84 protein-coding genes and 2 pseudogenes (1 of these 86 running past the window's edge) are annotated in these 91353 nt (G+C 71.4%); 51 read left to right on the top strand and 35 right to left on the bottom strand.

The window, feature by feature from the left end; genetic code table 11:
- The 7 genes from ABT057_RS04665 to ABT057_RS04635 form a co-directional block, all read right to left on the bottom strand.
- Positions 1–667 (bottom strand): AAA family ATPase (locus ABT057_RS04665; RefSeq protein WP_352340960.1); only part of this gene is annotated, 667 nt, incomplete at its 3' end.
- Between the two features lie 265 nt (positions 668–932).
- Complete coding sequence (locus ABT057_RS04660; protein ID WP_352340959.1) at positions 933–1673, bottom strand: SDR family oxidoreductase; 741 nt, start codon at positions 1671–1673, stop codon at positions 933–935.
- Positions 1674–1926: 253 nt separating this feature from the next.
- On the bottom strand, positions 1927–2865 hold the full coding sequence (locus ABT057_RS04655) for a hypothetical protein (protein WP_352340958.1): 939 nt from the start codon (positions 2863–2865) through the stop codon (positions 1927–1929).
- Positions 2862–3350 (bottom strand): hypothetical protein, encoded by a 489-nt coding sequence (locus ABT057_RS04650; RefSeq protein ID WP_352340957.1) that lies wholly within the window; start codon positions 3348–3350, stop codon positions 2862–2864. Before ABT057_RS04650 ends, ABT057_RS04655 begins: the two co-directional genes overlap by 4 nt.
- Positions 3350–4585, bottom strand: a complete 1236-nt coding sequence (locus tag ABT057_RS04645; protein WP_352340956.1) for a macrolide family glycosyltransferase — start codon at positions 4583–4585, stop codon at positions 3350–3352. Before ABT057_RS04645 ends, ABT057_RS04650 begins: the two co-directional genes overlap by 1 nt.
- The gene (locus ABT057_RS04640; protein WP_352340955.1) at positions 4582–5502 is read right to left on the bottom strand and encodes a patatin-like phospholipase family protein; all 921 of its coding nucleotides are present in this window, start codon (positions 5500–5502) and stop codon (positions 4582–4584) included. The genes ABT057_RS04645 and ABT057_RS04640 overlap by 4 nt, the downstream gene beginning before the upstream one ends.
- Before the next feature lie 285 nt (positions 5503–5787).
- Positions 5788–6741: an ABC transporter permease gene (locus tag ABT057_RS04635; protein WP_352340954.1), complete on the bottom strand. Its 954-nt coding sequence runs from the start codon at positions 6739–6741 to the stop codon at positions 5788–5790.
- Positions 6742–6946: 205 nt separating this feature from the next.
- Here ABT057_RS04635 and ABT057_RS04630 point away from each other — a divergent pair, with 205 nt between their 5' ends.
- Complete coding sequence (locus tag ABT057_RS04630) at positions 6947–7420, top strand: MarR family winged helix-turn-helix transcriptional regulator (RefSeq protein ID WP_352340953.1); 474 nt, start codon at positions 6947–6949, stop codon at positions 7418–7420.
- Between the two features lie 274 nt (positions 7421–7694).
- Here ABT057_RS04630 and ABT057_RS04625 read toward each other — a convergent pair whose 3' ends face one another.
- Entirely contained in the window at positions 7695–8156 is a 462-nt protein-coding gene (locus tag ABT057_RS04625; RefSeq protein WP_352340952.1) for an RrF2 family transcriptional regulator, read from the bottom strand.
- 230 nt (positions 8157–8386) lie between these two features.
- On the opposite strand from ABT057_RS04625, the gene ABT057_RS04620 reads away from it, so the two are divergent.
- The gene (locus ABT057_RS04620) at positions 8387–9592 is read left to right on the top strand and encodes an NAD(P)/FAD-dependent oxidoreductase (RefSeq protein WP_352340951.1); all 1206 of its coding nucleotides are present in this window, start codon (positions 8387–8389) and stop codon (positions 9590–9592) included.
- A 430-nt stretch (positions 9593–10022) separates the two neighbouring features.
- Here the strand turns inward: ABT057_RS04620 and ABT057_RS04615 are convergent, their stop codons facing one another.
- Both ABT057_RS04615 and ABT057_RS04610 read right to left on the bottom strand, forming a co-directional pair.
- The gene (locus ABT057_RS04615; protein ID WP_352340950.1) at positions 10023–11207 is read right to left on the bottom strand and encodes a permease; all 1185 of its coding nucleotides are present in this window, start codon (positions 11205–11207) and stop codon (positions 10023–10025) included.
- A 257-nt stretch (positions 11208–11464) separates the two neighbouring features.
- Positions 11465–12508 carry a GlxA family transcriptional regulator gene (locus ABT057_RS04610; RefSeq protein WP_352340949.1) on the bottom strand — a complete coding sequence of 348 codons (1044 nt, stop codon included), beginning with the start codon at positions 12506–12508 and terminating at the stop codon, positions 11465–11467.
- Between the two features lie 129 nt (positions 12509–12637).
- Here ABT057_RS04610 and ABT057_RS04605 point away from each other — a divergent pair, with 129 nt between their 5' ends.
- Positions 12638–13432 (top strand): dienelactone hydrolase family protein, encoded by a 795-nt coding sequence (locus ABT057_RS04605; protein WP_352340948.1) that lies wholly within the window; start codon positions 12638–12640, stop codon positions 13430–13432.
- A 189-nt stretch (positions 13433–13621) separates the two neighbouring features.
- Here the strand turns inward: ABT057_RS04605 and ABT057_RS04600 are convergent, their stop codons facing one another.
- The gene (locus ABT057_RS04600; RefSeq protein ID WP_352340947.1) at positions 13622–14059 is read right to left on the bottom strand and encodes a glutaredoxin domain-containing protein; all 438 of its coding nucleotides are present in this window, start codon (positions 14057–14059) and stop codon (positions 13622–13624) included.
- Between the two features lie 107 nt (positions 14060–14166).
- Here ABT057_RS04600 and ABT057_RS04595 point away from each other — a divergent pair, with 107 nt between their 5' ends.
- Positions 14167–14385, top strand: coding sequence for a hypothetical protein (locus ABT057_RS04595; RefSeq protein ID WP_352340946.1), 219 nt, complete (start codon positions 14167–14169; stop codon positions 14383–14385).
- Positions 14386–14455: 70 nt separating this feature from the next.
- Here the strand turns inward: ABT057_RS04595 and ABT057_RS04590 are convergent, their stop codons facing one another.
- From ABT057_RS04590 to ABT057_RS04575, 4 genes and pseudogenes are all read right to left on the bottom strand, one after another.
- Positions 14456–14989 carry a TerD family protein gene (locus ABT057_RS04590; RefSeq protein ID WP_352340945.1) on the bottom strand — a complete coding sequence of 178 codons (534 nt, stop codon included), beginning with the start codon at positions 14987–14989 and terminating at the stop codon, positions 14456–14458.
- A 146-nt stretch (positions 14990–15135) separates the two neighbouring features.
- A pseudogene (locus ABT057_RS04585) lies at positions 15136–15237 on the bottom strand (IS5/IS1182 family transposase); the annotation flags it as partial.
- Positions 15238–15262: 25 nt separating this feature from the next.
- Entirely contained in the window at positions 15263–16228 is a 966-nt protein-coding gene (locus tag ABT057_RS04580) for a zinc-binding dehydrogenase (protein ID WP_352340944.1), read from the bottom strand.
- 46 nt (positions 16229–16274) lie between these two features.
- Positions 16275–17354 carry an alkene reductase gene (locus tag ABT057_RS04575; protein ID WP_352340943.1) on the bottom strand — a complete coding sequence of 360 codons (1080 nt, stop codon included), beginning with the start codon at positions 17352–17354 and terminating at the stop codon, positions 16275–16277.
- Positions 17355–17705: 351 nt separating this feature from the next.
- Between ABT057_RS04575 and ABT057_RS04570 the strand changes: the two genes are divergently transcribed.
- From ABT057_RS04570 to ABT057_RS04560, 3 genes are all read left to right on the top strand, one after another.
- Positions 17706–18197, top strand: a complete 492-nt coding sequence (locus ABT057_RS04570) for a MarR family winged helix-turn-helix transcriptional regulator (protein ID WP_352340981.1) — start codon at positions 17706–17708, stop codon at positions 18195–18197.
- Positions 18198–18853: 656 nt separating this feature from the next.
- A complete protein-coding gene (locus tag ABT057_RS04565) occupies positions 18854–19264 on the top strand; it encodes an SsgA family sporulation/cell division regulator (protein WP_352340942.1) in 411 nt (136 codons plus the stop codon).
- Between the two features lie 106 nt (positions 19265–19370).
- Positions 19371–19655 (top strand): hypothetical protein, encoded by a 285-nt coding sequence (locus tag ABT057_RS04560; RefSeq protein ID WP_352340941.1) that lies wholly within the window; start codon positions 19371–19373, stop codon positions 19653–19655.
- A gap of 201 nt (positions 19656–19856) precedes the next feature.
- Here the strand turns inward: ABT057_RS04560 and ABT057_RS04555 are convergent, their stop codons facing one another.
- Positions 19857–22619 (bottom strand): helix-turn-helix transcriptional regulator, encoded by a 2763-nt coding sequence (locus tag ABT057_RS04555; RefSeq protein WP_352340940.1) that lies wholly within the window; start codon positions 22617–22619, stop codon positions 19857–19859.
- Positions 22620–22781: 162 nt separating this feature from the next.
- The gene (locus ABT057_RS04550) at positions 22782–23474 is read right to left on the bottom strand and encodes a sigma-70 family RNA polymerase sigma factor (RefSeq protein ID WP_352340939.1); all 693 of its coding nucleotides are present in this window, start codon (positions 23472–23474) and stop codon (positions 22782–22784) included.
- Between the two features lie 160 nt (positions 23475–23634).
- Between ABT057_RS04550 and ABT057_RS04545 the strand changes: the two are divergent.
- From ABT057_RS04545 to ABT057_RS04450, 20 genes and pseudogenes are all read left to right on the top strand, one after another.
- Positions 23635–23940, top strand: a pseudogene (locus ABT057_RS04545) (pyridoxal-5'-phosphate-dependent protein subunit beta); the annotation flags it as partial.
- The gene (locus ABT057_RS04540) at positions 23937–25235 is read left to right on the top strand and encodes an MDR family MFS transporter (protein ID WP_352340938.1); all 1299 of its coding nucleotides are present in this window, start codon (positions 23937–23939) and stop codon (positions 25233–25235) included. The pseudogene ABT057_RS04545 and the gene ABT057_RS04540, both read left to right, overlap by 4 nt.
- 215 nt (positions 25236–25450) lie before the next feature.
- Positions 25451–26650: an NAD(P)/FAD-dependent oxidoreductase gene (locus ABT057_RS04535; RefSeq protein WP_352340937.1), complete on the top strand. Its 1200-nt coding sequence runs from the start codon at positions 25451–25453 to the stop codon at positions 26648–26650.
- On the top strand, positions 26647–26904 hold the full coding sequence (locus ABT057_RS04530) for a 2Fe-2S iron-sulfur cluster-binding protein (RefSeq protein ID WP_352340936.1): 258 nt from the start codon (positions 26647–26649) through the stop codon (positions 26902–26904). The genes ABT057_RS04535 and ABT057_RS04530 overlap by 4 nt, the downstream gene beginning before the upstream one ends.
- Complete coding sequence (locus tag ABT057_RS04525; protein WP_352340935.1) at positions 26897–28315, top strand: FAD/NAD(P)-dependent oxidoreductase; 1419 nt, start codon at positions 26897–26899, stop codon at positions 28313–28315. The genes ABT057_RS04530 and ABT057_RS04525 overlap by 8 nt, the downstream gene beginning before the upstream one ends.
- Positions 28312–29241: a dihydrodipicolinate synthase family protein gene (locus ABT057_RS04520; RefSeq protein ID WP_352340934.1), complete on the top strand. Its 930-nt coding sequence runs from the start codon at positions 28312–28314 to the stop codon at positions 29239–29241. The genes ABT057_RS04525 and ABT057_RS04520 overlap by 4 nt, the downstream gene beginning before the upstream one ends.
- Before the next feature lies 1 nt (position 29242).
- The gene (locus tag ABT057_RS04515; RefSeq protein ID WP_352340933.1) at positions 29243–30244 is read left to right on the top strand and encodes a proline racemase family protein; all 1002 of its coding nucleotides are present in this window, start codon (positions 29243–29245) and stop codon (positions 30242–30244) included.
- A 111-nt stretch (positions 30245–30355) separates the two neighbouring features.
- The gene (locus ABT057_RS04510) at positions 30356–31024 is read left to right on the top strand and encodes a GntR family transcriptional regulator (RefSeq protein ID WP_352340932.1); all 669 of its coding nucleotides are present in this window, start codon (positions 30356–30358) and stop codon (positions 31022–31024) included.
- Between the two features lie 463 nt (positions 31025–31487).
- Complete coding sequence (locus tag ABT057_RS04505) at positions 31488–33047, top strand: ABC transporter substrate-binding protein (RefSeq protein ID WP_352340931.1); 1560 nt, start codon at positions 31488–31490, stop codon at positions 33045–33047.
- A gap of 1 nt (position 33048) precedes the next feature.
- Positions 33049–34011: an ABC transporter permease gene (locus tag ABT057_RS04500; RefSeq protein WP_352340930.1), complete on the top strand. Its 963-nt coding sequence runs from the start codon at positions 33049–33051 to the stop codon at positions 34009–34011.
- Positions 34008–35006, top strand: coding sequence for an ABC transporter permease (locus ABT057_RS04495; protein ID WP_352340929.1), 999 nt, complete (start codon positions 34008–34010; stop codon positions 35004–35006). The genes ABT057_RS04500 and ABT057_RS04495 overlap by 4 nt, the downstream gene beginning before the upstream one ends.
- Complete coding sequence (locus ABT057_RS04490) at positions 35003–35818, top strand: ABC transporter ATP-binding protein (RefSeq protein WP_352340928.1); 816 nt, start codon at positions 35003–35005, stop codon at positions 35816–35818. The genes ABT057_RS04495 and ABT057_RS04490 overlap by 4 nt, the downstream gene beginning before the upstream one ends.
- Positions 35815–36657: an ATP-binding cassette domain-containing protein gene (locus ABT057_RS04485; RefSeq protein ID WP_352340927.1), complete on the top strand. Its 843-nt coding sequence runs from the start codon at positions 35815–35817 to the stop codon at positions 36655–36657. The genes ABT057_RS04490 and ABT057_RS04485 overlap by 4 nt, the downstream gene beginning before the upstream one ends.
- Entirely contained in the window at positions 36654–37943 is a 1290-nt protein-coding gene (locus tag ABT057_RS04480; RefSeq protein WP_352340926.1) for an alpha/beta fold hydrolase, read from the top strand. Before ABT057_RS04485 ends, ABT057_RS04480 begins: the two co-directional genes overlap by 4 nt.
- Positions 37940–39310 carry an aminopeptidase P family protein gene (locus tag ABT057_RS04475; RefSeq protein ID WP_352340925.1) on the top strand — a complete coding sequence of 457 codons (1371 nt, stop codon included), beginning with the start codon at positions 37940–37942 and terminating at the stop codon, positions 39308–39310. Before ABT057_RS04480 ends, ABT057_RS04475 begins: the two co-directional genes overlap by 4 nt.
- The gene (locus tag ABT057_RS04470; protein ID WP_352340924.1) at positions 39307–41961 is read left to right on the top strand and encodes a beta-L-arabinofuranosidase domain-containing protein; all 2655 of its coding nucleotides are present in this window, start codon (positions 39307–39309) and stop codon (positions 41959–41961) included. The genes ABT057_RS04475 and ABT057_RS04470 overlap by 4 nt, the downstream gene beginning before the upstream one ends.
- A gap of 45 nt (positions 41962–42006) precedes the next feature.
- Positions 42007–44868, top strand: coding sequence for a beta-L-arabinofuranosidase domain-containing protein (locus ABT057_RS04465; protein ID WP_352340923.1), 2862 nt, complete (start codon positions 42007–42009; stop codon positions 44866–44868).
- A complete protein-coding gene (locus ABT057_RS04460) occupies positions 44865–45986 on the top strand; it encodes an aminotransferase class V-fold PLP-dependent enzyme (RefSeq protein ID WP_352340922.1) in 1122 nt (373 codons plus the stop codon). The genes ABT057_RS04465 and ABT057_RS04460 overlap by 4 nt, the downstream gene beginning before the upstream one ends.
- A 211-nt stretch (positions 45987–46197) precedes the next feature.
- Positions 46198–46617, top strand: a complete 420-nt coding sequence (panD, locus tag ABT057_RS04455) for an aspartate 1-decarboxylase (RefSeq protein WP_352340921.1) — start codon at positions 46198–46200, stop codon at positions 46615–46617.
- Between the two features lie 29 nt (positions 46618–46646).
- A complete protein-coding gene (locus ABT057_RS04450; RefSeq protein ID WP_352340920.1) occupies positions 46647–46994 on the top strand; it encodes a GNAT family N-acetyltransferase in 348 nt (115 codons plus the stop codon).
- Between the two features lie 376 nt (positions 46995–47370).
- Here the strand turns inward: ABT057_RS04450 and gnd are convergent, their stop codons facing one another.
- Positions 47371–48810, bottom strand: a complete 1440-nt coding sequence (gene gnd / locus ABT057_RS04445; RefSeq protein WP_352340919.1) for an NADP-dependent phosphogluconate dehydrogenase — start codon at positions 48808–48810, stop codon at positions 47371–47373.
- A gap of 225 nt (positions 48811–49035) precedes the next feature.
- Here gnd and ABT057_RS04440 point away from each other — a divergent pair, with 225 nt between their 5' ends.
- Positions 49036–50190 carry a transglycosylase family protein gene (locus tag ABT057_RS04440; RefSeq protein WP_352340918.1) on the top strand — a complete coding sequence of 385 codons (1155 nt, stop codon included), beginning with the start codon at positions 49036–49038 and terminating at the stop codon, positions 50188–50190.
- Here the strand turns inward: ABT057_RS04440 and ABT057_RS04435 are convergent.
- On the bottom strand, positions 50180–51292 hold the full coding sequence (locus tag ABT057_RS04435; RefSeq protein WP_352340917.1) for a DMT family transporter: 1113 nt from the start codon (positions 51290–51292) through the stop codon (positions 50180–50182). The two genes, ABT057_RS04440 and ABT057_RS04435, sit on opposite strands and share 11 nt — an antisense overlap.
- Positions 51293–51519: 227 nt before the next feature.
- On the opposite strand from ABT057_RS04435, the gene ABT057_RS04430 reads away from it, so the two are divergent.
- The 5 genes from ABT057_RS04430 to ABT057_RS04410 all read left to right on the top strand — a co-directional run bounded on the left by ABT057_RS04430 (position 51520) and on the right by ABT057_RS04410 (position 57842).
- Positions 51520–52281: a (2Fe-2S)-binding protein gene (locus ABT057_RS04430; protein WP_352340916.1), complete on the top strand. Its 762-nt coding sequence runs from the start codon at positions 51520–51522 to the stop codon at positions 52279–52281.
- Between the two features lie 40 nt (positions 52282–52321).
- On the top strand, positions 52322–53482 hold the full coding sequence (gene glgA, locus ABT057_RS04425; RefSeq protein ID WP_352340915.1) for a glycogen synthase: 1161 nt from the start codon (positions 52322–52324) through the stop codon (positions 53480–53482).
- A 53-nt stretch (positions 53483–53535) separates the two neighbouring features.
- Positions 53536–54756 (top strand): glucose-1-phosphate adenylyltransferase, encoded by a 1221-nt coding sequence (glgC, locus tag ABT057_RS04420; protein ID WP_352340914.1) that lies wholly within the window; start codon positions 53536–53538, stop codon positions 54754–54756.
- A gap of 113 nt (positions 54757–54869) precedes the next feature.
- Positions 54870–56246 (top strand): wax ester/triacylglycerol synthase family O-acyltransferase, encoded by a 1377-nt coding sequence (locus ABT057_RS04415; protein ID WP_352340913.1) that lies wholly within the window; start codon positions 54870–54872, stop codon positions 56244–56246.
- A 102-nt stretch (positions 56247–56348) separates the two neighbouring features.
- Complete coding sequence (locus ABT057_RS04410) at positions 56349–57842, top strand: SDR family NAD(P)-dependent oxidoreductase (RefSeq protein WP_352340912.1); 1494 nt, start codon at positions 56349–56351, stop codon at positions 57840–57842.
- On the opposite strand, the gene ABT057_RS04405 is transcribed toward ABT057_RS04410, so the two are convergent.
- Positions 57821–58609, bottom strand: coding sequence for an SDR family oxidoreductase (locus tag ABT057_RS04405; protein ID WP_352340911.1), 789 nt, complete (start codon positions 58607–58609; stop codon positions 57821–57823). The two genes, ABT057_RS04410 and ABT057_RS04405, sit on opposite strands and share 22 nt — an antisense overlap.
- Positions 58610–58634: 25 nt before the next feature.
- Positions 58635–59084: a hypothetical protein gene (locus tag ABT057_RS04400; protein ID WP_352340910.1), complete on the bottom strand. Its 450-nt coding sequence runs from the start codon at positions 59082–59084 to the stop codon at positions 58635–58637.
- Positions 59085–59540: 456 nt separating this feature from the next.
- Between ABT057_RS04400 and ABT057_RS04395 the strand changes: the two genes are divergently transcribed.
- The gene (locus ABT057_RS04395; RefSeq protein WP_352340909.1) at positions 59541–59714 is read left to right on the top strand and encodes a hypothetical protein; all 174 of its coding nucleotides are present in this window, start codon (positions 59541–59543) and stop codon (positions 59712–59714) included.
- Between the two features lie 91 nt (positions 59715–59805).
- Here ABT057_RS04395 and ABT057_RS04390 read toward each other — a convergent pair whose 3' ends face one another.
- Both ABT057_RS04390 and ABT057_RS04385 read right to left on the bottom strand, forming a co-directional pair.
- On the bottom strand, positions 59806–61152 hold the full coding sequence (locus tag ABT057_RS04390) for an amidase (protein WP_352340908.1): 1347 nt from the start codon (positions 61150–61152) through the stop codon (positions 59806–59808).
- Positions 61153–61224: 72 nt separating this feature from the next.
- Complete coding sequence (locus tag ABT057_RS04385) at positions 61225–61941, bottom strand: FadR/GntR family transcriptional regulator (RefSeq protein ID WP_352340907.1); 717 nt, start codon at positions 61939–61941, stop codon at positions 61225–61227.
- 163 nt (positions 61942–62104) lie between these two features.
- Here ABT057_RS04385 and ABT057_RS04380 point away from each other — a divergent pair, with 163 nt between their 5' ends.
- The 5 genes from ABT057_RS04380 to ABT057_RS04360 are packed head-to-tail and all read left to right on the top strand — an operon-like array spanning position 62105 to position 66300.
- A complete protein-coding gene (locus tag ABT057_RS04380) occupies positions 62105–63448 on the top strand; it encodes an L-fuconate dehydratase (RefSeq protein WP_352340906.1) in 1344 nt (447 codons plus the stop codon).
- Positions 63445–64203: an SDR family NAD(P)-dependent oxidoreductase gene (locus ABT057_RS04375; protein WP_352340905.1), complete on the top strand. Its 759-nt coding sequence runs from the start codon at positions 63445–63447 to the stop codon at positions 64201–64203. The genes ABT057_RS04380 and ABT057_RS04375 overlap by 4 nt, the downstream gene beginning before the upstream one ends.
- On the top strand, positions 64200–65168 hold the full coding sequence (locus tag ABT057_RS04370) for an aldo/keto reductase (protein ID WP_352340904.1): 969 nt from the start codon (positions 64200–64202) through the stop codon (positions 65166–65168). The genes ABT057_RS04375 and ABT057_RS04370 overlap by 4 nt, the downstream gene beginning before the upstream one ends.
- Positions 65165–65479, top strand: coding sequence for an L-rhamnose mutarotase (locus tag ABT057_RS04365; RefSeq protein WP_352340903.1), 315 nt, complete (start codon positions 65165–65167; stop codon positions 65477–65479). Before ABT057_RS04370 ends, ABT057_RS04365 begins: the two co-directional genes overlap by 4 nt.
- Positions 65476–66300, top strand: a complete 825-nt coding sequence (locus ABT057_RS04360) for an amidohydrolase family protein (RefSeq protein WP_352340902.1) — start codon at positions 65476–65478, stop codon at positions 66298–66300. The genes ABT057_RS04365 and ABT057_RS04360 overlap by 4 nt, the downstream gene beginning before the upstream one ends.
- Here the strand turns inward: ABT057_RS04360 and ABT057_RS04355 are convergent.
- Positions 66288–67709, bottom strand: coding sequence for a lipase maturation factor family protein (locus ABT057_RS04355; protein ID WP_352340901.1), 1422 nt, complete (start codon positions 67707–67709; stop codon positions 66288–66290). The genes ABT057_RS04360 and ABT057_RS04355 overlap by 13 nt on opposite strands.
- A gap of 99 nt (positions 67710–67808) precedes the next feature.
- Between ABT057_RS04355 and ABT057_RS04350 the strand changes: the two genes are divergently transcribed.
- Both ABT057_RS04350 and ABT057_RS04345 read left to right on the top strand, forming a co-directional pair.
- Complete coding sequence (locus ABT057_RS04350; protein WP_352340900.1) at positions 67809–69917, top strand: SpoIIE family protein phosphatase; 2109 nt, start codon at positions 67809–67811, stop codon at positions 69915–69917.
- A gap of 36 nt (positions 69918–69953) precedes the next feature.
- Positions 69954–70817 (top strand): Fpg/Nei family DNA glycosylase, encoded by an 864-nt coding sequence (locus ABT057_RS04345; RefSeq protein WP_352340899.1) that lies wholly within the window; start codon positions 69954–69956, stop codon positions 70815–70817.
- 1 nt (position 70818) lies between these two features.
- Here ABT057_RS04345 and ABT057_RS04340 read toward each other — a convergent pair whose 3' ends face one another.
- The 5 genes from ABT057_RS04340 to ABT057_RS04320 form a co-directional block, all read right to left on the bottom strand.
- A complete protein-coding gene (locus ABT057_RS04340; RefSeq protein WP_352340898.1) occupies positions 70819–72618 on the bottom strand; it encodes a caspase family protein in 1800 nt (599 codons plus the stop codon).
- A gap of 3 nt (positions 72619–72621) precedes the next feature.
- Positions 72622–73038 carry a hypothetical protein gene (locus ABT057_RS04335; RefSeq protein ID WP_352340897.1) on the bottom strand — a complete coding sequence of 139 codons (417 nt, stop codon included), beginning with the start codon at positions 73036–73038 and terminating at the stop codon, positions 72622–72624.
- Positions 73039–73347: 309 nt separating this feature from the next.
- A complete protein-coding gene (locus ABT057_RS04330; RefSeq protein ID WP_352340896.1) occupies positions 73348–74007 on the bottom strand; it encodes a zf-HC2 domain-containing protein in 660 nt (219 codons plus the stop codon).
- Between the two features lie 140 nt (positions 74008–74147).
- On the bottom strand, positions 74148–74663 hold the full coding sequence (locus tag ABT057_RS04325) for a hypothetical protein (protein WP_352340895.1): 516 nt from the start codon (positions 74661–74663) through the stop codon (positions 74148–74150).
- Between the two features lie 157 nt (positions 74664–74820).
- Positions 74821–75369, bottom strand: a complete 549-nt coding sequence (locus tag ABT057_RS04320; RefSeq protein ID WP_352340894.1) for a sigma-70 family RNA polymerase sigma factor — start codon at positions 75367–75369, stop codon at positions 74821–74823.
- Positions 75370–75622: 253 nt separating this feature from the next.
- Between ABT057_RS04320 and ABT057_RS04315 the strand changes: the two genes are divergently transcribed.
- A complete protein-coding gene (locus ABT057_RS04315; RefSeq protein WP_352340980.1) occupies positions 75623–76771 on the top strand; it encodes a CapA family protein in 1149 nt (382 codons plus the stop codon).
- Between the two features lie 90 nt (positions 76772–76861).
- On the opposite strand, the gene ABT057_RS04310 is transcribed toward ABT057_RS04315, so the two are convergent.
- Positions 76862–77347 carry a universal stress protein gene (locus tag ABT057_RS04310; protein ID WP_352340893.1) on the bottom strand — a complete coding sequence of 162 codons (486 nt, stop codon included), beginning with the start codon at positions 77345–77347 and terminating at the stop codon, positions 76862–76864.
- 334 nt (positions 77348–77681) lie between these two features.
- Between ABT057_RS04310 and ABT057_RS04305 the strand changes: the two genes are divergently transcribed.
- Positions 77682–78518: a polysaccharide deacetylase family protein gene (locus ABT057_RS04305; RefSeq protein ID WP_352340892.1), complete on the top strand. Its 837-nt coding sequence runs from the start codon at positions 77682–77684 to the stop codon at positions 78516–78518.
- Between the two features lie 35 nt (positions 78519–78553).
- Here ABT057_RS04305 and ABT057_RS04300 read toward each other — a convergent pair whose 3' ends face one another.
- Entirely contained in the window at positions 78554–79225 is a 672-nt protein-coding gene (locus ABT057_RS04300; protein WP_352340891.1) for a class F sortase, read from the bottom strand.
- A 333-nt stretch (positions 79226–79558) separates the two neighbouring features.
- On the opposite strand from ABT057_RS04300, the gene ABT057_RS04295 reads away from it, so the two are divergent.
- Positions 79559–80065 carry a hypothetical protein gene (locus ABT057_RS04295; RefSeq protein WP_352340890.1) on the top strand — a complete coding sequence of 169 codons (507 nt, stop codon included), beginning with the start codon at positions 79559–79561 and terminating at the stop codon, positions 80063–80065.
- Between the two features lie 70 nt (positions 80066–80135).
- Here the strand turns inward: ABT057_RS04295 and ABT057_RS04290 are convergent, their stop codons facing one another.
- Positions 80136–80900 (bottom strand): bestrophin-like domain, encoded by a 765-nt coding sequence (locus ABT057_RS04290; protein ID WP_352340889.1) that lies wholly within the window; start codon positions 80898–80900, stop codon positions 80136–80138.
- Positions 80901–80924: 24 nt separating this feature from the next.
- Positions 80925–81554 (bottom strand): hypothetical protein, encoded by a 630-nt coding sequence (locus ABT057_RS04285; RefSeq protein WP_352340888.1) that lies wholly within the window; start codon positions 81552–81554, stop codon positions 80925–80927.
- Between the two features lie 309 nt (positions 81555–81863).
- Here ABT057_RS04285 and ABT057_RS04280 point away from each other — a divergent pair, with 309 nt between their 5' ends.
- From ABT057_RS04280 to ABT057_RS04265, 4 genes are all read left to right on the top strand, one after another.
- The gene (locus tag ABT057_RS04280) at positions 81864–82841 is read left to right on the top strand and encodes an SCO0930 family lipoprotein (RefSeq protein ID WP_352340887.1); all 978 of its coding nucleotides are present in this window, start codon (positions 81864–81866) and stop codon (positions 82839–82841) included.
- A 326-nt stretch (positions 82842–83167) separates the two neighbouring features.
- Positions 83168–83980, top strand: a complete 813-nt coding sequence (locus tag ABT057_RS04275) for an SAM-dependent methyltransferase (protein ID WP_352340886.1) — start codon at positions 83168–83170, stop codon at positions 83978–83980.
- Entirely contained in the window at positions 83977–86121 is a 2145-nt protein-coding gene (locus ABT057_RS04270; protein WP_352340885.1) for a putative bifunctional diguanylate cyclase/phosphodiesterase, read from the top strand. The genes ABT057_RS04275 and ABT057_RS04270 overlap by 4 nt, the downstream gene beginning before the upstream one ends.
- Before the next feature lie 101 nt (positions 86122–86222).
- The gene (locus ABT057_RS04265; RefSeq protein WP_352340884.1) at positions 86223–87002 is read left to right on the top strand and encodes an MBL fold metallo-hydrolase; all 780 of its coding nucleotides are present in this window, start codon (positions 86223–86225) and stop codon (positions 87000–87002) included.
- 19 nt (positions 87003–87021) lie between these two features.
- Here ABT057_RS04265 and ABT057_RS04260 read toward each other — a convergent pair whose 3' ends face one another.
- Positions 87022–87867, bottom strand: a complete 846-nt coding sequence (locus ABT057_RS04260) for a LysR family transcriptional regulator (RefSeq protein ID WP_352340883.1) — start codon at positions 87865–87867, stop codon at positions 87022–87024.
- A gap of 124 nt (positions 87868–87991) precedes the next feature.
- On the opposite strand from ABT057_RS04260, the gene ABT057_RS04255 reads away from it, so the two are divergent.
- On the top strand, positions 87992–88882 hold the full coding sequence (locus ABT057_RS04255; RefSeq protein ID WP_352340882.1) for an NAD(P)H-binding protein: 891 nt from the start codon (positions 87992–87994) through the stop codon (positions 88880–88882).
- A 4-nt stretch (positions 88883–88886) separates the two neighbouring features.
- On the opposite strand, the gene ABT057_RS04250 is transcribed toward ABT057_RS04255, so the two are convergent.
- Positions 88887–89771: a LysR family transcriptional regulator gene (locus tag ABT057_RS04250; protein WP_352340881.1), complete on the bottom strand. Its 885-nt coding sequence runs from the start codon at positions 89769–89771 to the stop codon at positions 88887–88889.
- A gap of 120 nt (positions 89772–89891) precedes the next feature.
- On the opposite strand from ABT057_RS04250, the gene ABT057_RS04245 reads away from it, so the two are divergent.
- Both ABT057_RS04245 and ABT057_RS04240 read left to right on the top strand, forming a co-directional pair.
- Entirely contained in the window at positions 89892–90563 is a 672-nt protein-coding gene (locus ABT057_RS04245) for a succinate dehydrogenase (RefSeq protein WP_352340979.1), read from the top strand.
- A 2-nt stretch (positions 90564–90565) separates the two neighbouring features.
- Positions 90566–91353 carry the start of a fumarate reductase/succinate dehydrogenase flavoprotein subunit gene (locus tag ABT057_RS04240; RefSeq protein WP_352340880.1) on the top strand. 1159 nt of this gene lie beyond the right edge of the window, so only the first 788 of its 1947 coding nucleotides appear in the window; it begins with the start codon at positions 90566–90568; its stop codon lies beyond the right edge, outside the window.

Raw genomic sequence — 91353 nt, 5'->3', positions numbered from 1 at the left:
GGTTGCCGCGTGTCTCGGCGACGATGCGGTCGCGTACCCGCTGGTCGAGCGGTCCGGTGACGACCGAGTCGAGGAGTGTTCGGGAGTCTCGCTCGGTCAGCCCCGTGACGGGCAGCTCGGGGAGGCTGCCAAAAGCCTCGCCGGCGCTGGGCTCACGGACGGCGAACACGAGCGCGACCGATTCCGCGAGCAGTCGGCGGGCGACGAACTCCAAGGTCAGGGCAGACGCGCTGTCCAGCCACTGGGCGTCGTCGACGAGGCAGACCAGCGGCTGGTTGCCTCCCGCGTCCGCGACCAGGCTCAGGGTGGCCAGGCCCACGAGGAACCGGTCGGGGGCAACACCGGCACGCAGCCCGAACGCCGTGGAGAGTGCGTCGCGTTGCGGATCGGGCAGCTGGTCGAGGCCGGTGAGGAGAGGAGCGCAGAGCTGGTGGAGGCCGGCGTAGGAGAGCTCCATCTCGGACTGGACGCCGGCGACCCTGACGATGTGGCATCCGGTGGCACGATCGAGGAGGTATCGCAACAGCTCGGTCTTCCCGATGCCTGCCTCACCGCGCAGCACCAGGGCCGCACTGCGCCCCGCCCTGGCACCCGCCACGAGATCGTCGAGGGCCTGGCACTCGTTCTGCCGCCCGAGGAGTCCGGCTCTTGAACTGCTCTTCGCCATGGCAGCTCCCCGGTCAGGATACTTCGAGCCGTATGGTATTACGTCTCCGGATCGCTGCACCGGTGTGGTTGCGCAAGCAAATAAGACTCTGTCGTGACTTGTGTGGTGCCGGCTACTGCTCGTGATGGCGGACCGGGGCGGATTTGATTACCAGGGTGAAGCCGTCGCAGTGACGGCGCCTCCTCCCGGGACTTCCGTGGTGTTTGCGCAACCGCGGCAGGCGGGGCGCGGGCGGCTTCCGAGAGTGCCGTCGGGGCCGTGTGCGTCAGCGCTGCGCGAGCCACGCACTGAATGTCGTGTGACAGATGTGGGCACCCGGTTCGGGCAGCAGCGCGCGTTTCCCCACCTGGGCGGCGAAGAGCCGGGCGTGCGGATCGGAGACGACACTCGTGGCGTCACCCTTGGCGGCGAGGAGCTTCGCCGTGAGGTCGTCAAGGCGGTACTCCTCAGGGCCGGCCACCTCGAGCCTGCCGAGCAGCGGCAGTCCCACAGCCACATGCGCGACGGCGGCAGCCACGTCGTCCGTCGCCACGGGACGGATCAGCGCAGGCGCGACGTGCACTCCGTCCGGGCGCGTGTCCGCGACGGCCATGGCCTCGAGGGAATCGAAGGAGAGGGCGGCACGCACGATCGAATGAGGGACCGGGGATTGCCCTGCCTGGTACTCCTGCAACTCTTTCGCAAGGAAGTAGCCCGACCGCAGCCGCCCGGTTCCCACCACCGACAGGACCACATGATGCTCGACGCCCGCCGAGGCCCCCGCGGCCAGGAGGTTGGCCGTCGCGGTGCGGAAGAACCGCAGACCGGCTTCCTCGGTGCGGGCGGGCGCGTCGGTGACGTCCACCACCACCTCGGCGCCTCGCAAGGCCTCGTCGAGACCGGTCCCCGTGATCACGTCGACACCGTGACGGCGTGAGACGGGCACGACCTCCACACCATGGTCACGGAGCCTGGCAACCGTCCGGGAGCCGATCAGCCCCGTGGCCCCTGCGACAACGACTCTCATTCCGGTTCCTCCCGTCGAGGGGTCGGGTGACCCCGTGTACGTGCACTACATACGACAGGACTCACACCATGATTGTGACAATGAGCAGGTGAGTGTCACAGGAGTGACAACATCTGTCGCACAAGCAGGGCTTGCTCGGTCTTCGCATCGAGAGACAACGATCCGCTGCCCGCGGTCCCTCAACCCGGCCTCCGGCCGGTTCCGTCGCCGAGGGTGGCGGACGACTCCACGCTGCACACTCCGGCCGGGCCCCTCATGGCAACGGGTTGCCTTGCGCCGCGGTCGCACCGATATGGGCGCGGATGATCCCGATCACGGTGTCGGTTGTGCGATCAAGGTGGCTGCGGCCGTCGGGCAGCTGAGCCGTCGGGCTGATGTAGCTGCGCGGCCCGACGTGCGTGGCCGGGTCGAGCCGATGCACGGTGATCTTTCCCGCACGGTCGGCCCGGTTCCATCCACTATGACGGCACAGCCGCCAGCGCTGCGGGAAGATCCAGCTGCCGACCTGCTCGATCCGGTCGCTCGCGCTGGTGAGCCGATGCAGGTGCTCGGCATGGGCAAGGTCGTTGGCGCCGTTGTGGAACCCGCCGAGAGTGATCAGCAGGAGCGGGCAGTGCAGCCGGGTGTACAGCTCGTCGACCGCTCCGGTGGCGACCTGGGCGCCGCCGCTGTAGCTGAGCAGCACCACGGGTATACCGCTGTCGGGCCGGTAGCCGGCGAGTCGGAGCTGAGTGGCGATCTGAGAGCCGACGGCCCGGTTGTACAGGGGGCGGTAGCGGTGGTCGGCGGCCACGAAGGTCTGTACGACATTGTGCAGGAACAGCAGCAGTCCGATGTGGCGGCGCAGCCATGCCCACACCGGCCGATCGGCAAGGGGGTCGGCCAGTGGCGAGTAGGGCTGCACCTGACCCAGTACCCGCAGCTCCGGCGCTCCGGCGATCAGGGCCTTGACCAGCTGGCCGCCGTCCCGGCTGTCACGGATGCGGCGTTTGCCGATGCCGTCCAGGTAGACCAGGTAGGCACCCGGGGGACTGTCGGGGGCCGCACCACGGGCATAGGGCACTCCCTCCGGCAGCCTGGTGGCAGGGGACCGCCAGCCGGCGCCGTAGGCCAGAACCTCGTAGCGGGCCAGGAGAGCTTCGGCCAGCAGAGCCGGCCCTATCGCGCAGACCCAGAGCAGGAAATCGTTCATGCGATCGACTCGCGTTCTTCGATCGCGCTGATCCGCACGACCAGGCGCCGAACGGCCTCTACGGCGACACCGAGTCCGACCCCGGCGACGGCCAGGCAACCGGCGGCGCTCCACCAGCCCAGCCCGGTCGCGGAGGCGAGGGGGTCGGCCAGACCGGCTCCGACCCCCACGAAGAGCAGCAGGTGGAGCAGGGGCCCGAGCAACGGGAACGCGAGGACGCCGGCGAGCACCAGCGGGGCGACCAGGCCGGGTGTCCACGTCAAGCCGGAGCCCGGCGGTGGAGAGGACGGCACCAACTCGGCCAGGGTCCACGCGGTCAGCGGCCACAGCGCGAACACGGCACCCTCGACGAGGCCGGCGGCCGGCAGCAACCCGGCCACGAAAACCCGCGACATGCCGGGACGGCGCGCCACCAGAGGCAGGATGCGTCCGGCCGTCTCGGACACTCCGGCGAACAGCAGCAGGACAACGACGGCGGGCGACATCACTCGGCCTCGCTGTGACGGAGCGACGGAGCCGCCGGAGCCGACGGACCGACCTGGCCGGCCCTCTGCAGGTACCGCTCGAGTTCGTCGGCGGCACGCCGGTATCCACCCGCCTCGCGCTGGGCGGCCCGCAGGGTGCTCGCGGCTGCTCGGAACCGGGGCTCGTGAAGCAGGCGCCGGGCGAGGACCCGCACCGAGTCCTTTGTGACGTCCTGGGTGCGCATCGACAGGCCGGCGCCGAGCTCGACGACGCGTCGGGCCACCATCGGCTGGTCGGCACCCTGCGGGACCACCAGCAGCGGAACCCCGGCGTACATGGCCTCGTTGACACTGTTCATCCCGCCATGGGTGACGAACAGCGCCGCGCGGGCCAGCACCTCCGGCTGTGGGACGAAGCGGCGGGCGAGCACGTTGGAGGGCAGTGGCCCGAGTGCGTCGGGATCGGTCTGCCCGGTGGAGACGACCACGGTTCCGCCCAGCGGGGCGAGCGCGGTGGCAAAGCCGCGCAGCAGCTGTGGGTCGGCGTTGAACACCGTGCCCAGCGAGGCGTAGAGGACCGGGTCCTGCAGCCGATCGGCCGGGAACGACGCGTCGACCGGCCGGGCGCCGATGCTCGGGCCGACGAACCGATACGACTCGTCGAATTCCTCGACGGCGGGCTGGAACGCCCGTGAGGTGTAGACCAGGTTGAGCGGTCGACGGATGTTCGCCACGTCGAGCAGGGGCAGCCCCCGTGCGTCGAAGCGGCGGTGCAGCGCCCAGCGGGACCGCAGATAGCCCTGGACACTGCGGGGTTGAGCCGTCGCCGTGGTCAGCAGGTTCCATGAGCCGTGGGTGGGGCTGGGGACATGCCGGTTGAGGGCGAACGTGGTGAACGACGAGGCTGCCGGCACCCCGAGTTCGCGGGCGGCGACCGCGCCCCACAAACAGGCACTGTCATGGACGATCAAGTCGGGTCGGTCGCGGCGCATGTCGGTGAGCACAGCGGGCAGCAGACGGACGGCGGAGCTCGCGAGCGCCTCCATCCACGTGACCGGTGTGGGCGGATCGGGGAGCGGCTGGTCGCCCCCGGGGTAGAGGCGAACGGTCGCGCCGGCGGCCTCTATCTCGCCACGGAACGCCGGCGGGGTGTGGTAGGTGACGGCGTGACCGCGCCGAACGAGCTCGGCCACGACCGGCAGCGTCGGGTTGACATGCCCGTGCATGCCGATGTTGAGGAACGCGATGGTACTCACAGGCTGACCCCCACTGTGGAAGACGATGATGCCTCGCCCGGCCCGGCGGATGCCGCTGAAGGGTCGTCGACCCGGTACAGCCCCGGCCCGTTGATGCTCAGCCCGTCCAGAAAGCGCCCCGCCGCGCGGCACGCGGTGCTGATCAGCCGCTGGGAATGGCCGAAGTCCCACGGGGCAGGCCAGGTCTCGATGCCGGTCGGCAGCACGACGGTCGGGATGTGCCGGGACACCTCGTGCAGATCACGCTCGATCTGGTGGTGCAACAGAAGCAGCCCGGCCCGTGCGGCGACCGCGCCGGCCCGTCGGCGCGGACTGGTGGGGCGCAGCGGCGAGCTCTCCGGCCCGGCCGCGACCACCACCACGCTGGCCGCCCCGGCCTGCCGGGCGGCCAGCACCGGGACGTAGGCGATCACCCCGCCGTCGACGAGCGTCCGGCCCTCACGGTCCACGGGGGGCAGCATCCCGGGAATGGCCGCGCTGGCCAGCAGCGCGGACTCGAGGTCTCCGCGGTCGAGCAGTACCGGAGCCCCGGTGGCCAGGTCCATGGCCACCGCGGTGAACGGGACCGTCAGCTGCTCGATCCGCGACGGCAGCCCGGCCCGCGCGATCAGCCGACGCAGGCCGCGATCGGTGAAGATGCCGGCCCGTGAGGACAGGTAGCCGAGCGGATACACCTCACGGCGACGCAACCCGGTCCACACGTGCTCCAGCCACGGCGCGGCCCCGTCGGGGTGGGCGGCCGCGATGGCCCCGTTGAGGGCACCCACCGAGGTTCCGACGATCAGGTCAGGGACGAATCCGCGCTGCTCCAGCGCGTATCCGACACCGACATGCGCCGCTCCGAGCACGCCACCGGCGCCCACCACCACGGCCACCGGCCGGGGAAGGGCACTCAGTCCGGCCGACGTCGGGTCCACGGGTGGCCTGCTCGATGCCGCCTCGCTGAGGCCCAAGTGCCCCGATGAGGCCGGCCTTCGGCGACGAGAAACCCTCATGATCCACCTTTCTCAGCACGGCACCGAATCGGATTGGTCTCCCCACTAGGACCGGGCAGCCATACGATGTGTGACACCGTCGGCCCAGGCGGGCAGGTGAAGCTGTCATCGAGGGATGCGGGCAGACAGTGTGCCTTCGCGGAAACACGGTGTGCTCAGGACGGTCGGAACGCTCAGCAGTTCCGACGGACTCGTCCCTGGTCGCCCTCACGGCTTCGCGGCGTGCAGGATCGCGGCAGACGCGGCGATCCGGTCGAGCAGGAACAGTGCCGCGACACACAGCGCGATCCAGACCGACAGCACCACGACACCGTTGACCAGCCCGTCGTGGTGGAAGTAGGCAAGCCCGTCCAGGGCGCGGACGCCGACGCCGGGAGGCATGACCGAGGTGAGGGGCTTCAGCCAGTCAGGCAGGAATTCGGGCGGCAGCACGCCACCGCTGCTGGCGTTTCCCATCACCAGCATGAAGATCGACGCCAGCAGTACCCCGATCGGGCCGAAGATCCGGATCAAGAGGATGGTGGCTGCCGCCACAGCCCCCGCCATCAGCGCCACAAGCCCCGCGACGCCCAGGAAGGGACCGGGTATGGCTCCGAAGGCCGTACTCGCGATGAGTGCGGTCGCCAGCCCGCCGACGACCGCGAACAGCAACAGACTGCTCACGCGCTGCCCGAACGAGAGGCGCGGTGCCACTTGGTAGGTCACCTGGCCGAAGAGGAATCCTGCCAGCACCAGCCCGAACGAGGCATAGAAGACCGACAGGCCCCGGCTGTCCCCGCTCGAGAGCGGAAGGATGTCGACCACGGGCCATTTCTCGTCCGCCGGCTGACAGCCCGGGGCGCACGGACTGGCGAGCGGAGCCACCAGCGCGGACACCGCGGGGCCGTTGGCGCCCGCGTACACGATCATGGGATCGCTGTCGTCGGCCAACAGCGCGGCATAGGCCTGGCGGTGCTCAACCGCCAGGCGGGCCGAGGCGTTGTCCGGGTACCGGTCGACCTGGAAGCCGTCTGGCGAGACGCGCTGCAGCCGGACGTCGAAAAGCGCCGCGGTCTTGTCGGATGCGGCGACCGCGACCGGCAGTCGGTGCGCCTGGGGCGTATGGAAGGCGGCGAGGAAGACGCTGACGAAGACGAGACCGATGGTCAGCACCGTGATCACGGGTTTGAGCACCGCCTGCGGACCGGTCAGCCCCGGCAGTTCGGGCGGGGCGTCGGTCTGCGCTCCTGGATGGTGGCGGTGTCGCCCTGGACCAGGGTCGGGGTCAGGGAGATGACTTTGACTCGTGGTGTCAGTGCTGTGCATGGCTCCTCGGTTCATCGTGTAAGCTAACTTATATAAGCTACCTTACACATGGAGGGCATCGATGGCGGTGAAGGATCCCGGTGAACGCATCGGCTACCTGATCTGGCAGCTCTCGCAGGCCTATGCGCAGCGCCTCGAACGGGCGTTGCGCCCGCTCGGACTGACCCAGGCGCAGTTCAGCGCGCTCGTCCGCTTGAGCCGGGACGGGGCGATGTCCAGCGCCGAACTCGCCCGCCGCTGTGGCGTCACGGCCCAGTCCATGGGCGCGGCACTGGGCGGTCTGGTCGAGCGTGGGCTCGTCGAGCGGCGTCCCCATCCCACTCACGGGAAGATCGTCGAAATGTGTGTCACACCCGCGGGCGAGGCACTGGCGCTGCGGGGCGAGACCGCGCTCGAACCGTGTGAGCAGGAGGCCCTGGAGCCGTTCCTGCCCCAGGAGCAGGAACAGGTACGTGCTCACCTCCGTCGTATGCTCGGAGCCCTCAACGCCCCGGCGCTGGGGCCGGACGTCCGGGACCGGCGCGGCGGGACATGAGCTGCGCACGGCTCAGCGCTGGAGCGCGCGGAGGAGCGACCTTCAGGCGATGACAGGGGGCGGCCGTCGGCGCGATGGAGCCCGGGCAGGCGTGCCGTGTGACGCGTCGCTCCGGAGCGATGCCCGACGGCAGCGGCAACGTCTGGTGCTGCAGTGCCGATGGGGCCGTGACGTGCCTACGGTGGCCGTCCTCCGGCGCTCGGCCGGGGACCGGGGAACACGCGGAGGCGGTCGCAGGCGCGCCCGGCAGTGGTCGCCGCGTCGTTTCGCGTGCTCAGCTCAGCGCGGAGCGCACCACGTGCCGGGTCATCGGGGAGCGGTCCAACTCCGCCCTGATGTCGGCAAGGCTTTGGGCGGCCAGCGCTTGGTGCCATGCCTGTTCCGCCCGGCGCATGGCCGCGTTGACGGCACATGCGCCTGTCGGCGGCGGTGACAGCTCGCCGATCTTGCCGGAGCAGCGGATCTCGGTGCAGTGGAAGAGCCCGGTGCTCCCCTCGATGGCCTCCACCACGTCCAGGAGGGTGATGGTCTCGAGAGGCCTGGCCAGACGGAATCCTCCGCGCGGCCCGGGCACGGAGACCACGAGCTCGGCTCGGGCGAGCTGCTGAAGCTGTTTGTTGAGGTAGGAGGACGAGAGGCCGTGGGCGTCGGCGAGCTGCCCGCTGCCCACCGGCCCGCCGCCGATCATGTCCAGGTTCAGCAGCGTGTGCAGGGCCCACTCGACACCTTTAGCCATTCGCATATTACGGACATTACATGTCCGGTATCGAAGCGTGGTAATGGCCGCTGACCTGCGACTTCCGTGCGGCAGCGAAGGCGGCCCCGCTAGAAGATCTTGACATTGAATATCCAGGATATGTAATGTCCAGGTTATTCGGTGCGAGCCCTGCGGGAGGCCCGCCGCAGGCGGCCCCTGTTCGCGGGTCGCCGGCTCAGCACTCTCGACCTTCGAAAACGGAGAAGTCCATGAAGGATGTCCTGATCATCGGCGGCGGCTTCGCAGGCGTGTGGAGCGCGGCAGGAGCCGTACGCGCCGCCCGTGAGGCAGGCAGCCCCGGCGATCACATACGGGTGACGCTGGTCAGTGGCGGCGACGATCTGGTCATCCGCCCCCGCCTGTACGAGGACGCCCCCGAAGGCATGCGGGTCGCCCTCGACCGTGTCCTCGGCCCGATCGGTGTACGCCGCATCACGGCGACCGTCACAGGGATCGACGCCGAGGCGCACACCGTACGTGCCGTAGGACGCGCCGGCGAGGAACTGGACCTGGCCTACGACAAGTTGGTGCTGGCCACGGGCAGTCAACTCGTGCAGCCCGACTTTCCGGGCTCGCAGGAAGTCTTCGACGTCGACACCCTCGCTGCGGCGGCCGCCCTCGACAGCCACCTGCGGCGGTTGCCCGAACAGGCCTCGTTCCCGGGCCGCTACACCGCCGTCGTGGTCGGCGCCGGCTTCACCGGCCTGGAGATCGCCACCGCGTTGAGCGAACGGCTCCGCGCGGTCGCCGAGCGCCACGGCGCGGCGGAAGACGTCCGGGTCGTGCTGGTCGACCGCGCCGACGTCGTCGGCCCGGAACTCGGTCCGGGTCCGCGCCCGAACATCCACGACGCGATCGACGAACTGAAGATCCAGCGGCGCCTGGGACGCACCGTGGCATCGGCGACCCGCCGGGACGTCACCCTCTCGGACGGCGAGGTGATCCCCGCGGGGACCGTCGTATGGACGGCCGGTATGGCCGCGAGCCCGCTCACGGCCCAGATCCCCGGCGAACGCGACCGGTTGGGACGCCTCAGCGTGGACGCGTATCTGCGGGTCGTCGGAGTGCCCGACGTCTACGCGGCCGGCGACACCGCGCTCGCCCCCGCGGAAGACGGCTACTCCACGGTGCAGTCCTGCCAGCACGCCCTGCCCATGGGTAAGTTCGCCGGACACAACGTGGCTGCCGACCTCCTGGGCAACGCCATGCTGCCCTTCGCCCCCGACCCCTACGTCACCTGCCTCGACCTCGGCCCCGCAGGCGCCGTCTTCACCGAGGGCTGGGACCGCAGGATCGCGCTGACCGGGCAGGAGGCCAAGAGCCTCAAGCACAGCATCAACGCGATCTGGATCTATCCGCCGACCGACGACCCGGAGCAGATTCTCGCCCAGGCAGGCCGCTTCTCCAACGCCTGACAGCCGGCCGGCGGCCTCTTTTCTGATCGTGGGGCCGTGAGGCGTCGGGTCGGTGGCCGGTCGCGAGCGCCCTCGTCGGCGCCGACCTGCTCAACGGGGGCTACGGCCACCGGCCCGCCGGAGGCTCGGGTGACTCGACCGTCGGTCTTCTCCGGATGGCGTGCTGGTGTGCCCCCGCGGCGCAGGTACGACCCCCGCACCCTCGCCGTCCTCAACGAACGCCACCGGTCCCCTTCCGTGCCCGTGACGTCTGCGAAGCTCTGGACCATGCCGGAGCTGCTCCGCGGTATGCGCGACGAACACTCGCCGATCGTCGAGCGCGACGTGGTGCGCGGTGGAGGAGGCTCTGAACTCGCGTCTGCTCGTCGAACGGGGTGACCGGTTGCCGTTCCCGCCACGGCCTGGTCCGCGAAGCCGTGGGCACGACGTTTCACTGGTGATGTCCGTTCTGCCCATGGGTGTGGCCGTGTTCGTGCTCAGCGCCGTCGGGCGCCTCGCCCATCATCCGCAGCATGGCCGGGCCGCCGGTGCGCCAGAACCGAACGAGCAGGGCCGCGGCCAACAGCAGGAAGGCGATGTTGAGCCAGGTGGTGTAGTTCCAGGTGATCCCTTCCTCGGGGATCTTCGCGTCCGCCTGGTCGGGGACCAGACCCAGTCCACCGAAGACGAACTCGACGACATACCCGGCGACCGCCATCGCCGTGAAGAAGGTGACCAGGAGGAACACGGCCATCCGGGTGCCGTAGTACTTCCGGTAGATGTTGAGGATCGGGAGGATCAGCAGGTCGGCGTAGATGAAGGCGATCACGCCGCCGAAACTGATCCCGCCCTTCCACAGCACCACGGCCAGCGGCACGTTGCCGATGGAGCAGACGAACGTCGCGATCGCCACCAGCGGTCCGACGAGCGGCCCGATCAGCTTGGCGGCGAGCGGATGGTCCGCCAGGAAGAACGTCTGCCAGAACTCGTCCGGCACCCAGGCGGCGATCGCTCCCGCTATCAGGAGCCCGGCCACCAGGTCACGCAGGATCGCCGCCCACTCCATGACGAAGATGTGCGAGACGGACGTAAAGCCGTCGCGTGAGAACAGGCGGCGCGCGAAGCCGCCCTCGCCCCGCAAGGACATGTCCATCGCCGCATGGCCCTCCATCGATCCGGCCACACCGCGTTCGGCCTGTTCCCGGGCCCGGCGCAGGAGCCGCTCGCGCAGGAGGATCCGGAACAGCGCGGCGAGTACGACGATCATGATCGGGCCGCCGACGAACTCCGCGGCCGTGAACTGCCAGCCCATCAACAGGGCCAGGATCACGCCGAGTTCGATCACCAGGTTGGTGGAGGCGATCTCGAAGGCCATCGCCGCCGTGAAGTCCGCGCCCTTGCGGAAGAGGGAGCGCGCCAGGGCCACGGCCGCGTAGGAGCAGGAGGACGAGGCCGCGCCGAGCCCGGCGGACACGGCGAGGGTACGTGGCCGGTCGTCGCCGAGCAGCCGTACGACCGTGGAGCGGCGCACCACTGCCTGCACGACGGCGGAGAGCGTGAAGCCGAGGATCAGCGCCCAGGTGACCTCCCAGGTCATCGACCCGGCAATGGACAACGCGTGCCCGATCGCTTCCATGGACCCACCCCTTCCCGAGGTGTTTCAGATGTCGGCTGAAACCCTACCCCTAGGGGGTATGTCTCGTGGGTCCTGGGCGTACCTGCGGCTGAGAGGGAAGGGACGCACAGGGACTGAAGTGCCGGTCCGCTGGGTGAGTCGGTCATGGAAGGGCCGTACACCGCCACGGCGAGGGGCATGCTGGGGGACAGGGCGGCGTGCCACGATTCAGGGCCGGTTCTCCCTCCGACCCACCTCCGCACGTCCGCACGACAACCTCAGCAACGTCCTGCGTCAGGCGAGTCGTCAGCTTGTCTTTTGACCTCGGTGCGCTTGGGTCTGCGGGCGCCTCTGTCCTGGAATATCGCGCGGTACTCCCTCGGCCGCTGGCCCGTATGTCTGGCAAAGATGTCGCTGAACGCCCCAGGGTCGCCGTACCCGACGTCGGCGGCGATGCTCGCGACGGTCCTGTCGGTCGTCTCCAGCAGGTGTCTGGCTCGACGCACCCGGACGGTCTGCAGGTACGCGAGTGGCGTCTCGCCGGCTTCGTCGCCGAAGCGGCGGAGCATGGTTCTCGTGCTTACGTGGAACTCCTGGGCGAGGGTGGGCAGGTCATAGCGAGCACTGAGGTTCTGGTCGAGCCACCGCTTGACGCTGAGCGAGAACTCCCTGCCCACAGTGGGTAGGAGCCCCGGGTCGACATAGGGAGCCTGCGTGGAACGCGCATCGTCAACAAGCGCGATACGCGCGGTGCCACGGGCGACGCGGGGGCCGTCGTGCTCGCGGATGAGCTGCAGGGCGAAGTCGTACATGGCGCTGAAGGCCGCTGTGGTCGTCACCCCCCGGTCGGTCACGACCAAGCTCTCCGGGCGGAGGCGCACGTCGGCGTACCGGCGGGCGAACCGATCCGCGAACAACCAGGACGTGGTCGCTCGGCGGCCGTCGAGCAGCCCGGCTTCAGCGACCAGGAAGGCGCCCACGCAGATCGATACGACAGCGGTCCCCGAGGCCGCCAGCGATCGAATCGACGCTGTTTCCGGTCCCAGGTTTGCGAGTGTCGCGTCGAGATCGAGCGTGGGCGAAAGCTCGAATCCCGGCACGATCAGGACGTCCACCGGGCGAACCGCCGAGACGTCGAGGACCGAGCCGCCGGCCGCGATCACACGACGCCTGGGCGAGATGACCGACGCCTCGTAGGCCGGCTGAACCGCCCCTTGCGCCGCGGCGACGTGAGTTGCCATTGCCAGGAGGTCAGGGACGCCGAACACCTCCGACGCGAAGCAGCCGGGGTAGGCCAGCACACCGACGCGCAGCGGACTCATACGGCCCCTCCGGCACCTTCGAACGGGTGGCGATATTACCGGGATACGTGGCGATGCCGCCGCTTCTCAGAAGGGCGGCCCCTCGTCATCATCTCGGTCATGACAATCATGCGAGGACAGAGCGACCCCTTGGACGACTTCTCACGGAGAGCCGTCAGCGTCGATGACCTCGACAAGACCGTGTACGTTGCCGGGTCGGGACCGGCAGTCATCCTCATGCCCGAGATGCCGGGTATCAGCCCCGACGTCGCGCGGTTCGCGCGGTGGGTGCGTGATGCCGGTTTCTCCGTCTACCTGCCCTCTCTTTTCGGCGTCGACGGCGCCTATCCGCTCGCCGAGGCACGCGAGACCGTCGTTCGACGCGCCTGCGTCAGCGCCGAGTTCCGAGCCTTCGCCGGTGGCGGCACCAGCCCCGTCGTCACATGGCTGCGCGGCCTCGCCCGCCTGGCGCACGCCGAGCGTGGCGGGCCCGGTGTCGGCGCCGTCGGTCTCTGTTTCACCGGCAACTTCGCCCTGACCATGGCGCTCGAACCGGCTGTCATCGCACCAGTGGTCAACCATCCGTCGCTTCCGCTGGACGATCCCGCCGGTCTGGAGATCAGCGACGAAGACGCTGCCGCCGTGGCTGAACGCGTCGCGCGAGAGGGATTGAAGGTTCTCGCCTACCGCTTCGACAACGACAGGTGGTGCACTGGTCAGCGGTTCGCGGCTTACCGAGCGCTGCTCGGGGACGCATTCGACGGCCGCGTGCTCAAAGCCGAGACGGCGAACACGAACCCTCCGCCCTTCTTCCGTGACGTCGTCGGTTGCGCCCACAGCGTCGTCACGGCACACCTCGTCGACCAGGACGGTCACCCCACCATGCAGGCCCGGAACGAGATCATCGCCTTCCTGGCCGAGCGGCTCGGGGTAGCTGCTGAATGAGCCCTTGGCACTCCGGCACCTGACGATGCGACAGAGTGCCGCCGCCTCCCGATGCGATCCGGTCGTCGACCGGGGGACTCGTGACCGCGCCTCGGCGACCACGAATGACACAGGCCACTCAGATCTTGATGACACACGCTCAGTCTTCAGTGGCACAGCACAGCCTCTCCGGTAGGCCGTGATTTCTGATCACGCTGAAGGGGAGAGCTGTTCGCGTACCCATTCGGGATCGGGATTGGTGTGTGGCCGGCCCGCCACGACGACGGTCGGCACGGTCTCGTTGCCGTCGTTGGCTGCTCTCACCGCCGCGGCTGCTGCCGGGTCGCGCCAGATGTCGACCCAGTGCAGCCGGCGGGCGCTGCGGCCCAGCCGGATGCGCAGTCGTATGCAGTACTTGCAGCCCGGCCGCCAGAAGACGACTGGTCGGCCGTCGACCGCGCTGCGGCGTTGTGCCTCCTGCGCACCGATCGACCTCGGGAAGATCAGGGGTGAGCTCACGCCGGCGAGCGCCAGGAACGCCGGCAGGAGCGCTGCGGCTGTGCCGGGCCTCCCCTCGAAGATCTGCCCGGTCGCGACGGCTGAGCCGCTGAGCACAAGCAGCATCGGCAGGATCCAAGCGCGCATCATGGTGATGCAGGCTATCGATGAGTCGAATTGCTCCTCGAACCAGGTGTATTGCCCTGTGAGGTTGGGGACGTGTAACCGGCGTTCTTGCGGGTCTTGCGGTCGACCACGTGTCCGTCGTCATGACCGAAACGCTGGTCGCGCACTCGCCGGCGTCGGGCGGGGCGGGGTTGGCTCCCGAAGCGGCGTTGGATGCCGCACGCGGTGCCTGTGCCGCGCTCGTCGCGGACCGGAACGTCCTGCGTTTCCTCATGCACGCGAACTGTGCCGTCGGCGAGCCACTGGTGGCACAGGACGTGGGCCTCGCTGCGGGAGATGGCCGCTCGTAGTCGCGTACGTCTCTCCAGGAATTCATGAGGGCCACCGTGACGGTCGTACGCTCTCCGCGCTGCTGCGAGGTCAGGGCTGCGGGGTGCTGCCCATCTCGGCCGTGAAGATCACGGGGTCGCTGTCGAATCCTCGGACCATCTCGTGGAACTCCCATGTTCCGGAGGCGTCCCTGGTGAACTCCGCGACCGTCGCGGCGGTGTATCCGGAGAGCTGTGCGAAGTCGTCCTTCAGTAGCTCCGTGTACCCCTCGACAACCAGAACTCCGGCGTTCGATATGTCACCGAAGGTTTTGGGGCCGCTGTTCTGGTGGATCGCCACACCCACCACCACCCGTGCGAAGGAGGGAGCGAGGCGATCGAGCTCCAGGGTCATCGCTTCGACGTAGCCGAAGCCCTGGCCGGTCTGGCTGTGCCGGCTCATGTTGATGGTGCCGTCCGGTGAGCGGCTGTCGAAGTGGACGACGTACACCGGCCGCCCGAAGGGGGCGTCCGCCGAGTAGGTCGCGGCGATGATGTCGAGATGATGAGGTGGCTGATTCCAGGGACTCGGGTCCCACTTGAGCCGTACCTCGGCCTTTCCCACTCCGTGGTTGTCGCTGCTCACCGGATGACTGCCTCTCCCGTAACGCGCTGTCACGGGATGGTCCCCCGCATGGGTAAGTATGGCTCTCGGCCATCCTGTTGAAGCCTCGCGCGGCAGCTCGCGGATCTGGCTGGGCGGTGTCGGACGTCTTCGGCCGGCCAGTCCTGTGTCAGCCCGGCCGCCTTCGTGCGCTCCAGCGCGGAGGCGAGGTCCGGTGCCCCTGCCGCCAGAACGGCCAACCCCTCATGGAGGTGGCGGCATGCGGTGGAGGAGTGCGCGCGCCGCCGGTCGGAGTCAGTTGATCGCCAGCAGGGCCTTGCCCGTCAGCTTGCGCGCTTCGAGGTCGCGGTGGGCGTCGGCTGCCTGCACCAGGGGGTACACCGCGCTGATGGTTGGGCGCAGTCGTCCTTTGGCGCCGAGGGCCAGGGCCCGCGCGGCGTTGGGCAGGTGCTCGTCGGTGAGTGTGCCCGAGGCGACGGGGGTGATGATTTCGATGCGGCGGCGGGTGACGTCGTCCGGATCGGGGGAGGCGAAGCCGTTCGTGGTGCCGTATGAGACCAGTCGGCCACCGTCGACGATCGTGGAGAGCGCGGCCGCGGCGAGCTCGCCGCCGGCGCCGTCGTAGGCCAGGGAGACTCCGCCGCCGGTCGCGGTCCGCACCTGGTCGTCCCAGTCGGGCTGGGTGTAGTCGATGGTGAGCTCGGCGCCTAGCTTCTTGGCGAAGGCCCGTTTGTCCTCGGTGGACGCCGCGGCGATCACGCGGGCTCCGGCTCCCGCGGTCAGCTGGACCAACTGCGACCCGGCTCCTCCCGCGGCGGCCGTGATCAGTACCCACTGGCCGCGTTTCGGCTCTCCGAGACGGTCCAGGCCGACCGCGGTCGCACCGTCGTGCAGCAGGGCTGCCGCGGTCTGGTCGTCGACCTCGTCGGGCACGGGGAGGATCTGTCCCAGGGGGAGGGCGATCTGTTCGGCGTAGCCGGTCTCGGCGGCGGCCAGGACCCGGCGTCCCAGCCAGGCGGAGTCGACTCCGGACCCCACTGCGATCACGGTCCCGACGCCGCCGGTGCCGGGTACGAAGGGCGGTGTGCGGTCGAAGAGCCGGGTCGCCCATCCGCCGTTGCGGATCAGGACGTCGAGGAAGAGGATGTCGGCGAACGTCAGAGCGACGACCACCTGGTCGGGGCCGGGTTCGGGGTTCGGCACCTCGGCCGCAGCCAGCACCTCGGGTCCTCCGAACTCGGTCACGTGCACGACTCGCATCACATTTTCCTTTCGTTGGTCATGCCGGGCTTCAGGTGAGGGGCGGTCAGGCGGGCAGGGACGGGTAGTCGGTGTAGCCGCGCTCGTCGCCGCCGTAGTAGGTGGCCCGGTCGGGCTCGTTGTAGGGGCCGCCGGACGCGAGACGGCGGGGCAGGTCGGGGTTGGCCACGAACAGCGCGCCGAAGGCGAGCATGTCCGCGGCGCCGTCCTCGATCAGTCCGAGTGAGCGGTGGTCGGTGGGCCCGGGGGACGTATGGGGGTTGAGGACGAAGGTGCCGGGCCAGTCCTTGCGCAGGCGCCCGGTCATGCTCCGGTTGGGACCCTCCAGTACGTGCAGGTAGGCCAAGCCCAGTGGGGCGAGACCGGCCACCAGGGCCGTGTAGGTCTCCTCCAGGTCCGTCTGGTCTGCCTCGTCGATGTCGTTGCCCGGAGACCCGGGGGAGACGCGGATGCCGGTCCGGTGCGCGCCGATGGCCTCTGCGACGGCGCGGGTCACTTCGACGGCGAAGCGCACCCGGCCGGCGGTGCCGCCGCCCCATGAGTCGGTGCGCTGATTGGCGTTGGGGGCGAGGAACTGGTGGATCAGGTAGCCGTTCGCCCCATGGAGCTCCACCCCGTCGAAACCGGCGGCGATGGCGTTGCGCGCCGCGTCGGCGAAGTCGGCGATCGTCTGCACGATCTCGTCGTGAGCCAGCTCCAGCGGCGTGACGAAGTCCTGGAAGCCCTGGTGGGTGTACACCTGTCCCTTCGCGGCGACGGCGGAGGGACCTACCGGCACCAGGCCGTCGGGCAGCAGGCTGGGGTGCCCGATGCGGCCGGTGTGCAGCAACTGCGCGAAGATCACTCCGTTTTCGCGGTGCACCGCGTCGGTCACCTGCCGCCAGGCGGCGACCTGTTCGGCGGAGTGCATGCCCGGAGTGTCGGGGTAGCCCTGACCGATCGCCGACGGCTGGACTCCCTCGGTGATGATCAGGCCGGCGCCGGCCCGCTGGGCGTAGTACGTCGCCATCAGCTCCGTCGCACCGGCCCCCGGCCCGTAGGCGCGGCTACGGGTCATCGGCGCCATCACTATGCGATTGGCCAGACGATTGCCGCCCAGCTCGATCGGCTCGAACGCGGTCGTCATGATTTTCTCCTTCAGCCAGGGCGGTCCGGACCGGCGGCTCGCTCTCGATGCAGGACCCCGAGTATGCCGTTACTTGTTCGGACAAGGAAATCACATGACGCCTTCCCGTCCTCACGCATGAGCCGCGCCACCCACTGCCCCACCCGGTTCAACGTGCGGATACCCTCGACGTCACCCGGGTGCAACAGAGCACAGGAGAGCGTTATCCTCATTGCGTATGGCGAGACGGGAACCGGATTGCTGTCCGGCCCAGTTCATCCGGAAGGGAGCTCTACCGTGAGCCGGACCCCTGACGGGGACGGACGGAGCAGCCGGCCGTCCGCAACGACGCCCACCACCGCCTCGGTGCCGGTGCCTGGTGCCGCCCAAGCGGGGCCTGTCAGCCATGCGATCTTCCGCGTCGCCCGCCTGCACCGCATGATCGGCGGACAGCTCTTGCGCCCGCTCGGCCTCCACCTCGGCCAGGAACTGGTCATGATGCACCTGTGGGAACGCGGCCCCCAGCGGCAGACCGACCTCGTACGTCTGCTCGACTCCGATGCCGCCACCATGAACCGCAGCATCAAGCGCCTGGAGAACGCCGGCTTCGTCCGCCGCCGCCCCTGCCCCGAAGACAGACGAGCGGTCATCATCGAACCGACCCCCGCCAGCCAGGCGCTGCGCCAGAAGGTCGAGGACTTCTGGGCCGAACTCGAAGGCGCAACCACCAGCACCCTCGATCCCGATCAGCACGCCGAAGCACTGCTCTGTCTGCAACGGATCGAAAACAGCCTCGCGCGCACGGCCGCACGCCATCCCGCAGCCGGCCAACCAGCCCAGGAACCGCCGACACCGGAGCCGTGATCGCGCCGTCGGCGCCGCGGCCCTTGTCGTCCTCAAGTTCGGGCAGGTGCAAGGCTCCTGGCGGGAACGATCTTGCTCACCTTGCCCGGCTGCTGCACGACCACCGGATCGCCCCCCGAACCCGCAAGGGCAGGCGGGCGCTGGGCTCCTCGGCGGTACCCGCCTGACCTCGCCGCCCCCGCCCCGTCCCCGGCCCCGACAAAGCCGACCCGTGGTGGTCCGGAAGACACCAGCACCATGGCGGGAACGCCCAGTTCATCGCCGGCTGGCTTCCGGCACCCGTCAAATCTGATTCCTCTCAGCGAACACTTGGCTGCCGCGGCCTGTGGAAACCTGAGGGACTCGCCCGGCTCCGTCGCCATGAACGGTCGGTGCCGCCGTCGAGGCCAAGGCCTCGAACAAGTCAAATGACTGATGCGAGGCTTTGATCTCGACGGCGAGACTGACATGGGACGACTGCGAAAACGGGTCGGAAGATTTGCGGGTCGTTCAACTGATGATGTCGTTTCCGAACCTGTGCAGGATCGTGCCCACGACTCACGCGGGTGGGCACGATGGCGACTCCCCTGTGTCCCTGCGTCTCCCCTGATCGCACCGGTTTACCGAGCGGTGATGTGATGAGAAAACCTGACAGTCTCACTCCGGTGGTGTGCCGGATGCTTGTCCGTCTGGTCGTCGCCGAGGGGGTGGATCGGCCCGTGATGGTTGATCTGTCTTACGACAGCGCCGATCCGTATGCGGTGTCCTTGACGTTCCACCTATGTGCTGACGAAACGGTGCGGTGGGTGTTCGGCCGCGATCTCCTCCTGAACGGACAGCAAGGGCTCACCGGCGTCGGCGACATCCAGGTCTGGCCGACGCGACACCCGTGGGTGAGCAGGGTGTGCGTTGCGCTGCGCCCGTACTGGGACAGGGAGGCGGTTGTCGTGACAGCCTCGGCGCGAACCCTGGACGCCTTCCTGCGGCGAACGCTCGCGGTGGTGCCCGTCGGTACCGAGGAACGGCACCTGGACATGGACAGAATCGTCCATCAACTCCTGGGCAGCCCTGGTGAGCCGTATCGATAGGGGCTGCGAGCCGGAGCCCCATGGATGTGGAAAAGGGGTCTGACCCAAGGACGGCGGCGGGGCCACCCGGGCACCGACGTGCCCTGGAACTGGAAGGAGAATTGCCATGACTGCTGTGAATGTGCGCGAACCGGCGAACGGAATGGAACGCCGTCGTGTCGGTGACCCCACGCCCGGCCGCACGGCCTCCTCCGTGGAGGAAGCCGCGATCGATGACCTTGCACTCATGCTGTACCGTGCCGCGGCGCTGGCCGGCAAGCGCGTGGAGGACCTGCTGACAAGCCTGTCGGACGCCGACCTGGGCGCTCTGTACGTCAGCTGTACCGAGAAGATCTGCCGGACGCACGGCCCCCTCTCCTCTTGCCCTGCCCGGGTGGACGCCATCGGCTGACAGGCGTGACGAAGCCCTCCCGGCACGAAGCGGCTCCGCCTTGGCTGCACCGCGGGGCACAGGGTTCGGCGTGTCAGCGGACGGTCACGGTTGCCTGCATCGGCCTTGCGGCCATGTGTGTCCCGTCGTGATGCTCCGCTCCGAAAAGGAATGAAGCGAGGTGTCCACCGAGAGCAAGCTCGTCGAACCAACTCTCGACCATCAGGCGTCGGCCAGTGCTCCGCGGAGCTTGTTCCGCGACTTGACGTCGAGCTTGGTGAACACCTTGTGCAGGTGCCATTCGACCGTGCGAGGGCTGATGAACAACTCGGCGCCGATCTCGGAGTTCGTCTTCCCATCGGCGGCCAGTCGGGCGATCTGGGCTTCCTGCGCGGTGAGGGCCTCACGTACGTCGACCGCGCGTTGCCGTATCGACTCGCCGGTGGCCAGGAGTTCGCGACGGGCCCGCTCGGCGAAGGCACTCGCTCCGAAGCCGTGCAGCATTTCGTAGGCGGTGCGCAGGTGTTCGCGCGCCTCGACTCGCCGGTTCTCGCGGCGGAGCCACTCGCCGTACACCAGATGGGTGCGCGCGAGGTAGACGGCGGCCCGGCTGCGCTCGAGGCGCTCGATGGCCTCGCGGTACAGCAGGTCGGCGGCCGGACCGTCGCTGAGCAGCGCTCGCGACCGGGCCACGACGCCCAAGCTCCAGTTGGTGCCGCTGGCCTCGGCCTGTTCCTCGAGCCGGCGCAGGGCCGCCGCGGCCGCCTCCGGGGCATCACTGCGAGCACCCGCCTCGACCAGTTCGAAGAGGGTGAACCCGAAACCCGCCAGTTCCTCGTGCTCCCATGCCCGTTCGGCCCTGTCCAGGGCGTCCTGGTAGCGGCCCAGGCCGTTGTACAGCACCGCGATCACGTAATCGGCCAGCCCGATCGCCCGCCCCTCGCCCCAGGACGCTGCGTCCCGGACATGGCCGTCGATCCACTCCGCCACCCGGACGTCGTCGCCGCGCCAGACCAGGAGGAATGCCGTGGCGTACCTGAGGGGCGAGTTGCCGGTCACCTCCGTCATGGTGTCGGACTCGTCGATCAACGCCGAGGCGAGGTCGAACTCCCCGGCATACACATGCTGGATGGCGCGGTAGCACAGGGCCAGGGGAAGGAAGTTGAGCGCGCCGGTCTCGCGAGCCGTCCGGACCGCGCACGTGGTCAGTTCCTGACATGTCTCGTCGTCCCACAGGTCACTGGCGACCAGCCATGTCAGCCAGAGCCAGCGCATGACGTCGCCCTCGCCCCGTTCGGCGGCTTGCCGGAACGCCCGCAGCGCGAGCTTCAACGGCGGCGCACCCTGGACGTAGTCTTCGGTGAACCGCGTCGCCAGACCGTCGAGAAGGAGGTCCGTCAGCCGCGGAGGCTGCGGTGCGCGCGGTGCGGCACGGGCGGCCTCGGCCACCTCCCGCAATTCGGCACGGCCACTGAGACGACCGGCGACGACCGCTGCTCCGATCGCTTCGAGATACGCCTCGCGCGCCTGCCCGTCGTCGACGCGTTCCAGTCGGCCGGCCGCGTCGAGCAGCAGTGGCAGGGCCTGACCGCCGCGATAGCGCGCGAAGACGATCTGGCCGCGGAGCCGGACCAGCCGGGCCTGCTGCACCGCGTTCAGCGGGCCCATCTCCGCGGCGGTGAGGAGTTCGAGCGCCGCGTCGGGGGCCCCTGCCTCGAAGGATGCCTGCGCAGCGGCAGCCGCCCGGGTTCCGCGTCTGACCGGATCGGGCGTCAGCTCGGTCGCACGTCTCAGGAACGCGGCCGCCGCCGCGATACCGCCGCGGGCCTGGGCTCGGCCGGCCGAGCGCTCCAGCTCGCCCGCCAGGGCCTCGTCGGGTTCGACCGCCGCGTGGGCGCGATGCCAGGCCCGGCGATCCGAGTCGAACTCGGGATCGGTCGCCTCGGCCAGCGCGCGATGCACGTCCCGGCGTACCCCGGGGTCGGCCGCGCGATAGGCCGCCGAGCGCACCAGCGGATGACGAAACCGCACCCGCGCACCGAACTCGATCAGCCCCGCCGCCTCGGCCGCCCCCGCGGCGTCCGCGCCGATGTCGAGCCGCTCGGCCACCCGCCGCAACAAGGGCACGTCCCCCACCGGCTCGGCGGCCGCCGCCAGCAGCAGCCGTTGCGCCGCATCCGGGAGGGAAACGATTCGCCGCAGGAAACTCTGCTCGATCTGACTCGCCAGCGGCCGCGCGTCCGGACGCCCGAACCCGCCGGCCAGCTCCGCCGCGGTCAACCCCCGTGTCAATTCCAGCAGAGCCAGGGGGTTGCCGCGGGTCTCGGCGACGATCCGGTCCCGGACACGCTCGTCCAGCCGCCCGGGTGCCACCGAGTCCAGAAGCGCACGTGCGTCGTCGCCGCGCAGGCCCCGGACCACGAGCTCCCGCAGCGCACCCCACGGGTCGTCAGCCGGAGCGGGCGTCGAGGTACGCACCGCGAACACCAACGCCACCCGCTCCGCGAGCAGCCGGCGCGCGACGAAGGCCAGGGTCTGCGCGGAGACCCGGTCGAGCCACTGGGCGTCGTCCACCGCGCAGACGAGCGGCTGCTCCTCAGCCACCTCGGCGAGCAGGCTGAGCACCGCCAGCCCGACCATGAAACGGTCCGGCGCGCTCCCCGCACTCAGACCGAACGCGACGGCCAAGGCATCACGCTGCGGGCCGGGAAGACGATCGAGGTGTCCCATCATCGGCATACACAGCTGGTGCAGTCCGGCGAATGCCAGTTCCATCTCGGACTCGACGCCGGCGACCCGCAGGATCTGGCACCCTGTGGCGCTCCCCGCCAGGTACTCCACCAACGCGGACTTGCCGACCCCGGGCTCGCCGCGCAGCACCAGCACCTGGCTCTGTCCCGCCCTCGCGCCGGCCACCACCTGGTCCAGCGCCCGGCACTCGTCACGCCGGCCACGCAGCCCGCGCCGAGGAGTGCCGCTCGACATTCACCACCACCGCGCAGGTCAAGGGTGCCAGACCCTGAGCATCCCGGGTCGTCCCCATCATGCACCACGCGCGCGCGGCCCGGTCAATCAGTCAAACAACCACCGTCGGAGCCCGGCAAAGGCCTCGTGAACTGCTGGTAGCCACCTGGTTACCAGGATGGATCAACAGGGCTGCGACAAGGCGTCAAGCCCCTGGAGCAGATCGATGAGGTGCGCCATGTCGCCGGCTCGCGCCGCGTGGAGGAAGGCTTCGAGCAGCCCGTCTCGCTCCGCTGAATCGACCGGGTTGTGCCGTTCGTCGGCGAGATGTCTGCGCGCCCGGAGCGCCAGTTGCCGCGCGTTGACCTCGCTGAGCCCGAGCGTTTCGGCGATTTCGCGGAACGGATATTCGAACGCCTCGCGAAGTACGTACACGGCGCGTTCGACGGGGGACAGCCGTTCCATCAGGAGCCGGACCGCGAACTCGAGCGCCTCCCCGCGTTCGGCCTCCCGCACCGGATCGACGGATGCGAGATCGCGTTCCGGAATCCATCCACCGGCACTGACCTCACGACGAGCGTGGGCCGAGGTTGCCGCGTTGAGCGCGACCCGGGTCGTGATGGTCACCAGGAACGCGACCCGATCCCGCACCTGCGCCCGGTCCGCGCCCTGCCAGCGGACCCACACGTCCTGAACGACGTCCTCGGCGTCCGCGGTGCGCCCCAGCGTCTGGTAGGCGATCCTGAACAGCAGGGAACGGACACTCTCGAAGTCCGCTGCGGCCTCGGGCTCGGAGCGAATGACGGTCGTCGTCGCGTCGGCGGTCGTACCCACGCTCGACGAGCCTGGCTCCGACACGACGTCGATGCTGGACAAGCGCATGACGATCTTCCCCACTCCCGGTGGTCTGGACCGCCGGGACTGGATCATCGTGCGCCAGGGCCCGGCTCTGTGACCTGTCCACCGTGGTCCGCCACGGGTGCCGGGCGCACCCGTGGAAACCCGGGTGCACCCCCGGGGGAGGCACGACCACGCAGTGGCCGGCTCGCACTACGCCACCGGAGGGTGGAGCGTGGGGGCGGTCGCCCTGGTCGCCGGCTGGCTGGCCCGCACCCTGCCCGCCGACACCCGGATCGCGGCGATCTTCCCCGACGGCCCGCAGCGCTACCTCGGGACGGTCTTCGACGACGACTACTGCGCCGCCCACGGGCTCCTCGACGGTCCTCCCGCTCCCGAACCCGAGGTGATCGGGCGCGTGGACGAGAAGGAAGTGGACCACTGGACGCGCTGCACCACCGTGATCGATCCGCTCACCCTGGGGTCCGTGGAGGAGAGCCGGTGAAGGGCACCCTCGCACAGGTACGCACCTACGAACGCAGCGTCCAGCTGTTGATGGTCAATCAGTTCACCATCAACCTGGGCTTCTACATGCTCATGCCCTACCTGGCCGCTCACCTCTCCGGCACGCTCGGACTGGCCGGCTGGGTCGTCGGACTCGTCCTAGGCGTACGGAACTTCAGCCAGCAGGGCATGTTCCTCGTCGGCGGGACGCTCGCCGACCGGTTCGGCTACAAGCCGCTGATCGTGGCCGGATGCGTGCTGCGCACGGTCGGCTTCGCGACGCTCGGCCTCGTCGACTCGCTGGCCGCGCTGATCGTGGCCTCCGCTGCCACCGGGCTTGCCGGGGCGTTGTTCAACCCGGCGGTCCGGGCGTATCTCGCTGCCGACGCGGGGGAGCGCAGGGTCGAGGCGTTCGCACTGTTCAACGTCTTCTACCAGGCCGGAGTCCTGCTCGGCCCGCTTGTCGGGATGGTGCTGACCGGGGTGGACTTCCGCATCACCTGCCTGGTCGCCGCCGGGATCTTCGCACTGCTCAGTGTCGTGCAGATCCGTGCGCTGCCCACGCGGCGCGCCGAGGACCCCAAGGGCAAGGAGAACCAGGGCCGCGATGGCGTCCTCACCCAGTGGCGCGGCATTCTCGCCAACCGTCCGTTCCTGCTCTTCTCCGGCGCCATGATCGGCTCATACGTCCTCTCCTTCCAGGTCTACCTCGCGCTGCCGCTGGAGGTACGACGGGTCGGCGGGGACGGAGAGTTCGGCACGGCGGCGGTGGCGGCGCTCTTCGCCGTCTCCGGGCTGAGTACGATCGTCGGCCAGACCAGGGTGACCGCCTGGTGCAAGGCCCACTACGAGCCGGGCCAGGCGCCGGCCCGAGGACTGGCGGCCATGGGTCTGGCCTTCGTGCCCCTGCTGCTGGCCACTGCTGTGCCCGTCCCCGAGTCCGGTGCCGGCCTGTGGCTGCTGGCCGCCGTGCCGCCCGCGCTCGCCGCACTGCTGCCGGCGGTCGGCACGATGATCGCGTACCCCTTCGAGATGGACACCATCGTCCGGCTCTCCGGTGACCGCCTCGTCGCCACGCACTACGGGCTCTACAACACCATCTGCGGGATCGGCATCACCCTCGGCAACCTCCTCACCGGCGCGGCCCTCGACGCCGCCCGCGAGGCGGGAATGCCCGCCCTGCCGTGGATCTGCCTGTGCGTGCTCGGCTTCGCCTGCGCGGCCGCCTTGTACGGCCTGCACCGCGCAGGGCGTTTGGCGACTCCGGTCGCCGATCCACAACCCGTTGCCGCCTGACCCGTCGACCGCGAACCGGGGTGGGCGCCATGCGGTGCCCACCCCGGCCGGGCCCGGCGCTTTCCTCAGGGAACGCTTGCGGATCCCCAGGCCCTTGCCGATGCCCTCGAAGGTGTGGCTGGGGTCCCACAGGGTACAGCGCGACACGGTGACCACTGTTCGGAGACGTGCATCAAGGCCTCCCGCCGCAATGGGACATGTGACATAGTACTGATGTGTCCACTCCTCTTCGGATCGTTGTCGTGGGCGCCGGCATCGTCGGCGCGGCGATCGCCCGTGCCCTGGCCCGCGCCGGCTGCGACGTGACCGTCGTCGATCGCGGCCCCACCGCCGGCGGAACCTCCGCCGGCGGTGAGGGCAATCTGCTCGTGTCCGACAAGGAGCCGGGCCCTGAGCTGCGGCTGGCGCAGCGTTCGCTCGCGGCCTGGGCGCGGATCGAGGACGAGTTGCGCGACGAGCTCCCCGCCGGATTCCCCAGCCTGGAACTGGAACGCAAGGGGGGCCTGGTGGTCGCCACGACAGAGGCCGGCGCGCAGGCTCTGTCGGCGTTCGCGAACGCCCAGCGGGGCGCCGGGGTGCTGGCCGAGACGGTGGACGACGCCCGGGCTCATGAGCTCGAGCCCGATCTGACACCGCACCACACCGCCGCGGTGTTCTACCCCGAAGACCTGCAGGTGCAGCCGGTGGCCGCGACCGAGGCGCTGCTGGCCGCGGCCCGCCGCCACGGCGCGCGCGTACACCAGGGCGTCGAGGTGACCGGGCCGGTGCTGTCGTCGGGTCGGCTCGTCGGCGTACGGGTCGCTTCCGGAACTCTGCCCGCCGACGCCGTGGTGCTCGCCGCCGGGCCCTGGTCCGGCCCGGTCGCGGAGCGGCTCGGTGTGTTCCTCCCGGTGCGTCCGCGTCGCGGCACGGTGCTGGTCACCTCACGGATGCCGGTGCGTGTGCGGCACAAGGTGTACGACGCCGACTACGTGGGCGCGGTCGGCTCGGGCGCGGCCGACCTGCAGGTCTCCAGCGTGGTCGAGTCGACCGCCGGCGGGACCGTCCTGATCGGCTCCTCCCGGGAGCGCCGCGGCTTCGACGAGCGGATCGAGGCCCGGGTGCTCGTCGCGCTGGCCGCGAAGGCACTGCTGCTGTTCCCCTTCCTGGCCGACACGCAGGTGATGCGCGCGTACGGAGGGTTCCGGCCGTTCGTCCCGGACCATCTGCCGGTGATCGGTGCCGACCCGCGGCTGCCCGGTCTGTGGCACGCGACCGGGCACGAGGGCGCCGGGATCGGCCTGAGCCTGGCCACCGCCGAGCTGCTGCGCGACCAACTCCTCGACGATGCCGACGACCCCGTCGATCCGCTGGCCGCCGAGTTCCGACTGGACCGTCCCACCCTGCTGCCGCATCTCGAAGGGGCCGCCCGATGACGGGGATTCATATCGAGGTCGACGGGGAACGGATCGCAGGCCTGGCCGGGCAGAGCATCGCCGGGCTGCTGCTGGCCGACGGGCGGGTGGCCTGGCGGCGTACCCGCACCGGCCGCCCCCGCGGTGTCTTCTGCGGCATCGGCGCCTGCTTCGACTGCCTGGTGACCGTCAACGGCCTGCGCGACGTGCGGGCCTGCCAGCGGCGGGCCGTGGACGGCGACAAGGTCGAGCTGCAGGAGGACGATCGTGACTGAGGTACTCGTCGTGGGCGGCGGACCGGCCGGGATGGCCGCGGCGCTGGCCGCCCGCCGCCACGGCGCCCGGGTCGTGCTGCTGGACGCCGGTGACGACGTCGGCGGGCAGTACTGGCGGCATCTGCCAGGCGGACGCGCCGACACGAGCGAGCGGCTGTGGCACCACGGCTGGGACCGCTTCGTCACCATGCGGGACGGACTGCTGGCCGACGAGGGCTGCGAGGTCGTGACCGGCGCACACGTCTGGTCCGTCGAACGGCGCGACGGCGCCCCGCCGCTGGTCCACGTGTTCGTCGGCGAGCCGGACGGGCAGGGGCGGGAGCCGCGCACCTACGATCCGGCGGCCCTGGTGCTCGCGACCGGGGCGTACGAGCGCACCCTGCCCTTCCCGGGCTGGGACCTGCCCGGCGTCTTCACCGCCGGGGCGGCGCAGGCATTGGCCAAGGGCGAGCGGGTGGCCGTCGGCCGCCGCGTTCTGGTGGCCGGTGCCGGGCCGTTCCTGCTGCCCGTCGTCTCCAGCCTGCTGCGGATCGGCGCCGACGTCGCGGGTGTGGTCGAGGCGGCCGGCCCGGCGCAGCTCGCCGGCGGCTGGGCGAGTCGGCCGTGGCAGCTGCTCGCGGCTCGGCACAAGGCCGGTGAACTGGCCGGGTACGCCCGCCAGTTGGCCGCCCGCCGCATTCCGTACCGGACCGGGGCGGCAGTCGTCGCGGCGCACGGCAGCGATCGCGTGGAGGCGGTGACCGTGGCGCGCCTGACCCGGGACTGGACACCGATCCCCGGTACCGGACGACGGATCGAGGTCGACGCCGTCTGCGTGAGCCATGGCTTCGTCCCGCGCACCGAGCTCGCCATCGCGGCCGGCTGCGCGGTGGACGAGGACGGCGCGGTCACCGTCGACGAGCGGCAGCGTACCTCGGTGCCCCAGGTCCTGACCGCCGGCGAGCTGACCGGCATCGGCGGCGCCGATCTGGCCCTGGCCGAGGGCGAGATCGCCGGGACCGTCGCCGCCGGGGGTGTGCCCGCACCGGGCGCGGTCCGCGAGCGGGCGGTCTTCCGGCAGTTCGCCGCGCGGCTCGCCGCCGCGCACGGCATCCGCCCGGGCTGGCGCGCCTGGGTGGACGACGACACCGTGGTGTGCCGCTGCGAGGACGTCACCGCGGGCGCCCTGCGCCGGGCGGCGGACCTGACCGGATCCCGCGGGCTGCGCTCGCTCAAACTGACCACCCGGGCCGGCCTGGGCCTGTGCCAGGGCCGCACCTGCGGCCGCACGGTCGAGGACATCCTTGCCGGCGCGAACGGGCCCGGCCTGCTCGACCCGGGCCGTACCGCCCACCGACCGATCGCCATCCCCGTACGCCTGGGCGAACTCTCCGTTTCGACCAGGGCCAGTAACCGAGAGGACGTTCCATGAGTTCCGCCCCGACCGATCTGCGCGGAGTGATCGTCGCCACCGCGCTGCCCTTCAAGGAGAACCCCTCGGCTCCCTCCGGACTGGAGGTCGACTACGACCGTTACGCGGAGCACTGTGACTGGCTCATCAACGAGGGCTGCCACGGCGTCGGTCCGAACGGATCGCTCGGCGAGTACTCCGCGCTGACCGACGAGGAGCGGCGCAAGGTCGTCCAGGTCGCCGTCGAAGCGGTCGGCGGACGCGGCGTCGTGGTCGCCGGGGTGCACGGGCCCGGCTGGCACCAGGCCCGGCACTGGGCCGAACTGGCCGCGGAGGACGGCGCCGACGGCGTGCTGGCGCTGCCGCCGACGATGTACCGGGCCAGCCATGAGCAGGTCGTCGAGCACTACACGAAGATCGACGAGGTCGGGCTGCCGATCATGATCTACAACAACCCGGTCGACACGAAGGTCGACCTCGTCCCCGACCTGGTGGCCGAGATCGCCCAGCTGCCCAACGTCACCGCGATCAAGGAATTCAGCGGGGACGTGCGGCGGCTCTTCGCGATCACCGAGCGGTGCGACATCGACGTCGTGGCCGGCGCCGACGATGTGCTGTTCGAGCTGATGGCCGACGGGGCGGTCGGCTGGTTCGCCGGCTTCCCCAACACCTTCCCCGCCGAGTCGGTGGCGATCTACGAGCACATGCTCGCCGGCCGGTTCGAGCAGGCCCGGGAGCTCTACAAGCACCTCGTCGCGGTGTTCCGGTGGGACTCGCGCACCGAGTTCGTGCAGGCCATCAAGCTCGGCATGGAGATGGTCGGCCGGTACGGCGGCCCGTGCCGCCCGCCGCGCGGCCCGCTCAGCGCCGAGCACGACGCCCAGGTGCGCGCCGACATGCGACGGGCCGTCGCGGCGCTCGAGGCGCACCGCACGGTGGGGGTCTGAGATGCGTTCGTCGCGGCTGTTCTCCGCCGTCGACTCGCACACCGAGGGCATGCCGACCCGGGTCGTGACCGGTGGCGTCGGGGTGATCCCCGGCGCCACCATGAACGAGCGGCGGCTGCACTTCGTCGAACACCTCGACCACGTACGGCGGCTGCTCGTGAACGAGCCGCGCGGCCACTCGGCGATGAGCGGCGCCATCCTGCAGCCGCCGACCCGCCCCGACGCGGATTTCGGTGTGCTGTACATCGAGGTGTCCGGGTGCCTGCCGATGTGCGGGCACGGCACGATCGGGGTGGCCACGGTACTGGTCGAGACCGGGATGGTCGAGGTCGTCGAGCCGGTGACCACCATCCGGCTGGACACCCCGGCCGGGCTGGTCGTGGCCAACGTCGAGGTCAAGGACGGGCACGCCGAAAGCGTCACGTTGGAGAACGTGCCCGCGTACTGCGACCGGCTCGACGAGATCATCGAGGTGCCCGGCCTCGGCGGGATCAGGTACAGCCTGGCGTTCGGCGGGAACTTCTACGCCATGGTGGACCTCGACGACGTACGGCTGCCGTTCGACCGCGCGCGCAAGGACGAGATCCTGGGAGCGGGGCTGGCGATCATGGACGCGATCAACACGTCGGCACCGCCCGAGCACCCGGAGATCGACGGTGTCGGCCACTGCCACCATGTGGAGTTCATCGCGCCCGGTTCGAACGCCGCGCACTCGCGGCACGCCATGGCCATCCATCCGGGATGGTTCGACCGGTCGCCCTGCGGAACCGGCACGTCGGCGCGGATGGCCGAACTGCACGCCCGCGGTGAGCTGGCGTTGCACCGGGATTTCGTCAACGAGTCCTTCATCGGCAGCCGGTTCACCGGCCGACTGGTGGGAGAGACCACGGTCGGCGGCCTGCCCGCGGTGCTGCCGACCATCACCGGCCGGGCCTGGGTGACGGGGATCGGCCAGTACCTGCTGGACCCCACCGACCCCTACCCGGCGGGTTTCGAGTTCTGAGGCCGACGTGACCCTCGCATCTGTGACGGCCGGCGAGTGCGATACTCAGCACTGGCTCGGCCGACGATGGTTGGCGAGGTGTGACATGTCAGTTGTGGGAGGACGGCGCGGATGAGTTCATCGATCATCGGCCCGGTGTCGGTGGGGGCGAGCCTGCGCGGCGCGGTGGAGGACGCGGTGGCCGCGGCGATCGTCTCGGGCGAACTCGCCCCGGGGACTCTGGTCACCGCGCCGACGCTGGCCACACGTTTCGGGATCTCCGCCACCCCGGTCCGTGAAGCCTTGCTCAACCTGCAGGGACGCGGGTTCGTCGACGTGGTGCGCAACAAGGGTTTCCGGATCACCGAGGTCAGCGAGCAGGACCTCTGGGAGATCGTGCGGCTGCGCCAGCTGCTGGAGGCGCCGCCGATGCGGGAGATCGCGCGGGCACTGCAACCGGAGGCCGTGGCCGACCTGCGGCGCAGGGCCCAGATGATCGTCGATGCGGCCGTAGCGGCCGATCTGGCGGCCTATCTCGCCGCCGACATGGCCTTCCACCTGCGACTGCTGGAGCTGCACGGCAACCGCCGGCTGGTCGCGATGGTGAAGGACCTGCGCCAGCAGACCCGCATGGTGGGCCTGGCCGACATGATCGGCACCGCGGAGCTGGCCCGTTCGGCCGCCGAGCACCACAGCCTGGTGGACCTGTTGGAGGCACGTGACGGGCGGGGCGCGGAAACCCTGCTCACCGCCCACATCGGACACGTCCTCGGCTGGTGGAACGGCCGCTCGGAGGACTGAGGCGCCCCATGTGACGAGCCCGCCCGGCCGAGCCGGGCGGGCTGTCGGCGCGCGCCCGTGAACCGAAATGTCGGCGCAGTAAATTCTGGCGTGAGCCCTTCTCCGGAGAGGTGTCACATATTACTGTCTCCTCCAGTGGCCGGGATCGCAGAGATCCCGATCGCCCCGTGAGACCGGTCGCGGCTGCTCCGTTCGCGTGCCCACCGGAACTCGTGGCGCCTCTGCTCACCGTTTCCCCACTCAGTCGCTGGTCCGTCCTGCCCGTCACCCGTCCCGCTCATCCGGACGGCCGGACTGCCCGCACCCGACCGGAAGGTAGGACCCCTTGAAGAGAACCTCGTCTTCAGCGGCACTCGCTGGGCTGGCGGCCGGCTTACTCGCCCTTTCGGCATGCACCGGTGGCGGCTCCTCGTCCACGGGCGCAGGCGGTGGGAGCGGCGGGACCGCGGTCAAGGGCGGGACCGTGCAGGTCCTGCAGTCGACCGACTTCTCCTATCTCGACCCGTCCCGCGGCTTCGACGGCGGCGTCAACGCGTTGTACCGCCTGCTGTACCGCCAGTTGGTCACCAAGGCACCCAACGACGCCAAGGACCCCAACGCGATGGTCCCCGACCTCGCGGAGAGCCTCGGCAAGGTCTCCGCCGACGGTCTGACCTGGACCTACAAGCTCAAGGCCGGCATCAAGTTCGACACCGGCGCGCCGATCACGTCCAAGGACGTCAAGTTCGGCATCAGCCGCGGCTGGGACCCGGAGATCGGCATCGGCGCGCCGTACCTGAAGCAGCTGATCGATGCGCCGAAGGGCTATCAGGGGCCGTACCGCTCGGGCGAGTTGCGGACGATCGAGACACCGGACGACCGGACGATCGTCTTCCACCTCAAGGCGCCCTACCCCGAGTTCGACGCGGCGCTGTCCATGCCGAGCGGCACCCCGTTCCCGGTCGGCACCGGCGGGGGCACCTCGTTCATCAAGGACGTCGTCGCCTCCGGTCCCTACGATCTGGAGAAACTGACCCCGGGCAGCCTGATCCAGCTCAAGCGCAACCCGCACTGGGACGCGAAGGGCGACAAGGTCCGCAAGGCCTACCCCGATGCGTGGCGCTTCACCATCGGCGTCGAGGGCGCCACCATCGACGAACGTCTCATCGCCGGCCAGGGCACCGACATCAACGTGATCTCCGGCAGCGTCCAGACCGCCACCCTGGCCCGTCTGCAGACGCCGCAGCTCAAGGCACGGACGGTCAAGGCGCCGTCGACCTGTCTCACATACATGGGTCTCAACACGACGAAGAAGCCGCTCGACGACGTGAAGGTGCGCCAGGCCGTCAACTACGCGGTGGACAAGAGCTCCGTGCTCAACGCCAGCGGCGGCACGCAGCTCGCGACGGTCTCCAACAGCCTCCTTCCGCCGTCGGTCTCCGGGCACGTCGACTACGACCCCTATCCGAGCGCGGACAACGCCGGTGACGTGGCCAAGGCCAAGCAACTGCTCACCGAGGCGGGCCACCCGAACGGCTTCACGATGACCCTGGACATACGCGCGAAGGACATCGACCAGCGCCAGGGAGAGGCGATCCAGCAGGCGCTCAAGCGGGTCGGCATCGAGGTCAAGCTGAACGTGATCGACGCGTCGACCTACTACGAGACGATCGGCACACCGTCGCAGCAGCACGACGCGGCGATCACCGGCTGGTGCCCGGACTGGGCGTCGAGCGCGTCGACGTTCCTGCCGCCGCTGTTCGACGGCCGGCACATCACCGCCAAGGGCAACCAGAACCTCTCCCAGCTCGACGACAACGCTGTCAACGCCGAGATCGACCGGATCACCGCGCTGACCGACCTGGCCGCCGCGAACAAGGCCTGGGGCGAGCTGGACAAGAAGATCATGGCGTTGGCTCCCTTCGTTCCGCTGAACGTCGCGAACCGCATCTACCTGCCGGGCGCCAACGTGGCGGGGGTGATCGCTCCCAGCGGCGACGTCGACTACGGGATCATCGGTCTCAAGGACCCGGCGAAGGGCTGACATGACGATCTCGTCAACCGGCCCACAGGCGCCGGAGGTGTCCGCACCGGGCACCGTCGGCACCGCCGCCGCCCCGGCCCCCCGCCGGAGCGTGGCCCGCGCCCTGCTCCGCGACCCGGCGGCCGTGGCCTGCCTCGGTTACATCGCACTGATCGTGCTCATGGCGGTGTTCGCACCGCTCATCGTCCGGGTCAGCGGCTGGGACCCCTACGAGTTCGACCAGAGCGCCATCGACCCCGACCTCGGCGGCACACCCGTCGGGTCCTGGGGCGGCATCTCCGGGTCGCACTGGCTCGGTGTCGAGCCCGGCAGTGGCCGGGACATCTTCGCCCGGATCGTCTACGGCGCCCGTTCCTCACTGCTCATCGCCCTCGCCGCGACGCTGCTCACCACGGTGCTCGGCATGGTGTTCGGCCTGCTGGCCGGATACTTCGGCGGTCGCACGGACATGCTGATCTCGCGGGTCATGGAGTTCCTGATGGCGTTCCCCGCGCTCATCTTCATGATCGCCGTGCTGTCCGCACTGCCCGCGGACGACCGGCAGTACCTGCTGGTCCTGGTGATCTCGCTGTTCGGCTGGCCCTATCTGGCCCGGATCGTGCGAGGACAGACCATGTCGCTCAAGGAGCGCGAGTTCGTCGAGGCGGCCCGGGCGTCCGGGGCCTCCCGCACCGCCATCGTGTTCACCGAGATCCTGCCCAACCTGCGCTCGACCGTCCTGGTCATGGTGACCCTGGCGGTACCCGGTTACATCGGTACCGAGGCCGGGCTGTCCTTCCTCGGCGTCGGCCTCGTACCGCCCACGCCGTCCTGGGGGCAGATGATCTCCAGTTCGGTGAGCTGGTACGCGGTGGTCCCCACGTACTTCCTGGTGCCGGGCGTCTTCCTGGCGCTGCTGGTGCTGTCCTTCATGGTCCTCGGCGACCACATCCGGGCCGCCGTCCAGCCGGGGGGCCGCTCATGACCCGCTACGTCGTGCACCGCGTGCTGGGCATGCTGCTGGTGCTGTTCCTGGTCTGCCTCTTCACCTACATCATCTTCTTCGCCCTGTCGCCGGACCCGGCCGTGCAGATCTGCGGCAAGAACTGCACCCCGGAGCGCATCGACCAGATCCGCGCCAACCTCGGCCTGACCGACCCGTTCCTCACCCAGTTCCTGCACTTCCTGCAAGGGCTGTTCGCAGGCCGTGACTACGGCAGCGGCCCGTCCACGGTGCACTGCCCGGCACCCTGCCTCGGCTACTCCTTCCAGACCTCCCAGCTCGTCACCGACATGATCGTGCAGCGGCTGTCGGTGACCCTGGTGGTCGCCCTCGGCGCGGCCGTGCTCTGGCTGGTCATGGGCGTACTCGGCGGTCTGCTCAGCGCCGTGCGCGAAGGGAGGTTCGCCGACCGGTTCATCGCCGGACTCACCCTCGGCGGCATGTCGATCCCGAACTACGTGCTCGCCCTCGCGCTGCAGTACGTGCTCGTGGTGTGGCTGCAATGGCTGCCGTTCCCGCAGGCCGTGCAGTTCGCCGACGACCCGGGGCAGTGGTTCCTCAACTTCATCATGCCCTGGACGGTGCTGGCGATCGGCTACGCCTCGTCGTACACCCGGCTCACCCGGGCCAACGTCATCGACACCCTGGACGAGAACTTCGTGCGGACCGCGCGGGCCAAGGGCCTGCGGCCCGACCTGGTGTGGCGGCGGCACGCCCTGCGGCCCGCGCTGACCCCGATCGTCACGATCGCAGGCATGGACTTCGCCGGCCTGCTCGGCGGCGCGCTGATCACCGAGACGGTCTTCGGGCTCAACGGCGTCGGCAAACTCGCGGCGGACTCCATCACCAAGAACGACCAGCCGGTGATCATGGCGGTGACGCTGCTCGCGGCGTTCTTCGTCGTGGTCGGCAACATGGCCGTCGACCTGCTGTACTCGGCGATCGACCCGCGGGTCGGAGTGGGAGCGGCGTCATGAGCGACCTGCTGCGCGTCCGCGGCCTGACCGTCGCCTTCCACGGCGTACCGGTGGTCGACGCCATCGACTTCGCCGTACCGCCCGGCGGCGCCCTCGGCGTCGTCGGCGAGTCCGGCTCGGGCAAGTCGATGACGAGTCTCGCGATCATGGGGCTGCTCCCGAAGGGCGCCACCCGCGCCGGGAGCATCGAGTTCGACGGCGGCGAACTCACCACGCTGAACGAACGCGGCATGCGAGCCGTTCGCGGCGACCGGATCGCGATGGTCTTCCAGGACCCGCTCTCCTCGCTGAACCCGTACTACACGGTGGGTACGCAGATCGCCGAGGCCTACCGGTCGCACCGCTCCGGCGTCAGCCGCCGGACAGCCCGCAAGGTGGCGATCGAGGCGATGGAACGCGTGCACATCCGCGACGCGGCCCGCCGGGTCGACGAGTACCCGCACCAGTTCTCCGGCGGCATGCGCCAGCGCGTGATGATCGCGATGGCGCTCAGCACCGAGCCCGACCTGATCATCGCCGACGAGCCGACCACCGCGCTCGACGTCACCGTCCAGGCCCAGATCCTCGAACTGCTCGCCGAGGTACGCCGCGACACCGGTGCCGCGCTCATCCTCATCACCCACGACCTCGCCGTGGTCAGCGAGGTCGCCGACACGCTGATCGTCATGCGGCACGGCAAGGTCGTCGAGTCCGGCACCGCCGAGCAGATCTTCTGCGACCCGCGGCACCCGTACACCCGGGCGCTGATCGAAGCGGTCCCGCGGATCGACGACGAGATCGGTGAACTGCAGACCCTGGGAGGCGACACATGAGCTCCGAACCACTGCTGCGGGCCCGGGACCTGGTCAAGGAGTTCCCCGTGGCGGGTACGGCCGGCCTGCTGCGCCCCGCGCGCAGGTTCACCGCGGTCGACTCCGTCTCCTTCGACCTGCACGCGGGCAGAACCCTCGCGCTGGTGGGGGAGTCCGGGTCGGGCAAGTCGACCACCGCGCGGCTCGCCGCCCGGCTGGTCGACGTCACGTCGGGCACCGTCCACCTCGACGGCCGCGACATCACCGCCCTGCACGGGCCCGACCTGCTGGAGATACGCCGCGACATACAGGTCGTCTTCCAGGATCCGTTCTCGTCGCTCAACCCCCGGCACACCGTCGAGCGCATCGTCACCGCGCCCCTGCGCTACCAGAAACGGCCGATACCCGGAGGCACCCGGAGGGTCGCCCGAGCGCTCATGGAACGGGTGGGGCTCGACCCCGACCACGTCGACCGCTACCCCGCCCAGTTCTCCGGCGGGCAGGCACAGCGCATCGGCATCGCCCGCGCGCTCGCCGTGAGCCCGCGCGTACTGGTCTGCGACGAGGCGGTCTCGGCACTCGACGTCTCGGTGCAGGCGCAGATCATCAACCTGTTGCGCGAACTGCAGCGCGAGGAGGGCTTCGGCTGCCTGTTCATCGCCCACGACCTCGCCGTGGTCCGGCAGATCGCCACCAGCGTCGCGGTGATGACGGCCGGCCGCGTGGTGGAGGCCGGTGAGCGGGACGCGGTCTTCGACGATCCGCAGCACGAGTACACGCGCACACTGCTGGCCGCCGTGCCGCGTATCCGCCCCGAGTGGGACGCGCGCCGACGCAACTCGACCGGAGCCACCGCATGAACCCGCTGGAATACCCCCTGCCCGGCGCCTGGGTCCGCGAGTTCACCGTCGCCGCGCCACTGGACTGGTCCGATCCCGGCGGCGAGCGCATCGAGCTGTTCGTCCGGGAGTTCACCGACCCCGAACGCCGCCACGACGAACTGCCGCTGCTGACCTATCTGCAGGGCGGCCCCGGCGGCGCGAACCCCCGGCCCGCCCCGATCGGAGACTGGCTGACCGAGGCACTGCGGCACTACCGGGTCGTCCTGGTCGACCAGCGCGGCACCGGGCGCAGCACCCCGGTCGACGGAACCGACATCGCCGGTTTCCCCGACGCCCGTGCGGCCGCGGACCACCTGCTGCACTTCCGGGCCGACTCGATCGTGCGCGACCTCGAACACGTCAGGGCACGGGCCTACGACGGCAGACGGTGGGCCACGCTCGGGCAGAGCTTCGGCGGGTGGATCACCCTGACCTACCTGTCGCACGCCCCCGAGGCACTGACCGCCTGCTACGTCTGCGGCGGGATCCCCGGCACACCGCCCGATGCGGAAGAGGTCTACCGGCGCACGTTCGACCGGGTGGCCGGCAAGACCGCCGACTTCTACCGGCGCTACCCGCAGGACATCGCCGCGGTGGCGGCGATCGCCGACCGACTCGCCGCCGGTGACGTGACGCTGCCCGACGGCTCGCCGCTCTCGGTGCGCCGGTTCCAGACCCTGGGCGGGGAACTCGGCTTCGGAGCCGGCCACCAGCGCCTGCACTGGCTGGTCTCCGAAGCGATCCGCAAGGACGGCAGGATCGACGGCCGGTTCCTGGAGACGGTGCTGGTCAAGACGTCGAACGCGGGGAACCCGCTGTTCTGGACCCTCCAGGAGTCGATCTACGGCGACGGCGCGAACGGTCCCTTCCGCTGGGCGGCCCAGCGTGAACGCGACCGGCGGCCGGAGTTCGCCGAGGACCGCCGGCCGCTGCTGTTCACCTCCGAGATGACGTTTCCGTGGATGTTCGAGGAGATCCGGGCGCTGCGGCCGTTCGCGCCCGCGATGGCCGAGCTCGCCGAGCAGAAGACCTGGAGCCCGCTCTACGACCTCGACCGGCTCGCGGCCAACGACGTCCCGCTGGCCGCCGCCGTGTACGCCGACGACGTGTTCGTCGACGCCGGGCTGCAGCGCGACACCCTGACCCGGATCGGCAACGCGCAGACGTGGGTGACCAACGAGTACGAACACGACGGTATCGCCGACGGCCGGGTGCTGCGCCGGCTGCGGGAGATGGTCCGCGACAGAGGAGGCGAAAAGCGTTGACCGAGATCACCACCCCGCCGTACGCGGGAACGAAGCCGCCACGGCTGGCCGACGAAAGCCCCGGCTTCCTGGCCCGCATCGGGCAGGGCTGGGCCGAACGCGACGTCCCGGCGCCGGTGACTCCGGCCGCGGCACGGGCGGCGGCCGAGCACCGGGCCCGGCTGAGCGCCTGCCTGCCGGACCGGACCCTGGTCCTGGCGGCGGGCCGCGCCCGCCACCGCAACGGCGACGCGGACTACCCGTTCCGGGTGGACAGCGACTTCCTGTGGGCCACCTCGTGCCAGGTCGAGGGCGCGGTCCTGGTGATGAAGCCCCGGCCGGGCGGCCACGACGCGGTGTTGTACATGCCCGCTCCGGCCCGGCCCGGCGAACGCGACTTCCACGCCAGCGCGGCGCACGGGGAACTGTGGGTCGGCCCGTCGGCGGGACTCGCGGCGTGGTCGGCCGCGCTGGATCTGCCGGTGCGGCCTGTCGGTGACCCCGACGACATCGGTGAGCGGCACGACGGCCGGCCGGACGAGGTGCGCACCGTGCTCTCCGACCTTCGCATGATCAAGGACGACTGGGAGATCGCACAGCTGCGTGAGGCCGTGGACCACACAGTCGCCGGATTCGCCGCCGTCGCCGACGAGATCCCGCGGGCCGTCGCCGACGGCCTGGGGGAGCGCTGGCTGCAGGGCACCTTCGACCGGCACGCCCGCACCTTCGGCAACGGGCCCGGCTACAGCACCATCGTCGGCTCCGGCGAGCACGCGCCGATCCTGCACTGGGTCCGCTGCGACGGCCCGGTCCGGCCCGGCGAGACCCTGCTGCTCGACATGGGCGTCGAGGCGAACTCCCTCTACACCGCGGACGTGACCCGGACGGTACCGGTGGCCGGCACCTTCACACCGGTCCAGCGCCGGGTGCACGACCTGGTCGAGGCCGCGCACCGCGCGGGCATGGACCGGGTACGCCCCGGCGCCACCTACACCGACTTCCACTTCGCCGCCATGGAGGTGCTGGCCCGCGGACTGCACGACTGGGGGCTGCTGCCGGTCTCGGTCGACGAGGCCCTCGCACCCGAGGGCCAGCAGCACCGCCGCTACATCGTCTGCGGTATCGGCCACCACCTGGGCCTGGACGTGCACGACTGCGGCTCGTCGTCGTACGAGCGGTACCAGGGCGCTCCGCTGCGGCCCGGCATGGTGCTGACGGTCGAGCCCGGTCTGTACTTCCATGCCCACGACGAGACCCTCCCCCCGGAACTGCGCGGGATCGGCGTCCGCCTGGAGGACGACCTCCTGGTCACCGGGACCGGGCACGAGGTGCTGTCGGACGCGCTGCCGATCGACGCCACCGGACTCGAGAAATGGGCGGCCCGATGACTCGCGCCCAACCCTTCGCCCTGCGGGACGTGGACCTGCTCGACGGCGTGCACTCCCGGACCCGGGACCAGATGCTGTATCTCGCCAGGGTGTTCCCGGTGGACCGGGTGCTCGCGGTCTTCCGCGCCAACGCGGGGCTCGACACCCACGGGGCGCTGCCGCCCGGCACCTGGGAGGACTTCGGCCATGCCGACGAGCGAGCGTGGTCCGAGGCCGACTACCCCGGACCGGGCCTGGCGCCCACGGCGAGCCTGTTGCGCGGACACTACGCGGGGCACTTCCTGTCGATGCTGTCGCTCGCCTACGCGTCCACCGGCGAGGAAGCCCTGCTGAGCAGGGCGCACGAGATGGTCGCGGGCCTGGCCGAGGTGCGTGACGCGCTGGCGGCGACCGGGCGCTACAGCCATCCGGGATTTCTGGCGGCGTACGGCGAGTGGCAGTTCTCGCGGCTGGAGGAACTGGCTCCGTACGGGGAGATCTGGGCGCCGTACTACACGTGCCACAAGATCATGGCGGGGTTGCTCGACGCGTATGAGCTGACGGGCTCGAAGCCTGCGCTGGAGATCGCCACCGGCATGGGGCACTGGGTGGCCGACCGGGTGCTGCGGCTGGAGCGGGCACAACTGCAGCGCATGTGGTCGCTCTACATCGCCGGCGAATTCGGCGGCATGAACGAGACCATGGTGAAACTGCACCGGATCACCGGCGAGCCGTCGTTCCTGCGCACCGCCGCGGCGTTCGAGGTCGACAGCCTGCTCGACGCCGCGGTCGAGGGCCGTGACGTGCTCGACGGCATGCACGCCAACCAGCATCTCCCGATGCTCGTCGGGCACCTCGACCAGTACGACGCCACCGGCGACCGCCGCTACCTCGACGCGGTGGTCGCCCTCTGGGACCAGATCGTGCCGGGCCGGACCTTCGCGCACGGCGGCACCGGCGAGGGCGAACTGTGGGGCCCCGCGGACACAGTGGCCGGGTTCGTCAAGCGGCGCAACGCCGAGACCTGCGCCACCTACAACCTGCTGAAGATCGCCCGCTCGCTGTTCGGACACACCCTCGACAGCCGGTACGCCGACTACGCCGAACGCGCCTCGCTCAACCACATCGTCGGCTCCCGCGCGGACGTCACATCGGCCACCAGCCCCGAGGTCCTGTACATGTACCCGGTGGACCCGGGCGCCGTCCGCGAGTACGACAACGTCGGCACCTGCTGCGGCGGCACCGGCCTGGAGAGCCACGTCAAGCACCAGGAATCGGTGTGGTTCCACGCACCCGGGCACCTGTATGTGACGCAGTACGTACCGTCGCGGTTGCGCCACGCCGACGGGCAGGTGACCTTGCGGACCAGGTACCCCCGCGACGGGAAGGCGGTACTCGAGTTCGGCTTCGCCTTCCCGGGTGAGCTGCACCTGCGCATCCCGCCCTGGGCAGCCGGCGCCCGGGTCGACGGCGTTCAGGTGCCGGTGCCGGACACCGGATTCGTGACGCTGCGGCGCGACTTCCGCCCCGGAGACACCGTGGAGCTCGACCTGCCGATGCCCCTGCGGCTGGTGCCAACCCCCGACGACCCCACGCTGGTCAGCCTGGAACTCGGCCCCACGGTGCTGCTTGCGCGTGACGACGCCACCACCACCCTGCCGGTCACGGCGGCCGCCCACCGGCGTCTCGACGGCAGCATCGCCGGACACACCACCGACGGCGACCTGGTCTCGGTGTTCGGCCGGACCTTCGAACCGGCCTGGTCCGGCGGTGACCACCGCCATCACATGTACCTGCGCCTGGCCGACCCGGAGATCGCCTTCCTGGACAGCGTGCCCGCGGTGCCCGACCGCCATGACGCCGAGGGCTGGTCGTTCCTCACCGGACTGTGGGCGGACGGCGGATACGACGATGTCGCCGCGTTCTTCACCGCCGTCCACCGGGGTGTGGTGCGGGCGGCCCGGTCCGGGCTGCTGAGCCGGGACGAGGCGGTCGAGGTGCTCATGGCGGCCGCCGCGAGCACCCTCGACAGCCCGGCCGTGCCCCGCCGCGGTGTGGTCGGCCCGGACTCGGCGGACGTACCGCGCGTGACCCGGGTGACCTCCGCGGACGGGCAGCCGGTCGAGGATGTCGTCGAGTGGTCGCTCCCGGCGGACGTCGGCGTGGGGGACCCGCTGCCGGTGGTCCGGGTGGAGGTGACCGGCGACCGCGCCCCGTCCGGCTGGTACACCCGCGAGCCGGGCTTCACGGTGACCTCGCTCTCGCCGGCCACTGTGGAGGCCGCGGTGGGCGAGGGCACATGGCAGCCCGCGACCGGTGTGCTCGCGCTGGACGGCGAGGGCCGGTACCTGCTCCGGGGCCGGGCCACCGACGCTTCCGGCCGGGTCGTCCACGCCACGCGCGAGGTCGCCGTGGACACGCGGCCCCCGTCGGTGCGTGCCGAAGTCCGTCCGCTCGGACCGAGCAACGTCGAGGTGACCCTCCACGCCGCCGACGACGTGTCCGGCGTGGACCACGTCCAATGGCGTACCCCGGAGACGTTCTGGGGCGTCTACCAGGAGCCGTTCACCAGGGCGCTGCGCGACGAACCGCAGACCCTTGAGTTCATCGCCACCGACCGCGCCGGAAACACCACAGCGGTCCAGCGGGTGACGTTGCCCCCGCAGCTGTGAGCATCCCGCCCCTTTCACGGACCCGGAACCGGAGTGAACGCAGACATGAACCCCAGTGAGATGTCCCGCCGCCGGCTGCTGCGGCACGGAGCGGTGGCCGCCGGTGCGACGGTGGTCGGCGTGGCGGGCGGCGGAACCTCAGCCGCGGCCGCAGCCACCGACGCTCCCGTGGGGCCGGCCGCCGCCGGTGACCGGTCGCGGGTCAACCGCCTCCCGGTTCCGCCGTCGTGGCGGGCCGTCCCCTTCTCCCTCGACCAGGTTGCCCTCGGGACGAGCCTGTTCACCGAGAAACGTGACCGCGTGCTCGCCCATGCCCGGGCGTACCCCGTCGACCGTGTGCTCAGCAATTTCCGCGCCGCGGCGGGACTGGACACCGTGGGCGCCGAGCCGCCCGGCGGGTGGGACGACGCGACGGGCAACCTGCGTGGGCACTACAGCGGCCACTTCCTCTCGATGCTCGCCCAGGCGTGGGCCGGCACCGGCGAGGCCGTGTTCAAGGACAAGCTCGACGCCGTCGTCGCCGGGCTCAAGGAGTGCCAGGACGCCTGGACCGCGCAGGTCGGCCGGCCGGGCACACCACCCCCGCCGCCGGTGTGGTCGGCCGGCCGGGCCGGAGGGGGGCTCGAACTCACCGGCGACGGCCAGTACGTGGGGTTGCCCGACGCCACCGTGGACGGCCTCGACACGTTCACCGTCGCCGTGTGGGTGCGGCTCGCCGACCGGCGAACCTGGTCGCGGGTGTTCGACTTCGGCACCGGCACCGGCACCTACATGTTCCTGACCGCCGACGACGGAGCGGGACCCCGCTTCGCGATCACCACCGGCGGCAGCTCGGGCGAGCAACGGATCCGGGGCACCGCGCCGGTGCCGGTCGGGCGGTGGGTCCATCTGGCGGTGACCCTCTCGGGCGGGACAGGCACTCTCTACGTCGACGGCGCGGTGGCCGGCACGAACACGGCGATGACGCTGGCACCGGCCGATCTGGGCGCCCCGAAGAACAACTGGATCGGCCGTTCCCAGTTCGGGGACCCGAACCTGGCGGGCACCGTCGACGAGTTCCACCTGTACGACCGAGCCCTGGACGCGACGGAGATCGCCGCGCTTTCGGCCGCGGACGGCGGCACGCACGGCAACCTCGCCTGGTACCGGTTCGACGAGACGTCCGGCTCGGCGGTCGCCGACTCCTCGGGCCGCGCCTGGCACGCGACGGTCGTCACCGGCCCCGGCGGCGCCCCCGGCCCGAGCCACCCGGGTTTCCTCGCGGCCTACCCCGAGACGCAGTTCATCCAGCTCGAGTCGTACGCGACCTACCCGGCGATCTGGGCGCCGTACTACACCTGCCACAAGATCATGCGGGGCCTGCTCGACGCGCACACGCTCGCCGGCAACACGACGGCGCTCGCCGTCGCGACCGGGATGGGGGAGTGGGTGCACAGCCGGCTCGGCGCGCTGCCCCGCGAGCAGCTCGACCGGATGTGGTCGCTGTACATCGCCGGGGAGTACGGCGGCATGAACGAGGTCATGGCCGACCTGTACGCGCTGACCGGCAACACCACGTTCCTGACCACGGCGCGCTGCTTCGACAACACCGCTCTGCTCACGAACTGCGTGGCCGGCACCGACAGTCTCGACGGCAGGCACGCGAACCAGCACATCCCGCAGTTCCTCGGCTATCTGCGCCTGTTCGAGAACGGCGGTGGCGAGGACTACCGGACGGCCGCGGTCAACTTCTTCGACATGGTCGTGCCGCACCGCACCTACGTGCACGGCGGTACCGGCCAGGGCGAGGTCTTCCGCGCACGGGACGCCATCGCCGGCAGCATCGCCACGACGACCAACGCCGAGTCGTGCGCGGCGTACAACATGCTCAAGGTGGCGCGGGAGCTGTTCCTGCACGCGCCGGACGCCAGGTACTTCGACTACTACGAGAAGACGCTGGTCAACCAGATCCTCGCCTCCCGACAGGACGCCGACAGCACCGAAGACCCGCTGGTGACGTACATGGTGCCGGTCGGTCCCGGCGTGCGGCGGGAGTACGGCAACATCGGCACGTGCTGCGGCGGCACCGGGCTGGAGAACCACACGAAGTACCAGGACTCGATCTACTTCCGGTCGGCCCGCGGCGACGCGCTCTACGTCAACCTGTATGTCCCGTCGACCCTGCGGTGGGCGGAGCGGAAACTGACCGTGACCCAGCACGGCGACTACCCGAGGTCGGACACCACCACCCTGACGATCGCCGGCGGCGGCCGGCTGGACCTGCGCCTGCGGGTGCCGTCGTGGGCACGGTCCGGCTTCACGATCAGGATCAACAACCGGAAGCAGACGGTACGGGTGGGCCGCGACGGGTACGCGAGCGTCGCCCGGACCTGGCGGGACGGCGACCGGGTCGAGGTCCGCTTCCCGTTCCGGCTGCGCGTCGAGCGGGCTCTCGACGACCCCGGTCTGCAGGCCCTGCTCTACGGGCCCGTCGCACTGGTCGCGAAGTCGGAGAGCCGGCAGGCCCTGCCGATGTCGTGGTACGGCTCCCTGAAGCTCTCCGGTGACCTCGCCGCCGCCGTCGAGGCGGGTGAGCGGCCGATGACCTTCACGGCCGGCGGCGTGCCGTTCGAGCCATTCTACCTGGGCGACACCGACTCGTACCACGCCTACTTCCGCCGGGAGGAGCCGCGGATCGCGTTCGCCGGCACGGACACGGGCACAGAGAACCGTGCCGACGGACAGGGCACGACGTTCCTCGACAGACTGTGGGCGGCCGCTCCGTTCGCCGGCCGCCCGGCGTTCCTGCGGGCGGTGGCCGCCACCGCGCGCGAGTGGGAGGCCGCCGGGTTGCTGAGCCGGGCGGAGGCCGCCGCCGTCAACGCGGCCGCCGCCGATGCACCGATGACGCGGCGGATGCTCGCATGACGGCGGAGCTCGACGGTTACCTCGCCTCCTTCGCCGAGCCGGCCGGCTACCTCGACTTCGGCAGCTACGGACCACCGTCGCGCGCGGTCGTGGAGACGATCGGCCGGCTCACGGCCGACGCGAGCGCCGGTGTTCCCCCGGCGGGACTGCACGCGCAGGACGAGCACGCTCTCGCCGCGGTCTCGCGCCTCACCGGGTTCGACCGCGGCGCGGTGGCGCTGACGCCCAGCACGTCGTTCGGCCTTCTCCAGATCGCCTTCGGGCTGCCGCGGGGCGCGGTGCTCGTCAGCGCCGCGGAGTTCCCCTCGAACCTGTACGCGTGGTGGCGGGCACAGGACGCGGGGCTCACCACCGTGCGCACGCTGCGTGCCGTGCCCGGGGACGAGTTCGCGCCGGTGACGCCCGAACGTGTGGCGGCCTCCCTCACGCCGGACACCGTCGCGGTGGCGGTCAGCGCGGTGGACTTCCGCACCGGCGTCCGCGCCGACCTGGCCGGCATCCGTTGCGCGATCGGCGACCGCCTCCTCGTGGTGGACGGCATCCAGGGATTCGGTGTCGTCGACGCCGACTGGACCTTGGCCGACGCACTCGTCGTCGGCGGTCAGAAGTGGCTCAGAGCGGGGTGGGGCACGGGCTTCGTGGCACTGTCCCCCCGAGGCCTCGCGCGCCTGCGGCCGACTCTTGGCGGCTGGACCGGTGTCGAAAGGCCCTCGCACTACGACGGTGTGCCCCACGAGCCGCTCCCCGGCGCACAGAGATTCTCGACGACCAATGGATCACCGTTCGCGGCCGGGGCACTCGCGACGGCGCTCGCACAGCTGGAATCGGTCGGGGTCGCCACCGTCCAGCGTCGCATCGAGGACATGGCGAGCGCCTTCATCGACCGGCTCCTCGCCGCGGGCATGCCGGTGCTGTCGCCCGTTTCACCGCGTGAACGCGCGGGTCTTGTCGTGGTGGGCATTCCGCGCGGCGACGCCCCGGCCGTCCACGAACGGCTCGACGCGGCGGGGGTGACGGCGACTGTGCACGGGGACGGCCGCATACGTTTCAGCATTCACGCCACCACCACCCCTACCGCACTCGACGCGGCCCTGGCCGTCCTGGGAGAACCCTCATGACCAGCATGGGTCCAGGATCGCGAGGCCCAGCCGGACAAGCCGGCATCCGAGCAGCATCATTCCCGGCCCATTCCGAGAGGGCGCAGGAATCCTCCTCGTCACAGGTGAGCGATGTTCCTCACATTCTTCGGGACCGACGTGCCCGTGTAAGGTGAAGAACGCCCTTGACCTGCATAAAGCCGGCAGGGAGCCGACTTCCAGGAGTGCATTGATGCTGCGCACCATGTTCAAGTCCAAGATCCACCGCGCCACCGTCACCCAGGCCGACCTGCACTACGTGGGATCCGTGACCATCGACGCCGATCTGCTGGACGCCGCCGACCTGCTGCCCGGCGAGTTGGTCCACATCGTCGACATCACCAACGGGGCGCGGCTGGAGACGTACGTCATCGAGGGCGAGCGGGGCTCTGGCGTCGTCGGGATCAACGGGGCCGCCGCCCATCTCGTCCACCCCGGAGACCTGGTGATCATCATCAGTTACGCTCAGGTCACCGACGCCGAGGCGCGGGCACTGTCGCCGCGGGTCGTGCACGTGGACGGTGACAACCGGATCGTGGCCCTGGGCGCCGACCCGGCGGAGCCGGTACCGGGCTCGGACCAGCGGCGCAGCCCGCAAGCGGTGTCCGCCTGACCGACACACCGAGCGCACCGGGAGTGCCCATGAGCGACATCGAGATCCGAGACGACCGGGCGGCGGGCCGCCTCGAAGCCCATGGCGACGGCGACGAGGTCGTGGGTCGCATCGAGTACTTCGTCCTGGAGTCGCCCGAACCGGCCCTGGTCCCGGTGCACACCATCGTGGAGCCGGCCCACGAGGGCAAGGGCATAGCGGGTTCCCTCGCGCGCGAGCTGTACGGCATCGCCGCGCGCGAGGGCATCCCCGTCGCCCCGCTCTGCCCGTACGTCGTCCGGTGGGCCGCCCGCCACCCGGAGGAGGCCCCGGCGGCCGACCCGGGGCTGCTGGCCGCCGCCAAGGACTGGCTGCGCGCCCACCCCGGCCGCTTCTGACCGCCCCAGCCCGGGTGAGTGTCCGGGCCGCCGTCGGGTACGCGGGGAGTACTCCAGAGCCAACCCCGACCGGCCGGAGGACACGATGACGAATCCACCCCCCGACCCCCTCCCGCCCACACCCCCGGACCCGTACCCCACGCCGGTACCGCCCCCGCAGCCCCCGCCGGCCCCGGATCCGACCCCGTCGCCGTCTCCCGTTCCGCCGGGCCCGGAACCCGTCCCGAACCCGGAACCGGGCCCGCCGCTGACCTGAGACGGCGGCGCCCCGCTCAGGGGCGCGGGGCGGTGTCGGCATGCGGCTTTGCCGCGCGGGTGCGGTCAAACCCTCCGCACCCGCGCCCGCGCCCCTGCGGAGCCACCGGCTCAGCAGGTGCTACGCACCCACCTCCGACCGATCCCCGCCCCACAAGGTGTGGAACGAACCCTCCCGGTCCACCCGCCGGTACGTGTGGGCCCCGAAGAAGTCCCGCTGCCCCTGCGTGAGCGCGGCGGGCAGCCGCTCCGCGCGCAGCGCGTCGTAGTAGGCGAGCGCCGCGGAGAACCCGGGCGCGGGCACCCCCTGACGGGTCGCGGACACCAGCACCTCACGCCAGTCGTCCTGCGCCGCGGCGATCTCGGCCGCGAAGGTTTCGTCGGACAGCAGGCTCGGCAGGTCCGGCCGGGTGTCGTACGCCGACCGGATACGGTCCAGGAAGGCCGCCCGGATGATGCAGCCGCCGCGCCAGATCGCGGAGACGGCGCCGAGGTCGACGTCCCAGCCGTACTCGTCGCTGCCCGCGGCGATCTCGTGGAAGCCCTGGGTGTACGACACGATCTTCGAGGCGTACAGCGCCTGCTCCACGCGGTCGGCGAAAGCCCCCGCCTCCGCCTCGGACAGCACCGACGCCTTCGGCCCCGCCAGCCCCCGCGAGGCGTCCCGCAGTGCCGCGTGGCCGGACACGGAGCGCGCGAAGACCGCCTCCGCGATGCCCGACACCGGCACGCCCAGGTCCAGGGCGATCTGGACCGTCCACCGGCCCGTGCCCTTCTGCTCGGCCTGGTCCACGACCACGTCCACGAACGGCTTGCCCGTCGCCCCGTCCACGTGCGACAGCACCTCGGCCGTGATCTCGATCAGGTACGAGTCGAGACGGCCCGTGTTCCAGGTGCGGAAGATGTCCGCGATCTGCGCCGGCGTGTAGCCCGCGACGTCGCGGAGCAACTGGTACGCCTCACCGATCAGCTGCATGTCGGCGTACTCGATGCCGTTGTGGACCATCTTCACGAAGTGCCCGGCGCCGTCCGGACCGACGTGCGTCACGCACGGCGCCCCGTCGGCCGCCTTCGCGGAGATCTTCTCCAGCATCGGGCCCAGCGAGTCGTACGACTCCTTGGGGCCGCCCGGCATGATGCTCGGCCCGTGCAGTGCGCCCTCCTCGCCGCCGGACACGCCCATGCCGACGAAGTGGATGCCCTGCTCGCGCAGTTCGCGCTCACGGCGCCGGGTGTCCGCGAAGTGCGCGTTGCCACCGTCGATGATCATGTCGCCGGGTTCGAGGAGCGGGGCGAACTCCTGGATGACCGCGTCCGTCGGCTCGCCGGCCTTCACCATGATCACGAGGCGGCGGGGCCGTTCCAGCGCCGCCACGAAATCCTTGGCGGTCTCCGCCGCCACGAACGCGCCCTCGTGCCCGAACTCCTCCACCAGCGCGTGCGTCCGCGCCGCCGTCCGGTTGTGCAGCGCAACCGTGTAACCGTTGCGCGCGAAGTTGCGGGCGAGATTGCGGCCCATGACCGCGAGTCCCGTCACGCCGATCTGCGCTGAAGTACTCATGACGTCGGCTCCTAGGGATGAAAGGGATCCTGCACTCAATGGTGCAGGTCACCCGGCAGGTACGCGGCAGCGGCCCCCACCGGCCTCGGACAGATGCGCAACCGGCCCGGTTCGCGGGCACGTTGAAAGGTCGCGTTGAAGCCAGAGCGGCCGATTGCCATCTTGTCACGGCGTGTTAGCAACCCTTACTTTTGCCGCTCCTGACGCATGTCGAGGGGGATCTCCATGGCCGTACGCGGCCGGCACCGCCGGTATCAGCCGAACAGGATCAACCGGGCCTCACTCACCGTCACGGCGGGCGGCGCCGGCATGGCGATACCGCTGATCGGCGCCGGAGTCGCCCAGGCGGCCGACGTCGACACCTGGAACAAGGTGGCCGCGTGCGAGTCCACCGACAACTGGCACATCAACACGGGCAACGGCTTCTACGGCGGACTGCAGTTCACCCAGTCGACCTGGGAGGCCTACGGCGGCAAGCAGTACGCCCAGCGCGCGGATCTGGCCACCAAGGACCAGCAGATCGCCGTGGCGGAGAAGGTGCTCGATGGGCAGGGGCCCGGCGCCTGGCCGGTGTGCTCGGTACGGGCGGGCCTCACCCGGGGCGGGAACACCCCCGACATCCGTCCGAGCGGCAGCACCAGCAGTACACCGAGCGGTACGTCGACGAAGTCCGCGAAGACCTCGATGCGGGACGTCCAGCCGCAGTCCACGCCCCAGTCCCGGGCGGGCACCGCCGAGATGTACACCGTCGTCCGCGGCGACACCCTCTCCGGCATCGCCGACGAGCGGCACGTCAAGGGCGGCTGGAGCCGGCTCTACGCCGCCAACCGGCGCACCATAGGCACCGATCCCGACCTGATCCTGCCGGGCCAGCGGCTGAAGCTGGGCGCCGCGGCCGGCACGTCCACCGCGGGCACGGCCGGCCGGAGCGCCTCCAGGACCCGCACCGAGGACGACGACAAGGCGAAGACCGGCCATTCCCTCGTCGCCCCGGTCACGGCGGCCACCGGAACGCAGTACCACGCCACCGGCTCCTCCTGGTCGAAGGGCTATCACACCGGCGTCGACTTCCCCGTGCCCACCGGAACCTCCGTGAGGGCGGTCGCGGCGGGCAAGGTGGTCACCGCGGGCTGGGGCGGGTCCTTCGGCTACCAGGTGGTGATAAGACACGCCGACGGCCGCTACACGCAGTACGCCCATCTGTCGGCGATCTCCGTCCGGGACGGGCAGTCGGTGGGCGGCGGCCAGCGCATCGGACGGTCCGGGTCCACCGGCAACACCACGGGCCCGCATCTGCACTTCGAGGTGCGGACCGGGCCCGGATTCGGGACGGATGTCGACCCGCTCGCCTATCTGCGGGCCGGCGGCGTCAGGATTTGACGCGCACCCGGCGCCGGTCGACGGCCGGCACCGGGAAGTACGTGGCGCCGTAGAGAGCGCTGTGGAAGACGACCGGACCGTCGTACGGGGCCGCCGGGCTCTCCCCGTAAGGGGGTTCCCCGGCCTGGGCCGGCACGAGCAGCTTCTCCTCCCGGTCCTCTTCCTGCCCTGCCGGGGTGACCGGCTGCCGCAGCAGGTCCCTCGGCAGGTCCTCGGCGGCCGGCGTCAACGCCGGTTCGGCCTGCGCAGCCGGAAGCCCGGCCACTGCGGATCCGCCTTGAAGACGCTCGGTGGTCAGCAGGATCAGGCCGCCCGCCGCCACCACCCCACAGCTCAGGGCGAGCGCGGTGCCCGTGGTGCCGTAGCGGAAGGTCTCGCCGAACATCGTGATGCCGACCGCGGCCGCCACCACCGGGTTGATCACGGTCAGCGTGGCCAGCGGGGCGGCGAGGCCCGCGCCGCGGTAGGAGGCCTGGGAGAGCAGCATGCCGGCCGTGGCCAGCACGCCTATCACGGCCAGGGAGGGTATGTCGGCCGCCGAGACACCGCCGGTCCAGTCGACCGCGACGGTCTTGGTGAACACCGACGACATGCCGAAGGCTATGCCGGACGCCGTGGCCAGCAGCATGCTGCGCACCGCGGGGTGCCGGTGCGCGGCCCGCCCCGCGACCATCAACGCGACCACCGCGCCGGCGGTCACCACGGCCACGCTCACCCGCTGCGGGGTGCTCAGCGACTGCGCGTCGGACGCGCCGACCAGGGAGAGCAGTCCGGCCAGACCCACCGTCGCCATGATCGCGCCCCGCCAGGCCGTCGCCCCGGCCCTGCGGCCGACGAACAGCGCCGCCATGGGCAGCGCGAACACGATCGTCAGCGCGCCCAGCGGCTGCACCAGACTCAGCGGGCCGTAGGCCAGCGCCACCACGTGCAGCAGCCCGCCCAGGCCGTTCAGCCCGACCGCCGCCCACCAGCCGGGACGGCGCAGCGGGGCGTACTCCTCGCCCGGCGAGGACACCGCCACCTGCTCCTGCACGATCGCTCCGGACGCGTACGCCACGGCGGAGATCAGCGACAGGACCACGGACAACGCGAGGGCGCTCATGAGCTGCTCCTCTGCGTGAGGCGGGGGCTCCTGGCCCGGCGCGGCGAACGGTCGGCTCTCATAACCAACACGATGCCTCGTGGATCTGTTCCCGTCGTCGTCCCTGAGCACGCAATGCGTCCTACTACCGATGGAGTACGACACGCCGACTCTCCTCCCTCGGAGGGGTGACGTCCCCGGGGTCCCCCTGAGCGCCACCCCGGAGAGCCTTGGTACTACTGCATGTCGTGGACCTCGACCCCGGCCTCGCCGCGCTGCGCCCGCTCGGCGGTTTCTCCGTCCTGCGCGTCGTCCTGCCCGAGGCCGTAGACCCGCCAGGACGACTGCCGAGCCTGGCGGACACCTATGCGAACCGGTCATCGGATGTTTACGGAAATCCCCTGACTTTCCGGATCGGCAAAGTGGCCCGGGCGCTGCGGGCCCCCGACGGCCGCGTCGCCGCCTCCGTGGCGCAGCAGGGGCTGGCCGCCCGGCTCTGGTCGGCCGCGCTGGGCTGCGCCGTCGTGTACGGCCGGATCCCCGACCTCGATCCGCGGCTGCTGCGCTGGGACCCGGACGCCGGCGCCCCGGACGACCTGTGGCTGACCGAGGTCAGGGCCCTGCCCGGCGACCCCCGCACGCTCGCCGAGGCCGTGCTCGACGGCCATCTGGAACCCCTGTCGGCGGCTCTGCGCGCCCACCACCCCGTGGCCCCGGGGCTGCTGCGGGGCAACGCCGCCTCCGCCCTGGCCGGAGCCGCCCGCCAGCTGGAGCGGTGGGCGGCGGCCCACGGCCGCCCCGAGGCCGCCGCACGCACGCGTGCCCTCACCGCCGGGCTCTTCGCCCACCCCCTCCTCGCGGACACCGGCACCCGCACCGAGACCTCCGACGGGACCGCCTTCCGCCGCCGCAGCTGCTGCCTCTACTACCGGGTGCCCGGAGGGGGCGTCTGCGGTGACTGTTGCTTCACACGACCCCCGCGCTCTTCCCCACGCGCCCCGTCTGGGTGACCATGAAAGGGAACCATTTGCTGAGAACGGGGGTTTCCGGGTGCGTGTGGGACTGCTGACCCGGGAGTACCCCCCGGACGTGTACGGCGGGGCGGGCGTCCATGTCGAATTCCTCGCCCGCGAGCTGCGCCGGCTGATCGACCTCGACGTGCACTGCTGGGGCGAGGGCCGCTCGGACGGCGTCCGGCGCCACCGTTCCTGGTCCGCCCTGGACGGCGCCAACGACGCGCTGCGCACCTTCTCCGTGGACCTGGCCATGGCCGCCGCCCTGGAAGGCCGCGAACTCGTCCACTCCCACACCTGGTACGCCAACCTCGCCGGTCACCTCGCCAAGGAGCTGTACGGCGTCCCGCACGTCGTCACCGCGCACTCCCTGGAGCCTCTGCGCCCCTGGAAGGCCGAGCAACTCGGCGGCGGATACGCGCTGTCGAGCTGGGCCGAGCGGACCGCCGTGGAGGCCGCCGACGCCGTGATCGCCGTCTCGGCGGCGATGCGCGAGGACATCCTCGCCTGCTACCCCGCGCTCGGCCCGGACCGGGTGCACGTCGTGCACAACGGCATCGACACCGCCCTGTACCGGCCCGACCACGGCACCGACGCCCTCACCCGGATCGGCGTCGACCCGGACCGCCCGTTCGTGCTGTTCGTCGGCCGCATCACCCGCCAGAAGGGCGTCCCGCATCTGCTGCGCGCGGTACGGGACATCGATCCCTCGGCCCAGGTCGTGCTGTGCGCGGGCGCCCCCGACACCCCCGAGATCGACCAGGAGTTCCGGGACCTCTTCGCCGAGCTCAGCCGTGCCCGCGACGGCGTCCACTGGATCCCGCGCATGCTGCCGCGCCCGGAGGTGATCCAACTGCTGACCCACGCCGCCGTGTTCGTCTGCCCCTCGGTGTACGAACCGCTCGGCATCGTCAACCTGGAGGCGATGGCCTGCGGCACTCCCGTGGTGGCCTCCCGGGTCGGCGGGATCCCGGAGGTCGTCGAGGACGGGGTGAGCGGGGTGCTCGTGTCCGTGGACTCCGGAGGCGACACGTTCGAGGCGGAGCTCGCCCGCGCCCTGGACTCGGTACTCGGCGATCCGGCGGCCGCACGCCGGATGGGCGAGGCCGGCCGGGTCCGCGCGGTGGAGGAGTTCGGCTGGGACGCGGTCGCCCGGCGGACGGTCCGGCTCTACGAGGAGATCCTCAAACAGGCGTAGTGGGCCCCACAACGGGGCATCCATGGGTTCCAAACAGGGTGAGGGGAGCGGCCATGCGTCGTGGCGGACCTTCGGTGCTCGGCATCGTACTGGCGGGTGGTGAGGGCAAGCGGCTGATGCCCCTGACCGCGGACCGCGCCAAACCAGCGGTCACCTTCGGCGGCACCTACCGGCTCGTCGACTTCGTCCTGTCCAACCTCGTCAACGCCGACATCCTGCGGATCTGCGTGCTGACGCAGTACAAGTCCCACTCGCTGGACCGGCACATCACCACCACCTGGCGGATGTCGAGCCTGCTCGGCAACTACGTCACCCCCGTGCCCGCCCAGCAGCGGCTGGGCAAGCGCTGGTACCTGGGCAGCGCCGACGCCATCCTGCAGTCGCTGAACTTGATCTACGACGAACGGCCCGAGTACGTCGCCGTGTTCGGCGCCGACCACGTCTACCGCATGGACCCGCGCCAGATGCTCGCCCAGCACATCGAGGGCGGCGCGGGCGTGACCGTGGCCGGGATCCGCGTCCCGCGCGCGGAATCCTCCTCCTTCGGGGTGATCGCCCCGGGTTCCGACGGCCGGATCGTCGAGAGCTTCCTGGAGAAGCCCGCCGACCCGCCCGGTCTGCCCGGCGACCCGGACACCGTCTTCGCCTCGATGGGCAACTACATCTTCACCACCAAGGCCCTCATCGAGGCCCTCCAGCGGGACGCCGAGGAGGAGGACTCCGTGCACGACATGGGCGGCTCGATCCTCCCGCAGCTCACCGACCGCGGCGAGGCGCAGCTGTACGACTTCGACGACAACCACGTCCCCGGCGAGACCACCCGCGACCAGGGCTACTGGCGGGACGTCGGCACGCTCGACGCCTACTACGACGCCCACATGGACCTGATCGCCGAGCGCCCCGCCTTCAACCTCTACAACCGCAGCTGGCCCATCTACACCCATTCCAACCAGCTCTCCCCGGCCCGTTTCAACGCGGGCGGCATGGCGAGCGAGTCGATCATCAGTGCGGGCTGCCTGATCCGCGGGCAGGTCACCCGGTCGGTGCTGTCGCCGGGGGTGGTGGTCGATCCGGGCGCGGTCGTCCAGGGGGCGATCCTGCACGACAACGTGCGGGTCGGGCGGGGTGCGGTGGTGCGCGGGGCGGTCCTGGACAAGAACGTCGAGGTCCCGCCGGGCGCGACCATCGGCGTGAATCCGGAGCGGGACGCGGAGCTGTACACGGTCTCCAGGGGCGGGGTGATCGCCCTGGGGAAGGGCCGCCTGGTGTCGTGAACTTAATCCGCTGTTAACTGTGCGTAGCGCGATCGTACTTGACCGTAATCGCTTCCAGGGGGTTGACTGCTGCCTCATCCGTCGTTCATCCGCCGTCGACGAGAGGCAAACCCTTGACCGCCGATGATCTGCTGGCACCTCTCGACCTGGCGTTCTGGAACATCGAGTCCCCCGAGCACCCCATGCACCTCGGGGCCCTCGGCGTCTTCTCCGCGCCCTCGCCCACCGCGGGCGCCCACGCGGCCGACCTGCTCGCCGCCCGCGCGGCGGCGGTCCCCGGACTGCGCATGCGGATCCGGGACGTGTGGCGGCCCTTCGACGCCGCACTGCCCTTCGACCCGCGCCGGCCGTTCGACCTGCGCCGCTCGCTCGCCTTCGGCGGCGCCGTGCGCGAGCCGGACCCCGGCTTCGACCCCCTCCACCACGTCTGCCTGCACGCGCCCGCCGCCGACTTCCAGACCGAGGCGGGCCGGCTGATGGAACGCCCGCTGGAGCGCGGCCGCCCGCCGTGGGAGGCGCATGTGCTGCCCGGCGAGGACGGCCTGTCCTTCGCCGTCCTCTTCAAGTTCCACCACGCCCTCGCCGACGGTCTGCGCGCCCTGACCCTGGCGGCGGCCGTCCTGGACCCCATGGACCTGCCCACGCCCCGCCCCCGCCCCGCGCAGCCCGCGCGCGGGCTGGTCCCGGACGTGCGCAGGCTGCCCGGGCTGCTGCGCGGCGCGGTCTCCGACGTGGGGCGCGCCCTCGACATCGGCGCCTCCCTCGCCGTGTCGACCCTCGGTGTGCGCTCCACCCCCGCGCTCGCCGCCGAACCCACCGGCACCCGCCGCACCGGCGGAGTGGTCCTCGATCTCGACGACGTGCACCGGATCCGCAAGGTCGTCGGCGGCACCGTCAACGACGTGCTGATCGCCGTCGTCGCGGGGGCCCTGCGCCGCTGGCTGGACGAGCGCGGCGACGGCAGCGAGGGCGTACGCCCACGCGCGCTGATCCCCGTCTCCCAGCGCCGCCCGCGCACCGCCCACCCGCAGGGCAACCGGCTCTCCGGGTACCTGATACGGCTTCCCGTCGACGACCCGGACCCGCTCGCCCGGCTCGCCCACGTCCGCACGGCCATGGACGCCAACAAGGACGCCGGACCCGCCCGGGGCGCGGGTGCGGTCGCCCTGCTCGCCGACCATGTCCCGGCGCTCGGCCACCGGCTCGGCGGGCCGCTGGTCAGCCAGGCCGCCCGGCTCTGGTTCGACATCCTCGTGACCAGCGTGCCCCTGCCCGGCGTGGGGCTGAAGCTCGGCGGGCACCCGGTCACCGAGGTCTTCCCGTACGCGCCGCTCGCCCGCGGCCAGTCCCTGGCGGTCGCCGTCTCCACCTTCCGCGGCCGCGTCCACTACGGGCTGGTCGCCGACGCCGAGGCCGTACCGGATCTCGACCGGTTCGCGCACGCCCTGACCGCCGAGGTGGAGACCCTCATCACGGCCTGCGGTTCCTGACCGGTCCGGGTTTGGAGGAGGGGCCCGGCGCTCCGTAGAATTCCCCGTTCGAAAGCGGACGCGGTCGGAGCGCCGCACTTCTCAGCAGGGAACGGCAGCGCGATGACGGTGACAGAGGACGGCTCGACGGCCACCGAGGAGATGGTCCACGGCCCCGGCATCGACCCCGAGCGGCTGGCCGTCTGCCTCGGCGTGCTCGAGGAACTCGACAAGCTGGAGGTCGACCACCCCGACGCGATCGCCGTACGCCGGGCCACCGCGGGCATCTACCGCACGGTCAAGCAGCGCCGCCGCCAGGAGCGCCGGGCCGCCAAGACCGCCCACGACAAGGCGGTCACCGAGGCCACCGCGACCGGCTCCGCCCAGCGCATCGACGACGAGACCGAGGGCATCCTGCCGTCCTCGGTCACGGAGGCGGGCCGGATCGCCGGCGTCCTCCAGCGCCCCCGCTCCTGCTACACCTGCAAGACGCGGTACGTCGAGGTCGACTACTTCTACCACCAGCTCTGTCCGGACTGCGCCGGCCTGAACCGGGCCAAGCGCGACGCCCGCGCCGACCTCACCGGCAAGCGCGCCCTGCTCACCGGCGGGCGCGCCAAGATCGGCATGTACATCGCGCTCAGGCTGCTGCGGGACGGCGCGCACACGACGGTCACCACGCGCTTCCCGAAGGACGCCATCCGCCGCTTCAAGGCCATGGACGACTCGGCGGACTGGCTGCACCGGCTGGAGGTCGTCGGCATCGACCTGCGCGACCCGGCGCAGGCCGTGGCCCTCGCCGACCAGGTCGCCGAGGCGGGCACCCTCGACATCCTCATCAACAACGCCACGCAGACCGTACGCCGCCTGCCCTCCGCCTACGCCGCCCTGGTCGACGGTGAGGGTGCCCCGCTGCCGGCCGGTGAGCTGCCCGCCCACCACGTCATCGGCGCCTTCGGCTCCGGCGCGGTCGACGGGCTCGCCGCGCTGCCCGTCGGTATCCCGGGCCTCGACGCGCAGCAGGTCGCCGACCTCGCCCTGGTCGCGGGCAACGCCAGCGTCGCCCGGCACCTCGACGGCACCGCGATCGACGCGGGCGGCCTGGTCCCCGACGTCGTCGACACCAACACGTGGGTGCAGACCATCGAGCAGATCTCCCCGGTGGAGCTCCTCGAGACCCAGCTGTGCAACTACACGGCACCGTTCATCCTGATCAGCAAGCTCCGCCCGGCCATGGCCGCCGCCGCTCGTCGGGCGACGAGCGGGCGGGCGTACGTCGTGAACGTCTCGGCGATGGAGGGCGTCTTCGGCCGCGGCTACAAGGGTGCGGGCCACCCGAACACGAATGCCGCCAAGGCCGCGATGAACATGGTCACGCGGACCAGCGCGCAGGAGATGTTCCAGTCCGACGGCATCCTCATGACCTCCGTCGACACGGGCTGGATCACCGACGAGCGGCCGCACTACGACAAGCTCCGGCTCGCCGAGGAGGGGTTCCACGCGCCGCTCGATCTGGTCGACGGGGCGGCCCGGGTGTACGACCCGGTGGTGCGGGGTGAGGCGGGGGAGGACGTGTACGGCGTCTTCTTGAAGGACTACGCGCCGGGCAAGTGGTAGCGGCTTGCGGTACCGGCCGCTCGTACTCTCGTGCCGCCGTCCACCAGCAGGTCCGCCCCCGTGATCCACTCCGCCTCGTCGGAGCACAGCCACAGCACCGCCCGGGCCACGTCCCGCGGTTCGCCGATTCTGCCCAGCGGCAGTCCCGCCGCGACCTCCTCCTCTCCCGGCTCCCAGACGAACCGGGCCATCTCGGTCCGTACCAGGCCGGGGGAGACGGAGTTGACCCGCACGCCCGGCCCCAGTTCACCCGCCAACTGCTGTGTGAGGTGGAGCAGCGCCGCCTTGCTCGTGCCGTAGGCGCCCACACCGGGGCCGACGTGGCCCGCGCCCTCCGTGCAGACGTTGACCACCGCTCCGCCGTGCTCGCGCATCCAGCCGTGCCACGCGCACTGCACCAGCCGTAGCGGCGCCTCGACGTTCACCGTGAACGCCTCGCGCCAGACGTCCGGGTCGGCGGCCATGAGCGGGCCGTAGGGCCGGTTCGTCGCCGCGTTGTTGACCAGGACGTCCAGCCGGCCGAACGTGCGCAGGCACAGGCCGGTGAGCGCCTCCGGGTGGCCGGGGTCAGCGACGCTGCCGGCGAGTCCGACCCCGTCCAGCTCTTCCGCGGTCCGCCGCACCTCGTCCGGGTCCCGTGCGCTCACGCACACCCGCGCCCCGGCGTCCGCGAGCGCCCGCGCCACCGCCCGTCCGATGCCCCGGGTGGCCCCCGTGACGGCGGCGGCCCTGCCGCGCAGACCGTACTGTCCGTACGACGACGTCATCGGCGTACGGTCTCACGGCGGACCCTCAATCGACAGCCCCGAGACGCGAGTTGCGCTCGGCGACCAGCTCCAGCACCGTCCGCCAGTCCTCGAGGACTCCCGCGTCGAACCCGGCGGCCCGGCCGTCCTCGTCGGCCTGACGGAGGCGGACGAGGTCGTCGTCGGCAGGGGGGCCGAGCCAGGGGTGCAGGGCCACGAGACGGGCGATGCGGGGGCCGAGCAGCGGCCGTACCGCGTCGGCGGCGCCCTCCGCCCGGCCGGCGGGGTCGGCGGGGCGCAGCAGGTGTCCGATCGGGTGGACGAGCCCGGTCAGCTGGAGTTCCTTGTCCGCCGGGCGACTTCGGCGCAGCAGTGCGGCCGTCCGCAGCGCGTGGTCGTGCAGGTCGGCCCCGGGGGCCCTGCCGTCCGTGGTCTCCCGTACGCCCCGGCACGCGTACAGCAGGTCCATCAGCTCCTCGACGCTGCGCAGTTCCATGCGTCAGTCCTCCCGCGAGACAGCCGTTCGGTACGTCAGCAGATCATGGCCCGCTTGCGACCGGGCGAACGGGACTTGAACGGCGCGACGGACCGGTGGCGACGCGCCCAGATGTACGCCGGACGGGTGAACTCAAGAGGTGCATCAGTGACTAAAAGGGTTCAATTCACCTGCGAGGACATGCGAGTGACGCGCCATGGTTACCCCAAATTTTCAGCCCTATCGAGCGGTACCCCGCTCATTTGGTTAGTCTATGTCGGACGGACAACAGGATGGAGTGCCACCCACACCCACCGTCCGTCTGGGACAAGCCGGTTCACAACGGCCAGCTCTCCTGGGAGTCACCGGCACCACCGCGTCGCCACCGACTCCAGCCAGACCCGAGGGAGCGTTCAGCGCCGGACCGCAGACTGGCCGGCACGCCCTGAGGGTGACCCGACACATAAGGAGTGCGCGGTGACACCGGAGAAGACGAATCGCGAGCAACGCCCCAAGGAACGCCAGGAGCGCGCCGGCCGCCGGCCCGGGGAGATCGGCAGCCTGGACGTGTGGGCGCGCTCCGCCCCGATCCGCCTCGCGGGCTACGAGGAAGACCTGGCCGAGGACCACATCCTGCCCAGCGTGGACTGACCCCGCGGGCCGGGTCCCTGGCGGCCGACCGCTCGCCGCATGGGTGTGCGCACATCCGGCGCACGCCCATGCAGGCCACGACCGCTCCGGTTCAGTCCAGCGGCGCGGTCCGCCGCCACGGCCGCAACGCCTCCAACCGAGCCGCCACCCGCAGCAGTTCCGCCTCCGAACCCGGCCGCCCCACCAGCTGTACCGCGGCCGGCGCACCGGACGGCAGCGTGCCGAACGGCACCGACATCGCCGGCCAGCCGGTCAGGTTCCACGGCGGGGTCAGCGGCGAGTAGTTCGTGTTCACCAGCACATTGCGCAGCCAGCCCCGCTCGTGCCAGGGCTCCGACCGCGGCGAGCGCCGCGCCAGCGCCGGCGTGAGCAGGACGTCGTACTCCGCGAAGAACGGCTCCAGCCGTCGGCGCAGCTCCTCCCGCGCCGTGCCGCCGTGCACCCCGTTCAGGAAACGCCGGCCGAGGGCGGCGTGCACCCGGGTGCGCCGGGCCAGCAGCCGCGGGTCGTAAGGCGCCGCGTCCACGGCCGTGCCCGCCGTCCAGTGGGCGAGCGAGGTGACGCCCAGGGAGAGGGGATACGGCGGGTCGGCCCGCCGCACCTGGTGGCCCGCCCGCATCAGCACCCCCGCCGCGTCCCGGGCCGCGCCCGCGTACGGAGCGCTGACCGTGACGCCGGCCAGCGGGCTGCGCAGCGACACCGCGACACTCGGCGCACCCGGCTCCCCGTCCTCGCCCGCGAACCCGGTGTCCGCGAGGACCGACAGCATCAGCCGGGCGTCCTCGACCGTCGTGGCCAGCGGGCCGTTCTCCGACATCCCGAACCAGTCGCCGTCGCCGATTCCCGCGGGCACCACCCCGTGGCCCGGCTTGATCGTCACCAGACCGCAGTTGGCCGCCGGTATGCGCAGCGAGCCCATGCCGTCGTTGCCGAGTGCGATCGGCACCATGCCGGCGGCGACCGCGGCCGCGCTGCCCCCGGACGAGCCGCCCGCCGTGCGCGAGGTGTCCCACGGGTTGCGGGCGGTGCCGTGCACGCCCTCCGTCGTACCGAAGACGCACAGCTCGGGCACGTTCGTCAGCCCCACGACCACCGCGCCGGCCGCCCGCAGCCGCGCCACCGTCACATGGTCGGCCCCCGCCGGCCGGTCCGGTGTGGCCGCCGAGCCGACCCGCATCGACTCGCCCCGCACGGCCAGATTGTCCTTGACCGCCACCGGCACCCCGGCCAGGGGGAGTCCGGCAAGATCGCCGCGGGCGGCCACCTCGTCCGCCTCGGCGAGCGCGGCCTCGGCCCGCACCACCCGGAACGCCCCGATCCGCCCGTCGAGACGCTCGATCCGCGCGAGGTGCTCGGCCACCACCTCACGGGGGGTGACCTGCTTCTCCCGCACGGCGGCGGCGATCTCGACGGCGGCCTTGCCGACCCAGGTGGTCACGGCAGCTCCTCTGCACTACTCGCGAGTACGTGGGGAGAACTCTGCCCCGCCCGACGCCCGGCGTCGAGAGGCTCAGGAGCCCACCTGCAACCTCAGCCACTCCTCCACCTCGCCCACGTGCGCGGCCGCCGCCGCGCGGGCCGCCTCCGGGTCGCGGGCGGCCAGGGCGCGGTGGATCGCCGCGTGTTCGCGGCGGGTGCGGTCGAAGGCGCCCTCCTCGCGGAAGCCGCGCCAGACCCGGGCCCGGAACGTGCGCGAGGACAGCCCCTCCAGGATCGCCGCCATCGTCTCGTTGCCGGCGGCCTCGGCGATCGCGCGGTGGAAGGCGAGATCGTGGGCGAGGATCTCGTCCGGATCGTCCGTGGCGTTCATCGCGGCCAAATGCCCCTCCACGACGGCCAGTTGCCCGGGCGTGATCCGGGCGGCGGCCAGCGCGGTCGCCGTCGACTCCAGGATCCGCCGCACCTCCAGCAACTCCACCAGGCGGGGCCCGCGCGAGAGATCGGCCACCACCCCGAACGTCTCGAGCAGGTCCCCGGCCTGCAGCTGGGTGACGTAGATGCCGGAGCCGTGCCGCGCCTCCACCACGCCCAGCACGGTGAGCGCCCGGATCGCCTCGCGCATCGAACTGCGGGAGATGCCCAGCTGCGCGGCGAGCTCACGCTCGGTCGGCAGCCGCTGGCCCGGTTCCAGCAGCCCTTCGCCGATCATCGCCTTGATCCGCTCGATGGCGCGCTGCGTCACCGTGCCCTTGGGGGTGGCGCCCGTGCCCTGCCGCGGCTCTTCCACGTGCTCTCTCCTGTCGCTGGTGCCGCGCAGTCTAGCCACCGATGTGGTCGGACCACTTGGGTCAATAACACTCGCTTTTCCCGGTCAGGGGCTGTTGCCGGGCGGAAGTGGTCTGATAAATATGGCGGCTGTCGCATGAGCACGCCAGATGAGGAGCCGACCGATGGCGCCGCCGACCACCCCCCGCGTCACCGCGGTCGAGACCCACGACATCCGCTTCCCCACCTCGCGCGAGCTCGACGGCTCCGACGCGATGAACCCGGACCCCGACTACTCGGCCGCCTATGTCGTCCTGCGCACGGACGCCGCCGACGGCCACGAGGGACACGGCTTCACCTTCACCATCGGCCGGGGCAACGAGGTACAGGTCGCCGCCATCGACACCCTGCGCGAGCACGTCCTCGGCCGGTCCGTCGACGAACTCTGCGCCGACCCGGGCACCCTCAGCCGCACCCTGATCGGCGACAGCCAGCTGCGCTGGCTCGGCCCCGAGAAGGGCGTGATGCACATGGCGATCGGCGCGGTCGTCAACGCCGCCTGGGACCTCGCAGCCAAACGCGCGGACAAGCCCCTGTGGCGGCTGCTCGCCGACGCCGACCCCGAGTGGCTGGTGAGCCAGGTCGACTTCCGCTACCTCACCGACGCCCTCACCCCCGAAGAGGCCCTCGATCTGCTGCGCCGCGGCAGGACAGGTGCCGAGGAGCGCGCGGCCCGGCTCCTGGAGCGCGGCTACCCCGCCTACACCACCTCCGCCGGCTGGCTCGGCTACGACGACGAGAAGCTGACCCGGCTCGCCACCGAGGCGGTCGCCGCCGGCTTCCGGCAGATCAAGCTCAAGGTCGGCGCGGACCTCGCCGACGACGTACGGCGCTGCCGCATCGCCCGGGCCGCCGTCGGCCCCGGCATCCGCCTCGCGGTCGACGCCAACCAGCGCTGGGACGTCGACGAGGCGATCCGCTGGACCCGTGCCCTCGCCGAGTACGACCCTTACTGGATCGAGGAGCCCACCAGCCCCGACGACGTCCTCGGCCACGCCGCGATCCGCAGGGCCGTCGCCCCGGTCAAGGTCGCCACCGGCGAGCACGTCCAGAACCGGGTGATGTTCAAGCAGCTCCTGCAGGCCGGCGCGCTCGACGTCCTCCAGCTCGACGCGGCCCGCGTCGGCGGCGTCAACGAGAACCTCGCCATCCTGCTGCTGGCCGCCAAGTTCGGCGTCCCGGTCTGCCCGCACGCGGGCGGCGTCGGCCTGTGCGAACTCGTCCAGCACCTGTCGATGTTCGACTACGTCGCCCTCACCGGCACCACCGAGGACCGCGTCATCGAGTACGTCGACCACCTCCACGACCACTTCGTCGACCCGGTGGCGATCAGGGAGGGGCACTACGTGACCCCGACCTCGCCGGGCTTCTCGGCGGCCATGCGCCCCGAGTCGATCGCGCGCTACACCTACCCGGGCGGCACCTTCTGGGCCGCCGACCTCGCAGGGCGGAAGGAGAACGCGGCGTGAGCGACTTCGAAGGGCTGAGCGCCCTGGTGACCGGTGGCGCGTCCGGCCTCGGCCGGGCCACCGCGGAGCTGCTGGCAGCGCGCGGCGCCCGGGTCGCCGTCCTCGACCTCGACCCCTCTGGAGTCGACAAGCCGCTTCTCGGCCTCCGCGCCGACGTCACCGACGACGCCTCCGTCCGTGCGGCGGTCGAGGCCGCCGTGGCCGGCCTCGGCGGCCTGGACGTCCTGGTCAACAACGCGGGCATCGGCGCCCAGGGCACCGTCGAGGACAACGACGACGCGGAATGGCACCGCGTCCTGGACGTCAACGTCGTCGGCATGGTCCGGGTGGCCCGCGCCGCCCTGCCGCATCTGCGCCGGTCGGAACACGCCGCGATCGTCAACACCTGCTCCATCGCCGCCACCGCCGGCCTGCCCCAGCGGGCGCTGTACAGCGCCACCAAGGGCGCGGTGTACTCGCTGACCCTCGCCATGGCCGCCGACCACATCCGCGAGGGCATCCGCGTCAACTGCGTCAACCCCGGCACCGCCGACACCCCGTGGATCGGCCGCCTGCTCGACGCGGCCGACGATCCGGCCGCCGAACGCGCCGCCCTGGAGGCCCGTCAGCCCACCGGCCGTCTGGTCAGCGCCGCCGAGGTCGCGGGCGCCGTCGCCTACCTGGCGAGCCCCCTCTCGGGCGCCACCACGGGCACCTCCCTCGCCGTCGACGGCGGTATGCAGGGCCTCCGGCTGCGCCCGGCGGCGACCCGATGACCGCCCTCGGCCGCAGCTCCGTCCAGGTCACCGGCCTCGGCCTGGGCGCCGCCCCCCTCGCGGGCCTGTTCACCGAGGTCACCGAGGAGCAGGCGCACGCCACCGTGGCCGCCGCCTGGGCGCGGGGCGTGCGCTACTTCGACACCGCGCCGCACTACGGGGTCGGCGTGTCCGAACGGCGGCTGGGAGCCGCCCTGCGCGAGCACCCGCGCGCCGAGTACACGGTGTCCACGAAGGTCGGCCGCCGCCTGGAGCCCTCCTCGGACGGCGGCGACGACCTGGCCAACGGCTTCGCCGTCCCGGCCACGCACCGCCGCGTGTGGGACTTCAGCGCCGACGGCGTACGGCGCTCCCTCGAGGAGTCCCTCGAACGGCTCGGCCTCGACCACGTCGACGTCGTGTATCTGCACGACCCCGACGACCACGCCGAGCAGGCCTTCCGCGAGGGCTACCCCGCCCTGGAGAAGCTGCGCTCGGAAGGCGTGGTGGGCGCGATCGGCGCCGGGATGAACCAGGCCGAGATGCTCACCCGGTTCGTCCGCGAGACGGACGTCGACGTGGTGCTCTGCGCGGGCCGCTACACCCTGCTCGACCAGCGCGCGAGCGTCGAACTGCTGCCCGCGGCCGTCGAGCGGGGCGTCTCGGTCGTCATCGGCGGGGCCTTCAACTCCGGCCTGCTGGCGGACCCGAAGCCCGAGTCGACGTACAACTACGACCGGGCGCCGGGCGAGCTGCTGCGGGCCGCCCTGCGCATGAAGGAGGCCGCCGAGCGGCACGGCACCACCCTGCGCGCCGCCGCGCTCGCCTTCTGCGCCGCCCATCCGGCGGTCGCGAGCGTCCTGGTCGGCGCCCGTTCGGCCGCCGAGGCCGAGGACTGCGCGCAGCAGTTCGCCACCCCCGTCCCGGCCGCCCTCTGGGAGGAGCTGAGGGACACCGGACTCCTGCCCGCGAAGGACGTGTCATGAGGGTCGCCCTGCACACCAAGGTCCGCGCCGACCGCACCGCCGAGTACGAGGCCGCGCACCGCGAGGTCCCGAAGGAACTCACGGACGCCATCACCGCCGCCGGGGCCACCTCCTGGACCATCTGGCGCAGCGGCACCGACCTCTTCCACGTCCTGGAGTGCGAGGACTACGCCCGCCTCCTCGCCGAGCTGGAGAACCTGCCGGTCAACGTGGCCTGGCAGGCCCGGATGGCCGAGCTGCTCGACGTGGTGCACGACTACTCAGGCGAGGGCGCGGACGCCGGCCTGCCCGTCGTGTGGGAGCTGCCGTGACCGTCGACGCCCACCACCATGTGTGGGACCTGTCCGTCCGGGACCAGGACTGGATCGGCGCGGGCAGCCCGATCCGGCGCGACTTCCGGATGGCCGATCTGGAACCCGAGGCCCGCGCCGCCGGGGTCGACCGCACGGTCCTCGTCCAGACGGTCACCGTGGCCGAGGAGACGCCCGAGTTCCTCGCCCTCGCGGCCGCCCACGAACTGATCGCCGGGGTCGTCGGCTGGACCGACCTCACCCGCCCGGACGTGGCCGACGAACTGGCCCGGCTGTCCGAACTCCCCGGCGGCCGGCACCTCAAGGGCATCCGTCACCAGGTCCAGGGCGAGAGCGACCCCGAGTGGCTGCTGCGCCCGGACGTCCGCCGGGGCCTCGGCGCCGTGCAGGAGGCGGGTCTCGTCTACGACCTGGTCGTCCTCCCGCACCAGCTGCCCGCCTGCGCGAAGGCGGCCGCCGCCCTGCCCGGACTCACCTTCGTCCTCGACCACCTGGGCAAACCGCCGATCGCCTCCGGCGCCCTGGAACCCTGGGCGTCCGACGTGCGGGCCCTGGCCGCCCTCCCCAACACGGTCTGCAAACTCTCCGGCATGCTCACCGAGGCCGACCCCGGCTCCCGGACCCCCGCCGGCCTGCGCCCGTACGCCGACATCGTGCTGGAGGCCTTCGGCCCGGACCGGCTGATGTTCGGCTCGGACTGGCCGGTGTGCACGCTCGTCGCCGGCTACGGCGAAGTGCTGGACGTCATGGGCCGGTTGGTGGGCGACGGCGACCGCGCCCAGGTCTTCGAGACCACCGCCGTCCGCGTCTACGGCCTCTGAGCCCGTGCCGCCAGCCGCGTCGGCGGCAGGTACTCGCGCACGTACGTCCGCTCCCAGCACGCGCCCGTCTCCCGCAGCTCCCGCCAGGTGGTGTACCGGTAGCGGAAGAGCCGGGCGCGGACATGGCGCGGCGGCTCGTCCGGCGGGAAGGGCGAGCGGCGCAGCAGCCGCAGGGTGTCGCGGTCGTTCTCCAGCAGCCGTTCCACCAGTGCGCCGAACCACGCACCGGCGTACGCGGGGGAGAGCGCCGCGAACCACATCAGCCAGTCCAGGCGCAGGTGGTACGGGGCGAACTGGCGTGGCCAGCGCCGGGGATCGCCCGGCTTGCCCCTGAACTCGTACTCCCGCCAGTCCGAGTCCTCGCGCGGTACGTCCTCGAGCGTGCCCTCGACCACCACCTCGTAGCGGATCCGGCTCACGCTGCCGAACGCGCCGTAGGTGTTGACCAGGTGCAGCGGGTCGAAGGAGCGGTTCATGACCTGGCGGCGGGAGAGCATGTTGACCACCGGGTGGTAGCTGAGGAAGACGATCAGCGCGGCCGCCGCGAGGACCACCACCTCGTACCAGAGCGGGGCGGCCGGACCGGACCGGTCGCCGGCGGGCAGTTCCAGCGCGGGCACGGCCAGCACCACGGTGATCCAGTTCAGCCAGGAGAAGTTGCCCGACAGGATCAGCCACAGCTGGGTCAGGATCATCAGCGTGGCGGCGGCCGTCGCGATCGGCTGCGGGGCGAACAGCAGGAACGGCACGACGAGTTGGGTGACGTGGTTGGCTGCCGCCTCCACCCGGTGCAGGGGCCTCGGCAGACGGTGGAAGAACCAGCTCAACGGGCCGGGCATGGGCTGCGTCTCGTGGTGGTGGTAGAGGCAGGTCAGCTTCCGCCAGCAGGCGTCGCCGCGCATCTTGATCAGACCCGCGCCGAACTCCACCCGGAACAGGATCCACCGCGCCAGGAACAGCACCACGACCGGCGGGGCCACCTCGTCGTTGCCGAGGAACACCGCGAGGAAGCCGGTCTCCAGGAGCAGGGACTCCCAGCCGAACGAGTACCAGGTCTGGCCGACGTTCACGATCGACAGGTACAGCGCCCACGGCACCAGCCACAGCAGCATCGCGGCCCACAGCGGGACCAGGCCGTCCAACCCCGCCAGCAGCCCCGCCGACACCGCGCACCCCGTCCACGCGCAGCCCGCGAACAGCCGGTCGGAGTAACGCCACTGGAACAGGCTCGGCGCCTGCCGAAAGGGCACCCGCTCGACGAACCGGGGCACCGGCAGCATCCCGCGCTCGCCCAGCAGGGCACGGAACTGCACGGCCGCCGTCAGGAACGCGACCAGGTACACACCGGCCAGCGCCCGCTGGAACACCAGCCGGCTCAGCCCGTACTCGGGTGCGGTGAACCAGTCCATGCCTGACGCCTTCCCCGTGTCCCCCGGGCCGAAGAAAAGCCGCGAGAACCTGAGCCCCCCCGGGTCGAAGAATCCGGCAAATGCTGGCAAGGTGGGCCCATGGTTGATCGGGGAGCGAGCGCCCTGTCACTCCCGGACGACTGGCCGGCCCACCCGGATCCGATCCTGGCGCTCAACCGCATGGGCAGCTTCGACTGGGACCTGGACTCGGGGCTGTTCCACATGGATGCCCGCGCGCACGAGATCTTCGACCTCAGGCCCGACGAGTACGACGGCGACCCCGCCTCCCTCTCCGTCCGCGTCCCCCCGAACGAGGCCATCCGGCTGGACGAGCTGGTCGCCCAGGCCATCAAGGACGGCAGCGAGAACTACGGCGCCTACTTCCGCATGCGGCTGCGCGACGGCGGTCTGCGCTGGACCCACACCCAGGGCTGCATCCGCCGTGACGACACCGGCCGCCCCCGCCGGATCGTCGGCATCGTCCGCGACGCCACCGACGAGCTCAGCGACCTCGCCGCCCGGGACGAGTCGGCCGCCCTCGACGACGCGCGCCGCGAGCAGACCAACGTCGTGCAGCTCACCACGGCCGCCCTCGCGCACGCCCGGACCGTGCAGGACGTCATCGACGTCCTCAAGGACACCCAGGGTCTCACCCATCTGGGCGCCACCAGCCTCGTGATGGGCCTGGTGGAGGCCGGCCGTATCCGGCTGATCGCCGAGGGCCCCGAGGGCAGCTTCGTGCCCGGCACCCTCGTCACCCGGATAGACGAGCCGTACCCGATGAGCGAGGTCGTGCGCACCCTCACCCCGCGCTTCATCGAGTCCCCTGAGGAGTTCGCGGCCGGCTACCCCGTGCTGTGGCCGCACATCACCGACCTGAAGATCACCGCGGCGGCCTATCTGCCGCTGATCGTCCAGGCCCGCCCGATCGGCGCGATGGGCCTGCTCTACAGCAACCGCAAGGGCTTCACCCAGGACGAACGCAACATCCTCGTCGCCCTCGGCAGCAGCATCGCGCAGAGCCTGCAGCGGGCCATGTTCTACGAGCAGGAGAAGGACATCGCCCAGAGCCTCCAGCAGGCCATGCTGCCGCGCACCATCCCCAGCGTGCCCGGCGCCGACGTCGCGGTCCGCTACCGCGCCGCCACCATCGGCGGGTCGCTGGGCCGGGACATCGGCGGCGACTGGTACGACCTGATCCCGCTGCCTGGAGGTACCCCCTCCGGGGGAGGCCGTGTCGGTGCCGTCATCGGCGACGTCCAAGGCCACGACACCCACGCCGCCTCCGTCATGGGCCAGCTGCGCATCGTGCTGAAGGCCTACGCCGCCGAGGGGCACACCCCGGCCACCGTGATGGCCCGTGCCTCCGTCTTCCTCCACGAACTCGACACCGACCGCTTCGCCACCTGCCTCTACGCGGAGGCCGACCTGTCCACCGGCGTCGTCCAGGTGGTCAGGGCCGGCCACATCGACCCCCTGCTACGGGGCTCGGACGGCAGCTGCCGGCGCGTCCCGGTCCCCGGCGGGCTGCCGCTGGGCCTGTCCGCCGAGTTCGGCAGTCTGGATTACCCGGTGGGCAAGGTCGAACTCGACCCCGGCGAGATTCTGCTGCTGTGCACCGACGGCCTCGTCGAACAGCCCGGCGCCGACCTCGACGACGGCATGCGCGGCCTCGCCTCGCTGGTCGCCGCCGGCCCCGACGACGTACGCCGCCTCGCCGACCGGCTGATCGAAGCGGCCGAGGAGCGCGGCGGGGACGACGACGTCGCCCTGCTCCTGCTGCGCCGGCGCGGCCAGGACACCCCGAGCAGCGGCGGCCGGCTCCAGCAGCATGTGGCGCCCGGCGACCCCGAGGCGCTCACCGCGGCCCGGCACATGATCCGCGCCGCCGTGCGCGCCTGGGACGGCCAAGGCCGCGCCGACGAGATCGAACTCGTCGCGGACGAACTGGTGACCAACGCCCTCATGCACACCGAGGGCGCGGCGATCGTCACCCTGCGGGTCCTCACCGGCAGCCGCGAGCGGCGGCTGCGGGTCGAGGTCGAGGACTCCTCCAGCGCCCTGCCGCGCCGCCGGGAGGCCGGCGAGTCGGGCGTCTCGGGACGGGGTCTGCTCCTGGTGGACCTGCTGTCGGACGTGTGGGGCGTGGAGGCGCGCGGCGGCGGCAAGTGCGTGTGGTGCGAGTTCGTCGTACGGGAGGACCGCTGACGGAGGACCGCGGACCCCTCGTGGCACTCTGGACGTATGCCGGAACTCCCCGAGGTCGAAGCGCTGAAGGACTTCCTGACGGAGCACGTCGTCGGCCACGAGATCGTGCGTGTGCTGCCGGTCGCGATCAGCGTCCTGAAGACGTACGACCCTCCGCTCACCGCCGTCGAGGGCCACGAGGTCACCGCGGTGCGCCGGTACGGCAAGTTCCTCGACCTGGTGACGGACGGCGGACCGCACCTGGTCACCCACCTCGCCCGCGCGGGCTGGCTGCACTGGAAGGACCGGCTGCCGGACGGCCCGCCCCGCCCCGGGAAGGGGCCTCTCGCCCTGCGGGTCGCCCTGGAGACGGGCGAGGGATTCGACCTCACCGAGGCCGGCACGCAGAAACGGCTCGCCGTGTACGTGGTGCACGATCCGCAGGAGGTCCCCGGCGTGGCCCGGCTCGGCCCCGACCCGCTCGCCGCCGACTTCGACGAGCCGCGCCTCGCCGCTCTCCTCGCGGGCGAACGACGGCAGCTCAAGGGAGCCCTGCGCGACCAGACCCTCATCGCCGGCGTCGGCAACGCCTACAGCGACGAGATCCTGCACGCGGCCCGCATGTCCCCCTTCAAACTCGCGGCCTCGCTCACCCCCGAGGAGACCCACACCCTGTACGAGGCGCTGCGCACCACGCTCACCGAGGCGGTGGAGCGCTCGCGGGGGCTGGCGGCGGGGCGCCTCAAGGCCGAGAAGAAGAGCGGCCTGCGGGTCCACGGACGCACCGGCGAGCCCTGTCCGGTCTGCGGCGACACCGTCCGCGAGGTCTCCTTCAGCGACTCCTCGCTCCAGTACTGCCCCACCTGCCAGACGGGTGGCAGGCCGCTCGCCGACCGGCGGCTGTCGCGGCTGCTGAAGTAGGTCACCAGTGGGCGCTGCCCACGAGGTAGGTCACCAGGGCGACCACGGCCAGGACCAGGGACGGGAGAGCCAGGCCCTTCGCCCACGAGACGAGGGCTCCTGTGGTGCGGGACGCCGACTCCGGGTAGCGGTCCTGCCGTGCGCCCAGGTCGTGCCGGGCCAGCCCGCAGAGGACGAGTGCGGCGGGTGCGGTGATCAGGGCCACGGTGAGCGGCACGAGCACGCCGAGATCATGGACGTACCACTCGATCTGCCCCTCCCGCCCGTCGTCGAGCCGCATGTCCACGGCGTCCGCCGCTTTCCGGAGGACCAGGACGACGGTGACGATCGCCGTGACGGCGAGCGCGAGGGCGGCGCCGGCGAGGGCCGGTGCGGGGATCCGGCGGGACCCGCGTGGGGGTGGGGGCGGCGGTGGCGGTGGCGGCGGCGGAGGGCCGACGGTGACCGTCTTCTGCGTGCGTCTGACGGACGATCGGGAGTCGATGACCGCCGTGTCCGTACCGGCATGCGGCGGCCGCCGGGGAGGGTCGGGGACGTCCGGCCCGGGAGCGGGGGTCACCACCGCCTCCACGTGGACCACGGCGTCGTCGGCGACGCCCTTGAGCACGATGTCACCGGACCTTTGCCCCTCGGTGGTCGTGTCCACGTTGACCTTCAGACCGCCCGGGACCGGTTCGACCCGCAGCCAGGACTGCGTGGACTGGGCGACGCAGTGCCGGGCGAGGGGCGGGCCGCCCAGGGTCACCGACTGCCGCGGCGGTTGCGACCCCCGCGCCACCCGGCCGAAGTCCAGCCTGCTCGGTGAAGGCGTCACACGGATCTTGCGCAGTGCGTTGCGCGCCTCCTCGGCGACCTGGTGGACATCGTTGCGCGCGATCTCCTCGAGGTCCTGGCGCGCGCCCTCCGCCACGGGCAGGTACTCGCTCCTCAGCCGGCGCCGCAGTTCCACGACGGCGCCCTGCCGGGTGTTGAGGTTGTCGCTGTGGATGTCGGCCCGCAGGGACTCGGGCGAGTCCACTTGGACGATCTTGATGCGGCCGCGCAGGCTGTGCGCCAGACGCAGTTCCCCCTCCATCTCCACGTTCTTCTGAGGTGTCTGGTGGGGGTTCGCCTCCCGGACACGGTCATAGACGTACTCGTAGAGAGCGTCGAGGGTGATCTCGCCGGTTCCGTTGCGATCCGGCTCGCCGGTCTCCAGTCCCTGCACCACCGCGTGGGTGAACACCGAGGGCTGTGGGGCGGAATCGGTGAGGTCGGGACCCTCGAAGGCGTACTCCATGGAACTGGACGCCGTGATGACGGCCCTGCCCCGACCCCCGGGAGGTTTTTCGCCCGCGAAGGACTCGAGGACGTGCACCTTCCCGGAGGCGCGGGTGGACGACCCCCGCGAAAAGGCGCCCGCGTAGCAGCAGTCGAGGAACAGGACGGTGCTGCCCGCCCGTGTGTCGGCCATGCAGCGACGGACGAACTGGGCGGGAATCGCGGTGGCGTCCAGCAGTTCGTGGTCGGTGTCCTTGGCGGCGAAGTACAGGTCGCCGGACTCGCTCTTGAGCCCGTGGCAGGAGAAGTGCACCAGGAGCGTGTCGTCGCGTACGCGTTTGTTGAAGAAGGCCTGGATGCACCGGCGCAGTTCCTGGACGGACCTGTTTTCCATGACCTCGACCTCGAAATCGCCGACCTCGGGGTCCCGCAGCACCCCGGCGAGGGCCGTGGCGTCCTTCCCCGGTGCCCGCAACTGCTTGAGCCCCTGGTCGTCGTACCGGTCATTGGCGATGATCAGGGCATGGCGGGTGGTGGTCATGGCTCAGGCCTCGATGGTGGAATGGCGTTCGATGAACCGGTTGAACGCCTCTTCCACCTGTTCCGTCGTCGCCTCGGAGATCTCGATTTCGTCGTCGTCCAGCTTCAGCCGCAGGGTGGGGCGGGAGCCGTGGGAGCGGCTGCGCCATTCACGGACGGCGTTCACGATCTGGGACAGGGCGGCGGCCGATTTGCCCAGGCCCACCAGAAGGCCTCCGATCACGAGGATGTCCAGCGCCCGGGTGCCGGGCGGGGCTTCCTCCTCGCCGGTGACGGGCCTGACGTAGTCCACGTCGAGCTGCAGAAGTTCCTGGCGCAGGAATTCGGTCAGTTCCGCGATCTCTTCGGGGTCCGCGCCCTCTTGGGTCACGTCGATTCGCAAAGTGTTTTCCATCGGTGGCTCCACGTCCGGTGGTTCCACGCCGTCAGCAATATTTTCTTCCGTGGCGGGCGCCGCCGCAAATCACGGGCGGCGTACCGGGCCAGTGCGCGATATTCAACCTGCTGAAATCGTGCGGGATTCAACTTGCGGATTCCTCGCCCGGCTTGCGCCTTCGTTTTCGCGCAAACATGCTGGAACAGACGATCGGGAATCATTCGTCGGAATCCACATCATCGCGGCGGCGGCGACGGCGTCATGTCGCCGAACTGCTTGCCGCCCGGCCGTCCCGGCCGACGACCGCTGTCGCTGCCCCGTGGAGGGGCCCATGTCCAGCGCGCCGTGCCGGGGTCACTGCGAGGGCAGGGTCACCAGGTGCTCGCCGCCGGTGGTGCGCAGTTCGTACCGGGCGACCTCGTCGGGGTGGTAGGCGGCGCCGCCGTGCATCGTGTTCGGGCGGGCGTCGTGCGTGGGAACGGACCAGCTGGTGACGGTCTGCTCGGAGCCGTCGTGACCGATGGCGATCAGCCGGCAGTCGCGCGGACCCGCCCCGTCCTTCACCTTCAGTTCGATGTCGCTGCCCCACACCTTGTCCTCGACCGTCACCTGGGCCCACACTCCCGACTTCTCGTCGGTGGCGGTGACCCGCACGGCGTCGGCGTCGTCACCGCCGCCGCCCGCCATCATGGCGAGCGCGGGTGCGGCCAGGGCGACCACCACGGACGCGGCCAGGGCGAACATCACCCGCCGCCGGGCCGCCCGGTGGCGGACGGCCACCTCGGCGAGCAGCTTGTCCAGCAGCCGCGGGCCCGGCCCCGCGAAGGGGTGCACGGTGCGCGGGGTCGCCCGCCGGTAGAGCATCATCTGGCGGGCGGTGGGGCCGAACTCGGTGACCTGCGCCGCGCACTGGGGACACTCCATGAGGTGGTCCTCGAAGCGGAAGGCTTCCGCCTCGTCCAGCACGCCCAGCGCGTACGCGGCGACGTCGCGATGCCTTTCCAGGGACCTCATGCCGAAACCTCGTGCCGTTGGGTGCCAGTGGGGTTGCTCCTTGCCCCCACCGGTACGGGCCCGGCACCTGAATCACTCAGCCGCGTACCGAATCGTGACCCAAGTGTTCGGAGCGGCCGGGCCCCCGGATTGGTCCCGATCTAAAAAAGATGGATGGCGAGGTGTCCGAGGGGCAGTCCGAGCTGCCAGGCGGGCGTCCAGACCTTGGGTCCCTCGTCCTCGCCGAGGCCCGGCGCACCGCCCGGCACCGCGTTGAGGTCGGGTGCGAGCAGCTCGGTCTCCTCCAGCCACCGCCAGGCCGCCGCGGCCAGCTCCAGATCGGGTGCGGGCCCCTCCGCCTCGGCGGCCTCGGCCGTCAGTTGTTCCATACGTTCCGCGACCCAGTCCTGCCACGGCTGGTCGTACGCCGTGAGCGAAAGCCAGGTCTCCAGTTGAGTGACCACCCGGATGCCGGGGAGCTCACCGTCGGTGTCGGACAGGAAGATGGTGAGCGCCAGGGCGTCGCGCCCGGCGCGGAACTCGAAGGACGTCGGCGGCATCAGATCGCCGGTCCGCAGCAGTTCGTCGGCGATGTACTCGGCGTACAACCAGGCCATGGGGACGGTGAGTTCACCGCCGCCGGTGCCGTCCGTGCTCTGGTGACCTCTGTGCAGCATCCCTTCCTGCCTTCCTCCGGTGCGTGCGCGTCGCCCGTCGCCGGGACCCCTTGGAGTCCGGTGGCGGGCCCCATCCGGAACACGGATAAGGACACCCGATTACTCAAGCAGGGTCCTCGGCAAGGCACTTTACGGAGGCTTGACTCGACTGTGGGTTTCAGTCCAGGTCGGGCGCGTATCCGGGAAGCACCCGACGCAGGGCGCGCAGCGCGTAGAACGCGCGGGACTTCACGGTACCGGGCGGGATTCCGAGGGTCTCCGCGGCCTCCGCCACACTCGCCCCCTGGAAATACACCAGCACCAGGACTTCGCGGTGCTCCGGAGTGAGTGTCTTCACAGCCTCGCGCACATCGAGGGCCGCGGCCGCCCGCTCGGCGTGGTCGGCGCAGTCCGGCGCGTTCTCCAGCACCGCGTCGCCGACCTCGGCAGGGCGCGCCTGCCGGGCCCGCCGAGCGTCGATCGCCAGCCGCCGGCCGACGGTGAGCAGCCAGGGCCGTACGGAGTCGAAGGTGTCGGCACGCAGCGCCTCGGGGTGCTGCCAGGCGCGGACGAGGGTCTCCTGCACGAGGTCCTCGGCGCGCTGGCGGTCGCCGTCACAGAGCCTCAGCAGCAGCGCGAAGAGCGGCCGGCCGTGCTCGCGCTGCAGTGCGGCGAGCTCGTGCTCGGCGGTCGTCGTCCTGGCGGGGAGGGTGATTCCGGCGGTCATGGGCGTATGGCACCGCAAGGGGCCGGATCCGGACAGGGTGCGCACACGGACTCTGCGACGGACGGTCGATCGCGTCGACGAACGGTTCGACGAACGGTCGCCGCTTACGCCGATCGCGGGCATCGGGCGGGGCGCAGGGAGTGCCGGGGCCGCGCGCCCGGGCTCATGCGCTAGGAGTGTTGCGTGCGTAAATATGACAAACCATCAGATTATTCGGATTCCTCGGATCCAGCAGAATTGGGGTGATCCCGTGATCGTCGGACGCAGACACCTGGTGGCCCTGGCCCTGACCGCCGTCCTCGCCGCGGCCGCCGCCTGCCAGGACCGCGAGGAGAGCCCGGCCCGGCACCCCGGCCCGCCGGCCCCCTCCGCCGCGGCCGGCTTCACCCTCGTGGCCACCGGCGACGTCCTCCCGCACAGCTCGGTCGTCGAACGCGCGCAGTTCGACGCCGGAGGCGCGGGGTACGACTTCCGCCCCATGTTCGAGGACGTCAAGCCGGTCGTCTCCGGCGCCGACCTGGCCCTGTGTCACATGGAGACCGTCTACGGCGCGAACGGCGTCTACACGGGCTACCCCGCCTTCAGGTCCCCGCCCGAGATCGCCCAGGCCCTCGCCGCCACCGGCTACGACGGCTGCTCCACCGCCTCCGCCCACAGCCTCGACGACGGGGCCCCGGGCGTCCAGCGCACCCTGGACACCCTCGACGCCGCAGGGGTACGGCATGCCGGCACCGCCCGCACCGAGGCCGAGGCCGGCACGGTCACCCTGCTGCGTGCGGGCCCGGCGAAGGTCGCCCATCTCGCCTACACCAACGGCACCGACTACCCGCTGCCCCCGGGCCAGCCCTGGACCGTCGACTTCGTCGACGAGAGCCGCATCCTGGCCGACGCCAGGGCCGCTCGCAAGGCGGGCGCCGACGTGGTCGTCGTGTCCCTGCACTGGGGCACGGAATGGCAGGAGGCGCCGGACGACCGTCAGCAGGCACTCGCCCGCGGCCTCACCGCCTCCCGCACCGACGGCCGGCCCGACGTCGACCTGCTGCTCGGCACCCGCACCCATGTGCCGCAGGCGTACGAGAAGGTCAACGGCACCTGGGTCGTCTACGGACTGGGTGACCAGATCGCCGGTGAGATGTTCAACCAGCAGGGCGTCCAGGACCCGCGCGGCAACCAGTCCACCGTCGCCCGCTTCACCTTCGCCCCGCCGGCCCGGCCCGGCGGCCGCTGGGAGGTGCGCAGGGCCGAGTTCCTGCCGCAGTTGTTCGACGTCGACGCGGGCCGGGTGGTCGACCTGGGCAAGGCGATGGCGAACGGCGCCGGCGTCCAGGGTGTGCGCGACCGCATCCGGGACGTCGTCCTCAGCCGGGGCGCGGCGAAGGACGGGCTGGTCATGGGGGAGTAGCCGGCCGGGCCCGGACCGGTCGGCCGTCGGCGTCACCGGACTCGAACGTCTTCAGCCGGAGCGTCCGGAAGCGGTCGTGCGGCCGTCGCCCTACGGCACCACCGTCACAGGCCACCGCCCCGCCTTCACCAGCCGCACCGCGACCGAGCCCACGATCCGGTGCCCTGTCCGCTCGGAGGCGCCCACCACCACCGCGTCGGCCTTCAGTTCGTCCGCGGCCCTCGCCAGGCCGCTGTACGGGTCGCCCTGGAAGGTGTGGAACTCCCAGCGCACGTCGAATATCCCGCGCACGCCCTCGGTGGCCTCCCGGATCTGCGCGACCAGGTCGTCGGCGATCTGCCCGGTCGTCTCCGCGACGGGCACCCCGAACGCCGCTCCCGCCGCCATCACCGGCTGCACGTAGACCACGGCGAGCAGCGCGTGCTGGCGGCGGGCCAGGCCGCCCGCGTAGGCCGCGGCGCGCAGCGAGGAGTCGGAGCCGTCCACGCCGACCAGGATCACCTTGGGGCCGTCCGTGCCCCGCTCGAACCGCTGCGAGGGCTCCTGCGAGGGCTGGTGCGAGTGCTGTTCCGTCACGGCCCGAGGCTATCGGAACCCCCGGGTCCGGCCCGGGCGCGGGTCCGCTCGACGGGGCCTGGCCTGCCCGGCCTCCCCGCCTTCCGACAGGACTTCCCCGCCGGCGTCGCTCCGCTCACCCGCGGCACCGAACCGGGCACCGTCCGACCGGAGTTGGCCGAACCGGCCGCACCACGCCGCCGCCTCACCGAGCCGGGCGCCCACGAGGACGCGATGCCCCCCGCCGGCGGTCTGGGCAGCCGCGCACGCGGGGCTGCGCCGGGCGGGTGGAATCGTGCCGCCGGAGCGGTGTCGTGGTGCTGCGCCGGGCGTCCGGCGGGCGACTGATGAGTGCATGAAGAAGGATCAGTTGTTCACCCGCCGCCGGGCGTTGTCCGTCGGTGCCGCCGCCTTGGTGGGGGCGGCCGGTACGGCCGGGCTGTTCGCATGGGACGAGAAGGCGGGCGGAGCCGCCCCGCCCACCGCGGGCGGGACCGCCCGCGGCCTTCCGCTGAAACCCTCCGCCTACCGCCTCGAGCCCCTCACCGGATACGGCCCCCCGCGCCCCGAGGCCGCCCGCCCCCCGGTTCGCCGCGAACCCCTGCTGAACATCTCCGGCCGCGGCCGGACCATGGTGCTGACCTTCGACGACGGCCCCGACCCCCGCTACACCCCGCACATCCTCGACACCCTCGCCGAGTACGGTGTCCGCGCGATGTTCTTCGTGTGCGGCGAGATGGCCGCGTACCACCAGGACCTGCTGGGCCGGATGGCCGACGAGGGGCACGTCGTCGGCAACCACACCTGGTCCCACCCCCTGCTCACCACCCTCACCCGGCGCCGGATCCGTTCCGAGATGACCCGTACCAGCGAGGTGATCGAGGAGGGGTACGGGCAGCGCCCCCGCTGGTTCCGCGCCCCCTACGGAGCCTGGAACCGGGCCGCCTTCCAGATCGGCGCCGAACTCGGCATGGACCCTCTCGCCTGGACGATCGACACCCGCGACTGGACCACTCCCGGCACCGGCTCCATCGTCGACCGGGTCGAGAGCGGCGCCGCTCCCGGCGTCGTCGTCCTCTCGCACGACGCCGGCGGCGACCGCACCCAGAGCGTGTGGGCCCTGCGCCGCTACCTCCCCCGGCTGATCGACTCCGGCTACCACATCACCGTCCCCCAGCGGCAGTACACCTGAGCCGGGCCGCCCCCGCCCGCCCGGCCGGGGACCGTTCAGCGGACCTCGACCAGGCGGGCGAAGGCGACGACGTTCCCGTCGTATCCGTTCGCCTTGGAGAAGCCGCCGCCACAGGTGATCACCCGGAGTTCGGGAGAGCCCTTGGAGGCATAGACACGGTCCCCGGGAAAGTTGTTCTTCGCGAAGACCTCGACGCCGTAGATCTCGAACTCCGCGGTCTTTCCGTCCTGGCGCGCCACCTCGACGCGATTTCCCTTCTTCAGCGCCCCGAGCCCGTAGAACACGGCCGGTCCGAGGTGGTTGTCGACATGGCCGACCACGACCGCCGTCCCCTTCTCCCCGGGCGACACACCACCGGTGAACCAGCCCGCCAGATTCGGGTCCTCCGGCGGCGGGGCGGCCACCCAGCCGTCCGCGTCGAGACCGACCGCAATCACCGGCGCGTCCACCCGGATCGCGGGAATCCGGACCCGGTCGGGCACGCCGTACGGGAGCGCGGCCGGTGCCCCACCGAGGACGTCCTGGGTGCTGCGGCTGTCCGCGGCCGCGGCCGCGGCGGGCTGCGGCGGGCCGATGTCGAATTCCCCCGAACCATTCCGGATGAGCGCGAGACCGGTCAGCAGAACGAGCGCTATCACACCCCAGGGGGCACGCTTCTTCGGCCGATCCTCCCCTTCCGTCACCTCGAACAGTTCGTACCCAGACATGCGGCATCCCCTTTCGACACGGCCGTCGCCGTGTCCCTCAGCGCATACCAGAACGCTAAGTCCCGCATCGGGAACCGGCGACGGCTCGAGCGCGAACGGGTGGCCCCCGCGCCTTTCGGTGCGCCATCCGAGTCGCCGCCGAAACTAATTTTCTGACGGTCCGTGACCTGCGGCGATATCCCTTTGCATGCTTTTTGCCCGGCGTGTCCTCTCACCAGGACGGACCATTCCCGACATGCGGGCCCGTGCAGGGCATCTGAGGGTCGTTCCGGGAGGCGTTCTCTCGCCGACAGACCGGGGACGGGCCCCGGGGCGCCTTTCGCGGAGGAACTCATGCGCACCACTCGTCTTCTGACGGCCTCGGCGGTCTCGGCCGCCGCGGTCGCCGCTCTCGGCCTCGCCGCCCCCGTGGCCGCGGCACGCGACGGAATGAACGTCAACCCGAGCAACATCGTCGTCCTGCCCCAGGTGATCGCCCGGGGCGGCCAGATCACCGTCACCGTCGACGGCTGCCCGGCCGGCGGCACCATGACCTCGGACGCCTTCGGCACCGCCACCCTGACCTCGCTCAACGGCGCCAACCAGACCGCCAGGGGCACCGCCACCATCAGCGGCAACGCCCGGCCCGGCACCTACGACATCACCGTCACCTGCTCCGGCCGCAGCCTGACCAGCCCCCGCGCCTTCACCGTCCTCGGCGGGGTCCGCGGCGGCCTCGGCGGTGGCAGCTCCATCGGCGCCACGCCGACCGACCTCGCCATCGGCGGCGGGCTGGTGGCCGCGGCCGTGGCCGGCGGCGGCGTGTTCTGGATGCGCCGGCGTGCCGAACGCCGTATCTGAACACACCTCACCCCGGTGAGGACGCCGACGGCCGACGTCCTCATCGGGGTGGCGCCAACGGGACGGTCCGTCAGCCCCCGACGTTCGGGAAGAGGTGCAGGAAGGGTTCGGCGGACGCGGCGATGCCCCGGCTGTAGGGCGCGTCGAAGTCCCAGATGAGGAACAGCAGGAAGGCGATCAAGGCCGAGAACATCCCGGCCAGGACCAGTTCGCGGGGTGTTCGCCGGATCTGCAGCGCGAAGACCATGCCGATGGTGATGACACCGCCGGCGAGCAGCCCGAACCACACCACCCCCGGCATGGTCGCCCCGGTCGACCCGGCCCGGGCGTTGCGCGCCTCGTCCGCGGCGGCCATCTGGTCCAGCAGCGGCTGGTAGGCCTGTGCCTGGAAGTCGTTCTCCGGCTTGTAGTCGGTGATGTCGACCCGGACGCGCTGGAGGAGTTCGTCCCCGTGCGTCGTCAACTCGCCCTTGTCGGCCATCGACTTCCACTCGGTGGTGACGACGTGTCCGACATAGGCGTTGACATCGTCCCGAACACGGTCACGGACGGCGGGCGGGTACACCCGCACCCGCTCCGAGATCTCGTGCAGAGCCTGGGCCTCGGCCTGGACGTGGTCCTCGGCGCTGCCCCGGGCGTCCCAGACACCGGCGATGGCCAGGCCCAGCACGATCGCGTACACCACGCCGATCCACATCGTCATGTACTCGATGACGTCCGGGGTCTCGGAGGGGTCCTCGTCCTCGGCAGCGGCGCGGTCCCGTACGAAGGTCACGACGATCACCACCGCGCAGGCGGCGAGCATCGCGAGGGTGAGAACAAGCCATTCGGGCAAGAGATGCCTCCAGGATCGCCGTCACTAGCGCGGCCGCAGCGCGGCGACGGCGGCCAGCGCGGGCACGGTGATGAGCAGGACGTAGGTGACCGGCGGCGTACGGCTGCCGGACCGCCGCCGGGGCGGCGGCGCGTGGTAGGCCGGGTAGCTGACGGGGGTCGCCGAGGGACGCGGCGTGGGCCTGGGCGGCGTACGGGACGGCGTCGGCTCGGGAGTGGGCGTGGGCTCGGGCGGCGGTGGCGGGGCCGGCCGGGCGAGCGGCGGCGCGGGTGTGGGCCGCGCCGGCGGTGTGGGGCTCGGCCTCGGGGGCGGCGGGGGTGCCGGCGGCGTCGGTTTCGGGGTGGGCTCGGGTGTCGGTCTCGGGGTGGGCGTGGGCTTGGGCTTGGGTTCCGGCTTCGGGGGCGGAGACGGCGGTGGAGGGGGTGGCGGCGTCGGCACCGGGCACACCGTGGGCATCTGCGGCGTCGACGCCGTGGGAAGGCCGTGGCCGCCCGCCACCGCCACCGCGGTGATGCCGCCCGGGCCCGTCGAGGCGTACGCGCAGGCGTCGGCCGCGGCCACCCCGGCCGGCGCGGCCGCGAGGATCCAGGCCGCGGTCACCAGGGGCAACACCTTGGTGACGAGGGCGGATCGGGTCGGTTCGGGTCCATGCACGACGCAGATCATGCGGCCTGCCGCCGCGGCCCACGCCGATGAGCCGCGGGATTGCCCCGAACGGGGGACGTGCGCGGCAGGAGGTTTGGCGGCCGGGTGTTCGCACCTCCACTCCGGGCGGGTCCGTACGACTCCGTCGGGCATCGCCCTACCACCGCGCCGCGTGGCTCGACGAGGGCCCCTTCACAAGTGTCCGAAAGTTTTTTGTGCCGCGTTTGAACACAACGGCCGTCGCCGTGCGTACCCAGTGCCGTGCGGCGGCGCAGCAGGGCGCTGCAACATCTCAGGACTATGCGGGAGTTGTTTACGATGAAGACCTCCTGGCGGAGCGCCTCACTCGTGGCGAGCGCTGTGGCCGTGCTGACGCTGACGACGGCGTGCGGTCAGGAAAGCGGCACCTCGGCGTCGAGCCAGAACGTCGGTGCCACGGCCGCGGCCGGCACCGTCGGCGGTGTCGGCAGCGGCACCGGCTACACCAGTGGTGGCGTCGGTGCCGGAACGGGCAGCAGTGCCAGCCCGTCCGGCGCCGCGGGCAGTGGCGCCTCGACGCAGACTGCGGGCGAGCTGGCCATTTCCACCAACACGGAACTCGGCAAGATCCTCACCGACTCGAACGGCAAGACGCTCTACCGCTTCGACGCGGACACCGCCGAGCCGCCCAAGTCGAACTGCGACGGCGACTGCGCGACCACCTGGCCGCCGGTCTCCGCCGACGACGTCAGCGCCGGTGACGGCATCGACAAGTCGCTGCTCGGCGAGGTGACCCGCTCCGACGGCACCAAGCAGCTCACCGTGGACGGCTGGCCGGCGTACTACTACGCCAAGGACGCCAGTGCCGGCGACACCAGCGGCCAGGGCGTGGGCAACAAGTGGTTCGCACTGGCCCCCGACGGCAAGAAGGCCAAGGCGGAGTCCGACCTGCCGGGTCTGTCCGTCCGCAAGGACCCCAACCTCGGCAACATCGTCGTCGACAAGAACGGCATGACGGTCTACCGCTTCCTGAAGGACGAGGCCTGGCCCAAGCCGGTCTCCGCCTGCGTCGGGGCGTGCCTGGAGAAGTGGCCGGCCGTCGGCCCCGTCGAGACCAACGACACCGAGGGCGTCGTGAAGAAGGGCCTGATGAGCTTCACCCGGCCCGACGGCGTCAAGCAGCAGACGGTCAACTGCTGGCCGATCTACACCTTCTCCGGTGACAAGGCCCCCGGTGACATCAACGGCCAGGGCGTCGGCGGCACCTGGTACGCCGTGGCCCCCGACGGAAAGCCGGTCGGCGCGCCCAAGCAGTAGGGATCCGCCTCCCCAGGGCTGGTCCCCGCAACTGCCCCGGCTCGTACGACCCTTGGTCCGCCCCCTTCGCGCCGCACGGAGGGGGCGGACCGCTGTGCTGTGCGTTCATCCTTCGTATGCGGTGGCTTTCGCCGCCCTTCAGGCCGCTCCGGGACCGTCCGGAATGCTTCGGGTACTTTTCGTAGGCCCTCCGGGGGCGTCGATCCGGCACGTGCCGCAGGCAGTGACCGGGAACGGACGGTCAATTTCCGTTTCCACTCGCCCCTTTGGCGGGCGATCAGTAGCCTCAGCTCGAACACCGGATCGCCTACGGCTTGGAGAGATAGATGGAGCGTCCCGCCTGGGCTCCCCGGAGCATCGACATCTCGGTGCCCAGCGTCTCGCGGATCTACGACTACTACCTGGGCGGTTCGCACAACTTCGAGGTCGACCGCGAAGCGGCCCGCAGGGCCATGGAGTTCGTCCCGGGGCTCCCCAAGATCATGCAGGCGAACCGGGCGTTCATGCGCCGGGCGGTGCGCTTCGCGGCGGGCGAGGGCGTCACCCAGTTCCTCGACGTCGGCTCCGGGATACCGACCTTCGGCAACGTCCACGAGGTCGCCCAGGCGGCGACCCCGGACGCCCGCGTCGTCTACGTCGACCACGACCCGGTGGCCGTCGCGCACAGCCAGGCCGTGCTGGCGGGCAACGAGCACGCCGACGTCGTGGCCGCCGATCTGCGCAAGCCGCAGGAGATCCTCGACAGCCCCCAGGTGCGGGCCCTGATCGACCTGGACCGCCCGGTGGCGCTGCTGCTTGTTGCCATACTGCACTTCGTGGAGGACACGGACGACCCGTACGCGGCGGTGGCCGAGCTGACCCGGGCACTGGCACCCGGCAGTCTGCTCGTCCTCACCCACACCTCGTACGAGGGCGTCCCGCTGCCTCCGGAGCGGGTCGCGGGCGCGGTGGACGTGTACAAGGACATCCGCAACCCGCTGATCATGCGCTCGCGGGACGAGATCGCACGGTTCTTCGAAGGGTACGACATGGTGGAACCGGGACTGGTGCCGATGCCGCGGTGGCGGCCGGACACGGCACCGGAGGACGAGGATCCCTATGCCTTCACCGGGTTCGCCGGCGTGGGGCGTGCGGCGTGACCGCCGAGCCGGACGGGCCGGAGGACAGACTGCGCCGGTTCGCGACGATCTGGAGCCGGACCGTGTTCCCGGTGACCTCGACGTCGCTGACCCGTCCCGAGTTCGAGGAGCAGATCCTGCCCTCGGCCCGGCGGTTGCGTGAGGCGCTGCTGGCGAGGACCTTCGACGCCGACGCGGGCCGGGCGGTCGGCGCGGCCCTCGTGGAGGCGCACTGCACCGACCCGGAGGCCCTCAGCCGGGCCCTCGACTGCGTCGACGCCTACCTGGTGCTCTACTGCGGCGAGGACGGCCCCCAGGAGGACCTGCGCGCCCGCGCCTCCCGGCTCCAGCACGCCATCGCCGCCGGCTACGCGCACGCCCTGCGCGAGCGCACCCTCGCCGAGCAGGAGGCCATCGCCCAGGCCGCGTTGCGGGCGCAGGGCGTGGTGGCGCAGGCGCTGCACGCGAGCGAGGCCCGCTTCCGCGCGGTCTTCGAAGGCGCCGCGATAGGAATCGGCATGGCCGACCTTGATGGCAACATCCTCCAGGTCAACGGCGCGCTGCTGCGCATGTTCGGCGTCTCCGAGCAGACCATGCACGGCCGCAACGTCGTGGACTGGACCCACCCGGAGGACGCCCCGCAGACCTGGAAGCTGTACGAGGAGCTGGTCCGCGGCGAGCGCGAGCACTACCACCTGGAGAAGGCGTTCTACCGCCCCGACGGAACCGTCCTGTGGACGAACCTGACGGTCTCCCTGCTGCGCGACGCCGACGGCGAACCGCAGTACCAGCTTGCTCTGATGGAGGACACCACCGAGCGCCGGCTGCTCAACCTGCGGCTGCGCTACGAGGCCACCCACGACGCGCTCACCGGCCTGCCCAACCGCACCCTGTTCTTCGAACGGCTGGAAAAGGTGCTGGGCGCGGGCAAGGACCGGCGCTTCGGCCTGTGCTACCTCGACCTGGACGGCTTCAAGACCATCAACGACAGCCTCGGCCACGCGGCCGGCGACCGGCTGCTCGTGGAGGTCGCCGACCGGCTGCAGTCCTGCGCGACCGCGCCCGGCGAGATGGTGGCCCGCCTCGGCGGCGACGAGTTCGTGGCGCTCACCACCAACACCGAGACCCGCCGCGAGGTCGACGAACTCGCCGCGCGCATCCAGAACGCGCTGCTCGCGCCGGTGCGCATCGACGGCCGTGAGCTGACCGTGCGCGGCAGCATCGGCATCGTGGAGGGGCCGGCGGGGGAGCGCAGCGCGGCGGAGGTGCTGCGCAGCGCCGACATCACCATGTACCGGGCCAAGTCGGCGGGCGGCAACCGCTTCGAGCTCGCCGATCCCGAGGCCGACGCCCGCGCGATCACCCGCCACGGGCTGACCACGGCCCTCCCGGCGGCCCTGGAGCGGGGCGAGTTCTTCATCGAGTACCAGCCGCTGGTCCGGCTCGGCGACGGCAGCGTGCGCGGCGCGGAGGCACTCGTCCGCTGGCTGCATCCGCAGCACGGGGTCCTCGGACCCGACCGGTTCATCCCGCTCGCCGAACACACCGGGCTGATCGTGCCACTGGGCCGCTGGGTCCTCGAACAGTCGGTGCGCCAGGCCCGCGAGTGGCGGGAACGCGCCGGGGACACCGACCTGCTCGGCCCGCTCCGGGTCAACGTCAACCTCTCGCCGTGCCAGCTCACGCACCCCGGTCTGGTCCAGGAGACGGTCGACATCCTGGAACGCACGGGTGTCGAGCCGCAGGCACTCTGTCTGGAGGTGACGGAGTCGGCCCTGATCGGCGCCGACGACGACCTGCTCAAACCGCTGCGCCGGCTCGCCGAGATGGGTGTCGACATCGCCCTGGACGACTTCGGCACCGGCTATTCCAACCTCGCCAACCTGCGCCGCCTCCCGGTGAGCGTCCTGAAGCTGGACCGCTCCTTCACCCAGGGCATGCAGCAGTTCCCGGCGGACCCCGTCGACCTGAAGATCGTCGAGGGGATCGTCTCCCTGGCCCACAGCCTGGACCTCGCGGTGACGGTGGAGGGCGTGGAGACCGGCGCCCAGGCCGAACAACTCCGCATACTCGGCTGCGACACCGCCCAGGGCTGGTACTACGCCCGCCCGGGTCCGCCGGAACGCCTGCACGAACTGGCGCTGGTGGACGCGACGGGGTGACGGCACGACACGGCAGGCGGCGCCCCTGACCGGCGCCGCCTGCGCCGCCGGTCCGGAAAACCGCCCGCCGGCCGCGGGCCCAGCCCTTAGGGTGCCGTGTCATGCGACTGACGGTTCTCGGCGGCTGCGGGGCGTGGCCGACGGCGGTCCAGGCCTGCAGCGGCTATCTCGTCGAGCAGGGCGGGTTCCGGCTGCTCGTCGACCCCGGATACGCCACCCTGCCCCGCCTGCTGCTGCACGGCACGGTCGACGCCGTCGACGCCGTGCTGATCAGTCACGGGCACCCGGACCACTGCGCCGACCTCAGCCCCTTGCTCCGGGCCCGCGGGCTGAGCGACGACCCGCCGCCGGCGCTGCCCGTCTTCGCCCCGCGCGGCGCGCTCGACGCCGTCCTGGCGCTCGACAAGCCGGCCATGCTCGCCGACGCCTACCGACTCCACGAGTTCGATCCGGGCGACCGGTTCGACGTCGGACCGTTCTCCACCGACACCTGGCTCCTGCCGCACTTCGTGCCGAACGCGGGTCTCCGGCTCTCCACGCCCGGGGCCACGCTCGCCTACACCGGCGACACCGGTCCCAGCCCCGACATACCGAGGCTCGCGCGGGACGCCGACCTGTTCCTGTCGGAGGCCACGTACGTCCACCGGGTGCCGACCGCCGACGCGGCCTCTCTGCTGACGGCACGACTGGCCGGCGAGTACGCCCGGCAGGCGGGCGCCGCCCGCCTCATGCTCACCCACCTCTGGCCGGGCACGGACCCCGACCTGGCCCGGGAGGCGGCCGCGGACGTCTTCACATCGCCCGTCGCGGTCGCCGCTCCGGACCTGGTCGCCGAGGTCGGTGACGGCACGTGGACCGTCGACACCGAGGCCACCCCGTGAGGCGCCCGGCCCGCCCCGGTCAGCCCGCCGCGCGTTCTCCGAGCTCGTCCGCCACCGCCACCGCCGCCCGGACGAACGCCGCCGTCGCCCTCGAACGGGACTGCTGCGGCCAGGCGACGGCCAGCACGGCGGGGGGTGCGTCCGGGACGGGGCGGTAGACGACGCCCGGCCGGGGGTAGCGAGCGGCGACGGACACGGGCAGCAGGGGGACGGCCTCGCCCAGACCGACGAGCGTGAGCAGCTGGGCGAGGTCGTTGCCCTTGCCACGGACGTCGTCGATGTACCGGTAGGCCTCGTCGGGGCGCAGCCCGAGGTCGGCGAGGCACAGCCCGGTCCGGGCGGCGAGCGGATGGCTCGCGGCGAGGGCGGCGACGCGCGGTTCGACGGCCAGGCTCTCCGCGTCGAGGCCGGTGCGGTCGTACGGCTCGTAGACCAGGCCGACATCGGCCTCGCCCCGGCGCAGCAGCCGGGACTGCTCGTGCCACGCGCACAACCGGACGGAGACGGGCACCGAGGCGGGGTCTGCGGCGTACCGCGCGAGGATCGTCTCCAGCAGTCCCGCGTCCCCGTCGGCCTTCACCGCCAGCGACAGCTTCGGCTCGCGGGAGGCCGCCCGCCGCGCCCGCTGCCCGGCGGCGTCCAGCGCCTCCAGCGCGAACCGGGCCTCCGGCAGCAGTACTTCTCCCGCCGGTGTCAGCGCCACGCTGTGGGTGGTCCGCTCGAAGAGCGCGGCTCCGAGGTCCGCCTCCAGCCGGTGGATCGCCCGCGAGAGCGGCGGCGGCGAGATACCCAGCCGCTCGGCGGCCCGGGCGAAGTTCAGCTCCTCGGCGACGGCGACGAAATAGCGCAGCGGACGGGATTCCATGGGCCTGCTCTCCGATCGGTATTGCCCTGAGGGTAACAACCGCGACCGAACCGGTCCTTCAGTTACCCGCCGCCGGGCGGCAGGCTCAAGGACATCCCAACCCAGCCTGTTCCAGGAGCAGTTCATGATTGTCGTCACCACACCCACCGGGCAGATCGGCCGCGAGGTCGTCGCCCGCCTCCTCGACGCCGGTGAGGGCTCCGCACCGGTCCGGGTGGTCGTCCGCGACCCGGCCGGACTCGCCCCCGCGGTCCGCGACCGCGTCGAGGTGGTCCAGGGGTCGCACGCCGACCCCGCTGTACTGAAGGAGGCCTGTCAGGGCGCCGACCGCGTGTTCTGGCTGGTGCCGCCGACCCCCGCCGCCGAGAGCGTCGAGGGCAATTTCGCACACTTCACCGAGTCGCTGTGCCAGGTGATCGCGGCCCAGGGCGTCGAACGCGTCGTGTCCGTCTCGACCCTCGGCCGAGGCGTCGCCAAGAACGCCGGACTGATCTCCGCCTCGCTGGCCATGGACGAGACGATCGCCGCGACGGGCGTGCACTACCGGGCCGTGTGCCCGCCCTCCCTGATGGAGAACACGCTGCGGCACGTCGCCTCGATCCGCGACGAGGGGGTCTGGCCCGCCGTGTCCGCGGCGGACCGGGTGCTGCGCACCTGCGCCGTCCGGGACGTCGGCGCCACGGCGGCCCGGCTGCTCCTCGACGACTCCTGGACCGGGTACGCCGACGTACCGGTGGTGGGCCCCGACGCGCTGACCCCCGACGGCATGGCACAGGTCGTCTCGGAGGTGCTGGGCCGTCCCGTGCGGACACGGCAGATCACCAGCGCGGACCAGAAGGCGACGCTGCTGCGCTTCGGCGCCAGTGAGTCGTGGGCGCAGAGCGTGGCCGACATGATGGACGCCCAGAACGCCCAGGGCTTCTACGGCGCCGCCCAGCCCAGCACCCCCGACACCGCGCCCACGAGCTTCCGTCAGTGGTGCGAGGAGGTCCTCAGGCCGGCCGCGCAGAGCTGACCGCTCAGCTCTCCAGCAGCATCCGCTGAAGTTCCCGCGCCGCCCGCGGCGGAGCCACGTCGCTGCGGTGCGCGAGGGCGATCGCCCGGTGCAGGCCGGGCCGGGCGATCGGGGTGACCCGCAGCCCGCGTCCGGACCGGGCGGCCACCATGCGCGGCACGACGGCCATCCCCAGCCCGGCCCGGACGAAGCCGAGCACCGCGTCCATCTCGCCGCCCTCGACCGCGAACTCCGGCTCGAACCCCTCCGCCCGGCAGGCGGCCACGGTCAGTTCCCGCAGGTCGTAGCCGTGCCGGAACATCACGAGCCGTTCGCCCTCCAGGTCGGCGATCCGCACGGTCCGCCGTCCCCCGCCGGGCTTGGGCGCCTCGGGGGAGGAGACCACGACCAGGTCCTCGCGCAGCAGCTCCACCGTGGTCAGCGCGGGGGAGGGGGTCGGCAGCGGCATGACCACCAGGGCGAGGTCCAGGGCGCCGCGGGCGAGCTGCCGTACGAGATCGTGCGAGCCGCCCTCCTCGATCAGCAGCCGGATGCCCGGGTAGCGGTCGTGGAAGGCGCGCAGCACATCCGGCAGCAGACCGGTGCACAGACTCGGGGTGGCCCCCAGCCGCACCCGCCCGCTGCGCAGCTGTACCAGCTCCTGCACCTCGTACCTGGCGGTCTCGGTGTCCGCGAGGATCCGGCGGGCCAGCGGCAGCAGCGCCTCGCCCGCGTCGGTGAGCGTGATGTTGCCGCGCGCCCGCTGGAACAGATCCGCCCCGAGCTCCCGCTCCAGCGCCCTGATCTGCTGCGACAGCGACGGCTGGGCGACATGCACCAGCTCGGCGGCCCGGGTGAAGTGGCGGGTCTCGGCCACCGCCACGAAGTAGTGGAGCTGCTGGAACTGCACCCCAGCAGGATAGCCCCTGCCTATCGGAACAAGCCGTTTCATGTCTTGGACCGATGGGGCCGAACGGCCCTAGCGTCTTGGGACATGGCTCTGGCAACGCGGACGGACCGACGGCCGTCCATGGCGCGCACCGTGTGGGACTCCTCCGTCGGCAAGAAGACGGTGATGGCGGTCAGCGGTCTGATCATGCTGCTGTATCTGGTCGCCCACATGATCGGAAACCTGAAGATCTTCTTCGGCCCCGGGGAGTTCAACCACTACGCGCACTGGCTGCGCACCATGGGCGAGCCGTTCATGCACTACGAGTGGACGCTCTGGCTGATCCGCGTGGTCCTGGTCGTGGCCGTGGTCGCCCACGCCACCTCCGCGTACCAGCTCAGCCGCCGCGACATCAAGGCGCGGCCCAGCAAGTACGTGCACAGGAAGCCCCGGGCGAGCTACGCCACGCGCACCATGCGCTGGGGCGGGATCATCCTCGGCCTGTTCATCGTCTGGCACCTCCTCGACCTGACGACCGGCACCGTGCACAGCGGCGGCTTCCAGGAGGGACACCCGTACCAGAACGTCGTGGACACCTTCTCCACCTGGTACGGCAACGTGATCTACATCGTCGCGATGCTCGCCCTCGGCCTGCACGTGCGGCACGGCTTCTGGTCCGCCGCCCAGTCCCTCGGCGTCGGCAGCCGCACCCGCGACCGCGTCCTGAAGACCACGGCGAACGTCCTCGCGCTGCTGCTCACGGCCGGCTTCATCGCCGTACCCGTGGGCGTCATGACCGGAGTGGTGAGCTGAAGATGACCTACACCGACTACACGACCGGCGCACCCGTCGCCGACGCCAAGGCCCCCACGGGACCCGTCGCCGAGCGCTGGGACAAGCGCCGTTTCGAGGCCAGGCTGGTCAACCCGGCCAACCGGCGCAAGCACACCGTCATCGTCGTCGGCACCGGCCTCGCCGGCGGCTCGGCAGGCGCCACGCTCGCCGAACAGGGCTACCACGTCGTCCAGTTCTGCTACCAGGACTCCCCGCGCCGCGCCCACTCGATCGCCGCACAGGGCGGCATCAACGCGGCGAAGAACTACCGCAACGACGGCGACTCCGTCCACCGGCTGTTCTACGACACCGTCAAGGGCGGCGACTTCCGGGCGCGCGAGTCCAACGTCCACCGGCTCGCGCAGATCTCCGTCGAGATCATCGACCAGTGCGTGGCGCAGGGTGTGCCGTTCGCCCGCGAGTACGGCGGCCTCCTCGACACCCGTTCCTTCGGCGGCGTCCAGGTGTCCCGGACCTTCTACGCCCGCGGCCAGACGGGCCAGCAGCTCCTGCTGGGCGCCTACCAGGCCCTGAGCAGGCAGATCGCCGCCGGGAACATCGAGATGCACCCGCGCACCGAGATGCTCGACCTGATCGTCGTCGACGGCCGGGCACGCGGCATCGTCGCCCGGGACCTGATCACGGGGAAGATCGACACGTACTTCGCGGACGCCGTCGTACTCGCCAGCGGCGGCTACGGCAACGTCTTCTACCTGTCGACGAACGCCATGAACTCCAACGCGACCGCGATCTGGCGGGCGCACCGGCG

The sequence above is a fragment of the Streptomyces sp. NPDC002588 genome (genome assembly GCF_040295925.1).
In the GTDB taxonomy this organism is placed as follows: domain Bacteria; phylum Actinomycetota; class Actinomycetes; order Streptomycetales; family Streptomycetaceae; genus Streptomyces.
Note: the sequence above shows the minus strand (reverse complement) of the source record. Positions and strands in the feature narration are given on the sequence as shown.

What these genes read in the sequence shown, in the direction of transcription:
- ABT057_RS04660 (WP_352340959.1), bottom strand. Translation starts at nt 1,673, where the DNA reads ATGAGAGTCGTTGTCGCAGGGGCCACGGGGCTGATCGGCTCCCGGACG.
- ABT057_RS04655 (WP_352340958.1), bottom strand. Translation starts at nt 2,865, where the DNA reads ATGAACGATTTCCTGCTCTGGGTCTGCGCGATAGGGCCGGCTCTGCTG.
- ABT057_RS04650 (WP_352340957.1), bottom strand. Translation starts at nt 3,350, where the DNA reads ATGTCGCCCGCCGTCGTTGTCCTGCTGCTGTTCGCCGGAGTGTCCGAG.
- ABT057_RS04630 (WP_352340953.1), top strand. Translation starts at nt 6,947, where the DNA reads ATGGCGGTGAAGGATCCCGGTGAACGCATCGGCTACCTGATCTGGCAG.
- ABT057_RS04625 (WP_352340952.1), bottom strand. Translation starts at nt 8,156, where the DNA reads ATGGCTAAAGGTGTCGAGTGGGCCCTGCACACGCTGCTGAACCTGGAC.
- ABT057_RS04620 (WP_352340951.1), top strand. Translation starts at nt 8,387, where the DNA reads ATGAAGGATGTCCTGATCATCGGCGGCGGCTTCGCAGGCGTGTGGAGC.
- ABT057_RS04615 (WP_352340950.1), bottom strand. Translation starts at nt 11,207, where the DNA reads ATGGAAGCGATCGGGCACGCGTTGTCCATTGCCGGGTCGATGACCTGG.
- ABT057_RS04610 (WP_352340949.1), bottom strand. Translation starts at nt 12,508, where the DNA reads ATGAGTCCGCTGCGCGTCGGTGTGCTGGCCTACCCCGGCTGCTTCGCG.
- ABT057_RS04600 (WP_352340947.1), bottom strand. Translation starts at nt 14,059, where the DNA reads ATGATGCGCGCTTGGATCCTGCCGATGCTGCTTGTGCTCAGCGGCTCA.
- ABT057_RS04580 (WP_352340944.1), bottom strand. Translation starts at nt 16,228, where the DNA reads ATGCGAGTCGTGCACGTGACCGAGTTCGGAGGACCCGAGGTGCTGGCT.
- ABT057_RS04575 (WP_352340943.1), bottom strand. Translation starts at nt 17,354, where the DNA reads ATGACGACCGCGTTCGAGCCGATCGAGCTGGGCGGCAATCGTCTGGCC.
- ABT057_RS04565 (WP_352340942.1), top strand. Translation starts at nt 18,854, where the DNA reads ATGCTTGTCCGTCTGGTCGTCGCCGAGGGGGTGGATCGGCCCGTGATG.
- ABT057_RS04560 (WP_352340941.1), top strand. Translation starts at nt 19,371, where the DNA reads ATGACTGCTGTGAATGTGCGCGAACCGGCGAACGGAATGGAACGCCGT.
- ABT057_RS04555 (WP_352340940.1), bottom strand. Translation starts at nt 22,619, where the DNA reads ATGTCGAGCGGCACTCCTCGGCGCGGGCTGCGTGGCCGGCGTGACGAG.
- ABT057_RS04530 (WP_352340936.1), top strand. Translation starts at nt 26,647, where the DNA reads ATGACGGGGATTCATATCGAGGTCGACGGGGAACGGATCGCAGGCCTG.
- ABT057_RS04520 (WP_352340934.1), top strand. Translation starts at nt 28,312, where the DNA reads ATGAGTTCCGCCCCGACCGATCTGCGCGGAGTGATCGTCGCCACCGCG.
- ABT057_RS04515 (WP_352340933.1), top strand. Translation starts at nt 29,243, where the DNA reads ATGCGTTCGTCGCGGCTGTTCTCCGCCGTCGACTCGCACACCGAGGGC.
- ABT057_RS04510 (WP_352340932.1), top strand. Translation starts at nt 30,356, where the DNA reads ATGAGTTCATCGATCATCGGCCCGGTGTCGGTGGGGGCGAGCCTGCGC.
- ABT057_RS04500 (WP_352340930.1), top strand. Translation starts at nt 33,049, where the DNA reads ATGACGATCTCGTCAACCGGCCCACAGGCGCCGGAGGTGTCCGCACCG.
- ABT057_RS04495 (WP_352340929.1), top strand. Translation starts at nt 34,008, where the DNA reads ATGACCCGCTACGTCGTGCACCGCGTGCTGGGCATGCTGCTGGTGCTG.
- ABT057_RS04490 (WP_352340928.1), top strand. Translation starts at nt 35,003, where the DNA reads ATGAGCGACCTGCTGCGCGTCCGCGGCCTGACCGTCGCCTTCCACGGC.
- ABT057_RS04485 (WP_352340927.1), top strand. Translation starts at nt 35,815, where the DNA reads ATGAGCTCCGAACCACTGCTGCGGGCCCGGGACCTGGTCAAGGAGTTC.
- ABT057_RS04480 (WP_352340926.1), top strand. Translation starts at nt 36,654, where the DNA reads ATGAACCCGCTGGAATACCCCCTGCCCGGCGCCTGGGTCCGCGAGTTC.
- ABT057_RS04470 (WP_352340924.1), top strand. Translation starts at nt 39,307, where the DNA reads ATGACTCGCGCCCAACCCTTCGCCCTGCGGGACGTGGACCTGCTCGAC.
- ABT057_RS04465 (WP_352340923.1), top strand. Translation starts at nt 42,007, where the DNA reads ATGAACCCCAGTGAGATGTCCCGCCGCCGGCTGCTGCGGCACGGAGCG.
- ABT057_RS04460 (WP_352340922.1), top strand. Translation starts at nt 44,865, where the DNA reads ATGACGGCGGAGCTCGACGGTTACCTCGCCTCCTTCGCCGAGCCGGCC.
- panD (WP_352340921.1), top strand. Translation starts at nt 46,198, where the DNA reads ATGCTGCGCACCATGTTCAAGTCCAAGATCCACCGCGCCACCGTCACC.
- ABT057_RS04450 (WP_352340920.1), top strand. Translation starts at nt 46,647, where the DNA reads ATGAGCGACATCGAGATCCGAGACGACCGGGCGGCGGGCCGCCTCGAA.
- gnd (WP_352340919.1), bottom strand. Translation starts at nt 48,810, where the DNA reads ATGAGTACTTCAGCGCAGATCGGCGTGACGGGACTCGCGGTCATGGGC.
- ABT057_RS04440 (WP_352340918.1), top strand. Translation starts at nt 49,036, where the DNA reads ATGGCCGTACGCGGCCGGCACCGCCGGTATCAGCCGAACAGGATCAAC.
- ABT057_RS04435 (WP_352340917.1), bottom strand. Translation starts at nt 51,292, where the DNA reads ATGAGCGCCCTCGCGTTGTCCGTGGTCCTGTCGCTGATCTCCGCCGTG.
- glgC (WP_352340914.1), top strand. Translation starts at nt 53,536, where the DNA reads ATGCGTCGTGGCGGACCTTCGGTGCTCGGCATCGTACTGGCGGGTGGT.
- ABT057_RS04410 (WP_352340912.1), top strand. Translation starts at nt 56,349, where the DNA reads ATGACGGTGACAGAGGACGGCTCGACGGCCACCGAGGAGATGGTCCAC.
- ABT057_RS04405 (WP_352340911.1), bottom strand. Translation starts at nt 58,609, where the DNA reads ATGACGTCGTCGTACGGACAGTACGGTCTGCGCGGCAGGGCCGCCGCC.
- ABT057_RS04400 (WP_352340910.1), bottom strand. Translation starts at nt 59,084, where the DNA reads ATGGAACTGCGCAGCGTCGAGGAGCTGATGGACCTGCTGTACGCGTGC.
- ABT057_RS04380 (WP_352340906.1), top strand. Translation starts at nt 62,105, where the DNA reads ATGGCGCCGCCGACCACCCCCCGCGTCACCGCGGTCGAGACCCACGAC.
- ABT057_RS04370 (WP_352340904.1), top strand. Translation starts at nt 64,200, where the DNA reads ATGACCGCCCTCGGCCGCAGCTCCGTCCAGGTCACCGGCCTCGGCCTG.
- ABT057_RS04365 (WP_352340903.1), top strand. Translation starts at nt 65,165, where the DNA reads ATGAGGGTCGCCCTGCACACCAAGGTCCGCGCCGACCGCACCGCCGAG.
- ABT057_RS04355 (WP_352340901.1), bottom strand. Translation starts at nt 67,709, where the DNA reads ATGGACTGGTTCACCGCACCCGAGTACGGGCTGAGCCGGCTGGTGTTC.
- ABT057_RS04350 (WP_352340900.1), top strand. Translation starts at nt 67,809, where the DNA reads ATGGTTGATCGGGGAGCGAGCGCCCTGTCACTCCCGGACGACTGGCCG.
- ABT057_RS04345 (WP_352340899.1), top strand. Translation starts at nt 69,954, where the DNA reads ATGCCGGAACTCCCCGAGGTCGAAGCGCTGAAGGACTTCCTGACGGAG.
- ABT057_RS04340 (WP_352340898.1), bottom strand. Translation starts at nt 72,618, where the DNA reads ATGACCACCACCCGCCATGCCCTGATCATCGCCAATGACCGGTACGAC.
- ABT057_RS04330 (WP_352340896.1), bottom strand. Translation starts at nt 74,007, where the DNA reads ATGAGGTCCCTGGAAAGGCATCGCGACGTCGCCGCGTACGCGCTGGGC.
- ABT057_RS04325 (WP_352340895.1), bottom strand. Translation starts at nt 74,663, where the DNA reads ATGCTGCACAGAGGTCACCAGAGCACGGACGGCACCGGCGGCGGTGAA.
- ABT057_RS04320 (WP_352340894.1), bottom strand. Translation starts at nt 75,369, where the DNA reads ATGACCGCCGGAATCACCCTCCCCGCCAGGACGACGACCGCCGAGCAC.
- ABT057_RS04305 (WP_352340892.1), top strand. Translation starts at nt 77,682, where the DNA reads ATGAAGAAGGATCAGTTGTTCACCCGCCGCCGGGCGTTGTCCGTCGGT.
- ABT057_RS04300 (WP_352340891.1), bottom strand. Translation starts at nt 79,225, where the DNA reads ATGTCTGGGTACGAACTGTTCGAGGTGACGGAAGGGGAGGATCGGCCG.
- ABT057_RS04295 (WP_352340890.1), top strand. Translation starts at nt 79,559, where the DNA reads ATGCGCACCACTCGTCTTCTGACGGCCTCGGCGGTCTCGGCCGCCGCG.
- ABT057_RS04280 (WP_352340887.1), top strand. Translation starts at nt 81,864, where the DNA reads ATGAAGACCTCCTGGCGGAGCGCCTCACTCGTGGCGAGCGCTGTGGCC.
- ABT057_RS04275 (WP_352340886.1), top strand. Translation starts at nt 83,168, where the DNA reads ATGGAGCGTCCCGCCTGGGCTCCCCGGAGCATCGACATCTCGGTGCCC.
- ABT057_RS04265 (WP_352340884.1), top strand. Translation starts at nt 86,223, where the DNA reads ATGCGACTGACGGTTCTCGGCGGCTGCGGGGCGTGGCCGACGGCGGTC.
- ABT057_RS04260 (WP_352340883.1), bottom strand. Translation starts at nt 87,867, where the DNA reads ATGGAATCCCGTCCGCTGCGCTATTTCGTCGCCGTCGCCGAGGAGCTG.
- ABT057_RS04255 (WP_352340882.1), top strand. Translation starts at nt 87,992, where the DNA reads ATGATTGTCGTCACCACACCCACCGGGCAGATCGGCCGCGAGGTCGTC.
- ABT057_RS04245 (WP_352340979.1), top strand. Translation starts at nt 89,892, where the DNA reads ATGGCGCGCACCGTGTGGGACTCCTCCGTCGGCAAGAAGACGGTGATG.